Consider the following 115,343-nt stretch of genomic DNA (forward strand, 5'->3'; position numbering starts at 1 on the left):
AAACTGCCCTGGGGGTCCAGATCCACCCCCAGAACACGGAATCCTCTTTTATGCAGGCAGGATAACAAAGCGGCGGCAGTCGTAGTCTTACCTACGCCGCCTTTCTGATTGGTAATTGCGATGATGGCAGAGGACATACCCTATATTCTCCCTTCTTCTTTGCCGCCGCTGATGCCGGAAAGGTATTGAGATAAAAATGCCTTGCCGGCACTTAATTTTCGGGCGGAACGGACGATATATCAAATAGGGTAGTAGGCAAGGCTACCAGATCAAATAACAATCATCATTTTACTGAAAACGGAATGTTTTGTCAATCAACGCTATGGATGTCTTGGAACATTTGAGTTGCCGCAGTAAGGAGTGAAGAAAAATGGCGTCTATATCAAGTCTGCTTGGCAGCAGTTCTTCCAGCAGCAGTATTTATGGCAGCCGCAACAGCAATATCATATCCGGTTTGGCCAGCGGTTTGGATACAGAGTCCATGATCGAAGGTATGGTGGAAAGCTACAAGCAGAAGATCCTCGGTTTGCAGCAGGATCGCACCAAACTGCAGTGGCAGCAGGATGCTTATCAGAGCATTTCCAATAAGTTGGTGGAGTTTTCCAGAAAATATATGTCTTATAATTCCACCACCAATCTGTTCAGTGCCAGCTTTTTCAATAATTCTGTTATCACTACCCCCAAGGGTAAGTACGCGGACCTGGTGACTGCCTCCGGCAAAAGCAGCAGTCAGGTGGTGCTCAACGGCGTCAAGCAGTTGGCGACAACCAGCCGCTACAGCAGTTCAGCGGTTTCGCTGGGAGCACAGGGTACAGTGGCCAAGGGCGATCATGTGGACCTGAGTACCCCCATGACCCTGAGCAAAATGAGCGGTTCGCTGGCTATTGCCTATGGAAATCAGAACGTTGTTCTGGATTTTGGGGAGACAGAGGACTTTTCCAATGCCGACGGCACTCTGGATACAGCTAAGTTCCAGAAAGCGCTGGAAGAAAAATTGTCTGAGCAGAAGCTGAAAAATCAGGATGGCGACGAGGTGAGCGCCTCGGAGCTGATTGGGGTGAATGTAAGCGCTGACGGCACTGTAACACTGAGCAACAAGGATTCCGGCGGTGACAGTGTATATATCAAGGGCGCCAGCGGGGATTTTGCCGGTATGGTGTCTGACCTTACCAGCGCTGTATCCGGTCAAGAGAGTGAATTCACCATGAAAACGGATGTAGAAGTGGCGGATCATTATGCTTCCAAGGCGGAATATCTTTCCGGAAAAACCTTTTCTGTCACCCTCAACGGCCAGACAAAAACCATTACTTTGGGGGAAATCTCCAGAAAGAATGGACAGACCTGGAGCGAGGCCACAAAGGATGCTGTGCAGCAGGCCATAGACGGCGCCTTTGGAAAGAAGGAGGACGGCAGCAGCCGGGTGGAGGTACAGCTGGTTTCCGATCCCAACTCCTTTGCTTTTAAGGTACAGGAGGGTGATACCTTCTCCATCCGTTCCACTGAAACCGGAGTGGGAGAGATCCTTTTCGGTGAAGGCAATGATCAGCTTACATCCTATCTGAATGTGGGCAAAAGCCTGGGAGATCTGCTGGGAAGCACCGGCGGAAGAAAGATTCAGGGCGAGGGCAGCCCGGTCCTCCAGGAAGACGGCACCTATCTGGATGAAGCAGGCAATAAAGTGGATAAGGATGGCTATCTCATCCATGATGACGGCAGCTACCGGTATGAATACGATGTGGAGATCAATGGTGTCAAGATCGGCACCTATCAGGACGATACCGCGCTGGAAACCGTTATCAATGACATCAATTCCAATTCCAGCGCTGGTGTCAATGTTACCTACTCCAAGCTGACCAATGAGTTTGTTCTCACGGCCAAACAGACCGGCGCGGCACAGCAGATCCGCATTGGTGAGCAGACCGCGGACGGAACGGAAAACCTGGCGGCGAAATTGTTCGGGGCGACAGTGGACGAGAATGGCGATGTCATCCAATCCGAAAACTATACCTCCGGCCAGGATGCCGTTTTTGTGGCGACGGTCAACGGCAAAACCACTACCTATACCCGCAGCACGAACAGTGTGGATCTGGATGGTTTGACCGTTACGCTGGACGGTACTTTCAATGTCAATGAAGAAGGCAATCTGATTGATGAAAATGAAAGTGTGACCTTCTCCAGCAAGACAGATACGGACACCATTGTGGACGCCATCAAACAGATGGTTGAGGATTATAACGCAATGGTTACCGAGGTCAAGAAGGCTTATTCCGATATGCCCCTGCAGCAGTCCAATGGCTCCGGCTATGAGCCGCTGACAGCGGAAGATGAAGCTGATATGAGCGAAAGCGAAATCAAGGCTTACGAGGAAAAAGCAAAAACCGGCATCCTGTTTATGGATCGGGATTTGTCCTCCCTTTACAGCGCTCTGCGTTCCGCGGTGGTTCCCAGCGGATCCGATGGCTCGTATCTGCGTTCTATTGGTATCGAAACCAGCTATGAAGATGGCCTGACTACCATCAATCTGGATGAAGAGGCCCTTCGCCAGGCTTTGGAGAGCGATCTGGACGGCGTCAAAAATGCCTTTACCAAGAGCAAAGAGTATGGCTCTTCCACCGATGGACTGATGGCATCCATCCAAAAGGTAACAGACCGTTACGCCGCTACCACCGGCGCGGTCAAGGGCATTTTGATTGAAAAAGCCGGCTCTCAGTATTCTCCCACCGCCGCGCTGGACAATGAGATGCTCAACAAAATGGAGGAAATTGATAGCCAGATTTCAAAATGGCAGAGCAAGATGTCTGATAAGGTGGATTATTATACCAATAAGTTCACCCAGCTGGAAATGCTGATCAATCAGATGAATTCCCAGAGCTCCGCTTTGGCTGGGCTTACAGGCTGAGCACAGCTCTGATCAAAAGAAAGGACCGCAAAATTTATGGATATGCGAGGCTATCAGCGCTACCGTGAAGATTCGCTGAATACCATGACGCAGGGAGAACTGCTGCTGCTGCTCTATGATGAGCTGGTCAAGCGCCTCAAACAGGCTGATCTGGACCTGGGACAGGAGCGTTACAGCACGTTTGAAGCGGCAGTGGACAGAGCGGTGGCGATTATCCGCTACTTATCCGACACCTTGGACCACAGTTATCCCATCAGTGCCAATCTGGACCGGTTGTATGAATATTTCTGCTATGAGCTCAGTCGGGTAAAGGCAGGGCGAAATAAGGAAGAGCTGGAACGTGTGCTTTCAATGGTATCGGAGCTGCGGGATGCTTTCCGCCAAGCGGAAAAGAGCACGGTATCGGTCCGTTGAGAGGGGAATAAAAAATGGATGAGCAGGTAGCTGCGGCAGCTTTGGCAACAGAAAGAAAGCGCTATGAGGCCCTCTCTGAAGTAATGGAACTGACAGAGGAACTGTCTGAGGCGATCCAAAGACAGGATCAGGTTTCCATACGGATGTTTCTGGGGATGCGTCAGGAGCCCATCAATCAGCTTCGGGAATATCAGAATATGAGACGGCAGATACAGAGAAAACTGTCTGAAGAAGATGGACGTGTATTGAGGGCGCTGCTTTCCGGCGAGGCCGAAGGAACTACGCCTATGACCAAGAGCCTGAGAAAAGCGGTGGATCAAAATCGGCATCTGCTGGATCGGGTGTTGAAACTGGATCGCCAGTTGAGTATAAAGATAGGTGGAGACAAATCTTTCTATGCCGAAACGGATCAAGGAAAACACCTTTGATCCGCCTCACACGCAGGAAGGATGATTCGCTGCAACATGGAAATTCCCCTGCCGGCAATGATAGGGCAGGGGATTTCTGTGTTATGATGGCATGAAGTGTGCGTCCCGCTGCAGGGAAACAGAGTGGCCAGGATATCTTTTTGACAGCTTTGAGAGGCACACTGTTTAAGGAGAAAAAGGAGCGGCATATGCCAGAGATACAATTAGCAGCAGTCAGCAAATATTATGAACAGGACAAAAAAAGAATTGCCGCTGTTGAGGACGTTAATCTCAGTGTCAAGCAGGGGGAATTTGTATTTGTGACAGGCAGCAGCGGGGCGGGAAAAACCACGCTGCTGAAGCTGATTTCCGGGGAGATTTCGCCGGACTATGGTACGGTGTACCTCAATGGGGCTCCCATGAACGGATTTTCCAGACGCATCTGGCAGCGTAAGCATTGTTTTTTTGGCAGGGTCCCCCAGCTTTCCCAGCTGGTCAAGCAACGGACGATACAAGAGAACCTGACTGCCATTGCCATGGTCAGAGACGGCCGGGCGATAGGTTCGGTGCAGCAAAGAGTGCAGAAAGTGCTGGCAATGGTAGGTCTTTCCGGTGTGGAAGAGCGGTATCCCCTGGAATTGTCTCTGGGAGAATGCCGCAGAATTGAGCTGGCAGGGGCAATCATCAACAGTCCCGCTATTTTGGTGCTGGATGAGCTGACGGCAAATCTGGATGAGGATACCACCTGGGATGTCTTTCATTTGCTGGAGGAGATGAATCACCGGGGAACAACTGTCATTATGGCAACCCATGCAAAAGCCTTTGTCAATATGCTCCGCAAGCGGGTGATCACCCTCATGGACGGGCATATTGTAGGAGATGTGGAAAAAGGACGCTATGGGGACATCAGCCTCACAAAGCGTTCCGATTCCTGAACTGGTTTGGAAATGGGCAAGGAGGAATACCATGTTGAAAACAGAGACGCCATTGGAAAATTTTTCTCCTCAGGAGCCGATCTACGCGTTGGATATAGGTACCAGAAGTGTAATTGGTATGCTGGGAGAAGTGGATCAAGGGCGTGTCCGGATTCTTGCTGTGGACAAACAACCCCACCAAAAGCGCTCCATGATGGATGGACAGATTGAGGATATCGCTCAGGTTGCTTCAGCGGTGATGGAAGTTACCGCACGGCTGGAGGCCAAAACAGGAAGAAAGCTGACCAAGGCTTGTGTAGCGGCTGCCGGGCGTTCCCTTCGCATGGAGCATGGCCATGGGGAGCTGGAACTGGAGCGGCCCGAGACCATTGGTACAGAGCGCCTGGGACAACTGGAAGCAGCGGCTGTGGCCAATGGTGAGGAGGCCTTGCGGCCGTTGGAAGGGGAGCCTCAGCGGTTATTTTTGGTAGGATATACAGTGACCCGGCTTGCTTTGGATGGCTATCCCATGAGCAGCCTGCTGGGGCATACCGGCAAGCATATGGAGGTGGATGTAGTAGCCACCTTTCTCCCCAGTGAAGTGATTGACAGCCTGTATGCGGTGATGGCAAAAGCAGGGTTGGAAGTAGCCAGCCTGACACTGGAGCCTATCGCGGCTTTGAACGCGGCAATCCCCAAGGATATTCGGCTGCTGAATTTGGCGCTGGTGGACATTGGGGCCGGCACATCTGATATTGCCATCTGCCGGGATGGCGGTGTGGTAGGTTACACCATGGCCACAGTGGCGGGAGATGAAATCACCGAAGCCATTATGAGGGCCTATCTGGTGGACTATACCACGGCCGAGGATATGAAGCTTCAGCTGGAACAGGGCGGGTCTGTCGTGTTCACAGATGTTCTTGGGCAGCAGCAGCAGTGTGAAACAGATGAACTGATGGATTCCATTGACGCCGCGGTTCAGGGGCTGGCGGATGAGATCGCCGCCAGGATACAGCAGCTCAACGGCGGGCCGCCGTCGGCTCTTTTCCTGGCAGGGGGAGGCAGTAAACTGCTGGGCCTGCGGGAACGGGTAGCAAAATCCCTTGGGATCAATGACCGTCGGGCGGCGCTGTCGGGAAACCATTTCAAAACCAGCGCCTGTTCCGATGTAGTGGAGCTGGAGGACCCGGAATACACAACTCCTTTGGGTATCGCCATCTCTGCAGGACTTGGACTGATCAGTGACAGTTACCGGATCCTTCTCAATGGCAAACCGGCCAAGCTGTTTCGTAACGGAACCCTGACTGTTCTGGAGCTGCTGATGATGAACGGTTATGGGTATCGGGATCTGTTGGGAAAGAACGGACGGAGCATGGTTTTAAACGTGGATGGAAAACGCATGGTTTTTCCGGGGGAACCGGCAGTTCCTGCACAGCTTCGTATCAATGGCAGCGAGGTTTCTTCCTCTACGGTGGTACATGCGGGAGATCAGGTGGAGTTTATTCCGGCCAAGGCTGGTCAGGACCGGCGGGTATTGGCGGGCGAAGTAATGCGGCGTGTAAATGGACAAAAGGTTTTCCAGGGCGGCGTGGAGCTGCAGCCGGAGGAGGAAGTGGGTGCAGACGAGCCGTTGACAACCACTTTTGTTCCGCAGGTGAAAGAAAATCCCCAAACTGCGGATACGTCTGTCGGTGTAATGAAGGAACCCGCGGCTTGCAGCCTGGTCTTTAATGGTAATCCATTGACTTTGCCCGGCAAACCGGATGGAGGTCCCTATTATCTGATGGATCTGTTGGAGTATTCCGGTATTGATTTTCAGCATCTGGATCGTCCGGTGCGCCTTGAGGTCAATGGCCGGGAGGGAAGTTTCAGTCAGGTCCTTCAACAGGGAGACCGGGTTGAAATCAGGTATGATAACAGAGGAGAGAATTGACTCTATGAGATCATCGTTTCATAAAAAAGCGTTTCCGTGTTTCTTGGGTATTGGTGTTGGTTTGATGTTGGCAGGATGCGGGGCTCAGCCGCTGCCTACCACTTATGAGGTAGGACAGGATACGCTGCCCGCATTCGGCACAACAGAAGAACAATTTCAGGGCAAGATCGCAGACACTCAGACAGACGAGGAAACCGGTGTGTCCAATTATACCTACACAGAGCTTGTATCTGGTGTGCAGGCAGTGAAAACTTATGTGGACGTAATGGATACGGAGTATGGATGCCAGGTAATCGACCAGGAGGGAGTGATCCAAGAAACGCCGGACTTCTCCCAAGCGGAAGGAGAAGTTTTAATAGGCAAGAACCTGGAAAGCGAAGAGGGTATCTTCCAGCTGAATCTGCAGTGGACAGAAAATACCTGTGAGGTTGTGGTTTCCAAAGGTGAAGGGCAGGTGTCCCAGGCAAAAGTGGAAAGCATCTCCATGGAGGAAGCGGTGGATATGTTACAAAAGGCTTCTCCCCAGGAACTGGATCTTCCGGGGGAGAGTATGGAAGATTATGTGATTTGTGCTGATGAAGGCTATGTGATGGTGGATGGACAGGCCAGCTTCCGGATGAATGTATATGACCGCAGCACCCGCACGATTTCCGGTACATATCTGCTGACACTGGACGGTCAGCACCTGTATCAACTGGATCGGAAAGAAAACAGTATCCGCCAGCTGAGTGCTTCCTGATGGATTGCTGAAGGTTAAAAACGGACTGATGTGGATGCGCTGGAAATGCTTTTTCTTAAAATCTGAACGGAAAAACATTTCATCCACATCGCCGGTTCGGTTTTGCCTAGTGTGTATCAGCTTGGAAAAAAGTATGATATCGGTTGATGCTTTAAACAGCAGTAAAAATCTTTTTTAATGTATCATGCACGGTTGATAAAGGGTAAAATATCACACCGGGATACTTTTATTCAGAGAGCTTCTGTTTATGGCTGGCCCTTTTTGACTGCTTCTAAAAGCCTCCCTTTTTTATGCAAACCAGCTTGGCCGGTAAGTTTGTCCCAGCCAGAAACAGGATATGATTACAATGAAAAAACACTCTCCGCAGAAAAAGAACTGTGGGGGAGTGTTTTAGTTTATCTATCGCTTTTTTGAGCTGCCCTCAGCAGGCATATCCAGACAACAGCGTGTATCCCAGGGCTGTTTGATTACCTGCTCAAAAAGCTATCAAAGCTTTTGCCATACTCAAAAGCATAAAAACGCTCCGCACAGAAAAAATCTGCACGGAGCGTTTTCTTTTCATAATCTGAAACTGAGCAGCATCAGAATTCAGCAAAGCCGGTGGTTCTGGGGAAGGGAAGCACATCACGGATGTTGTTGATGCCGGTGATGTACATGATCAGCCGCTCAAAGCCCAGGCCATATCCCGCGTGCTTGGTGCCGCCGAAGCGCCGCAGATCCAGATACCACCAGTAATCCTCTTCCCGCAGCCCCAGTTCATGGATGCGGTCCATCAAGCGGTCAAGACGCTCTTCACGCTGGGAGCCGCCGATGATCTCACCAACGCCGGGAACCAGCAGGTCCACAGCGGCTACGGTTTTGTTATCGTCGTTCATTCGCATATAGAAAGCCTTGATTTCCTTGGGATAATCGGTAACGAAGACCGGTTTGCCGAAAATCTTCTCAGTGAGGTACCGTTCGTGCTCTGTCTGCAGGTCGCAGCCCCAATAGACAGGATACTCAAACTGATCTTTTACCTGCTCCAGCTTTTCCACAGCCTCCGTATAGGTGATGCGGCCGAAGTCAGCCTCTATAATACCGGTCAGGCGGTTGATCAGATCCTTGTCATAGAACTGATTGAAGAAGGCGATCTCCTCCGGGCAGTTGTCCATCACATACTTGAGGACAAACTTGATCATGTCAGAGGCCAGCTGCATATCGTCTTCCAGGTCGGCAAAAGCGATTTCCGGCTCGATCATCCAGAACTCAGCCGCATGCCGAGCAGTGTTGGAACGCTCTGCCCGGAAGGTAGGACCGAAGGTGTAAACCTTGGAGAAAGCCATCGCCATGCATTCCGCTTCCAGCTGACCGGAAACAGTGAGGTTGGTGGGTTTGCCGAAGAAGTCCTGACTATAATCTACCTGGCCGTCGGGAGTACGGGGAGGATCATTGGGGTCCAGCACAGACAGCCGGAACATTTCACCTGCGCCTTCACAGTCGCTGCCGGTGATGATGGGGGTGTGAGCGTAAACAAAGCCTCTCTCGTTAAAGAACTTATGAATGGCATAAGCGGCCACGGAACGTACCCGGAACACCGCGCTGAAGGTATTGGTCCGGGGACGAAGATGCTGGATGGTGCGGAGATATTCCAGACTGTGCTTTTTCTTCTGGAGAGGATATTCAGGGGAGGAAACGCCTTCCACCTGGATCTGGGATGCATGGATTTCGAAGGGCTGCTTTGCGTTGGGGGTCAGGACGATATTGCCCCGAACCACCAGGGCGGCTCCCACATTCTGCTTGGAGATTTCAGTGAAATTATCGATCTTGCTGTCCTCAAAAACGATCTGAAGATTGCGGAAGTAGGTGCCGTCGTTCAGCTCAATAAAACCCAGCGCCTTGGAGTTGCGAATGGTCTTGACCCAGCCGCAAACGGTGACGTCGGAATCAATGTAGTTGTTCACACTGGCGAACAATGCCCGGATCTCGGTGTGCTGCATTTGAAAATCCCTCTTTCAACATGATGGGCGGAAGTTTTTCCGCCGGATAAAAACGGAACCCTGTAAAGGGGCCCCGATAATTACACTTATTATATTATGGAAGGGGATTTTGTGCAATCCTTTTCTTTTAAAACCCGGGAAAAACATTTCTTTGCTTGGAGGAAAGGATACTATTATGGACTGTCAGGGGAGGGGAGAAAAAAGAGAGAAAAAAATAATTTAAAAAATTCGAAAAAGGGGTTGATTTTTCCAAAACTATCGGATATAATAATAACTCGTCGGGCACCTCCTGACACAAAACTGGATAAAACGGTAACACGTTTTAGACGCACTCGGAAAGATGGCTGAGCTGGTCTAAGGCGCACGACTGGAAATCGTGTGTGCGTTAATAGCGCACCGAGGGTTCGAATCCCTCTCTTTCCGCCACAAGGTAAGGACCTGAAGCATTTGCTTCAGGTCCTTTTCCCATTCTCATAAAAGCTTTTTGTTTCAAAGCGAAAAAGGAAAGCGGCGGCAGACAGAAAAGTCTGAGATGAATCCGCTTGGCCTTTACCGAGATTTTGCGGCTATAAAAACAGGGACTATGGGTAATGTGTTTTCCCCATAGTCCCTGTTTTATTTGTGCTTTGGGAAGGTTGGCTGTCCCGTCTCAGATAAGAACGGTACGCAGGTCCAGCTGGTTGAGGATATCCTTCATTTCCTCAAAGGTGCAGCCTGTGGCATAGATGCTGACGGTTTTGTACCTGTTTACAGCGGAGCACCAAATTTGTCCGTCATATTCCTGGATGAGCACTTCCACATTGTCCTGGGTGACAAAAACTTCACTCCGGTCATAGGAGCTGTTAAGGATATATTCTGGATCTTCCCCGCTGTCAAAGAAGGTGTTGTACTCATAGGAGAGGGAAAAGCGGCTTCCTTCCCTGGGGATGTAGCCGAGATGTGTTTTTACCCACAGCAGCTGCCCATCTTTTTCAGAGCGGCACAGAACAGCGATTTGCCCCCCATCCATAGGCGTCATCTTTTCCGCAAGGAAGGTGAGGTCCCAGTCCAGCAGGTCCTCTACAACCATTTTCTGGGCGTAATCCCCAGCTGTACGGTATTCTGTCACTACATTTCCATAAAAACTATCCTCACTGCTGCGGATGACCTGCCGCTCCCAACCGTCACGGCTATAGTCTCCTTCCTTTTGAGAAAGGAGGGTCTCATTTTCCAGCAGCCCTTGTTCCATAGCTCTGGAAACATATTCTGATGGTGTTTCCACATCCTTACTTTCTTCCGCTGTACCTGGAACAGCGTAGGATGCCGCTGCGTCGGGATGATCTTCCGATTGCTGTTGCGTCAGAGCTTCCAGGGAATCAAAGAAGAAAATTTCCCGATGATTGAGTACATAATCCACCGTGAAAGCGGTGAGTGTCAGCAAAGCAGCGGTCAGTACCGCAGCGATAAGAACGGTTCGTACGATTTTCTTTGGTGTGATGTTTTGCGGCTCTTTTTTTGTTTCCGCCATCTTCAAAACCTCCTCCAAGGTGCTTTGGGAGGCATGAAGCGGGGAAAAGGCCCGGCGAATTTCTTCCCTCATGTGGATGCCTCCTCCGATAAATTCTTTCGCAGGCGTTCTCTTGCCCGTTTCAGTCGTGTCCCCACAGTCCCCTGGGGCAGCTTCAGCAGCTCCGCGATCTCTTCTACGGTGTAGCCTTCATAATAATAAAGGTAGATGATGATCCGGTATTTTGTATCCAGAGCCAGCACAGCTTCCAGGAGGTCATTTTCCCGGGGCCCTTCAAATGTCAGCGAATTGATGTAATCAGAAAGATCCTCCGCTCGTCTCCAGGGGGAACGCCAATACTTTTTGCATTCATTGATGGTAACGCGGATCAGCCAATGCTTCAGATGGCAGTCGCTTTGAAAATCCTTATCCGATTGATAAAGACGCAGCAGCACAGTTTGCGTGACATCATCAGCGTCCGGTCGGCTTTTCAGATAACTGAAAGCTAATCGGAAGATGGTATCCATATATTGCTGTGCCAGTTGAACAAATTGTTCTTTTTTCAGCATAGGCCTGACTCCTTGTGAAAAGCTTTTCAACTGTAATATCCAGCAGAAGGTCATTTTTTTCATTATAGCATAAAGAAAATTGGCGAAAGGTGGGAGATCCCCCTTTCCGCACTGGAGCGGATGATCGCTTTCCCTACTGAAAATGGAAACGGAGAGAGCAAATGGTGTTTTTCTTCCATAGGCAAAGTAAGGGAGGAAATTTGTATTTCACATTTGGAAATCTTCTGGAAAATACCTGCGAAAAGCAATATTTTTTTGAATTTTGCGTCAAGAAAAAGTTTCATATTAAACGCTTTTTCTGTCAACAATTCTGAAAGATGCATAGAATATGCAAGAAAAGAAAAAAATATCTTGCAAAATATCGTCGTATCCACTACAATAGGAGAAACGACTTTTAAGAGGAGCTGTATAGGATGGAACCGATGCGTCAGATGGGAACAGCAAAGCTGGAAAGACTGCTTGCAGAGCTGCGGAAGGAATATGAGGATTTTCAAAGCCAAAAGCTGACCCTGGATATGTCCAGAGGTAAGCCCAACAGCGATCAGCTGGATCTGGCTGCGGGGATGCTGGATACCCTGAGCAGTGCCCGGGGCGCTTTTTCGGACAGCGGTATTGATTGCCGGAATTATGGTTCTCTCACCGGCATTCCGGAAGCGAAAAAAATGATGGCCGATATGCTGGGCGTGGAAGAGGATGAGGTGATCATCGGGGGAAACTCCAGCCTGAATCTGATGTTCGATACAGTTTCCAGAGCCCTGAATCTGGGCGTTTACGGTTCCGATAAGCCCTGGTGCAAAGAGCCTGAAATCAAGTTCCTTTGTCCCGCTCCCGGTTACGACCGTCATTTTGCCATCTGCCAGCATTTCGGCATCAAGATGATCACCATCCCCATGGGTCCGGAAGGCCCCGACATGGATCTGGTAGAGGACTATGTCAACAACGATCCCGCGGTAAAGGGGATCTGGTGTGTTCCCAAATACTCCAATCCCACCGGTGTTACATATTCCAAGCGGACAGTGGAACGTTTTTCCCGTCTGTGTCCCGCCGCCCGGGATTTCCGCATTTTCTGGGATAACGCTTACTGCATCCATTCCTTCAAGGGGGAGGATGAACAGCTGACGGATCTGTTCCATCTGCTCAAGCAGCGGGGCAAGGAAAATATGATTTTCATCTTCGGTTCCACCTCCAAAATCTCCTTTGCCGGCGCCGGATTGGCGGCTATGGCCGGTTCCCGGGCCAATATGCGCCTGACAGAGCAGCAGCTTTCCATTCAAACCATTGGATACGACAAGATCTGCCAGCTGATGCATGTGCGGTATTTCGGCAGCTTCCAGGGAATGAAGGAGCATATGAAGAAACACGCCGCGATACTGGCTCCCAAGTTTGCCGCGGTGGAGGAGATCCTTTCCCGTGAGCTGGATGGCCTGGAGATTGCTACATGGACCGATCCTACAGGCGGATACTTCATTTCTCTGGATACACTGGAGAACTGCGCCAAGCGGACAGTGCAGCTGTGTGCTGAGGCCGGGGTCAAACTCACCGGCGCCGGGGCGACCTTCCCTTACGGGATCGATCCCTATGACCGGAACATCCGTATTGCTCCCAGCTATCCGTCGGTAGAGGAGCTGAGAAAGGCAACAGAGCTGCTGTGCCTGTGTGTGAAGATCGCTTCGGCGGAGTATTATCTCACCATCAGCATCTGAGCGGAGAAAAATTTAAAAGCAAGGCAAAAAGCGGGCGTTGGAGTTTTTCTGACGTCCGTTTTTGTATGATTCGGGGAGAACAGTGGAAAATAAGATTCAAAAGGATCAGACCTGCCCAAAGCGTTTGTCCGCTTTTCTTTCTCTTTGGACCTCGGTGGGGAAATTATGTGTCATTGCGGTGTTTTTTGTGGTTTAACGTTGACTTTCGCAGGAAGCTGTCCTATAATAGGCCACATGATCGCCTGGACAAAACGGGCTTTTCTTTTTGTCCGGGGTAATATTTGCGCCGGAGGAGGTCATCTCCCCCTGCCGGTGCGGACATAGGAGGACTGTCAATGAAAAGAGCGAAAAAATGGCCGTTTTTTGTAGCGGCCGCGCTCATTCTGGTCATCGCCTATCTGACGATGTTTGGTTTGAGCATCGGCGGCGAGACCTACATCAAGGGCGCCGATACCATTCGCTGGGGTATTGATATCCGGGGCGGCGTGGACGCCACCTTTACCCCTGCCGATGGCTATGATGCCACGGAAGAAGAGATGCGGTCGGCGGAATCCATTATGGAAATTCGTCTGATCGCCCGGGGCATCACCGATTATGAGGTGTACACCGATACAGCCACAGACCGGATCATTGTCCGTTTTCCCTGGAAGGTAGGGGAGACGGAGTTTGATCCTGAGGAGGCGATCAAGGAGCTGGGCGACACCGCCATGCTTACCTTCCGGGAAGGTCTGGAGGTGGATGAGCAGGGCAATCCCACCGGTACGGTAGTGCTGGAAGGTAAGGATCTGGTCAGCGCTCAGGTGGCGGTGTACCGGGATGAATATGGTGTCAGCCGTCCTGTGGTAGAGTTCAAGCTCACCGATGAGGGCAAGACCAAGTTCGCGGAGGCTACAGAAAGAAATCTGGGCAAGATCATTTCCATCTGGATGGACAACACCCTCATTTCCTTCCCCACAGTCAACAGCGTCATCAGCCAGGGAGAAGGCATGATCGAAGGAGACTTCACTGCTGAATCGGCTCAGGATCTGGCCGAGAAAATCAACGGCGGCGCGCTGCCCTTCAAGATGACCACCGAAAATTACAGCTCCATTTCTCCCACCCTGGGCCTCAACGCCAAGGATGCCATGGTCAATGCCGGTATCATCGCTTTTGTGCTGGTATGCCTGTATATGATCCTCTATTATCGTCTGCCGGGCTTTGTAGCGGTTTTCGCGCTGATCGGTCAGGTCGTGTTTATGATTGCGGCCGTTACCCGTGTGTTCCCGGTTTATGAATCCTTCACCCTCACCCTGCCCGGTATCGCCGGTATTATTCTTGGTATCGGTATGGGTGTGGACGCTAACATCATTTCCGCAGAGCGTATCAAAGAGGAGATCCGCAGCGGCAAGACTGTGGACGGCGCTGTCAGCCAGGGCTTTGAGCGGGCCTTCTCCGCCATCCTGGACGGCAATGTCACCGTCATCATCGTCGCTGTGATCCTCATGGGCGCTTTTGGCCCACCGGAGAGCATCTGCGTGCGGGTGCTGCGTCCCATCTTCTTTATGTTTGGTCAGGCGACCGCCGGTTCCATCTATTCCTTCGGCTATACACTGCTGATGGGTGTGGTGGCCAACATGATCATGGGCGTTTATCTGTCCCGGCTGATGCTCCGGTCCATTTCTCAGCTGAAATGCTTCAGAAAACCCTGGTTCTATGGAGGTGCGAAGAATGTTTGATTTCATCGGCAAAAGAAAAATCTTTTTCAGCATCTCCCTGGGGCTGCTGGCCCTTTGCCTGGTGTTCTGCCTGACTTTGGGAGTGGAGCTGGATATCCAGTTCAAAGGCGGCTCCATGATGACCTATTCCTATACCGGCACGGTGGACCCCGCTGCCATTGAAAGCGCGGTTGAGGATGTAACCGGCAGCGTTACCTCTGTACAGACCGGCAGCACCGCCGGTACCGGCATGACCACCTTCACCATCGCGCTGGCGCAGAAGCAGGGCGTGGATGTGGAGACCCAGTCCGCCATTACCGCCAAGCTGGAAGAAATGTATCCCGATGCCGGCCTGGAAGCGCTGAGCATCAACAATGTGGACGCTACCATTGGTAAGGAGTTTTTCCTCAAATCCATCCTTGCCGTGCTGCTGGCCTCTGTGCTGATGGTGGTATATATCGCCTGGAGATTCCGCAACATCGGCGGCTGGTCTGCCGGTGTGATGGCAATGCTGGCGCTGCTCCACGATGTGCTGATGGTTTTCGCGATTTTCGTTTTCCTGCGCATTCCCCTTAACGACAGCTTTATTGCGGTGGTATTGACCATTCTGGGCTACTCCCTCAATGATACCATCGTAATCTATGACCGTATTCGTGAAAATGAGCGGCTGATGGGTAAGCGTACGCCCTTGCCGAAGCTGGTCAATGAGTCCATCAACCAGTCTCTGGGCCGTGCCTTTGGTACATCTTTCGCCACTGTGCTGTCCATGGTGGTAGTTGCTGTGGTTGCCTGGATGTATGATATGAACAGCATTATCACCTTTGCCATCCCCATGATCGCCGGTATTGTTTCCGGTTTGTATTCCTCTGTCTGTATCACCGGCCCGCTTTGGGTTTGGTGGGAGGAAAAACATCCCTCCAAGAGACGGATGGCCTGAAAATTTTTTGCGCGCAGGGGCAGGTTTCATTTGAAACCTGCCCCTTTTGCATATGATGGGAAGGGGAAGAGCTTCAAACCGGATGAAAGTTCAAGCGGTACGGCCTATTGAATAAAAAGCTTTTGTGTAGTAAACTATGAGGAAGCAATAACCCTGAGCAAAGGACTTTAAATAAGCGGCTTTTGCTTCCTCAAACATTCCTGGAAAAGGCGGGAGGATTTTGAATATAGGCATTTCCACGGCAACCTTCTATCCACTGGAAACGGAACAAGCGCTGGATCAGGCCATCAGGCTGGGGTCTGACTGTGTGGAGATTTTTTTCAATGCATTTTGTGAAACAACCCCGGAGTTTGTCCGGCAGCTGAAGCGTCAGCTGGAGGCTTATGAAATAAAAGTAACTTCCATCCATCCCTTCACTTCTGGGATGGAGCCCATGTTTTTCTTTTCCAATTATCCCAGGCGTTTTTCTGACGGGATGGAGATCTATAAAAGGTACTTTGAGATTTTAGGAGAGCTGGGCGGGAAATATCTGATCCTCCATGGCCACCACAACAAGCCGGGGGCCAGTATGGAACAGTATGTGGAGCGATATGCCCGCCTTCATCAGCTGGGCAGAAGCTTTGGTTTATATGTTGCCCAGGAAAATGTGGCCCGCTGCCTGAGCCGCTATCCCCAATTGTTTGAGCGGATCGCCCAGGCCGTGCCGGATGCCAAATTCACCCTGGATGTCAAGCAGGCTATCCGCTCCGGCGTGACGGTGGAACAGATGCTGGATGTCATGGGAGAGCACCTGGCCCATATTCATATCAGTGACAACAGCCCTCAGTGCGACTGCCTGCCGGTGGGGGAAGGGACGATGGATTTTGAGGCCTTTTTCCGGCGGCTGCGGCAGATGAATTATGGGGGAGACATGGTGCTGGAGCTGTATCAGGACAGCTACAGTAATTCATCCCAATTGACCAATTCCATTGAAAGGCTGCGCAGGCTTTGGGAGAGCAGCGAAGAGAAACAGGGTTGAATTTGGTACACTTTGGGGATTATTTACAAAAAATATTGGGAAAAGTCTTGTCTGAAAAAGAAAGGTTTGCTATAATATTAACAAGGCGGGGCTGGAGAGGAGTGTTTGGGTGTGAAATGCCCATTTTGCGGTTATGCCGAAAGCAAGGTGATCGACACAAGGCCTGCTGACGAGGGGGAACGGATTCGCCGTCGTCGGGAGTGTCTGAGCTGCGAAAAACGATTCACTACCTACGAGGTGGTGGAAACAACCCCGCTGATGGTTATCAAAAAGGATGGTTCCAGAGAGGTTTTTTCCCGCGACAAGCTGCTGCGGGGAATGATCAAATCCTGTGAAAAGCGTCCGGTAAGCCTGTCGGTACTGGAGGATGCGGTGGCGGATATTCAGCTGACCCTTCAGAACCGGCTGGAACGGGAGGTTCCTTCCTCACAGATCGGGGAACTGTGCATGGAAAAGCTGAAGGGGATCGATCAGGTGGCCTATGTTCGCTTTGCGTCGGTCTATCGTCAGTTCAAGGACATCAATTCTTTTTTGGCTGAGCTTAAAAATATTTTACAGCATGAAGAAAACGGGTCGTGAAGGAGAGAGCCCCGGCGCAAGGCCGGGGTTTTTCTGTACCCCAGTCCAAATCCATTCTGTAAAAAATTTAAGAGAAATGGGAAAAGGATAGGAAAAATGCATAGTTTCGTCGCTGGAATACCCTGGAAACACAAAAAAGTTGTACAAAACTTGAGGGGGGAATTGTTACATTTGTGAATAGTGAAAGGCAGACTGATATGGTATAATTTGTACTATGCAACGGCCAGATATTTGTAAACATCCCGGAAAAACTGTCGATGATAACAATGGGGACCGTTGCGTGGGGAGGCTGCCGCAGCTGGCCGGTGATACCGGTCCGGAGCTTATCCGGCGGCCCCCCGGGGAGGGGCGTTAATTTGTCCCTTTTTTGCGAATACTACTCTGAAAGTATAAGGTGGTGATGGAAGAATGATTGAGGTGGTAACCAAGATCAGGCAAGCGGAGGAAGCCGCGGCGGAACAGAAGCGCCAGGCACAGGCTCAGGCGGCGCAGCTGGAAGCGGAGGCCCACAAAACGGGCAAGGCAATGATTGCCCAGGCAAAAGCGGAAGGCGAGCAGCAGGCGGCCCAATTGCTCCAGCAGGCCCGGGAATCGGCGGAAGCCCTGACGGCCCGGAGGCTGGCTGAGGCGGAAGCGCAGAGCAGTCAGCTGGCTGATTTGGCTTCTGCCAGAGTGGATCATGCGGCCGCACTTATTGTTGAGAGGATCGTGGAAACCAAATGATTGAAAGAATGGAAAAACTTTTCCTCTATGGTCTTTCCGGCGATGCTCAGCAGGTTCTGGGAGAGCTGATGCGCTGCGGCTGCCTGCAGATCACCGATCCTGAGACGATGGATGGCTATGAGCAGCTGCAGGAGATGATGGAGCGCCCGGTGGTGGATCTCTACGGACTGGAACAAACCCAGGCCCGGCTGGCATCTGCCATCAATGTTCTTTCTCCTTATTTCGAGAAGCAGAAGCTGCTTCAGCAGAAGCCCAAGGTAGCCTTTGACCGCCTGGAGGATCAGAAGGTGCTGGAGGAAGCGGAAGCGCTGTGTCAGCAGGTGGAGACCCTCCAGCGGGAGATGGGGGAGAAAAAAAGTCAGGTGGGCAAGATCCAGTTCCGCCAGTCCTCTTTGGAGCCGTGGAAAAAGCTGGATCTTCCCCTGGACCAGCTTTCCACCCGCAGTACCCAGGTTCAGCTGATGACGGTGCCGGTCCAGGTTCCGCAGCAGACGCTGGAACAGGCTGTGGAGGAGGCGGGACTGCCTGCCTATCTCAGCGTGATCAGTGAAGACGGTGAGCAGCGGTATCTGGCGGTTTTGTGCCACAAAACTGCCGCTGCTGAGACGGATGATCTTCTGCGGCAGAACGGCGCCATCCGGGTGTCTTTGGAAGACTGGAAGGGAACAGCGGGAGAGGCGTCACGGCGGTGCCGCACCCAGATCGATGAGCTGCAAAGGGAAATTGCTTTACAGGAAAAATCCCTCAAGGAGCTGGCAAAGCAGGGAGAAAAGTTAAAGCTGGCATATGACAGCGTCCAGGTTCGCATCCAGCGGACGCAGGTCCGTCAGGATACCCTGGAGACCGGAAAGACCTATCTGCTGGCGGCCTGGGTGCCGGTGCGGCGGAAGGAAGAGGTGGACAGAGTATTGTCCTCCTACCCCTGCTATTATGAGTATCACCAGCCGGCAGAGACCGATGATGTTCCCATTTTGCTCAAGAACAACAAACTGGTGGAGCCTTTTGAGGCCGCCACTGAGATGTACTCTTTGCCGATTTACGGCAGCGTGGACCCGGACCCCTTTATGGCCCCCTTCTTCTTCCTGTTTTTCGGCATGATGCTTTCGGACGCCGGATACGGCATCATCCTGACAGTGGCAGGACTGCTGGGAGCCAAATGGACCGGCAGCAAGCTGATGAAGATGCTGGGATATTGCGGTATCTCCACCATCTTCTGGGGCGCGGTGTACGGCAGCTGGTTCGGAGATTCCATTCCCGCTTTTGCCCAGACCTTCCTGGGATTGGAGATCAGCGTTCCAACCCTGATCGATCCCCTGAAAGACCCCATCACCATCCTGGCGCTGTCCTTTATTTTTGGCGCGCTGCATCTGTTTGTGGGTATGGGCCTGAAGGCGTATCTGATGGTCAAGCGTGGACATCCGTGGCAGGCGTTCTTTGATGTGGGACTGTGGTATTTCGTCCTCATCGGACTGCCTCTGCTGCTGCTGGGCGAGCCTTTCGCCACAGTGGGCAAGTGGATGGCTATTGGCGGTGCTGCGGGGCTGGTGCTCACTCAGGGCCGGGAGAAAAAGAATCCCATCATGAAGCTGATTTCCGGCGTCATGAGCCTGTATGACATCACCGGCTATTTCTCCGATGTGCTGTCCTATTCCAGAATCATGGCACTGGGCCTTGCTACCGGCGTTATCGCCACCGTCATCAACACCATGGGCACCATTGCCGGAGGCGGAATAGTTGGTTTCATTCTGTTCCTGGCGGTATTTGTGCTGGGCCATGTGGTCAACCTGGGCATCAACGCCCTGGGTTCCTACGTACACACCTCCCGTCTCCAGTATGTGGAATTTTTCGGGAAGTTTTTTGAAGGCGGCGGCCATCCGTTCCGTCCGCTGCGAACTGATACAAAATATTATGTAGTCAACAAACAGGAGGCTGACTGATTATGGAAATCATCATGAACATGGGTACCTTCCTCGCTTACGCTGGCGTTGCCATCGCGGTAATCCTGTCCGGTATGGGCTCTTCCAAAGGTGTTGGATATGTGGGTGAAGCCATGAGCGGCGTCATCGCTGAAGATCCCGGCAAGTTCGCTCAGCTGCTGGTGCTCCAGGCTCTGCCTGCCACCCAGGGTATTTACGGCTTTATCACCGGCTTCCTGGTCATCATGAAAACCGGTATGCTGGACGGCTCCATTGGTCAGCTGACCCTGGGCACCGGCGCTTACTTCTTCGCCGCCTGCCTGCCTGTGGCTTTTGTGGGTTATGTTTCCGGTAAGTGCCAGGGCCGTGTGGCCGCCGCTGGCGTCAGCATCGTTGCCAAGAGACCTGATCAGGTTTCCAAGGGTATGGTCGCCGCCGCCATGGTTGAGACCTACGCCATTCTGGCCCTGCTGGTTTCCATGCTGCTCATCTTCAATCTGCCTGTTGTGAGAATGTAATCACCAGACTGAAGTTTGAGAGGCGGTATAACCATGAACGATATTAATGCCATCCTCCGAAAGATCGACGAGGATGCCAAAGAATCCGCTGCTGCCATTCTCAAAGCCGGGGAGGAGAACCGGGACAAGATCCTGGCGGATTACCGTGCCCAGGCGGAGAAAGAGCGGCAGGCCATCCTGGACTCCGCCAAAGCTCAATGTGAGGCTATGGCTCTCCGGGCGGCTTCCCAGGCGGGTATCGAGGAGCGGAACAAAAAGCTTCAAACCCGGCGGGCGGCCATTGACGCGGCCTTTGCTGGGGCAATGAAGAAGCTGTGCGGTCTGTCCGATGAGCAAAAAGTCGCCTTGTTTACCCATCTGGCGGTAGAAAACATCACCGGCGACGCGGAGCTGATCCTCAATCCCGCTGACCGGGCTTCCATCGGCACCGCTTTGGTGGCGGCCATTGAAAAGAAGCTGGCTGCCCAGAGCGGACGGTCACCGTTGGCGGGCGCGGCTGTAGCCGTGGTGGAAAAAACGCTTGGTGTCCGGGGCGCGGGGCCCCATGTGACCCTGTCCAAGGAGACCGGTTCCTTTGCCGGAGGCTTTCGCCTGCGGGAGGGAAATGTAGAGACCAACTGCACCTTCGAGGTGCTGGTTTCAGGCGCGAAAGAGGAACTGGAGCCGGAGGTTTCCAGAATTCTGTTTGAAAATGCCTGATCCCGGCAAAATTTTCAAAACGAAGGAGGTGCAGCCTTGAAACCCTATCGTGATACAGACTATCTCCAGGCGACAGCCAGGGTGCGTGCCAAGGAAAACGGCATGGTCACCGGCCGGGACTTTGCCAAGATGGTGGACGCCAAGAACGCCGAGGAAGCCTTCAAGGTCCTCAGTGACGCAGCCATCTGCCAGGGATACTCCATGGGGGATTATGAGGCGGCCTTCCGCAATAATCTCAAGGAGACATACGAACTGGTAGCGTCCATCGCCCCCGACCCGGAGGTAGTGGAGATCTTCCGTCTGAAATATGACGGGCATAACCTGAAAACCGCCGTCAAAGGCAAAAAGACCGGCGGCGCAATTGAAAACCTGCTCAGCCCACTGGGAAATGTTCCCGCGGAGGAGCTGCTCCGGGAGCTGGCGGAAGGCCGATTCAACCGTGTGCCCCAGGCCATGGGCAAGGCGGCGCTGGAGGCGGCAGAGCTTCTGGCCCGTACAGGAGATCCCCAGGCGGTGGATATTCTGGTGGACCGGGCGATGCTGGAGACCATGGCGAAAAAGGCCCATGATTTCGGCAATCCTTTTCTGACTTCCTTTGTGGAGGCTCAGGTGGATATCGCCAACATCCGTACAGTCATCCGTCTCAAACGGATGGGCAAGGACGCTATGGCCCTCAAAAAGATTCTGGCGGAGGGGGGCAGCATTTCTGTCAGACGGCTGCTGGAGCTTTATCCCAGAGGCTATGACGAGCTGCTGGGCTATCTGTCCACCACCCCCTACGGCAAAACTTTGGAGCCCTGTTATGACGCCATCCGGGCGGAGCGCTCCCTGACCTTGTTTGAGAAGCTGTGCGACAACCACATGGTGGCGATGCTGGATCGGGCCCGTTTGATCCCCTTCGGCATTGAGCCTTTGGTAGCGTACCTGTACGCCAAGGAATGCGAGACCAAGGCGGCACGGATCGTGCTGGCCTCCAAGCTGGCGGGGGTACCGTCGGAGCAAATCACAGAAAGGCTGCGTGATGTCTATGCGTAGTAAGATCGCCGTCATCGGGGAGAAGGAAAGCGTCCTGGGCTTCAAGGCGGTAGGCTTTGATGTCCATGAGGTGACCGATCCCCGGGAGGCGGAGGACATCATCGACCGCCTGTATACTCAAAATTACGGCATCATCTTTATCACCGAGCAGACGCTGGCTCCCATTGCCTCAGTGCTCGACAAGTATAAGGACCGCGAGCTTCCCGCCATCATCCCCATTCCCGGCCGTCAGGGTACCATGGGTCTGGGCATGAGCAATGTCAAAAAGAGCGTGGAGCGTGCGGTGGGTGCGGATATCCTGTTCAAGGACTGATCCCGCCCTGACAAACCAAAAGAAAGATAGTAGGTGAAAAGCAGTGAGCCAAGGAAAAATCGTAAAGGTGTCCGGCCCCCTCGTTGTGGCGGAGGGGATGCGTGACGCCAATATGTTCGACGTGGTCCGCGTCGGCCGCATGGGTCTGATCGGTGAGATCATCGAGATGAGAGGCGACAAGGCCTCCATCCAGGTCTACGAGGAGACTTCCGGTCTGGGCCCCGGCGACGAAGTGACTTCTACCGGCGCTCCTCTTTCCGTGGAGCTGGCTCCCGGTATTCTGGAAATGATTTTCGACGGCATCCAGCGCCCTCTGGAGCGCATCAAGGAGATGACCGGCAGCAATATCGCCCGTGGTATCGATGTTACCGCCCTGGACCATGACCGCAAGTGGGAGTTTGTGCCCACAGTGGAAGTGGGAGCCCATGTGGTGGCCGGCGATATCATCGGCACCGTTCAGGAGACCTCTGTTGTTTCCCACAAAATCATGATTCCCTTCGGTGTGGAAGGTGAGATCGCCAGCATTGAGGCCGGTGAGTTCACCATTGTACAGCCGGTGGCTCAGGTGAAAAAGGCCGACGGCAGTCTGGTGCCCATTACCATGCTGCGGAAATGGCCTGTGCGCCGTCAGCGTCCGGTGGACCACAAGATGTCCCCCGATATCCCCATGGTTACAGGTCAGCGTGTCATCGACACCCTGTTTCCCATCGCCCGGGGCGGTACAGCGGCAGTTCCCGGTCCCTTCGGTTCCGGTAAAACCGTGGTGCAGCACCAGATGGCCAAGTGGAGCGACGTGGACATCGTGGTTTACATCGGCTGCGGTGAGCGCGGCAACGAGATGACCGACGTTCTGCGGGAGTTTCCCGAGCTGAAGGACCCCAAAACAGGGGAGTCCATCATGAAGCGTACCGTCCTCATCGCCAACACCTCCGATATGCCCGTGGCCGCCCGTGAGGCGTCCATCTATACCGGTATCACCATTGCGGAGTATTTCCGGGATATGGGCTATGCCGTAGCCATCATGGCCGACTCCACCTCCCGTTGGGCTGAGGCTCTCCGTGAGATGTCCGGCCGTCTGGAGGAGATGCCCGGTGAGGAAGGTTATCCCGCTTACCTCACATCCCGTCTGGCTCAGTTCTATGAGCGGGCTGGCCGTGTCATCTGCCTGGGCAGCGAAAAGCGTGAAGGTTCTCTGACCGCTATCGGCGCTGTTTCTCCCGCCGGCGGCGACAACTCCGACCCCGTCGTGCAGGCTACCCTCCGTATCGTCAAGGTGTTCTGGGGCCTGGATTCCAGCCTGGCCTATAAGCGTCATTTCCCCGCCATCAACTGGCTGACTTCCTACTCCCTGTACAACGACACCATCGGCCAGTGGCTCAATGAGAACATCAATCCCAACTGGACCAAGCTTCACAGCGAGACCATGTCCATCCTCCAGGTGGAAAGTGAGCTGGAGGAGATCGTCAAGCTGGTTGGTTACGATTCTCTGTCTCCCGCGGACCGTCTGACCCTGGAAGCTGCCCGGAGTATCCGTGAGGACTACCTGCAGCAGAACGCCTTTGACGGCGTGGATACCTACACCTCCCTGAAGAAGCAGTATGGTATTCTGGAACTGGTGCTGAAGTTCTATCACGAATCCCAGCAGGCACTGGCTGCCGGAGCTGCCGTCAACGACATCTTCGCCATGGATACCAGGGAAAAGATCGCCCGTGCCAAGTATGTGGAGGAGGATGAGTTTGAAGCTTACGCCGCCGCCACAGCCCAGGAGCTGGAGGATGAGATGAAGGCTCTGACCAACAAGGAGGTGTCCGCGTCATGATGAAGGAATATCGTACGATACAGGAAGTGGCAGGCCCTCTGATGCTGGTAAAGGATGTGGAAGGGGTCACCTATAACGAGCTGGGTGAGATCGAGCTGCCCAACGGGGAGCGCCGCCGCTGCAAGGTGCTGGAGGTCAATGGCTCCAATGTTCTGGTGCAGCTGTTTGAAAGCTCCACCGGTATCAACCTGGAGTACAGCAAGGTCCGGTTCTTTGGCCGCAGCCTGGAGCTGGGTGTTTCCGAGGATATGCTGGGCCGCATCTTCTCCGGCATGGGCGAGCCCATCGACGGAGGCCCTCAGCTGATTCCTGAGGAACGCATCGACATCAACGGCCTGCCCATGAACCCCGCCGCCCGTACCTATCCTGAGGAGTTCATCCAGACCGGTGTTTCCGCCATTGATGGCCTGAACACCCTGGTCAGAGGCCAGAAGCTGCCCATCTTCTCCGGTTCCGGTCTGCCTCACGCCAAACTGGCGGCCCAGATCGCCCGTCAGGCCAAGGTGCTGGGTACCGATTCCAAGTTCGCCGTGGTGTTCTGCGCCATCGGTATCACCTTTGAGGAATCGGAGTTCTTTATCAGCGACTTCAAGCGCACCGGCGCCATCGACCGTGCTGTGCTGTTCATCAACCTGGCCAACGACCCGGCCATTGAGCGTATTTCCACCCCCCGTATGGCGCTGACCGCCGCGGAGTATCTGGCGTTTAAGAAGGATATGCACGTTCTGGTTATCATGACCGACATTACCAACTACGCCGAGGCTCTTCGTGAGGTATCCGCTGCCCGGAAAGAGGTTCCCGGACGCCGCGGCTATCCCGGTTATCTGTATACCGACCTTGCCTCTCTGTATGAGAGAGCAGGCCGCCGGGATGACAGCCAGGGTTCCATCACCATGATCCCCATCCTCTCCATGCCTGAGGATGACAAGACCCATCCCATTCCCGACCTGACCGGCTACATCACCGAGGGCCAGATCATTCTGTCCCGTGAGCTGTACCGGAAGAACATCATGCCTCCTATTGACGTGCTGCCCAGCCTGTCCCGTCTGAAGGATAAGGGTATCGGCGTTGGCAAGACCCGTGAGGACCACGCCAACACCATGAACCAGCTGTTCGCGGCTTATGCCCGTGGTAAGGACGCCAAGGAGCTGATGACCATTTTGGGTGAAGCGGCCTTGTCCGATACCGACAAGCTGTACGCCAAGTTTGCCGACGCCTTTGAGAAGGAGTATGTCTCTCAGGGCTACGAGACCAACCGCAGCATCGAAGAGACCCTGAACATCGGCTGGAAGCTGCTCTCCATTCTGCCCAAGACGGAGCTGAAGAGAATCAAACCGGAGTTCATTGAAAAGTATCTCCCCAAAGAGACCGACGGTCAGTAAGGAGGGGGCAGCATGGCAATTTTACAGGTGAACCCCACCCGGATGGAATTGAGCCGTCTGAAAACACGTCTCAAGACCTCCACCCGCGGCCACAAGCTGCTCAAGGACAAGCGGGACGACCTGATGAAAAAGTTTCTGGAGCTTGTCCGCCGCAACAAGGAGCTGCGGGAGGAAGTGGAGAAAAAGATCATGGGCGTTTACGATGGTTTTGCCATCGCCAGCGCCGTGATGAGCCCGGAAATGCTGGAAGAGGCCCTGATGCTCCCCAAAGAACAGGTGGAGCTGGAAGTGGGCAGTGCCAACATGATGAGCGTGGATGTGCCGGTGTTCAAATTCACCCAGTCCGCCGGTGGGGAAGGGGACATCTATCCCTATGGTTTGGTGTCCACCTCCGGTGAGCTGGATGATTCAGTGGCAGCGCTCAAAGAGGTGCTTCCCGCCCTGCTGGAACTGGCTCAGATGGAAAAGAGCGCACAGCTGCTGGCGGAGGAGATCGAAAAGACCCGCCGCCGTGTAAACGCGCTGGAGTATGTTCAGATTCCATCCCTCCAGGAGACCATCAAGAGCATCACCATGAAGCTGGATGAAAACGAACGTGGTAATCTGGCCCGTTTGATGAAGATCAAGGATATGATGGTGGCTCAGCAGCGCCAGGCTCATGGACAGTGAGTTTTGGACAGTGGATCAAAATTGAATTTTCTGCGAAAGGCGTCTTCTGCTTCAGAGACAGCTTGAGCAGCATAAAGTGCCTGCCGGTTCCAGCAAATGGACGGCAGGCACTTTTGTTATCAATGGAAACCACCGGCTCTGCCGGTGGAGGTACCTCATAAAAAGCGTTAGGTTCAAGTATGGAGTGAAGCGAGCTGCTCACAGAGAGTGATTACCAATAAAAAGCTTTTGTCAGTACAGCGGTTGCCCGTTTACGACCAGCGGAGCAAGTGATGGGGGATCAATAAAATTCAGTGTGTTTTCAAACAGATACCAGTAATGTCCCCCTGCACAGCCAGCCGGAGACAATCGGCTTAATAGAAAATTGTGACATTAAAAAAGCAGGAAACCTGCCGTTGTTTCGGCTCAGTTTCCTGCTTGCTGTGATGCTTTGAATCAGAAATTATTGTTCCAGCTCCAGGGGACGGATTTCATGGTCATACATCCGCTTCATGTAAACGAGGCAAAGTCCGGTAGAGAACAATTCCGCAAAGGGGAAAGCCCACCATACCAGATCCAATCCTCCGATGCGGGAAAGGACAAAGGCGCTGGGGAGCAGTACCAGCAGCTGACGAACCACCGATACCGACAGGCTCAAAAGGCCATGTCCCAGAGACTGACAGACGGAAAGAATGCAAATGCTGAAACCCGCCAGCAAAAAGCTAATGCTGATGATTCTCAGCGCCGGTACACCGATGGAGATCATGGTTTCGGAAGCGTTGAAAATGGACAGCAGCTGTGTGGGAATCAGCCAGAAAGCGGCAACTCCCACCAACATCAGGCAGACAGCAAAACAGACGCTCAGTTTGATGGTGCGTACCATACGGTCGGGGTGACGGGCGCCGTAGTTATAGGAAAGGATGGGCACCATGCCGTTGTTCAGGCCGAATACCGGCATAAAAACAAAGCTCTGAAGCTTGAAATAAACGCCGAATACCGCGGCTGCGGTGGAACTGAAGGAAATGAGGATCTTGTTCATGCCGAAAGTCATCACCGAGCCAATGGAGGACATGATGATAGAGGGGACACCGACAGAGTAGATACGGCGAATGACCCGGCCATCGGGGCGGAAGTCACGGAAGGAAAAGGTGATGTCATGGTTTTTGGTCAGGTTGAAGAACAGGGCCAGGAAGGCGGCGATGATCTGCCCCAGTACGGTAGCTACAGCGGCGCCAGCCACGCCCATTTTGGGGAAGCCGAACAGGCCGAAGATCATGATCGGGTCCAGAATGATGTTGATAATGGCGCCCAGGCCCTGGGTGATCATAGTATAAAAGGTGCGCCCTGTGGCCTGCAGCAGCCGCTCCAGGGTGATCTGGAAGAACATACCAAAAGAAAAGATGCAGCAGATGCGCAGATACGCGATACCGCCGTCCACGATTTCCGGTATATTTGTTTGAGCCAGGAAAAAGGTTTTGGCGCAAAATACTCCCAGTAGCAGGAAGACAAGAGCGCTGCCAAGTGCCAGCAGCAAGCTGTTCATGGCGGTTTTATTAGCCATGTGGAAATTCTTTTCTCCCAGGCTCCGGGACAGCAGGGCGTTGATACCAACGCCGGTACCCACACCCACCGAGATCATCAGATTCTGGGCGGGGAAGGCCAGGGAAACAGCAGTCAGCGCTTCCTCACTGAGGCGGGAAACGAACATACTGTCTACAACATTGTAGAGGGCCTGCACCAGCATGGAGATCATCAGCGGCAGAGACATGGACAGCAGCAGCCGTCCCACAGGCATGACGCCCATTTTGTTTTCAGATGCGGTTTGTGGTTGACTCACGAAGGTTCTCCTTTCTTTCTCCAACAGCAGCAAAGCGACAAAAAAACCGCGAGGACAATCGTACCAGGCGGCTGTTTCTTTCGTCCCTTGCTTCATCACAAGTGACAGAGCGAGAGTTTTATTCAGCTTTCTTCCATCGTACACAGAGGATCGATTTGCAGACGTTTTTCCTCTCAATCAAACGGCACAATCGATATTTTAACCCGCATAAAATATATTGTCAAGGAAAAATCTTCAAGGATCTTTCGAAAAAAGGGCATGAAATAGCAATAATCGCAGGCTTTTTCGGAAGGCCCGGAAAGGAAAAAAGTCGAAAAAAGACGAAAAGAGGGCTTGAAACATTTGTTCGATTATGATAGAATACAGTCAGAACAAATGTTTTTTAAGGAAGGGTGGTTTATTCAATGAAAAAGCTTGCCAAGCTGTTTTGTGATGTGGAGTGGCTGGAACAGATGGAGCACTGGGTTTCCTGCTCCATGGTGCTGTGTATTTCCGCTTTGGCGGTGCTGTCGGGAATGGTGGCAGTTTTGCAATACGGATTGATCTGACAATTTTTTAGTAAAGAACATATGTTTTGCCCTGTGGGAAAAGAACAGGACTTCTTTACAAAAATGTCGAGGGTTATTATAATAAAAGAATAATCTCAGTAATCAAGAGCCCAAAAGCCGGACAAGATAAAAATGGATACTGCCTGTGTCATCAGCAGTTGCCGGCCAGACTTGCGGGGCAGGTTTGACAGTTGGTTTTTCACTTTTGTTCTTTTGGGGGACGGGCCTTATTTTCATAGGAGCAGAGATGCAAGGTCCTTTCCTCAAAAGCAAGGGGAAAAGTCTCCGGGGGAAGGTATCCGTTTCAGGGAAAACCATTCTGTCCGCAGGGAATAGTCTGATTTAATCAGCATCAGGATATTCCAACAGGCCAAAGCTTTCCTTACAAGTTTTGTTTCACCGGCTGGCTCAGGATTTATTTGGGGGCAATGGCTTTTTGGTTACTGATGCCGCCGGCCGGAGGGATAAGGGTCCCAACGGAGGCGCCGATATTTCATGGAAAAGGAGAACTGTTATGCGCCCTGTTATCGGAGTCACCAGCATGGAGATGGCTGTTCCTGATTTTTCCCCGGTTTACAAAACCAATCAGAATTATATTCATGCCATTCGGGAAGCGGGAGGAATACCTGTGATGCTTCCCGCCATTGGAGCGGAATACGCGGCGGAGTATGCGGCGGGTATCGACGGATTGCTGCTGCCTGGCGGGGCGGACGTCAATCCGCTCCTTTATAAGGAGGAGCCTGTCCGCCAGGTGACGGAGATGCACCGGGACAACGATCAGTTTGAATTTGCCCTGATCCGGGAGATGGTTCGTTTGGGCCGCCCCATCCTGGGAGTTTGCCGGGGTCTCCAGGTATTGAACGTCGCCCTGGGGGGAAATCTGTGGCAGGATATCCCCAGCCAGATTGAGGGAAGCATCAGCCATTGCCAGAGCTATGATATTCGCAGTGAGCTGACCCATTGGGTGAATGTGGACCGGGACAGCCTTCTGTTCCAGGTGCTGGGAACTGACCGGTTGGCGGTCAATACCTTCCATCATCAGGCCGCCAGAGTATTGGGCAAGGGTTTGCGGGCCGCAGGCCGGGCCAGCGATGGAGTAGTGGAGGCGCTGGAATCAGAGGATGGAAAACTGCTGGCGGTACAGTGGCATCCTGAATGTCTGTATGATAAATATCCGGTGTTTGAGGAATTGTTCCGGTGGCTGGTACAGAAAGCCGGGCAGGGAAATGACCGCTGAGGAGCTGTCTGCGGCGGTCTGAAACAGAGAAAAGCGAAGAAACACAGTCTCTGAGAGCTGTTTTGGGCTCTTAAGGGGCTGTGTTTTGTGTTTTCACGGTAAAATTTCCAAATATGAAGAAAAAGGTGTTGATTTTTGCGGGAAAAACGATATAATATCCTTGTTTCGTAAATTCAAACAGAAAGTTTACTGACACAAAACAAAGGGGGACGCTGTGGATATCGGGAAAAAGATTCGGGAGCTGCGGATTTCCAACGGCTTGACGCTGGAGGAGCTGGCTTCCCGCAGTGAACTGACCAAGGGCTTTTTATCCCAGCTGGAACGGGATCTTACCAGCCCCAGTATTTCTACCCTGGAGGATATCCTGGAGGCTCTGGGGACCGATCTGTCCTCCTTTTTTCAGACGGAAGAAGAGGAACAGATCGTTTTTTCAGAACAGGATTATTTCGTGGATGAGCGGGAGCCTTATACCATTCAGTGGATCGTGCCCAACGCCCAGAAAAATGATATGGAACCGATTCTCCTGACCCTTCATCCCGGCTGTGAAAGCATGGTGCTGGAAAGCCATGGGGGACAGGAGCTTGGTTATGTGCTTCAGGGAAGCCCTACGCTGGTGCGGGGAAACAAGAAATACCGCCTGAGGCCCAGAGAAACATTTTATCTCAATGGAAGGACCAGCCATTATCTGATCAACACCGGCAGCAGCGACGCGAAGATCCTGTGGGTCACAACGCCGCCTATTTTTTGAGGAGGAGGACGGAAAGATGGAGCCTAAAAAACTGATCCAGTTCCGCAATATCGTCAAGGAGTTTGACGGTCAGATCGTCCTGAAAGGGGTCAATCTGGATATTTGTGAAAATGAGTTTGTCACCCTGCTGGGGCCCAGCGGCTGCGGTAAAACCACGCTGCTGCGGATTCTGGGCGGCTTCCTGGAGGCGACAGAGGGCCAGGTGATCTTTGACGGACAGGATATCGCCGGTGTTCCTCCCTACAAACGGGAGCTGAACACGGTGTTTCAGAAATACGCCCTGTTCCCCCATATGAATGTTTATCAGAATATCGCCTTCGGCCTGAAAATCAAAAAGATGAGCAAGGACGTCATCCAGCAGAAGGTGATGAAGATGCTCAAGCTCATCGGTATGGAGGGGTATGAGGACAAGAACGTCACTCTCCTTTCCGGCGGTCAGCAGCAGCGGGTGGCAATCGCCCGGGCGCTGGTCAATGAGCCCAAGGTGCTGCTGCTGGATGAGCCCCTGGGGGCGCTGGACCTGAAGCTGCGTAAAGAGATGCAGTATGAGCTCAAGCGCATTCAGCAGGAGGTAGGCATCACCTTTGTTTACGTCACCCACGACCAGGAGGAAGCCCTCACCATGTCCGACAAGATCGTGGTGATGAAGGACGGCGAGATCTGTCAGGTGGGCAGCCCGCTGGAGATCTACAACGAACCGGCCAACCGCTATGTGGCCAATTTCATCGGCGAGAGCAACATCCTGCCCGCTGTGATGGTGGAGGATTACAAGGTCCGCTTTGACGACATCACCTTCGACTGTGTGGACCACGGCTTCCGTCCCAATGAAAAGGTGGATGTGGTCATCCGCCCGGAGGATATCGACATTGTGGAACCGGACAAGGGCAAGCTCACCGGTGAGGTCCTCAGTGTGTTGTTCAAAGGGGTCCATTACGAGGTGATCGTGGAGACGGTCCCCGGTACCACTGTCACGGTGAAGATGCACGTCATCGGCAACCGGGACGTCACCTCCCAAAACGGCAAGGAAAAGATCAGCGCCAACGACTTTTATGTGGACATTGAGGACCTGGACCAGCTGGATGAAAAGGAGATCGTCGCCCGGTCCGACGCTCAGGCCTGGAACCCGGAGACAGACGAGTATATCTCCATCAGCCACATCGACTGCAAGCTGGAAAAGAAGCTGGGCAGCTATCCCGTCACCTTCTCCACTTCCTCCGGCACCTCGGTGCAGCGGACCATTTTTGTGGTCAATCAGCCCTTTGTCCGCAATGAGAAAGCCAATGAGGCTGTCATGGCCTTCAACTTCTTCAAGGCGGTGGATGAGATCAAGGAATCAGTGGCCCTGGATACCGACCTGAAGACCTGGGCCAGCGCTCAGGCCTGGAAGCTGACGGATGAGAACGAATCGGTGGATATCTCGGTGGACTACGACTTTGATGACGAAAATATCCAGGAAGGGGTATATAACATCACCTTCTCCACTACAGGCCGGGAGTTCAAAATCCATACCACCGACTATGTGGAGGAAGGCAGGGAAGTGGGGCTGACCTTCTTCCCCGAGGATATTCATGTGATGGAAAAGATGGTGTTCTGAATGAAAAAGTTTTCTCAGCTTGCCATTCCCTATATCGTCTGGGCGGCGCTGATGATCCTGCTGCCTTTGCTGCTCATTATCCTGTACGCCTTTACCAAGCCGGGCAATGAGTTCATCCAGTTTTCCCTGACACTGGAGCATTTCGCCAAGTTTTTCACCGATCCGGACTTTTTGCTGGTGCTGTGGCGTTCGCTGGTCATCGCCTTCAAAACCACCCTTATCTGCGGGGTGCTGGGATATCCGGTGGCCTATTTCATCGCCCGCAGTAACGACCGTGTGCGGAATATCCTGATCCTGGCCATCACCCTGCCTATGTGGATCAATATGCTGGTGCGCACCTACGCCTGGATCGGTCTGCTCTCCGACGGGGGCATTCTCCAGAAGCTGCTGGGTCTGCTTGGTTTCGGGGAACCCAAACTGCTGTACACCGAGGGCGCGGTGCTGTTGGGAATGGTATATAACTTCATCCCCTTTATGATTTTGCAGATCAATACCTCCCTGTGCAAGCTGGACCACTCTCTGCTGGAGGCCAGCGCGGATCTGGGAGCGGACCGGTTCCAGACCTTCTGGCGGGTGGTATTTCCCTTGTCCCTGCCGGGTGTGGTCAGCGGCATTACCCTGGTGTTCCTGCCTGCGGTCAGCTCCTTCTTTATTCCAAAGCTTTTGGGCGGCGGACAATATTTCCTCATCGGCAATGTCATTGAGAATCAGTTCATCACCGTGGGCGAGTGGAACTTCGGCAGCGCCATCTCCCTGATCATGGTGATGGTGATGATGCTCAGTATGTACGCTGTGCGGCGTTTGGACCGCAGCGGCGGCAGAGAGGAGGACCGGCTGTGAAAAAACAAAAAAGACCAATCGGCAAGTTTTTGATGGGCCTGACGCTGCTGTTTTTTTACCTGCCCATTGTGTTCATGATCGTGTTCTCCTTCAATGACAGCAAATCCCTGACCCACTTCAGCGGGTTCAGTACCATGTGGTACACCAAGATGTTCCAGAGCCGGGATATGATGGAATCCCTGTATACCACCATTATCATCGCGGTGCTGGCCACAGCGATCTCCACCTTTGTGGGGACCATCACCGCCATCGGCCTGTCCAAATCCCGGCGGCTGGTGCGGCGCTTGGTGCTGCAGCTGAATGATTTTCCCATTATGAACCCGGAGATCGTCACCGCCATCGGCCTGATGCTCCTGTTTATCACCCTGCGTATTGAACGGGGATTTGTGACGATGCTGCTGGCACATATCGCCTTTTGTATTCCTTATGTGATCCTCAGCGTCATGCCCCGTCTGCGGGCACTGGACCCCAACCTGGCCGACGCCGCCATGGACCTGGGGGCAACCCCCTGGCAGTCGCTGTTTATGGTGCTGGTGCCTCAGCTGATGCCGGGAATCGTTTCGGGGGCGCTGATCGCCTTCACCATGTCCTTTGACGATTTTATTATTTCCTATTTTGTCACCGGCGGCGGCGTCAAGAACCTGAGTATTATGGTGTATACCATGAGCAAGCGGGTCAATCCCAGCATCAACGCCATGTCTACCCTGGTGGTGGTGCTCATTACCCTGGTGCTTGTGGCAATCAATTTAGAACCACTGCTGAGAGCAAGAAGGGAGAAGAAGAAATGAAAAAATTTTGCGCATTGGTGATGGCTCTGGTCCTCACCGTCCTTTCCGCCGGATGCGGAGGCTCCTCCGGGGCGAGCGGTGAAGGAGAATTTGCCGGTCAGACCCTCCGGGTTTACAACTGGGGCGAGTATACCGGTGAGAATCTCATTGCCAACTTTGAAGCCGCCACCGGAGCCCGTGTGGTGATGGATATTTTTGATTCCAATGAGCAGATGTACATCAAAGTGGCCAACGGTGAGGCCTACGATATTCTGGTGCCCAGCGACTATATGATCGAGCGGCTGATTCAGGAGGATATGCTCCAGCCTCTGGACAAATCCAAACTGGACTGCATGGACCTGCTGGTGGATGAAGTCAAGGGCCTGCCCTATGATCCCAATAACGATTATTCCGTTCCTTATTTCTGGGGTACCGTGGGTATCGTTTACGATACCGAGAAGGTGAGCCTGGAGGATCTGGAAGCGGAAGGATTCAATATCTTCCTGAATGAAAAGTATAAGGGAGATATCTATCTTTACGATTCCGAGCGGGATTCCTTCATGATGGCGCTCAAGGCCCTGGGCTGTTCCATGAACACCAGCGATCAGGCGGAGCTGGAGGCGGCTTACAACTGGCTGCTCCAATGCGTCAACACCATGGAGCCGGAGATCGTCACTGATGAGATCATTGACTCCATGGCCCAGGGACGCAAAGCGCTGGGACTAATTTACTCCGGCGACGCCGCTTATATTATGAGCGAGAATCCTCAGATGGGCTTCTTTATGCCGGAAAGCGGCACCAACCTCTGGTCTGACGCCATGGTTATCCCCAAAAACGCCGAGAACCCTGATCTGGCTCACGCCTTTATCAACTATGTCTCCAGCTATGAGGGAGCAATGGACAACTCCAGCTATGTAGGTTACACCTCTCCCAATAAGGAAGTGATGGAGGAACTGTCCGGAGAAGGCGGCGACTATGAGGGCATCAACGCCTACACTCCTCAAAGAGACAATGCCAATGATGAGGTGTTCGCCTATGATGAGGAGACCAGAAAAGTGATCTCCGAGCTTTTCAGCAAGGTAAAGATCGCAGCTTCCAACGCAGGCTGACAGCAGCAGGCAGGATTCTGAAAAACTGTAAAAAATCATCAAAAAAACAGGAGCGCGGCTTTCTCCACCAAGGGAGGCCGTGCTCCTTGCTGTTCAGGGGCAAAGCAGGGGATTTAATGTCAAAAAGGAAAAGTGCTTTCCTGCGTTTTGAAAAAATAAGTGATGTTATGGAGCAAAGCTGGAAGAACCGGGCCGTTCCATCACAAAATTGGTCAGCAGCTGTCCCCGGCGGGCAACCTGCTGCTGCCGCAATACCCGGTAGCCCCGCTTCTCAAAAAAGGGCCGGGCTGTGATGGAGGCGTGAACGGTGATCCGCTGTCCCTGAAAAGGCGCTTCCAGCCGGTCACAAATGGCAGAGGCGATCCCCATTCCCTGGTGGTGGGCGCTGACATACAGGCGGTCCAGATAGCCCTCCCATGTCATGTCTCCAAACCCCACTACAGTCTCTCCCATCAGGGCCACCAGCGTCCGATGTTCCAGAAAGCTGGGATTCCAAAGGGCAGGGTCCGGCGGTGCGGGGGACCAGGCATCCAGCTGAGGCGGACTGTAATCCCGGGCGGCTGCCAGATGCACCGTCTCATGAAAAAGAGAAGCCATGGCAGCACAATATTCCGGTTTGTAGTCCCGGATCAGAATGCCTTTTGGGGGAGGGGAGAGGAGCGGGGCATCCTTGGATAAAGAAAAAAGCAGGTGCTCCATGGGGCCGGCAAAATAAACGGCTGTAAAACGCTTCCTTACCCTCATTCCAAGAGCCTGGGCCACATGGATGGAGGAAAGATTCTCCGGCCGGATAATGGCGCACACCTCCTCGGCGCCAAGAACGGAAAAAGCGTGGCGGATGCATCCACGGGCGGCTTCGGAAGCATATCCCTGCCCCTCAAAAGCGGGATGCACCATCCAGCCAGCCTCCAATACCCGTACACCCTCACAGTCCTGCCAGGTGAGGCCCGCCTGGCCCACAAAAGCGCCGTCTGCTTTGCGCCGGACGGCCCACAGGCCGAAACCGTCCTGCTGATAGCGCTTTTGCTGGCACTCCAGCCATTGGACCGCATCCTCCGGTGAAAAAGAATGCTGATATACAGCAGTGACAGCAGGGCTGCGGAGAGTTTCCTCCAGCACTGGCAGGTCATCGCAGGTCAGTTCCGTCAGCAGCAGGCGGGATGTTTCCAAAATTTGTTTCATTGTCTTTACCTCCCAGGCAGCTTCAAGTTTGCTGGCCATTTGAAATGCTTCCATGAATTGCACACTTTAACAAGGCACATCCGGCTGCAGCCGTTCAGCCAGATTTTCGAGGTTCAAAAACTTTGCCTCTCATTTATAAGGACATTCACCGGCGGTTTGTAAACCAGAAAAAATAAAAAAGTTGAGGGGGCTCTGTCATGTGACAGAGCTCCTGAGCGTATCGAAAAAGTTCGACACGTATCCAGGGGGTATCCAATACCCCCTGGATACGCCGCCTGCTTCCTGATGAAACCAGCGGTGATACCCCCGGTTTCGCGCCCCGATGGGCGCGGATTTATGATGCAAGCCAGGAAAACCAGAGATGCTTCATCACTTCTTTTTGGATGCCATCACTGTCGTTGGAATATGCGGCTTTCAAATCGGGTGTATCTCCTTCATGAACATCATAGACAGCGATGGTTTTGCTGATGGTGCCGTCATGGAAATGCCAGATCGTGCGCTGTTGCGGCCCATGGAGCACGGACAGATAGGTGGACGCACCACCTGTCACGCTTAGTTCCAAAATCTCCGTATAGCTATCCGGGAGAAAAGGATGCAGTGCTGTGAGAGCCTCGGAAGGAGAAATTTCTACAAGATCTGAATCCGATCCCAGCTGTTTCTCCTCTGTCAGAGCGCTTTGCACCTGTGGCATGGAGAGAACCGCCCGATACAAAGCCTTGTCCTCTTCTGTGATCTCCAAGGCCGGCATCTCCTCCAAAATTTCCTCCGCTGTCATATCCATCGGAACAAGGGTGGAACTTCCGTAGTGTGTTTCCATATGTACGATCCAGCTGACCGTTCCAACAATCAGTACCGCGATCAATGACAAAAGCCAAAGTTTTTTGCTCTGTTTCATAGCAACATCCCGTTCTGTCTTAGGTGTAGTACACTATGGTCAGATTACAGCATAAATGCCGGTGCGTCAACAGGAAAGAGGAATCTTATGGGACAAAACGACAAATTTTGTGGTAATTCGGAGGAAAAGATGCTATAATAACCACAGGAAAAGAACAGCGAAAGAGAGGATTTTCTGGCAGCTGTTTTCTGTGAAAGTCAGAAGAAAAGGAAAAATATGCACCGGACCTTTACAGAAATCTTCCCATAGGTTAAAATAGTACACGATCAGAGAAACTTCGGCAGGAAGGCTCTGAAAAGGACGAATATCAGAAAGGAAGCTGAGAACATGGTCCCCAGCTATAAACGGATCGTACTGAAGCTGAGCGGCGAGGCGCTGGCCGGTGCCAACGGCTTCGGCATCGATTACGACACAGTAGTAACCATCTGCAAGAGTATTAAAAAATGCGTCGATCTGGGCGTGGAGGTAGGTATCGTCGTGGGGGGCGGCAACTTCTGGAGAGGCCGCTCCAGCGGACAGATGGACCGCACCCGGGCCGATCATATGGGTATGCTGGCCACCGTCATCAACAGCCTGGCCCTGGCCGACGCCCTGGAAGCACTGGGCGTGACTGTACGGGTACAGACTGCCATCACCATGCAGGCCATCGCGGAACCCTATATCCGCAACCGGGCAGTACGGCACCTGGAGAAGGGCCGTGTGGTCATCTTCGGCTGCGGCACCGGCAACCCCTTTTTCTCCACCGATACCACTGCAGCTCTGAGGGCTGCGGAGGTGGACGCCGATATCATTTTCAAGGCCACCATGGTGGGCGGCGTTTATGACAAGGACCCCAACAAGTACAGCGATGCGGTCAAATATGATGTTCTTTCCTTCAGCGATGTGCTCAACAAGAAGCTGTCGGTGATGGATATGACCGCCGCGTCCCTGTGCCGGGACAACCGGATGCCTATTCTGGTATTCAGTCTCAAAGACCCTGAAAATATTTATCGTGCCGTTTGCGGCGAAACCATCGGCACCATCGTCAAGGAGGTAGAAGCATGATCCCGGAAATTAAAGCCTATGAAGAAAAAATGACCAAAACCATCAATGTTCTCACCAACGAGTATGCTTCCATCCGGGCGGGCCGGGCCAACCCCGCCATCCTGGACCGGATCATGGTGGACTATTACGGCACTCCCACCAGAATCAACCAGCTGGCCTCCATCTCGGTGTCCGAAGCTCGTATTCTGGTGATCCAGCCTTATGACAAGAGCGTTCTCAAAGCCATTGAAAAAGCCATCCAGGCTTCTGACCTGGGTATCAATCCCTCCAAAGACGGCGCTGTGGTTCGGGTGCCCTTTCCGCAGCTGACTGAGGAGCGCAGAAAAGAGCTGTGCAAGTCCATCCGCAAGCAGGGTGAGGATGCCAAAGTGGCCATCCGTTCCATCCGCCGCGACGCCAACGACAAGCTCAAGGCGATGAAGAAAAACAGCGAGATTACCGAGGACGATCAGAAGGCAGCAGAGCAGAAGGTCCAGAAGATGACGGACCGTTTCTGCGAGGAGATCGACAAGATTTCCGCCAACAAGGAAAAGGAGATCATGGAGGTATAAGCCGGTTTCCTTCTGCTTGTCCGCGATAACAACGTATGCATGGCCGGTGGCAGGCCCGGGAGGTCCCTGCCGCCGGCAATTGCTTGTAAAGAGCCAAAAAAGGAGACTGTTTCAGCCATGAACGAGACCGCACCGACACCACCGTCCCGGGAGCTGCTGCCAAGACATATCGGCATTATTATGGACGGCAACGGCCGCTGGGCCGCCAAAAGGGGACTGCCCCGGAATATGGGACATCAGGAGGGCGCGAAAACCTTCGGCAAGATCATACGCTATGCCCGGACATTGGGGATCGGGGCAGTGACGGCGTATGCCTTTTCCACCGAGAACTGGAAACGCCCAAAAGATGAGGTGGATGCGCTGATGTCGCTGCTGCGCCGGTACTTAGGCGAGCTTGAGCAGCATAAGGATGAAAACGCGAGGCTTTGTATTCTGGGGGACCGTAGTCCGCTGTCGGAAGAACTGCGCCGGGCGATTGAACGGGCGGAAGAAGGAAGCAGGAACAACACCGGTATTACGGTGAATATAGCGCTCAACTACGGGGGCAGGGACGAGATTGTTCATGGCGCCCGAAAGCTGGCGGAGGCCTGTGTCCGGGGAGAACTGCGCCCGGAAGAGATCGATGAGGGACACTTTTCCGCTGCTTTATACACAGCGGGACAGCCGGACCCGGATGTGATCATCCGCCCCAGCGGAGAAATGCGTTTGTCCAACTTTATGTTGTGGCAGTCTGCTTATGCGGAGCTTGTTTTCATGCATGTGCTGTGGCCGGATTTCACCCCGGAGCACCTGAACTGGGCTTTGTGGGAATACACAGGCAGAAACAGACGATTTGGAGGGGTTTGAACCATGAAGCAACGAGTGACGACAGCTGTCATCGGTCTTTTGGTACTGGCGGTGGTGCTGTGCTTTTTTGATACGCTGCTGGTCAATCTTCTGGCATCCCTGATCTGTGGTCTTGCGGTGATGGAGCTGTTCCATGCCGCCAACATGACACGATACAGGACACTGACAGCGGTGAGTATCGCTTTCAGCGCGTTTCTCATTTTTGTCAACGCCGGTCCTTTACTGGAACTGTTTGCCCCTTGCTGCTGTGTGTATGCCATCTTCTGCTTTTGCTATCTGCTGGCTCATCACGACCGGATGGATACCAGAGATCTTTCCTACTGTCTGATGATGACGCTGCTGGTGACAGTGTCCTTCTATTGTCTGGTGAGCATTCGGGACCGTTCTACCGCTCAGCTGGGTGTATTCTATCTGGTGATGGCATTTGGTTCTGCCTGGTGGAGTGACGCGGGCGGATACTTTGTGGGCACTTTTTTAGGCAAGCACAAATTATGTCCCCACATCAGCCCCAAAAAGACGGTGGAGGGCCTGGTGGGCGGTGTGATCAATGCTGTGCTGGGCAATCTGCTGGTGGCGTTTCTGTTCCAGGAAATCTCCTCCGCGCTGATACCTCTGGGATACTTTGACCATTTGGTTGAGGTGCATCTGGTGCGGATTCTGCTGGTCACCCCTGTTTTGTCTTTGCTGGGTGTGCTGGGAGATTTGTCGGCATCGGTCATCAAGCGGCAGAACGGCATCAAGGATTTCGGCAATATCATGCCGGGCCACGGAGGGATCATGGACCGCTTTGACAGCGTGCTGTTTATTTCTCCGGTCATGTTTTTAATTTTTAAGTTCTTCCCTCTGATTTCGGTCATATAAATTTCATATCTCCCGTGTATAATAGGAACTGCTCCCGTCGGGCGGGCGGCTCCCTAGAAAGGGAACGACAGGCAAGGCGGGGGCAATACCTCGCCTTCTCTGCGGCGGGAAAGATCCTGATAACAAATGGAGTGTGATCCTTTGCTCACCTTTCTTTTAACTTTATTGACTTTTGGTGTGATCATTACCCTGCATGAGTGCGGACACTTTATTTTCGCCAAGCTCTTTGGCGTACGGGTCAATGAATTCTCCTTCGGAATGGGCCCCCGTCTGGTAGGCTGGCAGGGTAAGGAAACGGAGTATTCCATTCGTCTGCTTCCCATCGGCGGCTATGTGGCCATGGAAGGGGAGGACGGCATGGAGGATGAAGAGGGCAGACCGATTCCTTCCGATGGCCGTGCCTTCTGTGAAAAGCCTGCCTGGCAGCGGTTTATCATCCTCTTTGCGGGAGCGGCCATGAACATTGTGCTGGGCTTTTTCATTTTGCTGGCGCTGGCCAGTCAGATGGATCTGCTGGGCACCAATGTGGTGGCCAAGGTGGAGGAGGGGACCGCTGTGTCGGAGTACCTCCAGCCCTTTGACCGGATTGTCAAGGTCAACGGTTATTCCACCCCCAATTATAATGATGTGGTTTTCCAGATGATCCGGGACCAGGATGGTGTGATGGATCTGGAAGTGATCCGCTATGGGGACGCTGAGGGTCTCCAGCAAAAGAGCGGACAGCGGGTGGGACTGTCTCAGGTTCCTTTTACCATGGAAAATGAGACCATTCAACTGGATTTTGTCTTTTACGGGGAAGAGAATAATCCTCTGCGCACGGTCTCTTATGCCGCTGGATGGACTTCTTCGGTGGTCAAACAGGTGTGGTATTCCCTGATGGATATTCTCACCGGACGCTTTGGCCTCAAGGATCTGTCCGGCCCTGTGGGAACAGCGGCGGTTATTGGGGAGGCTTCCTCCCAGGGATTGCAGACCCTGCTTTTGATGGTGGCCTTTATCACCATCAACATCGGTGTTTTCAACCTTCTGCCTATCCCGGCCCTGGATGGTGGACGGCTCTTTTTCCTGCTCATCGAGATCATCCGCCGCAAGCCTATTCCAGCCCGGTATGAGGCCTATGTCCATGGCGCTGGTCTGGTATTGCTGCTGGGGCTGATTGCAGTGGTCACATTCAACGACATCGCGAAACTGATAACAGGAGGCATTTGAGGGCTATGGAATGGAAAAATACCAGGAAGCTGAAAATTGGAAATCTGTTTGTAGGCGGGGACGCTCCCGTTTCGGTCCAGTCCATGCTCAACGCCCATCCGGAGGATATAGAGGGAAATGTCCGCCAGACAAAACAGCTGTATGAGGCGGGCTGCGACATCATCCGTGTGGCTATTCCGGGTATCCATGATGTGGGTCTGATTCCCGCCATCAAAGAGGCTTCTCCCATGCCGGTGGTGGCGGATATCCAGTATAATTACCGCCTGGCTATCGAATCCGCCTACGCCGGAGCCGATAAAGTGCGGATCAATCCCGGCAATATTGGTGACGCCGACCGGGTGAAAGCGGTGGTGGATGCCTGCCGGGCAAATGGCGTGCCGATCCGTATCGGGGTCAATTCCGGCTCTCTGGAAAAGGAAATCCTGGCGAAATATCAGCGCCCCACCGCTCAGGCACTGGTGGAGAGCGCTATGCTCAATATTGCCCTGCTGGAAAAATATGATTTCTATGATTATCTGGTGGCCATCAAATCCTCCGATGTCTATGAGACCATCCAGGCTTACCGGATGATTTCAGAGCTTCGGGATTGCCCCCTCCATCTGGGGGTGACCGAAGCGGGAACCGAGCGGATGGGACTGATCAAGTCCGCCGCCGCTATGGGCTCGCTGCTGTGCGACGGCATCGGGGATACCATCCGGGTTTCCCTGACAGCGGACCCGGTGCGGGAGGTGGCTGCCGGAAGGGATATTCTCCGGAGCCTGGGGTTGGATCGCAGCGGCCCCCGTTTTGTTTCCTGTCCCACCTGCGGCCGGTGCAAGATCGACCTGGTTTCTATTGCCACTCAGGTGGAGGAAGCCCTCAAAGACTGCACCAAGGATATCAAGGTGGCGGTGATGGGCTGTATCGTCAACGGTCCCGGAGAAGCCAAGGATGCTGATATTGGTGTTGCGGGGGGCTATCCCGAATGTACCCTGTTCCGCAAGGGTCAGGTGATCCGCCGGGTTCCCGCGGAACATCTGGTGGAAGCGCTGCTCCAGGAGGTAGAGCAGCTGTAACGGTCAAGGAAAGTGTGAGGAACGCGTGAAGTGTTTTGAGGAGATCTTTTCCCGGTATCTGGAGGGGGAAAAGCTGCCGGTACTGGGACAAGCACCGGTGGCGGAGCTTTCTCTTTCAGCGGCCAGGGATAAGATGATGGCTCGGCTGGAGCCGGAGGGGATCATCCCCAAAGAGGAGATTTACCGGGCTGAGGACCGTCTGAGGCGGTCCCTGGGGCTGCGGGATTTTGTCATCCAGGCCCGTTTTGATTCCCAGCTGCTGGATGGCAGCTACCTGCCCAACATCACAACGGAATTGATCGAGGAGGGGGAGCCGATCAACGGCTTTTTCTCCGGCGCGCAGGCTGTCTGGAAGGACGGCCTTTTTTCCATTGAGCTGCGCAACGGCGGGGCAGCCTTTTTATTGGAACAGCAGGTGGATCAGAAGATCTCCACCATTATCGCCAGGGACTTTGGTGTTCATGCCAAGGTGGAGTTCACCGGCGTCACCCAGCTGGATGCCCCGCAGCCTGTTTCAGAAAACCGCGCTGCTCCGTCTCCGGCGGCTGCTCGTCCTGCCTCCGCCCCCAAACGGACAGGGGAGAGCGCTCAGCCCCGTCCCAGAAAGAGCCGCGGCAATCGCTTTGAGGGCTTTCCCTTTGTGGAGGGCTCCGCTGTGGCAGTTACAGGCCGGGAGATCCGGGACAACCCCATTGCGCTTAAGGAAGTCAATGCCGAAAGCGGACGGGTCACCGTCTGGGGAGATATTTTTGATGTGGCATCCCGGGAGAATCGGGATGGTACCAAGATCATTATGACGGTGAGCATCACCGACTACACCAGCTCCATCAATCTGAAAATTTTTGAGGATAAGGAGAAGGCCAAAGCGCTGGAGCCTTTGAAGGTGGGCGCCACTGTGGTGGTCTATGGCGAAGCCGGCTACGACAAATATGACCGGGACGTGACCATCAAGCCCATGGCCATCACCAGCGTCAAGAAAAAGCAGGTGACCGACGACGAACCGGACAAACGGGTGGAGCTCCACTGCCATACCACCATGTCCATGATGGATGGCGTCACACCGGCGGCTCAGCTGGTGGCCCGGGCGGCCCAGTGGGGCCACAGCGCCATCGCCATCACCGACCATGGGGTGGTCCAGGCGTTTCCTGAGGCCATGGGAGCGGAAGCAAAGGCCCGGAAATCCAATCCAGATTTCAAGGTGATCTATGGAGTGGAAGGGTATTTTGTCAACGACATGATCCCCGTGGTCACCGGCAGCTGCAAGGAGCCTCTGGATGGGGAATACATCGTCTTTGACCTGGAGACCACCGGCCTTTCCGCCGCTACTGAGCGGATCACCGAGATCGGCGCGGTGCGGATGCGGGGTTATCAGGTGCTGGATCGCTTCGATCTCTTTGTGGACCCGGAAAAATCCATCCCCCCGGAGATTGTAAAGCTCACCAGTATTACAGATGAAATGGTGGCAGGCGCCCCCAAGGAAAAGGAAGCGCTGGAGCGGTTTTTCGACTTCTGCGGCGACTGCTCTGTGCTGGTGGCCCATAACGCCTCCTTTGACATGGGATTTTTGCGGGCGGCTATGAGCCGCTGCGGCATTCAGCGCCCCCTGGCCAGTGTGGATACCCTGATTTTGGCCCGTGGATTGTATCCGGAGCTGAAAAAGCACAAGCTGAACATTCTGGCGGATCATCTGGGAGTGGATCAGCAGCACCACCACCGGGCGGACGACGATGCCCGGGTGCTGGCGGAAATTTTCATCAAGATGCTCCAGAAAGCGGCGGAGGAGAAGCAGATCACCCAGGTATGGGATCTCAACAGCGCCCTGAACACCGAGGGAGGCTACAAAGGAAAGAGCTATCACATCATCTTGCTGGCCAAAAACTCGGTGGGACTGAAAAACCTGTATAAGTTGGTTTCCTTCGGCCACCTGGACTACTATTATAAAAAGCCCCGTATCCCCAAGAGCGTGCTGGAAAAGCACCGGGAGGGAATCATTGTGGGTTCCGCCTGTGAGGCAGGGGAACTGTTCTCCGCCATTGTGGAGGGGAAGAGCTGGGACGAACTGCAGCAGATCGCTTCCTTCTATGATTACCTGGAGGTGCAGCCTCTGGGCAATAACGCCTATATGCTTCGGGAAGGGATGGTCAGCAGCGAGGAGGACCTGCGGGAGTTCAACCGCACTATCATTCGCCTGGGTAAGGCCCTGGATAAGCCGGTGGTAGCCACAGGAGACGTCCACTTTATTGATGAGCAGGACAGCAAGTTCCGGGAGATCCTCATGGCCTCCCAGGGCTTCAAGGATGCCGGCCAGCAGGCGCCCCTCTATTTCCGCACCACCCGGCAGATGCTGGATGAGTTCAGCTATCTGGACGAGGAGACCGCCCGCAAGCTGGTTATTGACAATCCCAACCGTATCGCTGATATGTGTGACCGTCTCAAACCCATTCCCGATGGTACATATACCCCCACCATCGAGGGAGCCGAGGAGGACCTGATCCGCATCACCCATGAGCGAGCGGAGGAGATTTACGGCAAGCCCCTGCCTGAAATCGTGGAAAAACGGCTGGACCGGGAGCTGAGCTCCATCACCAAGCATGGTTTCTCGGTGCTGTACATGATCGCCCAGAAGCTGGTGAAGGAATCGGTGGATAACGGCTATTCTGTCGGTTCCCGTGGTTCGGTAGGCTCCTCCTTTGTGGCTATCATGGCGGGAATCTCCGAGGTAAACCCGCTGTCTCCCCACTATGTCTGCCCCAAGTGCAAGCACAGCGAATTTATTACCGATGGTTCGGTGGGCTCCGGCTTCGATCTGCCTCCCAAAAACTGCCCGGAGTGCGGTACCCTGATGAATCAGGACGGACATGAGATTCCCTTTGAAACCTTCCTGGGCTTCGACGGCGACAAGGCCCCTGATATCGACCTGAACTTCTCCGGCGAATATCAGTCCCGGTCCCACGCCTTCACCGAAAAGCTGTTCGGCCAGTCCCATGTGTTCAAGGCCGGCACCATCTCCACCGTGGCGGAAAAGACCGCTTACGGCTATGTGAAGCATTACCTGGACGAGAGGGGGCTGACGGTCACCAACGCCGAAGAGAACCGGCTGGTGAAGGGATGCACCGGCATCAAGCGCACCACCGGCCAGCATCCCGGCGGCATGGTGGTTGTGCCCAGCAACTATGAAATTTACGATTTCTGCCCGGTGCAGCACCCGGCGGACGATCCCAACTCCACCACCGTCACCACCCACTTCGACTTCCATTCTCTCCATGACACCATCCTCAAGCTGGACGAGCTGGGACACGATGCTCCCACCCTGTTCAAATATATGGAGGACTACACCGGCGTGAAGCTGACGGATATTCCCATGAGTGATGATAAGGTATACAGTCTGTTCACCTCCTCTGAGGCTTTGGGGGTGGATCTGAGTGATATCCGCTGCGAAACGGGCAGTCTGGCCTTGCCGGAGATGGGTACTCCCTTCGTCCGGGGAATGCTGGTGGAATCCAAGCCCAAGAAGTTTGCCGATCTGCTCCAGATTTCCGGCCTGTCCCACGGCACCGATGTTTGGCTGGGCAACGCCAAGGATCTGATTGCCGATGGCACCTGCACCATTTCCAATGTGATCGGCACCCGTGACAGCATCATGACCACCCTGCTCCACTACGGCCTGGAGCCTAAAACCGCCTTCAAGATCATGGAGATCACCCGTAAAGGCAAAGCTCCCACCCTCCTCACCGAGGAGATGAAACAGGATATGCGGGACCATGGGGTGCCGGAGTGGTATATCGACAGCTGCCTGAAGATCAAGTATATGTTCCCCAAGGCCCACGCCGCCGCCTATGTCATTTCCGCCATCCGCCTGGGGTGGTACAAGGTCTATTATCCCAAGGAGTTTTACGCGGTGATTTTCTCCATCCGCGGAGAGGACTTTGACGCAAACGCTGCCATCAAGGGGCCGGAATTTGTAAAAAGCTGCATCGACAACCTCTACGCCAAGGGCAATGACCGGACGGCCAAGGAGGACGGTCAACTGGAAATGTTCCAGATCACCTATGAGATGTTAAAGCGGGGCATCCAGCTGCTGCCGGTGGATCTGTACCGTTCCGACGCCCGGCTCTACCGCATTGAGGACGGGAAGATCCGGCTGCCTTTCTCCAGCCTCAAGGGCCTGGGATTGGCCGCCGCCGTCAGCCTGCAAAAAGCGGGGGAGCAGGGGCCCTATCTGTCCATCGATGAGGTTTCCACCCGTTCCGGCGCCTCCAAGTCGGTCATTGAATTGCTGCGGGAGCACGGCACTCTGGCTGGACTGCCGGAAAGCAGCCAGATGACGCTGTTCTGAGAGGGCACAGGCCCAACACCAGCCCGATAAGGTCGGGAGAAATCATAAAACGCTGACCAGCCGGAAAAAATTCAAAAAAGTCTTGACAGGGAAGAGAAGTTCTGATATTCTATTTTAGAAAACAAAGCAGAACAGCTTCAGTCGTTCTCACCTGCCGGTCTTTTTATCAGGCATGGTCAATACTACAAGTGCAGCAGGCTCCGGTAAAAAGCCTGTGGTTTGTAATGTTGAGCGCGGACGGTGAAGATCGTCCGCGCTTTGTAGTTTATTTGTAAATTGGAGGTGCTTTGCCATTAGCAACAAGGAACTGCAGATCAACGAGGAGATCCGGGATAAAGAGGTGCGGGTCATCGGCTCTGACGGCGCTCAGCTGGGTATTCTGTCCCTGCGGGCGGCGCTGGATCTGGCCGCAGAAAAAGATCTGGATCTTGTAAAGATCGCTCCTCAGGCCACACCGCCTGTCTGCCGGATCATGGATTACGGCAAGTATCGTTTCGAGCAGGCGAAAAAGGAAAAGGAAGCCAAGAAAAATCAGAAGGTCATCGACGTCAAGGAAGTGCGTCTCTCCCTGAACATCGATACCCACGATTTTGAGACCAAGGTTGGTCACGCCAAGAGATTCCTGACCGGTGGCGACAGAGTGAAGGTATCCATCCGCTTCCGCGGCAGAGAGATGGCTCATGCCAATCTGGGCGGCGACATCATGCAGAAGTTTGCCGACGCCTGCGCCGAGTGGGGCACAGTGGAAAAGATGCCCAAGCTGGAAGGTCGCAGCATGATCATGTTCCTGTCGGCAAAGACCGCTAAGTAACAATTTGGGAGGAAAAGAAAATGCCTAAGCTGAAAACTCATTCCGGTGCGAAGAAGCGCTTCAAACTCACTAAGACCGGCAAGCTCAAGAGAGCCAAAGCCTTCAAGTCCCACATCCTCAACAAGAAGACCACCAAGCGCAAGAGAAGCCTGAGACAGGGTACCTATGCGGACAAGACCAACGTGGGCGCCATCAAGCTGCTGCTTCCCAACCACAAATAAGCGTAAACGGCGCGTATACAGGACAGAAATCAACACCACAAACGGAGGTAACTAGATATGGCTCGTGTAAAGAGAGCGATGATGACCCGCAAGAGAAGAAAAAAGGTACTGAAGCTGGCCAAGGGCTATTTTGGCGCTAAGAGCACCCACTTCAAGATGGCCAAACAGGCTGTCATGAAGTCCGGCAACTATGCCTACATCGGCAGAAAGCAGAAGAAGCGTGATTTCAGAAAGCTCTGGATCACCCGGATCTCTGCTGCCTGCCGTACCAACGGCATGAACTACTCCCAGTTCATGAACGGACTGAAGAAGGCCGGTATCAACCTGAACCGCAAGATGCTTTCTGAGCTGGCTATCAATGATGCCGCTGCGTTCACTGCTCTGGTGGAACAGGCGAAGGCGGCTCTGTAAGTCGTATGTTAACGCCCGCGTCCTGTTGTGATGCGGGCGTTTTTTACATCATCTTCACAGGACAGGAGCTGGAGCCGGAGAGGGGAAAAGGATGGTTTCTTTTTTGCTCTCCCAGTGCTGCAGCAGTGGGAAAGGACGTATGATGGAAAAGATCACCTCACGGGACAATCCCGCTGTGCGCCTCTGCCGCAAGGTGGCCTCCGGCAGCCGGGAGCGGAAAAAAGAGGGACTGCTTTTTGCTGAGGGCCTTCGGCTGTGTCTGGAAGCCAAACGGGCGGGCCTTCGGGTACCGCTGCTGTTGGCGGAGGAAAGCGCCTGGCAGCGCCATGAGGAGGAACTGGCCCCTCTGGCAGCCCAAGCCGGGCGTGCCTGTCTGCTTTCCCCATCAGTGTCAGCCCACATCGCCCAGACGGAGAACAGTCAGGGGATCTACTGCCTGTGTGAGATACCTGTCGCGGTGGAACCGGACTGGGATCAGGGAGGTCGCTTTCTGCTGCTGGACCATCTTCAGGACCCGGGAAACTTGGGCACGATTGTCCGCTGTGCCGAGGCCTTTGGTGTGACGGCGGTGGTTCTTTCTCCCGGTTGTCCGGACCCCTTTTCTCCCAAGGTGCTGCGCAGTACCATGGGCAGCGTCTTTCGCCGTCCTCCTTTCTGCTGCGGGGACCTGCCGGAATTGATTGAAACACTGCGCCGGAAGGGGATGGGAGTATATGCCGCCGCTCTGGATGCCTCCGCTGTTACCCCTGGAGGGATGGAACGTCCTTCCGCCGGTCTGGCAGTGGTGATCGGCAATGAGGGCAATGGTGTTTCGCCCCAGGTGCTGGAAGCCTGTGGGGGCAAGGTGTACATCCCTATGAAGGGGGAGACAGAGTCTCTCAACGCCGCTGTGGCTGCCACAGTGCTGATGTGGGAGATTTCCGGCAAAGAATAGGAGCAGACTGGAAGGGAGGAACGGGGAATGAGCAGTACGCTGGAATGGATGATTTTTCAGCGGATCTTTGGCTACGGCACTACCAGAGGCCAGAAACTGCTGGAGCGCTTCGGTTCTCCGGAACGGCTGTTGGCGGCCTACGTTCCCCAAATGGAGCCGGGTGAGCCCTTCACCAAAACCGAGCTGTCAAAACTGAGTGAGCGCAGCCGCTATGAACAGTGGGCGGAGCGCACCCTGGAGCGGTGCTGGAAGCTGGGTTGCCAGGTGCTGACGCCGGACAGTCCCCAATATCCTGCCCGTCTGCGCAATATTTACAGCTTTCCCGCCGTATTATATGTGTTGGGAGAGCTGGGAGAGATAGACGAACAGCCGGCCATTGCTGTTGTCGGAACCCGGAAATGCACCGATTATGGCCGCCGTGCCGCTGAGGAATTCAGCTGGGAGCTGGCCCGCCGGGGCGTCATCATTGTCAGCGGTCTGGCTCTGGGCATCGATTCCATCAGTCAGGAAGCCGCTCTGAAGGCGGGAGGCCGCACCATTGCGGTACTGGGCAACGGCATCGATACCGTCTATCCCGCTCAGCATCGTCCTCTCCACAGGGCCATCCTGGAGCATGGGGGAGCGGTGGTTTCGGAATATCCCCCACAGGAGGGGGCGCAGCCCTTCTTTTTCCCGCTGCGCAACCGCATTATTTCCGGACTGTCTTTGGGTACCCTGGTGGTGGAGGGGACACGGCACAGCGGTTCGCTCATCACCGCCGGCCACGCCGTCACCCAGAACCGGGATGTATTCGCGGTGCCGGGCAGTATCTATTCTCCCCAGTCCGCCGGACCCAACTGGCTCATCGGTCAGGGGGCGCTGCCGGTGAGCAGCTGGGAGGAAATTCTGGCTCAGTATCCCTGGCTCACCTTTTCCGAGCCAAAGGAGCAGCCTCCGCTGCAAATTTCGTTTGATAATCCCACGCCAAGTGTATATAATGGACAGAAGGGAGCTTCCAGCCGTCCCCAGAAGCAGAAAAAGGCCTGTGGGAGCGAAGCGCCAAAGGGAGGGAAGACAGAAGCCCCTTCCTATCTCACCGAAAACCAGCGCAGGATCTTTGAACTGCTGGGGGAGGAGCCGGTTTCCGCCGACAGGATAGTGGAACAGACCGGTCTGCCTGTTCCGGTGGTTTTGGCGAACCTGACACAGCTGGAGATCTTTGGTCTGGTCAGGACCCATCCCGGCAGACGCTTCAGCCGTTAGGAGGAAGCCTTTGCGGGGAGTCTGCTGAAGAATTTTGTTTTTTCAGCAGGAGCAGACTTGCATATCTTAGTTTATAGGTAGGTTATGAAATGTCAAAACTTGTGATCGTTGAGTCGCCGGCCAAGGCGAACACCATCAAAAAATATCTGGGCAGCGGTTATGAGGTAATGGCCTCCATGGGCCATGTCCGGGATTTGCCCAAAAGCAAGCTGGGTGTGGATGTGGAGAACCACTTCCAACCTAAATACGAGCCCATCAAGGGTAAAGAGGATTTGATCAAAAAGCTGAAATCCGCCGCCAAAAAGAGTGAGACGGTCTATCTGGCCACCGACCCTGACCGGGAAGGAGAGGCGATTTCCTGGCATTTGGCGGAGATCCTGGGGGTGGATACCAACCAGCCCAACCGGGTCACCTTCAATGAGATCACCCGTACCGGTGTTAAAAATGGTATGGATCATCCCCGGAAGCTGGATATGCAGCTGGTGGATGCCCAGCAGGCCCGCCGTGTGCTGGACCGGATCGTGGGCTATAAGATCAGTCCCTTCCTGTGGAAAAAGATCCGTCCCCGTCTTTCCGCCGGACGGGTGCAATCTGTGGCAGTGCGGATGATCGTGGACCGGGAAGAAGAGATCCGGGCCTTCAAGCCGGAGGAATACTGGTCCATCGACGCCATGCTTTCCCGCACCGAGGGCAAACGGGAGGAAAAGAAGCCTTTTCCCGCCAAGTACTACGGCGCGGATGGCAAGAAGCAGGAGATCAAGACCCAGGAGCAGGCGGAAGCCATTCTGGCGGAGATCAAAGATACCCCATTCACTGTTTCCAATATCAAAAAGGGTGTGCGGAAGAAATCTCCCGCTCCGCCCTTTATCACCTCCACGCTCCAGCAGGATGCTTCCCGCCGTCTGAGCTATCAGGCCAAGCGGACCATGAAGGTGGCCCAGGAGCTGTATGAAGGTGTGGAGATCGACGGCCTGGGAGCGGTGGGTCTGATCACTTATATGAGAACCGACTCTCTGCGCATTTCCGATGAGGCGCTGGCGGAGGCGGATAAGTACATCCGCGCTACCTATGGAGAGGCCTACGCGCTGTCCAAGCCCCGGGTGTTCAAAACCAAGAAGAACGCCCAGGATGCCCATGAAGCCATCCGTCCCACCATGATCGAGCTGGCCCCGGAGAAGGTGAAGGCCAACCTGACAACAGAGCAGTATAAGCTGTATAAGCTCATCTGGGAACGGTTTATTGCCAGTCAGATGGCAAACGCCCTGCTGGATACTGTTTCTGTGGATATTTCCGCCGGAAAACACCTGTTCAAGGCATCAGGATTCAATGTAAAGTTTGATGGCTTTACAGTCCTTTATACCGAAACCACCGACAGCAATGAGGAGGGCGGCGGCCGTCTGCCCACCCTCACTGAGGAAGAGCAGCTGGCTGTGAATGAGCTGAAACCCAACCAGCATTTTACCCAGCCCCCACCCCGGTACACCGAGGCTTCCCTTATTAAGGAGCTGGAAGAAAACGGTATCGGACGCCCCAGTACCTATGCCACAACCCTGTCCACCATCCAGACCAGAGGTTATGTGGAGCGGGAGCAGAAGGCCCTCAAGCCCACCGCCCTGGGTGAAGTGACCACCAAGCTGATGGAGGAGCAGTTCCCCAAGATCGTGGATGCCGCCTTTACCGCCGATATGGAGAGCAAGCTGGACCAGGTGGAGGACGGCGAAGTGGACTGGGAGAAGATGATGGAAGATTTCTACCAGGACTTTGACGCCACCCTCCAGCAGGCAGAGAAGAATATGGACGGTACCCGGATGAAGGTGCCGGATGAGGAGACCGACGTGGTCTGCGAGCTATGCGGCCGGAAAATGGTCATCAAGCATGGCCGCTTCGGCAAATTCCTGGCTTGTCCCGGTTTCCCCGAGTGCCGCAACACCAAGAAGCTGGTACAGGAGACACCCGGTACCTGCCCTGTCTGCGGCAAGCGGGTGCTGGCCAAAAAGTCCAAGGCAGGCAGAGGCTATTATGGCTGCGAGGATAACCCCAAGTGCGGCTTTATGACCTGGGATACCCCCCTGGCGGATAAATGCCCCAAGTGCGGCTCCACCCTGTTCCGTACCACAGGCAAAATGAAAAAGGTCCACTGCCTCAAGGAAGGCTGCGGCTATGAAAAGGGAGCGGACGAGGAATGAAGCAGGTGATGGTCATCGGCGGCGGTCTTGCCGGCTGTGAGGCTGCATGGGCTTTGGCAAACAGCGGTATTCCGGTGCTGCTCAAGGAAATGAAGCCTCAGCGGTACAGCCCCGCCCACAAAAACCCCGGCCTGGGGGAGCTGGTCTGCTCCAATTCCCTCAAGGCCACCCGGCTGATTTCCGCCGCAGGGCTGCTGAAAGAAGAGATGCGTCTGATGGGTTCCCTGGTGCTTGCCTGCGCCGGGGAAACTGCTGTTTCCGCCGGAGGAGCGTTGGCGGTGGACCGGGAGAAGTTTTCCGCTTTGATGACGGAGAAAATCATGGCCCATCCCCTCATCACCGTGGAGCGGGAAGAGGTGACGGAGCTGCCGGCGGAGGACCCGGTAATCGTGGCCACCGGCCCCCTCACTTCCCAGGCCCTTTCTGATGCCATCGGCAAGCTGTGCGGGGAGCGGTATCTCAGCTTTTATGACGCTTCGGCGCCCATTGTCACTTATGAATCTTTGGACCATGAAAAGACCTTTTTTGCCACCCGGTATGAGCGGGGAGATGCGGATTACATCAACTGTCCTTTCACTCAGGAGGAATATGAGCGCTTTTACGAAGCTCTTATTACCGCCAAAACGGTGGAATTAAAACCCTTTGAGTGGGAATATTTTAAGGTGTACGAAGGCTGCATGCCCATTGAGGTAATGGCCAAAAGGGGAAAAGATACCATCCGCTTCGGCCCCATGCGCCCGGTGGGCATCAAGGACCCCCGCACCGGCAAACGCCCCTGGGCCAATCTCCAGCTGCGGCGGGAGAACAACGAGGGGACCCTTTATAATATCGTGGGCTTCCAGACCAATCTCCTGTTCCCGGAACAGAAGCGGGTGTTTTCCATGATCCCCGGCCTGGAGCACGCGGAGTTTGCCCGGTATGGAGTGATGCACCGGAACACGTTTCTGGATTCTCCCCGGCTGCTGGATGGCACCTTCCGGTTAAAGGAGCGGCCCGGACTGCGCTTTGCGGGACAGATCACCGGTGTGGAAGGATACATCGAATCGGCGGTCAGCGGTATTGTGGCAGGCCGGAGCCTGGCGGTGGAGCTGCGGGGCGGACAGGCCCCTGTACCTCCGGCGGAAACCATGACCGGCGCCCTGTGCCGGTATATCAGCAACCCGGGCGTGGTGGATTTTCAGCCCATGGGCAGCAATATGGGTATCCTGCCGGCTTTGCCGGAGCACATCCGAAGCAAGGAGCAGCGGTATCAGGCGCTGGCGCAGCGGGCTCTGGAACAAATGAAGGAATACTGTGAACAAACGGCTCTGTAATGGGCTTTGCGGGAAGGAAGTTGTGGAGCGATGAAGATCATTGTAGACGCTTTCGGCGGGGATCATGCCCCGGTGGAAATCATAAAGGGCTGCCGTCAGGCCATCGATGAGCTGGGGGTGGAGATCATCCTCACCGGCGATGAGGAAAAGATCAAGGCTGCGGCTCAGGAAAATCAGGTGGACCTCAAGGGGATGGAGATCGTCCATGCTCCCGGCGTCATGCCGGTGGAGGAGGAACCAACTAAGCTTCTGAAACAATACAGTGATTCCTCCATGTGCAAGGGATTCCAGCTGCTGGCGGATGGCTCCGGCGACGCCTTTGTAAGCGCCGGAAGCACCGGAGCGCTGGTGGTGGGAGCGTCCCTGATCGTCAAGCGGATCAAGGGCATCAAACGGGCCATGATCGGCACCGTCATCCCCAGCCAGACCGGCTGCTATATGCTGGCGGATTCCGGAGCCAATTCCGAGTGCCGCCCCGAGATGCTCCGTCAGTTCGCCATGATGGGCTCCATCTATATGAACCGGGTCTACGGGGTGGAGAAGCCCCGGGTGGGTCTGGTGAATATCGGCACCGAGGACAGCAAGGGCACCGATCTTCAGGTGGAAACCAACCGCCTGCTTCGGGACAGCCACCTCAACTACATCGGCAATATCGAGCCCCGGGAGATCCCTCTGGGCGGCTGTGATGTGGCGGTGTGCGACGGCTTCACTGGCAATGTGCTGCTGAAGATGGTGGAAGGCATGGGTAAGATGTTCCAGAACGAGCTGAAGGGCATCTTTCTGACCAACTTTGCCACCAAGCTGGGAGCGGTGCTGGTAAGCGGCCAGCTGAAGGAATTCAAGAAAAAGTTTGATTATAAGGAACATGGCGGCGCTATGCTCATGGGCGCCCGGAAACCGGTGATCAAAGCTCACGGCTCTTCCGACGCCAAGGCCATCAAGAACGCCATCCGTCAGGCCAAGCGGTGCTGCGACGGCAACATCATCAAGGGCATTGAGGAAGGTCTGGCGGTGATGGAAGCCGCTCAGTCCGAGGCGGCCCCTGATTCCCGGCAGGACTGATAAAGGAGGAACATCCGTGTCACTGGAAGAACGCATCCAATATACTTTTAAGAATCCCCAATATCTGCGGCGGGCACTGACCCATTCCTCCTACTCCAACGAATCCCGGGAAAAACCGGAGAGCAACGAGCGGATGGAATTTCTGGGGGACGCCATTTTGTCCCTGGCGGTGTCGGACTATATTTTCCACCGCTATCATTTGGATGAAGGGGATCTGACCCGAATCCGGGCGGGGATCGTCTGTGAAAAATCCCTGTTCCGCTTCGCCCAGGAGATCAAGCTGGGAGAGGAACTGCTGCTGGGTAAGGGTGAGGAGCAGATGGGGGGCCGCAACCGGGCTTCCATCGTCTCCGACGCCTTTGAGGCTCTTATCTGCGCCATTTACCTGGACGGCGGATTTGAGCCTGCCCGGGAGTTTATTCTCCGCTTTGCCACAGAGGAGCTGGAGCGGAGCACCCGCCACGCCTTTGTAGATTATAAAACCATGCTCCAGGAGATCATCCAGCAAAACCCGGAGGAGAAGGTTACCTACGTCCTGGTGGGGGAAGAAGGACCGGACCACGACAAGCATTTTGAGGTGGAGGTCCGTCTCAACAGCAACGTCATCGGCAGAGGCGCTTCTCACAGCAAGAAAGGCGCCGAACAGCTGGCGGCCAAGGAAGCCCTGGAGCTGATGGGCGAACTGAAAGGCTGACCGTGGCGGGGAATATTCCGATCTTTGTTCCCCATGAGGGATGTCCCCAGCAGTGCAGCTTCTGCAACCAGCGAACCATCTCCGGCAGCGGCGGCATGCCCACACCTGAGGAAGCGGCGGCGTTGTGTGGGGAGGCGCTGGCACATCTTCCGGTACGGGTGGGAAAGGTGGAAATCGCCTTTTTCGGCGGCAGCTTCACCGCCATCCCCAGAGAGCGGATGGTAGGGCTTTTGAAAGGGGTGCAGTCCTTTCGGGCGCATCCCAGGGTGAAGGGCATCCGGATTTCCACCCGTCCTGATGCAGTGGATGGGGAGATTCTGGATCTGCTGGAGCATTATGGTGTCACGGCCATTGAGTTGGGCGCCCAAAGCATGGATGACCGGGTGCTGGAACTGAACCGGCGGGGACATGACAGCGCTTCAGTGGTCAGAGCGTCCCGTCTCATCCGGTCCCGGGGCTTTTCCCTGGGGCTGCAGATGATGACCGGCCTTTACGGCAGCAGCCGGGAAAAGGACCTGGAAACAGGCCGTGCCCTGGCGAAACTGGAGCCGGACACCATGCGGATCTATCCTACGGTGGTCCTTTCCGGTACCCAGCTGGAAGAGGAAATGCTGGCGGGACGGTATCATCCGCCGGGGGTGGAGGAGACTGTTCCCCTCTGCGCCGATCTGCTGGAGCTGTTTGAACAGCGGGGAATCCAGGTAATACGCCTGGGGCTCCAGACCTCGGAGCTCCTGGAAAGCCAGGCGGTGGGAGGCTGTTTCCACCCGGCATTGGGGGAGCTTTGTCAGAATGAGCGATACTTCCGCCGGTTGCTGGCGGAAGCGGAGGCGCTGGGAGAAAAACGGCTGCTGTTGCGGGTTTCCCGGCGAAAGGCGTCCCAGGTGCTGGGACAAAAGCGGCGAAATATCCGCCGGCTGGAACAGGCGGGTTGCCGGATTACGGTAGAGGTGGCGGATCAGCTGCTGGATTATACTTTGGAAGTGGAGGCACACCATTGAAATTAAGGGCCATTGAATTACAGGGCTTCAAGTCTTTTGCCGACCGGACGAAGCTGACCTTTGAGGACGGCATCACCGCCGTGGTGGGCCCCAACGGCAGCGGTAAAAGCAACGTCAGCGACGCGGTCAAATGGGTGTTTGGCGAGCAGTCCAGCAAATCCCTCCGGGGAGCCAAGATGGAGGACGTTATCTTTGGAGGCACGCAAAACCGGAAGCCTCAGGGCTATGCCTGGGTGTCCATTACCATCGATAACAGGGACCGGACCATTGAGGTGGACAATGACGAGGTGATCATCACCCGAAAGCTGTACCGCAGCGGCGAAAGCGAGTACCTGATCAACGGCAGTCCGGTGCGCCTGCGGGATATCCATGAAATTTTTATGGACACCGGCTTGGGCCGTGACGGTTACTCCATCATCGAGCAGGGCAAGATCGCTGAGATCGTCAGCGCCAAAAGTACCCAGCGGCGGGAGATTTTTGAGGAAGCCGCCGGTATTTCCAAGTTCCGCTACCGCAAGGGAGAGGCGGAGCGTCGTCTGGAGCAGGCGGAGGAAAATCTGGTGCGTCTGCGGGACATTATGGGAGAGCTGGAAGGGCGGGTGGCCCCGCTGAAGGCCCAGTCCGACAAGGCCCAGCAGTTTCTGGTGCTGGCCCAGGAGAAGAAGTCCCTGGAGATTTCCCTGTGGCTGGAAAAGATGGACAAGCTGCGGGAGCAGCTGCGGGAGCTGGAGGATAAGCTGCTGATCGCGAAGCGGGACCGGGCCTCCGCTCAAAGCCGTCTGGATGAGATCGAAGCCAAGCTGGAGGAGAACACCAGCCGTCAACAGGACTGCACCATTTATATGGACCGCAAGCGGACTGAGATCAAGGAGCTGGAGGAGCGTCTGGCCAATGCCCGTACTGATATCGCCGTTAAGGAGAATGATATCGTACATAACGACGCCTCCATCCAAAGCATCCGGCAGGAGCTGGAAAGCAGCGCCGCCACCGCCGACCAGATGGAGCAGCAGCTGGCAGCCCGGGAAGAGGAGCTGTCTGAGCGGCGCCGCCAGCTGACAGCGGAGAAGGAAGGTCTGGAGCAGCTGCGGGAGACTGCCCGTCAGCAGCGGGAGCAGATCCAGCTTTTCGCCAAGCGCATTGAGGCGCTGGAACTTCAGCGTACCCAGATGCAGGAGGAGATCGCACGGGCGCGGGTTTCCAGCGAGACAGCGGCTACTCTGGCTCAGGAGACTTTGGCCCGGTTGGAGGTGCTCCGCAGTCAGTCTCAGGAAAAGGACGAGGGGCTGCTGCGTCTGCGTCAGGAGCAGCAGGAAAACAAGCAGTTCATGGAGGAGCTCCAGGAGCGTATCCAGGGGCTGCACAACACCCGCAGCGGCTATGAATATAAGCTTTCCGGCAAAAAGGAAAAGATCGCCCAGCTGGAAGCCCGCCAGCGGAGCCTGGAAAAGGCCGCCGGGGAGAAGCTTCAGCGTGCCCAGGTTCTTACCGACATGGAAAGGAACATGGAAGGCTTTTCCGGCAGTGTGAAAATGGTGATGAAAGCCGCCGGTTCCGGCGCTCTGCGGGGAGTGGAAGGCCCTCTTTCCTCCCTTATTCAGGTGGACCAGCAATATGCCACCGCCATTGAGATCGCCATGGGAGCCGCCATGCAGAACATTGTGGTGGCGGACGAGAGTGTGGCCAAACGGGCCATCTCCCTGCTGGTGGAGCGGAAGGGCGGACGGGCCACCTTCCTGCCGGTGAGCACCATCCGGGGCAATCAGTTGAAAGAGCCTGCTTTGGAGACAAAGGAGGGCTATATTGATGTAGCGGCCCGGCTGGTCCGGTGCAAGGACCGGTACCGGTCCATTGTGGACTGGGTGCTGGGACGGATCATTATCGCGGAGGATCTGGATGCTGCCATCGCCATCGGAAAGGCTTCCGGCAGCCGTTACCGGGTAGTCACCCTGGACGGCCAGGTGGTCAACGCAGGCGGTTCTCTCACCGGTGGTTCGGTGGGGCGCAGCGGCAGCATCCTCAGCCGGAAAAACGAGATCGACAGCCTCACCGCCGAAGCCAAGGAGATCACCGCCCAGTCCGATGAGCTGGAGCAGCAGCTGGCAGCGGCCCGTAAGGAAATCGCTTCCATTGAGGCTCTGCTGGCCGGTGTGGACGGGGAAGCCCGCACCGCAGGAGAAGACCTGATTCAGGCATCAGCAGAGGACAAGCGCCTGTCCATGAGCATCTCCGAGGCGGAGGAGCGGGGCAAGCAGGCGGCAAAGGAGTTTGACCAGCTGACTGCCCGGATGGAGACCCTTAAGGAACAGGGGGTCAGCTCCGGAGATCTGGTGCGCCAGATGGAGCAGAGCCGGGATCAGCTGACGGCGCAGCTGACTGAAACTCAGGGTGAGCGGGATGCTCTGGTCCGGGGTCAGGAGGAGACTGGCGAGAAGATTACCACCGGTCAGGTGCGTCTGGCGGAGCTGGAAAAAGACTGTCAGATGGCGCAGAATGCTTTGGATACTCTGCGTCAGCAGAAGGAAGGCAGCGCCGCCAGAAAAGAGGAGCTGACAGAGCGCCGTCAGAGCTTGGAGGAGGCAAACGCCCATATCCGGGAGGAGATCGCCTCTATTCAGGCTATGACCGGGGATGGTCAGCGGCTCATCGAGGAAAAGAACCAGGAGATCCAGCGAAAGCTGACCGAACAGCAGCAGTATGAGGGACAGGCTACTGTCCTGCGCCAGGAGGAGCGGGATGCCACCGTCCAGCGGGAAGCAGCGGCGGGAGAGCAGGGAAGGCTGGAGGAGCGGAGCCGCTCTGTTTCCGCCGATCACGATGCTCTGGCCTCCAAGCTGTGGGATGAGTATGAGCTGACCCGCAGCGAGGCGGCGGATCAGGCCATTCCCCTGGAGGACAGCGCCGCCGCCCAGCGGAGGTTGGGAGAGCTGCGGGGCCGCATCAAGGCTTTGGGCAGCGTCAACCTCTCCGCCATTGAGGAGTATAAGGAAATCGCTCAGCGGTATGAGTTTATGAAAGAACAGATCGGAGATGTGGAGCGGTCCAAGGCGGAGCTGACCCGGATGATCACCGAGCTGGCAGCTCAGATGACCATGATTTTCCGGGATAAGTTCGCGGCAATCAACCGCAATTTCGGCCAGATCTTCGAGGAGCTGTTCGGCGGCGGCAAGGGCGAGCTGAAGCTGACCGATCCCACCGACGCCCTGGAAAGCGGCATCGATATTTTTGTGCAGCCCCCGGGCAAGATCATCAAGAACCTTTCCGCCCTCTCCGGTGGTGAGCAGGCGTTTATCGCTATCTGTATCTATTTTGCCATCCTCAAGGTAAGTCCCGCGCCTTTTGTTCTCATTGATGAGATCGAAGCGGCTCTGGACGACGTCAATGTGGGTAAGTTCGCCGCCTATCTCCGGCGGATGACCGACCGGACCCAGTTTATCGCCATCACCCACCGCCGTGGCACCATGGAGGAAGCGGATGTCCTCTACGGTGTTACCATGGAGGAGGAAGGCGTCTCCAAGCTGCTGAGGCTGAATATCAGCGAGCTGGAGCAGAAGCTGAACCTGAAACTATAAGGAAGAAGGAGCGGACCAATGGGATTTCTGAGTTTTCTGACCAAAGGGCTGAAAAAAACACGGAACAATCTGTCCATGCAGATCGACAGCTTTTCCGGCAAGATCACTGAGGAGACCCTGGAGGAGCTGGAGGAAATCCTCATCCTCTCGGATGTCAGCGTGGCCACCGCCGGGAAGATCTGCTCCATGCTGGGAGCAAAACTGAAAAAGAAGGAGATCCGCTCCGATAATCTCCGCAGTCACCTGCGGGATGTGATCGTGGAGATCCTTTCCCCGGACGAGGAACTGGACCTGAGCGGCAAGCCGGCGGTGATCCTCATGGTGGGGGTCAACGGCGTGGGCAAAACCACCACCATCGGCAAGCTGACCCACTATTTGCAGCAGCAGGGCAAGACGGTGCTTATGGGCGCCGCCGACACCTTCCGGGCAGCCGCCGGGGAGCAGCTGGAGATCTGGGCCCAGCGGTGCGGCTGTCAGATCGTGCGTCACGCGGAAGGGGCTGACCCGGCAGCGGTGGTGTTTGACACCATTTCCGCCGGTAAGGCCCGTGGCGTGGACGTGATCCTCTGCGATACCGCCGGACGGCTCCATAACAAGAAAAACCTCATGGATGAGCTGGAGAAGATGGGGCGGGTCATCGCCCGGGAAGCCCCGGACAGTTCCAAGGAGGTGCTGCTGGTGCTGGATGCCACCACCGGTCAGAACGGTCTGAATCAGGCAAAGTTGTTTGCTCAGGCCTGCGGCGTCACCGGCATCGTCCTGACCAAGCTGGACGGTACCGCCAAGGGCGGCGTGGTCATTTCCATCCGGGATCAGCTGGGCCTTCCCATCAAGTTTGTGGGTGTGGGGGAGCAGATGGACGACCTCAAGCCCTTCTCCGCCTGGGATTATGCCACGGCGCTGCTGTTTGAGGAGGGAGAGGGATGAAGATCATCATCGCTACCCGCAACGCGCACAAGCTGCGGGAATTTGACCGGATTCTGGCGCCCCTGGGTTATGAGGTGGTCAGCCAGGAGGAAGTCTGCCCCGGTATTGAGGTGGAGGAGGACGGCGTCACCTTTGCTGAGAACGCGGAAAAAAAGGCCCGGGCTATTTTTGAGCGGACCGGTCTGCCCACCGTGGCGGATGATTCCGGACTGTGTGTGGACGCACTGAATGGCGCTCCTGGTGTATGGTCCGCCCGTTATGCCGGGGAGGGCCATGACGATGCCGCCAACAACCGCAAGCTGCTCCGGGAGCTGGAAGGAGTACCTATGCAGCGGCGGACAGCCCGTTTTGTCAGCGCTATCTGCTGTGTGCTGTCCCCGGAAGAGGTCATCCATTGCCAGGGAACCTGCGAGGGCCATATCGCCTTTGCCCTGCAGGGGGACAACGGCTTCGGCTATGATCCGTTGTTCCTGGTGGGGGAGGAGAGTTTCGCTCAGCTGGACGGGGAGCGGAAGGATGCCGTCAGCCACCGGGGCAACGCCCTGCGTCAGTTCAGCCGTTTGATGGAGGAGCGGCACCGGAAGTAAAAATGATCCAACAGCTCCGGCATCATGGCCGGAAGCTTGAATTTTAGAATTTGATCAAAAAGGAGAAATCAATTTGCTTACATCCAAACAGCGGGCGAAGCTGCGCAGCCTCGCCAATACGATGGAAACTATTTTGCAGATCGGCAAGGGAGGCATCAATGATCAGCTGATCAAGCAGGTGGATGATGCCCTCACTGCCCGGGAGCTGATCAAGCTCCATGTTCTGGAAACCGCTCCCGAGACCCCCAGAGAGGCTATGGGCGTACTGACCGAAGCTACTAATTCTGAGCCGGTCCAGGTGATCGGCCGCCGTCTGGTGCTGTACCGGCGCAATGAGAAGGAGCCTGTGATCCAGCTGGATTAAAAAGCGGGTTCTGAAGAAATTGTGGAAAATGAGTGGGAAGACTGAAAATGATGGCTCACAGGCCGGCAGTCTTCAGGGAGGGAAAGGAATTTCATGGCGTCCATTGTTGTATATGGAGGCAGCTTCAATCCGATCCATAACGGACATCTGGGGATCTGCCGTTGGGCCAAGGAGCGTTTTGGCGCGGACCGGGTATTGCTGGTTCCGGCGGCATATCCGCCTCATAAGCTGGCGCCGGATCTGGCGCCGGGAGAGGATCGGGCTGCTATGTGCCGTCTGGCGGCGGAGGGCTTGCCCTGGCTGTCGGTAGAGGATTTTGAACTGAACCGGGGAGGAAAAAGCTATACGGTAGACACCATGACCTACCTGAGGGAAAAATATCCCCATGACCGGCTGCTGCTGATGATGGGTACCGATATGTTTCTCACCTTCCGTGAGTGGCGGCAGTGGCAGGAGATTGGTGGGATGGCCGAGCTTTTGGTGGCATCCAGACAGGAAGATGATTTGGACGCCCTTCGGCGGCAGCAGAAGACACTGGAGGAGGAAGGAATCCATTCCATTCTCATGGAAAATCCCGTGGAGGAGCTTTCTTCCACCGAAGTGCGGCAGCAGCTGCGGGATACCAGAAAAAGCGACCGGGTTCCTCCCACAGTTCTCTCCTACATTCAGGACCATGAGCTGTACCGCGCTCCCTATGATCTGGAACAGCTGCGGGCGCTGGTTCGTCCTTTGCTCAGCGATTACCGCTTCCACCATACCCTGTGTGTGGAACAGCAGGCGGCCCATCTGGCCCAGCTGTATGGCTGTGACCCCAATCTGGCGGCAGCGGGCGGTATTTTACATGATGTTTGCAAGAACATGGACAAGGATGTTTTATTGCAAATGGTGTTGGAGTCTGGTATAATAAATGAAATCCAGTTCCGGCAGCAGCCTCAGCTGCTTCACAGCTACGCGGGGGCTCTGTATATCCAGAAGCAGTGGGGCATCACCGATCAGCGTCTGGTGGGCGCGGTGCGGTACCATACCACTGCCAGGAAAGGGATGACGCTGCTGGAGCGGATTGTCTATCTGGCGGACCTCACCTCGTCTGACCGGCACTATCCTGATGTGGAAGAAATGCGGCAGCGGGCGGAGCGGTCCCTGGAGGATGGCGTTTACGGCGCTTTGCAGTTTATTGTGGCGGACCTGGCGGGAAGGGGAGAACTCATCTGCCGGGATACCATAGAAGCTTATAATGAATATTGCCTAAAAAAGCGTAATGGAGGATTTCAATGAATTTAACCCCTGAAGAACTTATGCGGGAAATCGTTACTGTTCTGGACCGGAAAAAGGCGCTGGATATCACCGCGCTGAAGATCAAGGATCTGTCCACCATCGGGGATTATTTTGTCATCTCTTCCGGCAGCAGCAACACCCAGGTGAAGGCACTGGCGGAAGAGGTGGAGGATCACCTGTCCAAGATGGGCCTGGAGCCCAAGCGGGTGGAGGGTTATCAGTCCGCGCTGTGGATTCTGATGGATTACTATGATGTGGTGGTCCACATCTTTTATAAGGAGACCCGGGAGTTTTACAGCATCGAGCGGTTGTGGTCCGATGCTCCCCGCATTGATATCGACGATCTGCTGACCGCCGATTAAGGTTGTTTTTGAGCGTCCCGCCGCTGCGCGGATCAAAAGAAGTATAAACACAAAAGGGTGGTATACGTTGAAGTACGATTTTAAGGAAATCGAAGCAAAATGGCAAAAACGTTGGGACGACGAGCAGTGCTTCGCCGCCTCCAACGATTATTCCAAGCCCAAGTATTACGCACTGGTGGAGTTCCCGTATCCTTCCGGTCAGGGACTTCATGTGGGCCATCCCCGGTCCTATACCGCGCTGGATATCGTGGCCAGAAAGCGCCGTCTGGAAGGCTATAATGTTCTGTATCCCATGGGATGGGATGCTTTCGGCCTGCCTACCGAAAACTTTGCCATTAAAAATCATATTCATCCTGAAATCGTCACCGAGAAGAATGTGGCGCACTTCAAGGAGCAGCTGAAGAGCCTGGGCCTTTCCTTTGACTGGAGCCGGGAGATCAACACCACGGACCCCAATTATTATAAATGGACCCAGTGGATCTTCCTGCAGCTTTTCAAGAAGGGCCTGGCGTATAAAAAGGAGATGTCCGTCAACTGGTGCACCTCCTGCAAATGCGTGCTGGCCAATGAAGAGGTAGTCAACGGTGTTTGTGAGCGGTGCGGCAGCGAAGTGGTTCACAAGGTCAAGAGCCAGTGGATGCTCCGCATCACCGAGTATGCCCAGCGTCTCATCGATGACCTGGGTCTGGTGGACTACATCGACCGGGTCAAGACCTCCCAGATCAACTGGATCGGCCGCTCCACCGGCGCCGAGGTGAATTTCGGCACCACCGCCGGGGATCTTCTGACAGTTTATACCACCCGTCCCGATACCCTGTACGGCGCCACCTATATGGTTATTTCTCCGGAGCATCCTTATATTGAGAAGTGGGCTGACCGCATCGGCAATATGGATGCGGTGCGGGCTTATCAGGAGGCTTCCGCCAAGAAGTCTGATTTTGAGCGCACCGAAGTGGCCAAGGACAAGACCGGCGTACAGCTGGAAGGGGTCCGGGGCATCAACCCTGTCACCGGAAAAGAGATTCCCATCTTTATTTCCGACTATGTCCTGATGACCTACGGCACCGGAGCCATTATGGCTGTTCCCGCCCATGATACCAGAGACTGGGAGTTTGCCAAGAAATTCGGCCTGCCCATCATCGAAGTGGTCAAGGGCGGCAATGTGGAGGAAGCGGCCTTTACCGATTGTGAGACCGGCGTGATGGTCAATTCCGGCATCCTGGACGGCCTGACTGTGGAGGAAGCCAAAAAGAAGATCATCCAGTGGCTGGAGGAAAACGGCAAGGGTCATCCCAAGGTCAACTATAAGCTGAGAGACTGGGTGTTCTCCCGTCAGCGTTACTGGGGTGAGCCCATTCCTGTGATTTACTGCGAGAAGTGCGGTTATGTGCCGCTGGATGAGAGCGAGCTGCCCCTGCGTCTGCCGGAGGTCCAGAGCTACGAGCCCACCGACAACGGCGAATCCCCCCTGGCCCATCTGGATGATTGGGTGAATGTGGAGTGTCCTCACTGCCACGGCCCCGCCAAGCGGGAAACGGACACCATGCCTCAGTGGGCCGGTTCCTCCTGGTACTTCATGCGGTACTGCGATCCCCACAACGACAAGGCTTTGGCCTCCAGAGAAGCGCTGGATTACTGGCTGCCGGTGGATTGGTACAACGGCGGTATGGAGCACACCACTCTGCACCTACTCTATTCCAGGTTCTGGCACAAGTTCCTGTATGATATCGGCGTGGTGGGAACGCCCGAGCCTTATAAGAAGCGTACCAGCCACGGCATGATCCTGGGTGAGAACGGCGAGAAGATGTCCAAATCCCGGGGCAACGTGGTCAATCCCGACGCGGTCATCGACCAGTACGGCGCGGACACCATGCGTCTGTATGAGATGTTCATCGGCGACTTTGAAAAGACCGCTCCCTGGAAGACCTCTTCCATCAAGGGCTGCAAGCGCTTTTTGGAGCGTGTTTGCGGACTGTTTGATGTGATGACCGATGAGGAAGGCTATTCCAAGGAACTGGAGAGCTCTTTCCACAAGACCATCAAAAAGGTTTCCGAGGATATCGAGAACCTGAAGTTCAATACCGCCATCGCGGCGCTCATGTCCCTGCTCAATGAGATCAGCGACAAGGGAAGCATCACCAGAGGGGAAATGGCTACCTTTATCACCCTGCTCAATCCCTTCGCCCCTCACCTGACCGAGGAGCTCAATGAGCGGATGGGCAACACCACATTGCTCACCTATATGACCTGGCCTCAGTATGATCCCGCCAAGTGTGTGGATGAGCAGGTGGAAATTGTCGTACAGATCTGCGGCAAGATCAAGGCTCGTCTGATGGTTTCTCCCGACGCTTCCCAGGAGGAAGTGAAGGCTGCTGCTATGGAGAACGAGGCTGTCCGCCAAGCCCTGGAAGGCAAGAGCGTGGTCAAGGAAATTTACGTCAAGGGCAAGCTGCTGAACATTGTAGCCAAATAATATCCGGGATTTTTTGTTCCTGTTTGGGAATATCTCGCTAAAAGTCAATAGAAATTTGCATAAATCAAGAAAAAACAGCAAAGCGCATAAATAAAAAGCGCCCCTGTTGGGCGTTTTCACAACAAAATAACATGGCAAGCCAGCCGGATGGGTAAATCTCATCCGGCTGCTTTTCTTATTCCCCGTCAAGCGGACAGGAGCTCTTTTTCAAAGAGCGTGGCCGCCGATTGCCACCCCAGCAGCTTGCGGGGGTAGTTGTTCACCCACCTCTCTGCCGCCCTCACCTCCTCCGGCTTTACGGTGTCAAAGCTGGTGCCCTTGGGGAAAAACCGTCTAATCAGTCTGTTCATGTTCTCATTGGACCCCCGCTCAAAGGCGCTGTATGGGTGGCAGAAAAACACAATGGTCCGCTTGCCCTTGCGCCGGTGGGCGGCCTCGATGCCCTCGAAGTCTTGAAACTCACAGCCATTGTCCACCGTGATGCTCTTGAACAGCTTATAGAACAGCTTGCCAAAACGGCGCTCCAGGCTGTTGATGGCCTTGACTACGCTGGCCGCCGTGTGGTCCTCCAGCAGCATCACAATGCCCATACGGGTCCGGCGCTCGGTGAGGACCAGGAGGGTCTTTTTGGAGCCCTTGCACCCCATGATACTGTCCATTTCCCAATGCCCAAAACTGCCCCGGCCCTTGACCTCCTGGGGGCGGTTTTCAATGCTCTTGCCGTTGGAGCTCCGGGCGGCCTGCCGCTTGCTCTTGGCGGCGTAGTGGCGGCGGCCCTTGTTGTGCAGGTGCTCCGGGGTGAGGTGGAGGAACACATCCCCACGGTAGATGTAATTATAGAGCGTGTTCTCACATATCACGGTGTCATAGACTTCCCCGTTGTTTCGGATTTCCGCAAGGGCGGCTCCGGGGGCAAAGCCCTGGACCATGACCAGCTCCTCCAGCCGCCGGGCCAGGGCGTGGTCCTTGCCAATCTTGAGGTCCCGGCCCTTGTCCTTGAGAAAGTCCCTGTATGACCCCGTTGATGGTGTCGATGAGGCGTAAACTGTCAGGCCGGAAATTTATTTCCTTGTAACAATATTTAGGCATTTTATGCGCCTCCCTTTTAATCCTTGGTGAAGTAGTAGCCCACCCAGCCAGCAGCTTTGAGGGGCAGATCAGGTGCCCAGGGCACCGGCTCCCCCATGATGGAGCAGACGGTGGAAAGCATGGTGTCCTCATCTGCAAAGGGGGCCACATCAATGACCACCTCATCATGCACATGGAACACCACCGGGAGCCCGGCGGCCTCCAGCCGGTCAATGGATGCGGCCAGGCAGTCCCGGGCGATGGCCTGCACGCAGTTCTCCACCAGCTTGCCGCCGTAGGTTTCGATGCGTTTCCACCGCTTGGTTTTCTGGTCCATGCCCATGTAGGAGATGGAGGGCCGCCCCCATTCGTTCTGGCCAATGCTGGGGTTGATGTAGTAGAGCTTGCGCCCGGATGGGAGCAGGATGGTGAGGCAGTCGGTGCCGTTGTCATAGTCATACTCACGGGCCAGCAGCAGGCCATTGACGCCCACGCTGCCGCCCTCCGTGATGACCTGGACGGCGGCATTGTCCATGGAATACCAGAGGTCACGGATGCGCTTGTTGGCCTCTCTCCAGCGGCTCACGATGTCCGGCAGCTCCTCCTCAGTGAGCCCCATGTCCAGGGCTCCCATGGTGATGAGGGCCCCGGTGCTGCCCTGGTAGCCCAGGGCCAGCTCAGCCACCTTGCCCTTTTGCCGGAGCGCATACTCTGGGTTTCCTTTTTTGATGAGCTCCAGAGGCACGCCGAACATCTGAGAGGCAGAGGCCTCATAGATTTTGCCGTGAGTGCGGAACACCTCCAGCCGCCATTGTTCACCGGCCAGCCAGGAGATGACACGGGCCTCAATGGCTGAAAAGTCAGCATCAATGAGGACATGCCCCTCCGGGGCCACAAAGGCCGTGCGGATGAGCTGGCTGAGGGTGTCAGGCACGCTGCCATAGATGAGCCGCAGGGCGTCCAGCTTGCGGGTCTTGACCAGCTCACGGGCCAGGTCCAGCGGCTCCGTGTAGGTCCGGGGCAGGTTTTGCACCTGCACCAGCCGCCCGGCCCAGCGGCCCGTCCGGTTTGCTCCATAGAATTGGAGCAGCCCCCGGACCCGGCCATCCTCGCAGACGGCGGCCTCTATGGCGTCATACTTTTTGGTGGAGGTCTTGCCCAGCTCTTGCCGGATTTCCAACATGCGGCTCACCTGGGCGCTGTTATTGTCACGGCCCAGCAGGCGGGCCACGGTGTCCTTTCTCAGATCGGCCAGCTCCTCACCAATCTCCTCCTGGAGCCATGCGGAGAGCTGGGCCACGCTGTTGGGGTTGGACAGGCCGGAGAGCCGCACGGCCTCCGCTGTGAGGTTTTGGCGCACGGTGTCACCCAGGTATAGGGCCCCGGTGACCAGCTCCAGGTCAACGGCCACGCCCCGGGCGTTGATGATGAGGTCCGTTTCCCATTGTTTCTGCACCCAGTCCGGGGGCATAAACGCTGAGAGCCGCCGCTCAATCTCCATTTCCGTGACCACATCCTGCTTGCAATACTCTTTGAAAAGCTCCCATTTTGCGGGGTCGTGCTGGGGCAGGTTGCGGGTCCTCTGGCCGTTGGCCTTTGTGGGCTTGCAGGGTATGCAGAAATAGCGGATGAGGGCCTTGCCGGTGTTGAGCTTTTGCTTGTCCTGGGGGAGCCCCAGGGCCTTGCCAGTGGCATCCAGGCCTGCCGTGTAGCCGCAGTAGAGGCCATGGAACATGGTGCAGCGCCATTGGTTGGGGGGCAGGGTGCCCATATACTTTGAGAGGCAGCCCCACTCAAAGGGGGCGTTGTAGGCGTGCTTGATATACTCCGGGCTGGTGATAGCCTGGACCAGCCACGGGGGGAGCCGCTCCCCCCGTGCCAGGTCGATGATTTCAACAGGCGCACCATCCAGGCCGAACGCAAAGAGCAGGATTTCAAAGTCCGGGCTCTGGATGTACTTCTGGGCACCGGCCTTTGCCAGCGGCACGCTGGAGTAGGTTTCAAGGTCAATGCTGAGATGGTGCATGAGTGGGCCTCCTTACATGGGCTGACCAGTGATGGGGTTGATGCCGTTGCCGCCGTTCCAGGGCGGCGTGTTGGTGGGGATGGCCCCAGCGTGGCCGGTGTACGGGGTGCCGGGTACGGGAGCAGCAGGGGCCGCCACAGGGGAGGCACCGATGCCCGCAAAGTCAGAGGCGGCAGATGCCTGGCCGCTCAGGGGCTCCCCGTCACGGGTCTTGAGGACATTGCCCAGACCACAGCCCACGCCCTTGTTTCCGCTGTTGGAGTAGCCGAAAAAGCGGATGGTCACACGGCCATACATGCCGCTGTAAATGTCGGAGGGGGCCAGCTCACAGTTGATGTTGTCGATGCCCACCACCTGGGGCTTGTTCTTGGTGCTGGCGGTGATGACCCAGTGGCCCTTGCACTCATCGCCAAAGGGCACGCCGGATTTCCGCACGCCGTCCCCATCCCAGACAGGGATAGCCATGATGGGGGGCCGGGCACCGTTCCACACCTTGGTCAAGGCCTCCTGAGCGGCGGCGTTGATGGCGGCATCAATATCTGCCTTGGTGGCCGTGTCCGTCTTGGGGATGAGCAGGGTGACGGAATACTTGGGCTCACCGCCCTGCTGGGCGGCCCGGGGGGTGGTCAGGTTGCAGTAGGAGAGGCGCACCTCTCCGGTCAGCACTTTCATGGGGTCATTCTGATACATAGTCCTTGATCTCCTTTTCTTAATTCATTGGGTGTTTCGTATCACGGGCATCTGCCCAGATAGACTGGATTTTCGCCCAGCGGTCATGCCGGGCCTTGGCGGCCCTGACCTTGCGGGTCAGGCGCTTGTTGTTCTTGGTTATCTCCGCCACTTCCTTTTTGGGGAGATAGCTCTTGAGGTATGTGGTGCTGCGGTAGTTATCCACATACTCTTGAGAGGCCAGTTTCCAGGCCTGTTTGCTCTCCTCCACAATGTTCTCCAGATAGGCGGTCAGCCGTTCAACGGCCTCAGCGTTGGCCCAGGTGTCAGAGAGGATGAGCTTGATGAGCTTTCGGATGTTCGTGACAGGCAGGTCCAGCAGCCGGTCCATGTAGATGTCCGCATGGAATGTGTCCGCCTGCATGGAGATGAGTGTGTCTGGGTCCGTAAACATGGGGCAGCTTTCACAGCGGTCCCGGTCAGGGATGGCGGAAATGTAGCTCCTGGGCTCCGCCACCTTGTAGCTCACCGCTTTCTTGCAGCAGGGAGCCACCGGGTAAACCGGGTCATGGTCTTTGAGGTCCGCAGGAGTGAATGGGTGGAGCCTTGGCCGGGCGTGGGCGCAGGTGTTATATTTAAGCATCGGATGCCACCCCAGCAAAATCAGCAGCGGCGGGGGCATAGGCCTCCCGCTTGTCAGAGGCCGGGGCAAGGGTGGGCTTGCCCAGGGGCTTGGTCACAAAGCTACCAATCTTCTCCGCAAATTCTTTTTTGCCCATGAGTTTCTCCAGCTCAGAGAGCGTCTTGGGCTTACGGTCATAGACCAGGGCCTCATCATATCCAGCGGCAATGACGGCCTGGATGGCGGCGTCCTGGTCGGTAAAGGTCCGATTGCTCCGGCCCGCCACCAGTTTCCAGCCAGGGATTTCCTTGCCGTTTTTCAAAGCCTCCGTGGCGTATTCCTCCAGGTCTTTGTACCATTGGACAAGGTGAGCCCCACGCTCCAGCAGATCGCCAATCTCAGCATCCGTGAGGAGCGGGGGCGGCGTGCCGTTTACCACCCCACCGGCAGCAACATGGGCCTCCGCCTTTTCTTCCCATGCTCCGGCAGGCACACAGTCCTTGAAGTCCTCCAGGGCGGTGTTGACATTGGCACGGGCCCGGCATTGGGCCTTGCCACGGCAAAAGCGGCAATGGTCACCGGGAACAAACTCACCCAGACCGGAAAAGGCCCGCTGGGCGATGGGCTTGATACTCTCGCCCCAGGCCCTCAGCTCCTCCACGGTGATTTCATCCGTGGTGTAGCTGTCCAGCCGGGGTTGGTCAATGGTCATGCGGACCCGCTTGATGGTGTCACCGAACACGGCGGCATAGCGCCTGAGCGCTCCCAGGGCGTAAAGTTTCATTTGCGGGTTGCCCACGGCGGAAACCGGGACGCCCTTGCCGTGCTTGTAGTCGGTGATGCTCAGCAGATCGCCGCCGATGATGCAGCAGTCACAGGTGCCAAAGCCCTCCGGCACATAGTCCGAAAAGTCCACCCGGACCTCCACGGCCACGGTGGGGGCGCTGTCATAGTCCATGACCTGCTCCGTGATGTGCTCCAGGTAGAGGTCCGTGGTCTTGTCCATCTCCGGGTCATAGAGGGGGTTTTTCTTGAGCTTATTGAGCCGGGTGTTGTAGGTCCGGGTGCTCATGGGGGTGCATTTCTTGAGGACCTTGAGCTCACCAATGGCGTGGGCCAGGCGGCCCTCCTCCGCATACTCGCTGGTGTTCTCCGGCAGCCCCTCCTCAAAGCGGGGGGCCGCCGTACACTTGAGCCAGCGGGAGGCGGAGGAGGCAGAAAGCAAAGCGTGTTTCTCAGGAGGCATGGGGCACCTCCTTAAATCTGAGCGCCCAGGCCCCGGAGCTCCGTGGCGAAAGCGCCATACTGCTCCGGCTTGAGCTGGGTGACGGCCTGCACGCCATAGCGGCCCAGGAGCTCCAAAAGCTGCTGCATCTTCCCGGCGTCAACCAGGGAGGCACCGGCCCGGGAGATTTGGTCCAGGGTATAGGTGGGGGCTCCCGCAACAGGCACAGCGGGGGCGGGGGTGTTACCAGGGGCGGCAGATGTCGGGCCAGCAGTCGGCGCATTGGTCACAGGCGTGGGAGAGGGGCTGGGGGCCACCACAGGAGCCGCCATAGTGGGCGCAGGTCCCGGGGTAGGGTTTACCGGCGCAGGGCTCACAGGAGCCGCCACGGGGGGCACAGGAGCCACAGGGGCGGGCGTAGTGGGATAGGCGGAAACCGGCAACGGCTCATCCGGGATGAGCAGCGCCGGGTCCGGGCCGGAGGCGATGGCCTCAGCCAGTTTCAAGATAGAGGCGGCCAGATCGGGAGCCTCAACGGTGATTTTCATTTCCATCATGGATGTCATCCTCCTTTGCGTTTTCTTGGCAGTCACATTTCTCTCCGGGGTCCAGGTTGGCCCCACAATAGGGGCAGGTCCAGTAATACGGCATGGCTCAGTCCTCCAAAATGCTTGTCCAGTAGTCAAAGCGGTCCATGACCTTGATGGAGTGCTCCGTGTGGTATGTACCAGAGGCCCACAGCTTTTGAGCGCCGGAGGGGCCGCAGTTGTAGGCCATGATGGCCATTTCCGGGTCCCCGTAGGCGGTGAGGTAGTCGGAGAGGAACAGGACACCGGCCTCAATGTTTCCGGCTGGTGTCATGGGGTCAATCCCTTGCTCCAGGAGCCACCCATGATTGACCTTGTTGATTTGCATGAGGCCATAGTCATTGGTGCTGCTGGCGGCATCCGGGTCAAAGCGGCTTTCCACATCGGCCACGGCCAGCGCCAGAGCGTATGGGACGCCGTACTCCTCACAACAGGCCTGCATGGTCACCTGGAGGTCATAGTCCAGGAGGTTGCCGTCTGTCACTATGTCATCCCGCCAGAGGACCTCCTCCGTGGAGGGGGTCACGCTTGGCTCATCGGCGGGCTCCGGCGTGCTGGTGCTTTCCAGGACCGGCTCCGGGAGAGTGGGGACCGCTTTGTCAGCGGCCCTCACCCCCACGCAATAACCAGCGGTGAAAATGGCGGCGCACACCAGCGCCAGGATGATGACCGGGCCATAGTTGCGGCGGTGTTTCCGCCTGGCAGCTCCCCGGGTGGTTTCATGGGTGGCCATGGAGCTCACCCCTTAGCTGTTGATGCGGCGGAAAAGCTCCTCCGCCAGCTCACGGATGCTGTACTGTTCCAGGGGGTTGGTGTCCTCAACCTCCACGGTGAGGGAGGAGGGAATGAGGAAAGCGGGGCGGGACCCGACGGAGAGGTTGCAGCGGCTGTAGTTGATACTGCCATTGGAGTGCAGGCCCATGACCCAGGTTTCATCCTCATTGACCTTGGGGGTGCTCCAGGGGGTGACGGACCACTCAAAGCGCTCCGGCAGGGGCAGGATGTCATGGTACTTGCGGAGCTCATCCAGGGTGAGCGGGGCCACCTTGCACTCACAGGTGCCGTACTCTTTGGAGCCGTTGAGAGCGGTGAGGTCCACGGTGCGGGTGATGATCTCATCTGGGTTGCCGTCCGTGAGGCTCCGCAGGTAGGGACCATTGAGGTGGGCCCGCAGAGAGCTGGCGGCAAAGTTGTTGGTGCTGCCAAAGGCGTGGGTCATCTGGTCCAGGTGCAGCATGAGGGTGCCGTCCTTGCGGTGCTCCAGCACCAGGCAGGGCTCCCCGTGATAGTCCACGGTCTTGCCGGTGGCGATGTTCAAAACAGGGGTTTTCATTGGTATGTCCTCCTTATTGTTCGGTTTCGTCCTCGTCATCGTCCCCGGAAATGTCAATGAGGCTTTCCGCCTGGACGATGATTTCAGAAACAATCTGGCGGATGGGCAATCCGGTCTTAAAGCGGAGCCGCCTGACAACTTTCTCCGCCTCCGGGGTGAGCCGGACGGTGCCGATGCACTCATCGGTGCTGGCCCGTGTCCTCAAAATAATGGGTTTCATGGTGTGCCTCCTTTGATTTTGTGAAAAGCGGGTGCATCTCTTAGCGGCTCTGCTTTCCCCGCCGCTCAAGTTCCTGCTGCATCCTGAGCTGGGCAAGGGAGGCGTCATATTGCAATCGTTGGTCAGGGAGGCGGTCCCCGGAGCGGCCCCGGCGCAGTTCCGTGTAGAGAGTGGACAGGGGGACCTCCAGGGCGGTGGACATGTCCTCGACCGCCATGCCTTGCTCCCAGAGCTCCTGGAGCTTTTGCCGGGCCTGGAGAGTGGCGAAAGCGTAGCTTGCCATGATTTCACCTCTTTTCTGGCATAAAAAAATTAGCTTGCGGGGTGCCATGTATTTCTACATGGTCCCTGCAAACTAATCTTAGTGGTTGCCGTTTGGGAATATCTCTGGAAAAATGCTTGACAGAGAGAAAGAATCTGTTGTATAATAATCGTTGTTACATCAGGTTTTGCCTGATAGGTATCGTCCTGTTCACAGGTTGATATAACTCCTGCCGTGCGGCGTGGGGAGGGATAGATCAATGGCAGAAATCAGAATCAAAGAGCATGAGTCTCTGGACAGCGCCCTGCGCCGTTTTAAGAGATCCTGTGCTAAATCCGGTGTTTTGGCCGAGGTTCGCAAGAGAGAGCACTATGAGAAGCCTTCTGTAAAGCGCAAGAAGAAGTCGGAGGCTGCTCGTAAGCGCAAGTTCAAATAATTTGCGGAACAAAGCAGGTTGAAGCGGGCGCTGTATGGCGTCCGCTTTTTCTTGTCCGGAAAAGTACGCCTCAAAAAGGAGAGGAAACGGTGTCGGTATTTTTTCCCCATGCGGACTTTAAGCGGATCTATCAGATCCCCACGGAGTTTTTCCAGCAGCGGGGTCTTACAGTGGCCCTTCTGGATGTGGACAACACCCTCACCACCCATGACAATCCCACCCCCCACAAAGAGGTTCTGGGATGGTTGGAGCGGCAGCGAAACAGCGGTTTACGGCTGATGATCCTGTCCAATAACACCGAAGAGCGGGTGGCTCCCTTTGCGGAGGGACTGGGGCTGGAGTATATCGCGGACGCCCATAAACCTTTGGGAGGTCCTCTGCGGCAGGCTTTGGGCAAGCTGGGAGTCCGCCCGGAAGAAACAGCGGTCATTGGGGACCAGATTTTTACCGATATTCTTTGCGCCCGGCTGGCAGGATGTACCGCTGTGCTGGTGGAGCCTATGGAGCCGGAACCCATGGCCTTTTTCCGGGTCAAACGGACACTGGAGCGGCCTATTCTGCGGGCATACCGCAAAAGAAAGGGGAGAGGATAATGGTATGGTTTGGTCCGGCGGGAACAGCGGACAGCTTTGCCGCCATGGGGTATAAAAAGACCATCCAGCTGCCGGAGTACCTGGAGCGGATGGGAGTAAACGCCTTTGAATACCAATGCGGCAGGGGAGTACGGGTCAATCCCGACACGGCGGCGGCGCTGAAAGCGGGTTTTGCCGCCAAAGGTTTGCGTATGTCCCTCCACGCACCTTATTACATCTCCCTTTCCAGTGTGGAGGAGGAGAAACGGGACGGAAGTATCCGCTATATCCTGGAGTCCGCGGCAGCAGCCAAGCTGTTGGGGGCGGACCGGGTGGTGGTTCATTCCGGCAGCTGCTCCAAGATCACCAGGCAGCAGGCTTTGGAGCTGGCCAAGGACACCATGTCCCGGGCGCTGAAGGCTCTGGATGAGGCACAGCTGGGGGATATCACCCTTTGTCCCGAGACGATGGGCAAGATCAATCAGCTGGGGACCCTGGAGGAAGTGCTGGAGCTGTGTACCCTGGATGAGCGGCTGGTTCCCTGTATTGACTGGGGACACCTAAACGCCCGTACCCTGGGTGGAATGCGGACAAAAGAGGATTTTGCCGCCGCGTTTCGTCTGATGGCGGACCGGCTGGGCTTGGAGCGGACCCGCCGCTTTCATTCCCATTTTTCCAAGATCGAGTATACGGAAAAGGGTGGGGAAAAGCGCCACCTGACCTTTGAGGATGCGCTCTATGGCCCGGAGTTTGAGCCTTTGGCGGAGCAGATCCTTCATTATGACTGTGAACCTGTCATCATTTGTGAGTCTGCGGGGACACAGACGGAGGATGCCGCCCGGATGCAGGCGATTTATCTGGAAATGAAGCAGCACCTTCCGGGATAAAACCGGCGGGCTGCGGGGGATATTATGTAAAATCTGTCTCCGGATGGAGGAAAAAATAACTGGGAGTCTCGAAAAGACTTGCAAAGCAGTAGCGTGTTATGTTAAAATCATATTCATAAAGAAAGACAAAAAGGTTATAAATGGAAAGAACGGCGTCATCCGGTCCCACCGGGTCCGGGGAGGCTGTTCCTGCGTTTGTGGCCCAAGTTAAATTTGGAGGTACTTGTATGATTTCTGCTGGCGATTTCAGAAACGGCGTCACCTTTGACATGGACGGCAACGTCTTTCAGATCATTGAATTTCAGCATGTAAAACCCGGTAAGGGCGCCGCTTTCGTCCGCACCAAGATCAAGAATGTTATCACCGGCGCTGTGGTTGAAAAGACCTTCAGCCCCACCGAAAAGTTCCCCACCGCTTACATTGAGCGTAAGGATATGCAGTATCTGTACCAGGATGGCGATCTGTACTACTTTATGGACAACGAGACCTATGAGAATCTGCCCATCAGCAAGAACATCCTCAGCGACAACTTCAAGTTTGTCAAAGAGAATACTGATGTAAAGATCCTTTCCTACAAGGGTACTGTTTTTGGCGTGGAGCCGCCCTATTTCATCGAGCTGGTGGTCACCAAGACTGACCCCGGTTTCGCCGGCAACACTGCCACCAACGCAACCAAGCCCGCCGTTCTGGAGACCGGCGCGGAGATCAAGGTGCCCCTGTTTGTCAATGAGGGCGAGACCATCCGTGTGGACACCCGGACTGGTGAATATATGGAGCGGGTATAAACCCAACCCACTTTTTAATGGAGGTATCCATCATGATGACCATTACTGAAAAAGTCGCGTATCTGAAGGGTCTGGCCGACGGCCTGAAGCTGGACGACGCTACCACTGAGGGAAAGATCCTCAAAAATGTCATTGATGTTCTGGAGGACATGGCGCTGACTGTCAGCGACCTGGAGGACACCATGGGCGAAATGGCCCAGCAGGTGGACGAAATCGATGACGACCTGGCCGCGGTAGAGGATGATCTTTACGGCGACGAGGACGAGTGTGATGACGAGGACCTGGACGGCGAGATCTACGAGGTTGAATGCCCCAGCTGCGGCGAAACAGTTTGTATCGACGAGGATCTGCTGGAAGAGGGCGCTGTGAATTGCCCCAATTGCGGCGAACTGTTGGAGTTCGATCTGGACGACTGTGAGTGCTGCGACGACGAGTGCGGCTGCCACGACCACAAGGAAGACTGACAGCCGGCGCAGATCTGTTTTATAGCAAGGAATGCTGGCGAAGGAGTTAATTCTTCGCCAGTTGTTCTGTGTCTTTTTTCCGGAAAGCAGGGGAGAGCGGGGATTTCCGCTCCCTTTTTACGGAAAAGTCAGAAGCCGGTCTCCGCAGACAGTTTGCAATTTTTTTAGGAGTGTTTCCATGACCCAATCAAAACGCAGTGGTGGGCTCGCCAGACGGGTGGCCTTTACAGGGATGCTTTTTGCCGTCGCATTGGTACTGAGCATCTTTGAGTCGATGCTGCCGGTACTGCCCATGCTGCCCCCTGGGGTCAAGCTGGGGCTATCCAATATTGTTACCATGTATGCCCTGTTCACGCTGGGGGTCCGGGAGGGCCTTACGATTGCCGTGCTCAAGGCGTTTTCCGTCTTTCTCCTGAGGGGATTTGTGGCCTCGGCCCTGAGCCTTTCGGGGGGACTGACATCGGTGTGTGTCATGCTCCTGCTGTCGCTGCTGCCGGAGATTTCAAAAAATTATCTCATCCTAAGCATTTTCGGCGCAATTGGACATAATGTCGGCCAGTTGATCCTTTCCCGGTACCTGTTGGGAACAACAACGATTTTTTATCTTTTGCCCCTGCTGGTGCTTTCCGGGATCGGCATGGGGATCGTAACCGGCATCGTGTTAAAAGCCGTTATGCCATATATCAATCGGCTCAATCTGAAATGAGATTTTGGAGGGATGTGCAAGTGCCATCAGAATTCAGCAAAGCTCTTAATGGTGTGAAGGTGAAGCATTGCAAGAATACCTCTGCCAGCGAGTCTGTGAGAATGCCGGTGCCGGATCGGGTTGTCATTCCCATGATCCAGCATATGGGCGCTCCATGTACGCCGCTTGTGAAGGTGAAGGATACTGTGACTGTCGGTCAGCGGATCGGCGACAGTGATGCTTTTATGTCTTCCCCGATCTTCTCCAGCGTATCCGGTACTGTGGCCGAGATCTCTGATTTCGTCACCTCTTCCGGCGCCAAGTGCAAGGCGGTTGTGATCGCTGCCGACAAGGAGCAGACCGTTTGCCCTGATCTTCAGCCTCCTGTGGTCAACAGCCACGCGGATCTGATCAAGGCGGTACGGGACTGCGGACTGGTTGGACTGGGCGGAGCGGGCTTTCCCACTCACATCAAGCTTAATCCCAAGAACCTCAGTGAAGTCAAGACCCTGGTAGTCAACGGTGCGGAATGCGAGCCCTACCTCACCTGCGACCTGCGTCTGATGCTGGAACAGACCGATAAGCTGGTCAAAGGCATCGAGATCGTCAAGAAGTACCTGGAGCTGGACGAGGCGATCATCGCCATTGAGGACAACAAGCCCGAGGCTATCGCCAAGCTGACCGAAGCTACTGCATCCATGGATGGGGTATCGGTCAAGACCCTTCGTTCCAAGTACCCCCAGGGCGCCGAGAAGGTGATCATCTTTGAGTGCACCGGCAAGGTGGTTCCGGAAGGAAAGCTCCCTGCCGATGTGGGCGTTATTGTGGACAATGTTGCTACTTTGACCAAAATCGCCGATTATCTCGAAACCGGTATGCCGCTGGTGGAGAAGCTGATTACCGTAGATGGCAGCGCCATTGCGGAGCCCAAGAACGTCATTGCTCCTCTGGGCGCCTCTTATAAGGATATCATCGCCTTCTGCGGCGGCTATAAGACCGAGCCCAGAAAGATCATTATGGGCGGTCCCATGATGGGTATCGTGGTCACCAGCGATGACGCTCCGCTGCTGAAAAACAACAATGGTATTTTGGCGTTTGATGAGAAAGACAGCGTACAGGAGCCTGAGACCGCCTGCATCCGCTGCGGCAGATGTATGCGGGCATGCCCCTTCAACCTTGCTCCCGCCCAGCTGGATAAAGCCTATCGCTCCGGCAATGTGGACAAGCTTCGTGCACTGAAAGTGAATCTGTGCATGGAGTGCGGCTGCTGTGCCTATGTCTGCCCTGCAAAGAGAGATCTGGTTATGAGTAACCGTCTGGGCAAACAGCTGCTCCGTGAGCAAAGTAATTAAGGGGGTGTGATCTTTGGAGAACAAGCTGATCGTAACGCCCTCTCCTCATGTAAAGGATGGGGTGTCCACCAGTTCCATTATGATGAATGTGGCGGCGGCCATGGTCCCGGCGGCAATTGCCGCGACGCTGATTTTCGGCGTTCGGGCGCTGGTGCTGGTCCTGGTTTCCGTTGCTTTTTCCGTGTTCTTTGAGTATATCTATCGTAAGCTGATGCATCTGGACTGCACCATCTCCGACTGGAGTGCTGTGGTCACCGGTATGCTCATCGCTTTCAATGTGCCTTCCACTCTTCCGGTGTGGATGGTGATCCTGGCGGATGCTATGGCGATCATTGTTGTCAAGCAGCTTTTCGGCGGTATTGGCGACAACTTTGTAAACCCTGCCATCGCAGCCCGTATTTTCCTGCTGATTTCATTTTCCGGCCGGATGACCACTTGGGCTGATCCCATCAATTTTGTTGGAGGCCCGGTGGATGCTGTTTCCGGCGCTACTCCTCTGGCAATTTTGACTGCGGCTGACGCCAAGGTCTCCGATGCTCCTGACATGATCAATATGCTGCTGGGTATCCGCGGTGGTTCTCTGGGTGAAACCTGCGCCATTGCGCTGCTGGTGGGCGGCATCTATCTGATCTGGAAGAAAGTCATCACCGCTACCATTCCTGTTACTGTGTTGGTGACAGTGTTCGTCATGTCTCTGGTGACAGGCCTGAATCCCTGGTATATGCTGGTTTCCGGCGGTACCATGCTGGGTGCGTTCTTTATGGCCACAGACTATGTCACTTCTCCTGTCCGGGAGCCCGGCAAGGTGATCTATGGTATCGGCATCGGCGTTATTACTGTGCTGATCCGCGCCTATGGTACTTATCCGGAGGGTATGTCCTTTGCTATCATGCTGATGAACATCGTAACCCCGCATATCGACGGAGCGATTAAAAAGATGCCATTCGGAGGTGTTTCTAAATGAAATTTGTGAAGGAATTTGTGGTACCCGCTGCGGTATTGACCGGCATTTGCGTGGTAATTTCCGGGGCGCTGGTACTGACTTACAATACGACTGAACCCATCATTGAGGCTGCCAAGGCTGCGGAGGCTGACGCTGCCCGGATCGAGGTTCTGGCCGATGCCGACAAGTTTGAGAAGGTAGAGACCACTGTTGAGGGTGTTGTGGACGCATACAAGGCTGTCAACGGCGCCGGTTATGTTATCACTGCCGAGGCCAAGGGCTACGGCGGCCCCATGCAGGTCATGGTAGGTATCAAGTCTGATGGTACCATTGATTCTGTCAAGCTGATGAGCAACAGCGAGACTGCCGGCTTGGGCACCAAGACCGGTGAGCCCGCCTATACCGATCAGTACAAGGGTAAGGATTCCACCCTGGATGGCGTTGAGGCTGTTTCCGGCGCTACCATTTCTTCCACCGCTTTCAAGACCAACGTCCAGAATGCTTTCAAGGCTTATGGCGAGCTGGCCGGCGTGGAAGTGAGCACCGGCGATACCACTACCCCCGAGCAGGCAATCTTCCCCAACGTGGAGAACTTTGAGGAGATCACCCTGGACGGCGCTGTCAAGGCCATGAAGGCCGGCGATGAGGGCTATCTCATTGTCACCGAGGCTCAGGGCTATATGGGCGCTCCCACCAAGATGCAGGTCTATACCGGAATTGGTCTGGATGGCAAGATCGTAGGCGTTGCGCTGGGCGAGAACAGTGAGACTGCCGGCCTGGGCACTCAGACTGGTGAGGCTGCTTACACCGATCAGTATAAGGGCAAGGACAGCACCGACGGCATCACCGCTGTTTCCGGCGCTACCCAGTCTTCCGACGGTTTCAAGAAGGCTGTTGACCAGGCGCTGCAGCTGGCTGCCGGACTGGTTTCTTCCGCTCCTGCTGAGGAAACCTCCTCTGAAGCCTCTGAGGCTCCTGCCGCCAGCGGTACCGAGGTGACCCTGGAGGGTACTGAGAAGGCCATTGCTTACGAGGATGGCAGCATGGAGATCACCACCACCGGTAAGGGTTACATGGGCGATGTGATCGTTACTGTGACCATCGGTGCTGATGGCAAGATCACCGCCATGAGTGTCAATGCTGATGTAGAGACCAAGGGCGTTGGTACCAAGACCAGCGAAGCTGCTTATACCGACACTTGGGTAGGCAAGGGCGCGGGTGAAACTCCTGACGCTGTTTCCGGCGCCACCGTTTCCTCCAATGCTGTCAACGAAGCGGTTCAGAAAGCCTTTACTGCCTTTAATGCTTCGAAAGGAGCGTAAGAGCAATGAGCAATAAGAACAACAAGCTGAAGATTTTACTCAACGGCATCATCAAAGAGAACCCGGTGCTGGTGCTGGTGCTGGGTACCTGCCCCACACTGGCTACTTCCACCTCTGTTCTCAATGGTGTCGGCATGGGTATTGCGGCCACCTTCGTGCTGGTCTGCTCCAATATCGTTATTTCCGCGCTGAAAAAGATCATTCCTGACAAGGTGCGTATCCCTTGCTACATCGTGCTGATCGCCGGCTTTGTTACCGTAGTGCAGCTGCTGATGCAGGCTTTCACCAAGAGCCTTTATGATACGCTGGGTATCTTCATCCCCCTGATCGTGGTTAACTGCATCATTCTGGGCCGTGCCGAGATGTTCGCCAACAAGAACTCCGTTGTGGATTCCGCTCTGGACGGCATCGGCATGGGCATCGGATTTACTCTGGCCCTGGCTGCCATGGGTACCATCCGTGAGATCTTTGGTGCCGGTACCTGGTGCGGCATCCAGATCCTGCCTGCTGCCATTGATCCCGTATCCATTATGACAATGGCTCCCGGCGGCTTCTTTGCCTTCGGCTGCATTATCGCACTGGTCAACAAGCTCACTAAGGGTAAGGCTATTAAGAAGAAATCCTTCTCCTGCGAAGGCTGCCCTTCCGCTGCTGCCTGCCATGGTGCTCAGAAAGAGGGGTGCTGATCTATGGTAAAAGAACTGATTGTTATTCTTTTTAGCGCCATCTTGGTCAACAACTTCGTTCTGGCCAAGTTTATGGGTATTTGTCCCTTCCTGGGTGTTTCCAAGAAGCTGGATTCCGCAGTGGGCATGAGCATTGCCGTTACATTTGTTATGCTGATGGCTACTGCCGCTACCTGGCCCATCTACAGCTATATTCTGGCTCCCAATGGTATGGACTATATGCAGACTGTGGTATTCATTCTGGTTATCGCCGCGCTGGTACAGCTGGTGGAGATGATCCTGAAGAAATATGTCCCTGTTCTGCATGCTGCCTTGGGTATTTATCTGCCCCTGATCACCACCAACTGCGCAGTGCTGGGTGTTACCGTGCTGAACATCTCTGAGGAGTACAACTTTGCGGAATCCATGGTCAACTCCCTGGGCGCCGGTATCGGCTTCCTGCTGGCTATGGTGCTGTTCTGCGGCGTTCGGATGCGTATTGAGGGCTCCAAGATTTCTGAGAACTTCAAGGGTATTCCCATCACTCTGGTTGCTGCCTCCATCGTCTCCATGTCCTTTATGGGATTTGGCGGCCTGATCGAGAACATGATTAAGTAAAGGGGGAAGCAATGTAATGTTGGCTGTTGTAACCGTATCTGTAATCGGTTTGATTCTGGGCGTGATTCTGGTCATCGCCGCTAAGCTGATGGCTGTTCCCGTCAATCAGACCGCAGAAGATGTTCGCGCTGTTCTGCCCGGTGCCAACTGCGGCGCCTGCGGCTTTGCCGGCTGCGATGATTACGCCAAAAAGCTGGCGGAGGACCCCAACGCCAAAACCAATCTGTGTATCCCCGGCGGTGAGCCTGTTGCCCGTCAGATCAGTGAGATCCTGGGCGTGGAGTTTGCCGGAGTACAGGATGTAAAGGCTTTTGTCAAGTGCGCCGCTACCTTTGATACCGCGGAGTACAAGATGGACTATCAGGGTCCCAAAACCTGCAAAGCCTGCAGCACCTTCTATAAGGGCCGCAGAGGCTGCACCTATGGCTGCCTGGGCTTTGGAGACTGCGTCAATGTCTGCAAATTTGGCGCTCTTTCCATTGAGAATGGCCTGGCCGTAGTGGACCGTGACCTTTGCACCGGCTGCGGCGCTTGCGCCAAAGCTTGTCCTCAGCTGCTCATTGCGCTGGTGAAGTCTGACAGCCTGGTTCGGGTTTGCTGCTCTTCCCACGACAAGGGCGCTCAGGTGAGAAAGGTTTGTACTGCTGGCTGCATCGGCTGCATGAAGTGTCAGAAGACCTGTGAGTTTGGAGCCATTACTGTCAAGGACAATCTGGCCTCCATCGATCCGGACAAGTGCACCAACTGCGGCAAGTGTGCCGAAGCCTGTCCCACCAAAGTCATTCATATTGCGGGTAATGGTACCTGCAGTGGATGTGCTTCCGCACAGTAAAGAAATCCAAGGTTTTCCATGCCAAAAAACGCGCTCTGATGTTTATCATCGGGGCGCGTTTTCTTATGGAATCATTCCGTCTGCATCTCCAAAAAACAAACCGGAGCTTCCTGACATTTGGTTGGGAGCTCCGGTTTTTACTTATTACTGTTGTTTGTTAAAATGAACCAGCTGACTGAAAGGGAAGGATAGGACCATTTCAGGCGATGGTCTTTTTTAAGGAATGGTCAATAATGTCGTTCTCAATGAGAAGCAGCCGGGAACACATTTCCTTGGAAGATAAGATATCCCTGGAAACAGCGGCTTCATCTACCAGCAGCTTCAGCCACTGGATGCAGATCTCCAGCATAGAGGAGGCTTGTTCCATTGTGGGCAATGTTCCCCTTGCAACTTTGGGCGGCTTTGTGGTGAGATTGTGACCTCTGGCGATGATATCAGGGGCGGCGCCATCAAACATATGCCACAAATGATCGGCGGCCTTTTGACTGATGTGAAACTCTCCGGAGGGGAGTGTTTTAATTTGGGACATTTTTTTCTGTACCAATTCCATATAGGAGGAGATACAAAGTTGTTCATGGAAAAAAGAAAAAATATTTTGTTGCGCCATGGGGATCCCTTCCTTTCACTACTATCTTAACATATTTTAAGATAAAAGACTGTATCAATCTGAGAGAAAATTTTTGGTCAATAGTGCAAAATATGAGTTCTGTTTCACAATTTTTCCAGCAGTCACCCTTGATACACAGACAAATAAATAATGGCTGAAAACGTCCGGGAACTGAAACCAACCTAACAGCCTGGAGGAGCTCTCCTTTTTGGGTGGCAGCTTTGAAAGATAGCAGAGCGAACGACGCAGGATGCAAAAGTGCAAAGGATGGATCGTGTTAAAAATGGACAGCGTGAAGAAAAGTCTGTCACGCTGTCCATTTTCCAGAAAATTATTCCCCGGCAAAGGGAATTTATCCTTTGAAGAGAAAAACTGTACCTGTTTGAGAAATATTTGCTTCTATGAATAACAGGGAGAGAGGAAAGTCCGGTACAGAAATAGCCAATATCAAAAAAGAGCTTTTTTGATTCCTCTGCTCAATGGAAAACAGCCGCCGGTTTAAAATCATTGAGGGGATTTTCCATTCAAGTCGATCCAGAAACGGCAGACAAGCTCTCCATTTTCATCAGGAATTTCGTTCTCCAGCAGGCCGCCGTTTTTCCGGATGACCCCAGCGGAAGCGATATTCACTTTGTCGCAGGTGACCAAAGCCCGTTCCATCCCCATTTTGCGGCACTGGAACAGAGCCAGCTGAAGCATCTCAGTACAGTAACCCTGCCGCCGCAGGGAAGGCCGTACCGAATAGCCGATATTAATCTCACCTCCCTCCGGCGGTCTGGAAAAGTGTTCGTTTTCGGGGAAAATTCAATTCTGTGCCCACCTGCTTCTCTATGTGAGAAAACCTATGGACACTTAATTTGCATTTCCTACATGAAGAAATACCTTCGATTTCTCACCCCTTTCAATACAATTTTCCGTGTACTTGATGGAAAGTAAAAAACGCCATAGGATTTCCTATGGCGTTTGGGACAGGAAAAGGGTGCTGATATTTCACATCAGCACCCTTTGTCCTGCCAGTGTTTGATTTTTTGACTTCACATCGTGTTCCTTGCCTCTGAAAACATTGATTTTACTGGACTCTCTCATGTTTTCTTATTAGGAGGCGGGGGAGGTGATCAGCTTTTTTAAACTGTAGCTGACACTGCGCTTCCAACTGGTCTTCATTTATTTCCGACCGCCTTTCTCTTTCTTTATCAAATAAACTTATTATAGCAGAAATTAATTTGAATTTGAAATCTTTTTGGAAAAATCAGTATGATTTTTGCCTTTGCTGTGGATAAGGCAATAAAGTCTGTAAAAGTCACAAGCTCTGTATTTTTGCAGCAATAGGAAAAGAGCCCAGCTCCCGTTTTAAGGGAACCGAGCTCTTGGATTCTTTATGGACAGGAAGGAGAACGGTTATACCTGATAGTAAAGTACCGCGCCGCGGAACATACCGTTATCCTTGTTGCCCTCCACATTCTTATAGAGGTTGTCGCCCTTCCGCTCGCTGTGGCCCATTTTGCCGAAAATCCGGCCGTCAGGGGAGGTGATGCCCTCGATGGCAAAGGCGGAGCCGTTGGGATTATAACGGATATCCATAGTGGGCTGACCGCTGAGATCACAATACTGGGTGGCGATCTGGCCGTTTGCCGCCAACTTCTCAATCAACTGCTCATCCGCCACAAACCGGCCCTCTCCGTGGGAGATGGCAACGGTGTGAAGCTCTCCAACTTTACAGTTGCTAAGCCAGGGAGATTTGTTGGAAGCCACTCGGGTGGTCACCAATTTGGACTGGTGACGGGCGATGATATTGTAAGTAAGGGTGGGGCAGTGCTCGTCTGTGTCGATAATGTGACCGTAGGGCACCAGTCCCAGCTTGATAAGGGCCTGGAAGCCGTTGCAGACGCCGCACATCAGGCCATCCCGCTCATCCAGCAGTTTATGGACGGCATCTTTCACCGCAGGGTTGCGGAAGAAAGCGGTAATGAACTTACCGGAACCGTCCGGTTCGTCGCCGCCGGAGAAGCCGCCGGGGATGAAGATGATCTGGCTCTTGGCGATCTCCGCAGCCATTTCCTCTATCGATTGGGTGATGCCATGGGCGGAAAGGTTGTTGACCACGATGATCTTTGCCGCGGCTCCCGCATCCTCCATGGCTCTGGCGGTGTCATATTCGCAGTTGGTACCGGGGAACACGGGAATGAGCACCCGGGGACGGGCAAAGCCGATTTTGGGGGCGGCGTGCTCTTTGGCTTCCCAGGAGAAGGCTTTCACCGGTTCTGCCTTTTGAGCGGCAGGGAAGACGGGGAACACACTCTCCAGCTTGCCCTGATAGCGTGCCTGGAGCTGTTCCAGAGAAATGTCCTGTCCGCCGCAGCGCAGCACATAGTCGCTGATGGTATGACCCAGCAATGTGCCAACCATGGGAGCGTCCTCCGCCAGCTCCAGCACAAAGGAGCCGTAGGCGTAGTCAAAGAGACGGTCCGCATCCACATCTTTCGCCAGAGCAAAGCCGATGCCGTTGCCCAGGGTACGCTTGAACAGGGTCTCCCAGATGCCGCCGTAACCGGGGGTGCTGGCGGAGAGAACCTTGCCGGAGCGGATGAGGTCGGATACCAGACGGAAGTTCGCTTTCAGATTCTCGGCGTCAAAGGAACCGTCCTCCTCAGTCTTGGTGGTCAGCAGCACCACTCTGGAACCGGCTTTCTTGAACTCAGGGGAGATGATCCAGTCGGTATTGCAGATGGACACCGCGAAGGAGACCAGGGTGGGAGGAACGTCGATCTTCTCAAAGGAACCGGACATGGAATCCTTGCCGCCGATGGAGGCGATGCCCAACTCATCCTGAGCCTTGATGGAACCCAGAAGGGCGGCAAAAGGCTTGCCCCAACGGGTGGGATCGGTGCCCAGGCGCTCAAAGTATTCCTGGAAGGTGAGGTAGCACTGCTCCCAGTCACCGCCGGTGGCTACCACTTTGCAGACCGATTCCATTACCGCCAGATAGGCGCCCAGGAAGGGATTCTGCTCCATGAGGAAGGGATTGAAGCCATAGGCCATCACCGAGCAGGTCTTGGTTTCCAGGCCCAGTACGGGGATCTTTGCCGCCATGGCCTGAGCGGGTGTGAGCTGATATTTGCCGCCGAAGGGCATCAGCACAGTATTTGCGCCGATAGTGGAGTCAAAGCGCTCAGAAAGCCCCTGCTTGGAGCAAACATTCAGGTCGGAAACCAGGTTTTCCAGCTTCTCGGTGAGGGTAGTGCCGGAAATTTCCCGGGAAATCTTCTCCGGGGCCAGTACCGTAACAGAAGCGTGCTTCTCCGCGCCGTTGGAATTCAAGAACTCCCGGCTCAGGTCCACAATGGTCACGCCGTTCCACTCCATGGTCAGCCGGGGCTCCTGGGTGACGGTGGCCACCACAGTGGCTTCCAGATTTTCAGCGTTGGCCAGGGCGATAAACTGGTCCACTGTCTCGGGGGCCAGCACCACAGCCATTCTCTCCTGAGATTCGGAGATGGCCAGCTCGGTGCCGTCCAGGCCGTCATATTTTCTGGGAACCGCGTTGAGGTTGATGTGCAGGCCGTCCGCCAGCTCACCGATGGCTACGGAAACACCGCCGGCGCCGAAGTCGTTGCAGCGCTTGATGAGGCGGGTAGCCTCGGGATTGCGGAACAGCCGCTGGAGTTTCCGCTCCTCGGGGGCGTTGCCCTTCTGGACCTCTGCGCCGCAGTGGGTAAGGGAGCCCAGGTTATGGGACTTGGAGGAGCCGGTGGCGCCGCCGCAGCCATCACGGCCGGTGCGTCCGCCCAACAGTACCACGATATCGCCGGGGGCGGGGACCTCACGGCGGACATTCTCCACCGGAGCCGCGCCTACCACAGCGCCGATCTCCATCCGCTTGGCCACATAGCCGGGATGGTACAGCTCATCCACCTGTCCAGTGGCAAGACCGATCTGGTTGCCGTAGGAGCTGTAACCGGCGGCAGCGGTGGTCACCAGCTTCCGCTGAGGCAGCTTGCCCTCCATGGTCTGGGAAACCGGCAGCAGGGGATCGGCAGCACCGGTGACACGCATGGCCTGATAGACATAGGCCCGTCCGCTTAATGGGTCCCGGATGGCTCCGCCGATGCAGGTGGCAGCGCCGCCGAAAGGCTCGATCTCAGTGGGATGGTTGTGGGTCTCATTTTTAAAGAGGAAGAGCCATTTTTCGGTTTTGCCCTCCACCTCAACATCCATTTTGACGGTGCAGGCGTTGATTTCCTCTGATTCATCCAGCTTGTCCAGCAGTCCCTTGGACTTCAGATACCGTCCGCCCAGGGTGGCCAGCTCCATGAGGGTCATGGGCTTTTGACGGCCCAGCTCCTCCCGCATCTCCTTACACCGGTCCCAGGCAGCCTGTACAGCAGGGTCTTTGATGTCGGCGCTGTCCAGAATGGTGCCGAAGGTGGTGTGGCGGCAGTGGTCGGACCAGTAGGTGTCGATCATGCGAATCTCGGTGAGGGTGGGGTCCTTGCCCTCGCTGCGGAAATAGTTCTGGCAGAACTTGATGTCATCCAGATCCATGGCTAGGCCATAGTCTTTGACAAACTGGGCCAGCTTTGCCTCGTCCAGCTGCAAAAAGCCGGTGAGGGTGGGAACGCTGGTGGGAATGTCATAGGGAATGTTCAGGGTCTCCACTGTCTCCAGAGAGGCCTCCCGGCTTTCCACCGGGTTGATGACGTGTTTTTTGATAGCGGCCAGCTGCTCCTGGGTCAGGTTTCCTTTGAGGAGATAGACCCGGGCGGTACGAACCGTGGGTCGCTCTCCTTGGGAAACGATCTGGATACACTGGGCGCAGGAATCCGCCCGCTGATCAAACTGACCGGGCAGGTACTCCACAGCGAAGATGGGGCCATCCCAGGCAGGCAGCTGGCTGTAGGTGTTGTCCAGCTGGGGCTCGGAAAAGACGGTGGAGCGGCAGCTGTCAAAGAGGGCCTCATCGATGCCCTCTACATCGTAACGGTTCAGAAGCCGCAGCTCCTCCAGGGAGGTAATTTGCAGCAGGGTACGGATATCCGAAAGGAGAGCAGCGGCCTCCTGTGCGAAGGCGGGCTTTTTCTCCACATAGATACGGTAAACAGACATGGGATTACACTCCTTGATCAGATTTCAGCGCCTTCAGAGCCCGCTGGCCGATGTCATGACGCATCTGCATGGCGGGGAAGGTGATCTGTTTTGCCGCGGCATAGGCGGCGTCGATAGCCTGGGGCAGGGAAGGAGCGGTGGCGGTCACACCCAGCACCCGTCCGCCGGAGGTGACCAGCTGGCCATCCTTGAGAGCGGTGCCGGCATGATAGACCAAAGCGCCGGGAACATTGCCATCGGTGAGGCCGGAGATGGGCAGTCCCTTTTCATATTTGGTAGGGTAGCCGCCGGAGGCCAGCACCACGCAGCAGGCATTTTCATCGGAGAATTCCACCGGTACTTCTTTCAGCCGTCCTTCTGCTGTGGCTTCCATAATGGTCAGCAGGTCGGATTTCAGCAGGGGCAGTACCACCTGAGTTTCAGGATCGCCAAAGCGGCAGTTGTACTCAATGACCTTGGGACCGTTGGGAGTGAGCATCAGGCCGAAGTAAAGGCAGCCCCGGAAGGTGCGTCCCTCAGCATTCATGGCCTTCATGGTGGGCAGGAAGATGGTCTCCATGCACTCCCGGGCGATTTCCGGGGTATAGTAGGGATTGGGGGCAATGGTTCCCATGCCGCCGGTGTTCAGTCCCTGGTCCCCATCCATGGCCCGTTTGTGGTCCATGCTGGAAACCATGGGGATCATGGTTTCACCGTCGGTAAAGGCCAGTACCGACACCTCGGGGCCGGTGAGGAATTCCTCCACCACTACGGAGTTGCCGCTCTTGCCGAAAATTTTATCGGTCATGATGGTATGGAGGGCCTCCCGGGCCTCCTCCATGGTCTGGGCGATGAGAACACCCTTGCCCAGGGCCAAACCATCGGCCTTGATGACCACAGGGAAGCGGTTTTTGGCCTCGATATAATCCTCCGCCGCCATGGGGTCGGTAAAGACCTCGTATTCCGCAGTGGGGATGTGGTATTTCTTCATGAGGTTTTTGGAAAAGACCTTGCTGCCCTCAATAATAGCAGCATTGGCCCGGGGGCCGAAAGCGGGGATGCCCACCTCCGCCAGCCGGTCCACCGCCCCCAGCACCAGGGGATCGTCGGGGGCTACCACAGCAAAGTCGATCTCATGGCTCTGAGCAAATTGAGTGATGCCGTCCAGGTCGGTGGCGGCGATAGGAACGCAGGTGGCGTCATAGGAGATGCCGCCATTTCCCGGCAGCGCGTAAATTTCAGTGACCCGGGGATTTTCCCGGAGCTTTTTGATGAGGGCGTGTTCGCGGCCGCCGCCGCCCACAACCATCAGTTTCATAAGTCAGCTTCCTTTCCCGCAGGTGATTAGTGATGGAACAAACGGATGCCGGTGAAAGCCATGGCAATGCCGTACCGGTTGCAGGTTTCAATGACCTGATCATCCCGGATGGAGCCGCCCGGTTGGGCAATGTAGGAAACACCGCTGCGGCGGGCCCGCTCCACGTTGTCACCGAAGGGGAAGAAGGCGTCGCTGCCCAGGGAAACACCGGTGAAGGAGGCGAGCCATTCCTTCTTTTCAGCGGCGGTCAGAGGCTCGGGACGAACGGTGAAGAAGTTCTGCCACACATCGTCCCCCAGCACATCATCACACTCGTCGGAGATGTAAACGTCGATGGCGTTGTCCCGGTTGGCACGGCCAAGGCCGGGAACGAACTGGAGGCCCAGCACCTTGGGATGCTGCCGCAGATGCCAGATGTCCGCCTTATTGCCTGCCAGACGGGTGCAGTGGATACGGCTCTGCTGGCCGGCGCCCACGCCGATGACCTGGCCGTCCACAGCGTAGCAGACGGAGTTGGACTGGGTGTATTTGAGGGTGATAAGGGCGATGACCAGATCCCGCTTGGCCTCCTCAGGGAGATTCTTGTTCTCGGTGACTAGGTTGCTGAGCATTTCGCCGTCAATCTTCAAATTGTTGTGTCCCTGCTCAAAGGTGATACCGAACACATCCTTGCGCTCAATGGCGGCGGGCTCATAATTGGGATCGATCTCCACGATATTGTAATTGCCCTTCTTCTTGCCCTTGAGCACCGCCAGAGCTTCCTCGGTGTAGCCGGGAGCGATGATGCCGTCGGAGACCTCCTTGGCAATCAGCTGGGCGGTGGGCAGGTCACAGACGTCGCTCAAAGAGATCCAGTCGCCGAAGGAGGACATCCGGTCGGCGCCTCTGGCACGGGCATAGGCACAGGCCAGGGGAGAGAGCTCCACATTATCGGTGAAATAGATTTTTTTAAGGGTGTCGGTCAGGGGCAGACCCACTGCCGCGCCCGCGGGGCTGACATGCTTGAAGCTGGCGGCGGCGGGAAGACCGGTAGCAGCTTTCAGCTCCCGCACCAGCTGCCAGCCGTTGAAGGCGTCCAGGAAGTTGATATAGCCGGGACGGCCGCAGAGCACTTTGATAGGAAGATCACTGCCGTCCTGCATGAAAATGCGGGCGGGCTTTTGGTTGGGGTTGCAGCCATATTTCAGTTCCAGTTCATTTGCCATGACGATCCTACCTCCCTGAAAATCAGTTGTTTTTGTTGTAAATACGGGTGCGGCAGCTGCCGTCCCTCAGGTCAATGTACCGGACAAAGAGAGAAACCTTGTTGTCCTCATTGAGGTTTTCCCATACAAGATCCCCGAAAGCGTCCAGATCTCCGGAAAGTGCGACAGTCTCCGGCTCTCCCTCAAAGGAGGGGATGGGGTTGCCGTCGCAGCGGTAGGTGTGGATAAAATGACCCTGTCCCGCCAAAGACTGAGCGTAATCAAAGGTAAACCGCTGGCAGCTGTCAGGGTTGCCGCCGGCGCTCTTGAGGATGGACAGCTTGTAGGACAGATTTCCATCCCGTACTGTCACCAGACCGGAAATGCGGGGGGTGTAGTTGGGGCCATCCGGCTCAAAGGTTCGGGTCTCCAGGGCTTCCTCAAAGGTTTTGCCCTGACTGAGGTAGTCGTAAACGGTATCAGTCTGATCGCCGTTGGTGACGATGGTCCGGTCACCCAGCACCCGCACGGGAGCGTAAATGATCAGAGAGGGGTCCGCCAGCTTGGCGGGATCAAAGGCCTGGGTGCGGATGCCGCCATCCTGTTCCACAAAAACACGGTTGCGGCTGTTGACGCTGCGGCCCATGATGAAGTAGGCGATGACGCCATAATTGCCGCAGGCGCTTTTTCCCAGCAGAATGCCCCGGCCGGGATAGGTATTGTCACGAAGGGTCTGTGCCAGGTCCAAAAGTTTCATCCGACAGTTCCTCCTTGATTTTGACGATTCTTGTGTATAAGGGAGATTGCCTCAGGCGTTTTCTCCGCTGAGCCTGCGGCAGACCAGCTCCGCCGCAGCGGGCAGCAGCTTCCATTCCGCCTGCTCCATCACCCGCTTTTGGAGAATCTCCGGGGTGTCGCCGGGCAGGACATCCACTGCCTTCTGGAGAATGATCTCTCCGCCATCGGGGATCTCATTGACATAATGGACGGTAGCGCCGGTGACCTTCACTCCATAATCCAAAGCCGCCTGATGAACCTTCAGACCGTAGAAGCCCGCTCCGCAGAAGGAGGGGATGAGGGAAGGATGAACATTGATGATCCGATGATCATATCGGGCAACCAGCTCCGGCCCCAGAATGGAGAGAAATCCCGCCAGGACGATCAACTGGATGTTGTTTTTTTCCAGCTCATCCAGAATGGCCTGGTCAAATGCCTGAGAAGAGGGATATGCCTTCCGGGAGACCACTACCGTGGGAACGCCATGGTTTTTGGCCCGTTCCAGGGCATAGACTCCGTCCCGGCTGGAGAGGACCAGGGAGATACGGCCGTGGGGCAGCATGCCGGCATCCTGGGCGTCCAGCAGAGCCTGGAGATTGGTGCCGCCGCCGGAGACAAAGACAGCAATGTTGATCATACTTCCACGCCGCCCTCTCCGGGAACGATCTGGCCCATGATGTAGGCGTCCACGCCCTGGGCACGAAGGATGCGCACCGCTTCGTCCGCCTTGTCGGGGGCAACCACCACGCTCATGCCAACGCCCATGTTGAAGGTGTTGAACATATCCCGCTCAGGGATGTTGCCCTTGCGGCGGATCAGATCAAAGATGGGAGGAGTTTTAAGAGTTGTACGGTCAATATGGGCGGTGCATCCCTCAGGCAGGCTGCGGGGGATATTCTCATAGAAGCCGCCGCCGGTGATGTGAGAGATAGACTTCACCTCCACCTGCTCCATCAGCGCCAGCATGGGTTTGACATAGATGCGGGTGGGGGTAAGCAGGGTTTCACCCAGAGTGGCCCCCAGCTCGTCGCTGTAAAGGGTCAGGTCGGAATGCTCCACATCGAAGACCTTCCGCACCAGGGAGAAGCCGTTGGAGTGAACGCCGGAGGAGGGGAGAGCCAGGATGGCGTCTCCGGGACGGACAGCGCTGTGGTCGATGATCTTCTCCTTGTCCACCACGCCCACGGAAAAGCCCGCCAGGTCGTATTCGTCGGGGGGATAGAAGCCGGGCATTTCCGCTGTTTCGCCGCCGATGAGGGCGGAGCCGGACTGGACACAGCCCTCGGCCACGCCGCTTACAATGGCGGCCACCCGCTCAGGGACGTTCTTGCCCACCGCCACATAGTCCAGGAAAAACAGAGGCTTGGCGCCGCAGCAGATGACGTCGTTGACGCACATGGCAACACAGTCGATGCCCACAGTGTCATGCTTGTCCAGCAAAAACGCCAGTTTCAGCTTGGTGCCCACGCCGTCGGTGCCGCTGACCAGTACGGGGTGGCGGATCTCGCCCAGATCCAGCTGGAACAGGCCGCCGAAGCCGCCGATGCCGGACAGCACCCCCTGGGTCATGGTGCGGGCCACATGCTCTTTCATCAGGTTGACCGCTTTGTAGCCGGCGGTAATATCCACACCGGCCTCTTTATAGCTTTCGCTGTAGCTTTTCATCAGAGAATTACCCTCCTCGGTGATCATTCGCCGGTTTTGCCCAGCTTCCGTTCAAACTTACATTTTTCCATTTTGTCGGGGACGGGGATGGGATACTTGCCGGTGAAGCAGCCGGTGCAGAAGCCGCAATGGCTGGCATCCGCCAGTTTGACCACATTGTCGGTACTGAGGAAGCCCAGGCTGTCCACATCGATCATTTTGGCGATCTCCTCCACGGTGTGGTTGCAGGCGATGAGGTGCTCCCGGGAGTCGATATCGGTGCCGAAGTAGCAGGGATTGAGGAAGGGGGGAGCGGAGACCCGCATATGGACCTCGGTGGCTCCCGCCTCACGGAGCAGCTTGACGATCCGGGCGCTGGTGGTGCCGCGAACGATGGAATCGTCGATGAGGACCACCCGTTTGCCCCGCACCACCGAGGCGATGGGGTTGAGCTTGATGCGCACCGCATTTTCCCGCTGCTTCTGGGTGGGTTGGATAAAGGTACGGGCAATGTATTTGTTCTTGATAAAGCCGATATCATAGGGGATACCGGACTGCTTGGCATAACCCAGAGCGGCGTCCAGACCGGAATCGGGCACACCAATGACCACATCCGCCTGAACAGGATGCTCCAGAGCCAGGAAGGCGCCGGCCCGCTGCCGGGCCATATGGACGCAGCTGCCGTCGATGACCGAATCGGGACGGGCGAAGTAGATAAATTCAAAGACACACAGAGAGCTGGGCTCGCCGCAGTGCTCCCGGATGCTCCGCAGTCCTTCTTTATCCACAATAACGATCTCGCCGGGTTCCACATCCCGCAGGAAGGTGGCGCCGATACTGTCCAGAGCGCAGCTTTCCGAGGCAAAGACATAGCTGTTTTCCAGCTTGCCGATGCACAGAGGGCGGAAGCCCTGGGGATCACGAACGGCAATCAGTTTTTGGGGGGAGGAAATAACCAGGGAATAAGCGCCTTTGAGCTTGTTCATGGCGGAGCTGACAGCGGCCTCGATGGAAGGGGTGCCGATCCGCTCCCGGGTGATGATATGGGCGATTACTTCGGTATCGCTGGTGGTGTGGAAGATGGCTCCTTCCAGCTCCAGGTGCTCCCGCAGTTCTCCGGCATTGGTGAGGTTGCCGTTGTGAGCCAGGGCCATGGAGCCTTTTACATGGTTGATGATCAGGGGCTGGGCATTCATCCGGTTCTGGTTGCCGGTGGTGCCGTAGCGGCAGTGTGCCACGGCGATATTACCCCGGGGCAGACGGTCCAGCACCAGCTTGGTGAAGACCTCGTTGACCAGGCCGATATCCTTATAACCGCTGATGACACCATCGTCATTGATGGCAATACCGCAGCTTTCCTGGCCCCGGTGCTGCAGCGCATAAAGGGCATGGTAGGCGCAGGCCACCACGTCTACATCAGGGTCATTGCGATAGATGCCGAAAACACCACACTCTTCATGAAGCTTAGAAAACATATTGCTACTCCTCGCAGTACTCAAAGAATCAAAACAAACGGGGATTACTCACCCAGCAGACGCTTCATGATCTCATGATAAGCGCCTTCCACATTGCCCAGGTCTCTTCTGAAACGGTCCTTGTCCAGCTTCTCACCGGTCTTGCTGTCCCAGAAACGGCAGGTGTCGGGGGAGATCTCGTCCGCCAGGATGATGGTGCCGTCGGGGGTCTTGCCGAACTCCAGCTTAAAATCGATCAGCTCAATGCCGGCATCCTTGAGGTAATCGGAAAGAATCTGGTTGATCTTCAGGGAATAGGAGGAAATCAGATCCAGCTCTTCCTTGGTGGCGTAGTGCATGGCCAGGATGTGATACTCGTTGACCATAGGATCGCCCAGAGCGTCGTCCTTATAGCAGAACTCCAGCACGGTGGAATCCATCTTGGTGCCTTCCTCCAGTCCCAGACGCTTGGCCAGGGAACCGGCGGCGATGTTGCGCACAATCACTTCCAGAGGAACGATAGTCACCTTTTTGACAACGGTCTCCCGGTCGGAGATCTCCTCCACAAAATGGGTGGGAATGCCGTTTTTTTCCAGCAGCTTCATCAGATGGTTGGTTACACGGTTGTTGATGACGCCCTTGCCTACGATGGTGCCCTTCTTCAGGCCGTTGAAGGCGGTAGCGTCGTCCTTATAATCCACGATGTAGAGATTCTCATCGTCAGTCTTATAGACCTTCTTGGCTTTTCCTTCGTACAGCTGCTCCAGTTTCTTCATGATCGTTTCCTCCCAAATATGTTTTGATTTTTTATATGGATCCCAGCCGCCGGGCGGCTGTGTATGGCAAAAAAGTTATTGGCACTGCTCCTGCATTTTCCGGTCCTTTTCCAGAACGGTTTGACGCATCTCTTCCCGCATGGCTTCCAGGCGGGTGGCCAGCTCCGGATCGCTGAGAGCCAGCATCTGAGCGGCCAGTACAGCGGCGTTGGCCGCGCCGTTGAGGGCGACGGTGGCCACAGGGATACCGGAAGGCATCTGTACGGTGGCAAGCAGAGCGTCCAGACCATCCATGGCGCCGCCCTTGATGGGAACACCAATCACAGGCAGAGTGGTGTTGGCAGCCAGCACGCCTCCCAAATGAGCAGCCATGCCTGCGGCGGAAATCAATACCCCAAAGCCGTTGTCCTTAGCGGAAGCGGCAAATTCACAGGCTTCCGCCGGGGTGCGGTGAGCGGAGAGGACCCGGACCTCCCGGGGAATGCCCAGCTGATCCAGCATGTCCACCGCTTTTTTCACAACAGGGAAGTCGCTGTCGCTTCCCATGATGATCGCAACCTTTTTCACCTTCAAAAACTCCTTTCCTCGGGCAAAACAAAAAGGACGCAGTTTACACTACGTCCTTTTACTTACACGTCCTCACTGAAACCAGTTCCAACGCGCACTACCTTTGTCAAATTCAGCAACTTCGGTGTACATTTGTCCCCACAGCCTGCACCATGGGCAGGAATCAGAAAATATCCCGCTTTTGACCGGCAGCCGGACAAATTCCAAACCATTTGGACAGCCTCCTTGCTGAATGATACTTCTAGTTTATCTGCTGCGGAGGAAAAAAGCAAGTCCCAGTTGAGGGGTGGAAACTTTTTTGGATAAATGCCCAATTGTGATAAAATTTTACAAATTCTTTTAAGATATTTTGCGCCATGGGCTGATAGCTATAAGCACAGCTTATCTTTGACGCGGATCGCCGGTAAAATGGGCCGCCAGTTGAGCCTGCTGTTCCAGGGAAGGCAGATCGCTGGTGCAGTTCCCGGAAAGAGAAACCAAAGGAGGCGGTTCATCCTGGGGGCCTTTGGTATCAGGGAGCACATCCGGCAGAGGAGGCGCTTTGGGATCGGGACGGGGTTCCATACAGTTTATCTCCTTTCATCACAAGCTTTCAGGACAGGCGCATGAGGATGGGTCAATAAAATTGAAATTTCCTCTTTTCAGAACCTGCCTGAAATTATTATGAGCGAAAAGGCTGTGGTACAGCCCGGAAAATGAAGGGAGACAAAAAGGAAGCGCAAAGCGATTTTTCCATCAAAAGCAAACACCGGAACCGCGTTCATACGATTCCGGTGCCGCCAATAATAAGAACAAAAAGAAAACCGATAAAATGAAGTAAAAGCTTTTTTCCTGTGAAAGCGGGAAATGCGGTCATTTTTATGAATTTTCACTGTTGGACTTGAGCACGAAGGGCGCCAGGGGTTCGCTGCTTTCCGATACCTGTACCGGAAGGTCCGTTCCATCCAGCTGGACTTTCAGCCCCATATATCGGTTGCCTCTGGTGGTGATTTGCAGCAGGGAATAGCCGGAACTGTCCGGGGAGGTGGAGGAGAAGTATCCCACTTCCACCGCTGCGCCAAAGATACTGCTGCTTTGACTGGTGCTGATATCGGTGTCATGTTCAGCGGCGGGACGATAGATGAGATATTGGGTTTCCAGAATCTCCCCATCCTTTCGCTGATACCGTAGGGCGTAAACTCCGTCAGGATCCTGCTGCCGGCACTGTTCCAGCCATTCCTCCACCTGGGGGGAGGAAGGAGCGTAATTGTATATGGTGTTGATGGATCCGGAGCCGGAGCCGAAGGTGATCAGTCCCACTACAGCCAGCAGCACTGCCAGAACCAGAAAAACCGCGATGATGGTCAGCAGCATTCGGCTCAAAGATGATCGTTCCTTCTTTACAGGAGCGGATGTCTGAGGCAGGGGAGCCGCGCATTGGGGACAAAGCTTCCAGCCGGCTTCCACAGCGGCGCCGCACTGGGGACAATTTTCCCTCAGGCGAAACCCGCATTGAGGGCAGACGGCGTATTGAGGGGTTACAGGTTCGCCGCATCCGGGGCACTGAAGGCCGCTGCCGCTTTCCCGAACGATGAGATAGATGATCAGCCCCACAAAAGCCGGTGTAAGGGCTGCTACCAAAGCCCATAAAACTTTGTTCATCCGCCGTTTGGAAGCGTCACGATAGACGAAGACGCCGATGACCACACAGCAGATCAAGGGAAAGATCACCACCAACAAAATGGGGATCATCATCATCGCTGTCATTGCCACAACAACCGCCTCCTTTTTTGTAAAAAGATGATGCCCGCTGTGGCCGCGGCCGCCAGAGACAGCAGATCTGCCGCCAACAGATACAGCGCCAGCTGGGGAGCAAAGGGGAAGAGAAGCCAAAAACTGAGCATCAAACAAATCTGCCACAAAGCCGCCGCCACAGCCGCTGCCAGCAGTTCCCGCTGCCTGCGCCTGCGCGCTGCCATCAAAACAAGTTCCGCCTCGCTGAGAGGGGGAGGAGAGAACTGTTCAAAGGAATAAATCTGTTTCATCCGCAAGCTCCTTTCTCAGCAGTTGACGGGCACGATTGAGGCGGGATTTTACCGTTCCGGTGGGGACTGCCAGAATCCGGGCGGTTTCTTCCAAATCGCGGTCCCGGTAATAAAAAAGGATCACTGTCATACGCAGCCGGTCAGGCAAATTCTCCACCGCCTGGCGCAGCGCCGTATAATCCTCCTGTTCCGCAGCTGCCACCGATTCCAGCGTCCGCTCCTTTTCCTCTCCGGTAGAAAAGCCGTTCCAGATGGGGCTGCGGAGAAAACGCCGCAGGGAGGAGCGGTAGAGATTGACGCAGATCTGTGTCAGCCACGGCTCGAAAGGACGGGCGGAATCATATTGCTCCCACCGTTCCAGTGCCCGCAGCCAGGTTTCCTGATAAAGCTCTTCCGGCTCGATGGAAGAACCGGCACAGAGGGTTACACACAAACCATAAAGCCGTCTGCCGTACCGGGCGATCATCTGATCCAGCATCTTACCGCCTCCTTCCAAAAACAGATACGCCGGAAGGGGAGAAAAGGTTCCATCCAATCATGAAAAAGCACAAAAAGAAAATAAATCAGAAAAAAGCAGGACAAACGCCTGCTTCAGTCTGTGGAAAACTCGTTTTTGCAAAATCAGTTCAAAATCATAAAAAGGATATCGTTCAGCTGTTATTATGAATCAGAAAGCGGAAAAGGGGCAGAGAAATAGATTTATTCCACCACTACAGCGGTTCCGCTGGCGGTGACCATCAGCATTCCGTTATTGGCGCCCAGCACCTCATAGTCCACATCCACGCCCACCACAGCATTGGCCCCCATGGAGGAAGCACGCTGTTCCAGCTCGTGAAGGGCGGTTTCTCTGGCTCTCATCAGCTCGTCTTCATATGTAGAGGAGCGTCCGCCGAAAAAGTTGCTCAGTCCGGCGGTAAAATCCTTGATAACATCCACGCCGGAGATCACTTCTCCAAATACGATACCTTTATAATCGGTAATTTTCTTTCCTTCAATGGAAGGGGTGGTGGTAACGATCATTGTTGACAGCCTCCTTAAAAGTTAAAATGGATCAATTCTAGTGGGGATTTTTGTTGCCAACGTTTGAAATTGTTTAAGGCTATTTTCAGTATAACAAGTTTCACTGGCAGTGTCCAGGGAGTTAAAAAACAAAATGATGCGTTTTATGGGAAGGGCTATGATTCTGATGCCAGAATTCGTATTCCACCCAGAGATAAAAAGGAACAACTTGTACAGGGGATTTTGACAAAAGGGGGAAAATCGCATGGGGTTCTGTTTCCGAAACCCTCTCAAAAAGGAAAAATAAAATTTTCTTTGGTTTCCTGACAATTATTGCTATAATAAAAATGACTCTGGAAAGGAGGAAAGCGTATGCCGGAAACTACCAGCAAACTGCTCCACAGGTTACGCAGCCGGGAAAGCGGGGAAGCCTTTTTAAACCAAAAATGGGCGGCACCTACCTGCGCCCGGATTTTGCGGGAGATGCTGGAACAAGCGGGAATGTCGGCTCCCCAGTGGATCGCTGGAGCGGACATCAGCAAGTCCTATGGGTATCAGATTCTGAGAGGCGAACGGGTACCCGGGCGGGATATCCTGCTTCGAACAGCGCTTGCGTTGCAGCTTTCCCTGAAAGAGACCCAGCGGCTGCTGGCGGTGGGAGGCTGCGGCGCTCTATATCCCAAGGTGCGCCGGGATGCCGCTGTGATTTTTGCCCTCAATCAGAAAATGACCCTTTTGGAAACAGAGGAACTGCTTTCCTCCCTGCCGGAACGGAGCCTTTTTGGCAAGGAGACCTGATATGGAGAAGAGAGAACAGTTTTTGCGGGAGTATCAGTCTCAGGTACTGGATTGCCTCCAACTGCCTCCTGGTTTGAGTGCCCAGTACACCGCTTTATCCTGTCTGAAGGATGGAGAACGCCAGGTATATCTCATACAGGATCAGGCAGGCTGGTTTGCTGTACTGAAAATTCAGCCTGCGGGACGGGAGGACCCGCTGAAACAGGAATATGATTTGCTGCGCAGGCTGCGGCATCCTCAAATCCCACGTCCGTTGGCTTATCTGCAGTGGGAAGGAATGGAGTACCTGGTGCGGGAGTATGTGGAGGGCGTCAGTCTCTATGAGCAGGTGACGGCTCAGGGCCCCCTCTCTCCAGAAAAGATACGGACAATAGCCTTATCTTTGTGTCAGGTGCTGCATTACCTGCATAGTCAACATCCGCCGGTCATATGCCGGGATGTAAAGCCCCAGAACGTGGTTTTGGATCAGTCCGGCCGCTGCCATCTGATCGATTTGGGCGCCGCTCGTCTCCACCAACCGGACAAACAGGGAGATACGGTCTTTCTGGGGACAAAAGCGACCGCTCCGCCGGAGCAATTCGGTTATCAGCAAACAGATCAGCGCTCAGATATCTATAGTCTGGGGATGCTGATGCGCTTTTTGTGTACAGGCAGCTTTGAGCCCTCATCACCCGGTGAGAAAGCTGGACCGCTGCGCCATGTCATCCGGCGCTGTACGGCCTTCGATCCCCAAAACCGTTATTCCTCTGTCCGAGCGGTGTGCAGGGCATTAAAATATCAGCGGTGGTACCGGGCTGCAGCAGCAGTTGTCGGTATGGCCTGTATCACCATGATCCTTGGCCTTTTGTGGGGCAGTGCTGGTAATGTACAACCCCAGTCTCCTCTGTTGGAGGATGCTCTTCGCCAGGAATTGCAGCTCAATGAGGGAGAGCCTATCCCGGTGGAGCGGTTGGGAGAGGTGAAGCAGTTGCTGGTGTGCGGACAAACGCAAGTGGGGACCATCCAGGAACATGAGGAGTTGGCCGTTTCCGCCCACGACCATTATGCAGTGGAAACTGTCCACGGGGATATCAGTGACGAAGATTTGAAGCTTTTGGAAAAATGCACCAATCTGCGAGTGCTGGTTCTGGATTATCAGCAGATTACCGATCTGTCTCCTCTGGCCCATCTGCCGCTGGAGTATCTCAGTCTTACAGGCAATCAGATTGCCGATTTGGACCCACTGTCCGGTCTGACGGGGCTGCGGGTGTTGGATTTGGGAGAGAATCCCGTGCGCTCAGTGGAAGCGTTGGCCCAGCTGACCGCCTTGCAGGAGGTGACACTGGATGCTACCGGTATCACCTCTGTGGAGGTTTTTGAAGGCAGCGGCATCCAATCTCTCAATGTGCGCAGCACCTGGGTGGCTGATTTCTCGCCTTTGAAGTCTTGTCCCAACCTTTCCCGCCTGATTGTGGGGGAGTTGCCCGGCGGCGCGGTGGAAACATTGGCAGGGCTGACCAATTTGACGGAATTGCGGCTGTATTCCACTCCGGCAGTCGATTTGTCCTGCTTTGTGGGTTTCCAAAAGCTTCAGGATCTGGATCTGTACGGCAGTACCGTTTCTCACCCCGAAGCACTGGCGCTGCTGCCGAATCTGCGTTTTGTAAATCTGGGGCAAACGGGTGTGAGTGACTTGTCATTTTTGCCGGAGTTTCCCGTAATGACGGATTTGGATCTGCGGGAAGATCCTCTGACTGATCTCACACCCTTGCTGGAATGCCCCTGGCTCACGCTTCTTACCCTCAGTCAGCAGCACCAGCCATTGGCGCAGGAACAGCTGTCCAGTGCTTCATTCCATATTCAGTATCAGTGAAAGTATAGTGCGCTGTCTGCGCACCACTTTATTCTTCAGCCGTGGTATGCTGAAAAAAATGTCAGCTCAGGCTGACCAAGGGGAGGATATTATAATGAAACGAAACAAATGGCTTGCTGTTTGCCTTGCGGGGTGTCTGCTGCTGGCGCTCTGCGCCTGTACAAAGACCAATGATTCCGCACACTCCGGGGATTCTGAAGCTGATAACACCCAGGCACAGGCCGAAGTACAATACGATTACCAGCTGAAGGCCGGTGAACAGACCGAGGTTTACGATGTGACCTTTGATAAAATGGTTACAGTCACCGTGGATCCGGCCAGCACACGGGATGGGGCCAATGAACTGCGCAGCAATATCTATTTTGACAACTGCACCTTTAACGGCGGTCTTACCATCGCAGGCGACTATCACGCCATGATCAGCCTGGGGAGCGGCTGTTCCTTTGGCGACGGCTCTGTTGTCACCTGCAAGGCGATTACCGCTGACGCCCCAAAGGGAACTACACTGGAAGATAACCTCATCAAGGTATTTGTGGCCTGTGAAGGGGTTACCGTGGAAACGGAGTCTGCAATTGGCGTGTTGACCGACGGTCCTGACATTGTCTTTAATGGTACAGCCTACAGCAAAAAGGAACTCGCCCCCGATACCGACTTTTTGGGGATCTACAGTATTTATGAGGGTGATACAATTACTTACCTGAAGCTTGCTATCGGAGAAGATGACAGCGTAACATTTTTGGATTGATGGTTTGTCAGTGAAACAATCCCTTTATATTGATGGTAAAGTTACTTTCTGTTTTGCCGGTCCAGCAGCAATGGGGGAGAGTGGGAGAACACATTTGCTGTTGGACAGCAAGATCATGGAGAATCAAGTCTTTAAAGAACAAGTCCCGCAGGAGAGAGCGTCCCGTGCGGGGCTTTTCTTTTCTGAGTCCCTGTCCGGAAGGTGATACTTCAGTATTATATCGGTACCTTTTAGGTGCCGGATCGAAAAAATCCCAATAAGGGTATTCTGATGGAAACGGAAAAAAGGCGTAGCATCAAGCTATGCCCCCACACAGACTGCTATATAAACTTGAAAACAAAAAATGCGCAGTATCATCAAGAGAATGTTTTGATACACACGTCTGTTTCCAATTCCACGCAGGATATGAAAAAAGACGCCCTGGCCTGTGTCCTGCTTCCGGAGATACAGGCTTTTTTCGAGAGCGAGGAAGGACAACGGGAGTTTGCCGAGCAGAAAGCACACCAGGAACAAGGTAATGAGAAGCAGGGCTAACGAACAAGGTGAGAACATCTTAATGGATGTTCCCACCTTGTTTTTATCATGATGTACTCAATGTTTTAGACTATTTCGGAGTTCTGACATCTTAATATACCCATTTTCATCCTCGACATCCAACGAAAGAATACTCATAGTTTCAATGATTTCTGAAATATGAGATTGACTAATTTCTGGACTCAAAACCAAACACCCATATACTTCATTGCAGAAAGTGTAGTTGACCGCTTTATTTGTTTCTTCCGTCAATGAATGATATGCTTGCTGAAAAGAGTGAAAGGCCGCAACCCCGTACCAATAGCTGCTTTCGCAGCCATCAGTTTGATATTCCGTAAACTGGATACAAGCATCAGCGGCACTTGCCTGTGCCAATGCCCTGATATCATCCTTATTATTTTTTTGGCTTTGCCAGAGTAGTGCAAAGATTAAAGTGGAAATGGAAAGACAAACGATTAAAAAAACTTCAAATCGCTTTGTCATATTGTGAACCCCTTTCCCTATATGCCAAACAGTGGTTACAAACGATCATAGAATTATAGCAGAAGTTATACTGAAAACAAGGACAAGAATGATTTCGTTCTTGCTCACTCTTCCTCCTTGCAAACATCATCAAAAAATTTTGATTTACGATCTTCATAAAAAATATACCATACTCTAAACGATTTTACCATCCCAAAGGTTATAGGTGACGTTTTCACATATCCCAATGCGAAAAGAAAAATGCTCCACCACAGGCCAGCCATCTCGGGCTGGCTTTTCCGGTTCACAACGAAGACGGTTTTTTGGATGGCTGACGATAAACAGAGTATTTCCGATGCCGGAAAGGTAGATAAGCCTCCACAAACCGGAAAAGGTGGAGCCTGCCAAAGCTGCTCCTCCGGTGCAGAATCAGCCCGCTCCGGCCAAGGCTAAGGCTCTTTTGATGACAGTTGCATATAAGATGGTAAGGCTCCCCCTGTGGCGGAAAAGCTAGAGGGGGAGCCTTGAAAGCGATCAGCTCAATAATCAAAACCACCAGTTCAACTGGTGGTTTGCATCAGCCCTAGAAGGGCATATTACCGGCCCGCGTCTTAAGACGCACTGAATGTTACTTCGCTTGCATCACTTGCTCCGCAGCCCGTAAACGGGCAATTGACGTTCCTTGGAAGTTTTTCCATGGACGAAAATTTGCTCCTTGTAGCTCGCTTCGATCGATGCTTGAAGCTAAAGCTTTTTATGGGATGCCTCCACCGGCAGAGCCGGTGGTTTCCATTGACAACAAAAATACCGCAGAGGATTTCTCCTCTGCGGTATTTGGTACCGATGTTCATAACGACACTTTCGCAAACCCGCATGAAATCAAGGTTTTTGGCAGCAGACGAATATATTTCACCGAGAAAATCTAATGTTATAACCACTTTACTACTCAAACCAAGCATGAAAATTGCACATTTGCGGCTATCCTCCCCTCCATATATAATGAAAGCACAAAGGAGGCGAGCCAGATGAAAAAGCAAAAATATTTTGTTGCATATACGTCCGATGAAGCTGCTATCGTGATTCAAAGCCTCAACCGGCTGCGAAATGTCCTTCTCCGGGACAATCGGGATTCCGGCTGCGTAGACGAACTGCTCTTAAAAGTGATGTATGCCCCTACAAAGAAAATCTGAAAACTACATATTACCCTGTTCGAAAATCGCCGCTTATTCTGCCATAGAATAGGCGGCTTTTTCATTTCCTCCGTACATAGCCCTCCATCTTGCCAATGGGGGGCTAAATCTATGAAAAAGGAGGAAACCGCCTATGGCAAAACCAAAGGTCATTGCAGTAGCCAATCAGAAAGGCGGCGTTGGAAAAAGCACCAGCGTATATAACATCGGCGCAGGACTGGCCATGAACGGGAAAAATGTTCTGCTGGTAGATGTTGACCCGCAAGGTGATCTCACCAAAATGCTTGGGCAAAGAAAGCCCCACGACCTGCCTGTAACGCTTGGCAACGCCTTGAATGATGTTGTGGCAGATACGGAGAATAGCAGCCACCCGGAAATCCTGCACCATCACGAGGGCTTTGATTTTATTCCGGCAAACCGCACGTTATCGGCTGTGGAAGTGAGTCTTGTGAACACATTAAGCCGCGAAACCGTATTGCGGCGCTATGTGAACAGTATCAAAAAGCCCTACGACTATGTGCTGCTCGACTGCAACCCGTCCCTCGGTATGCTGGTTATCAACGCACTTTCCGCTTCGGATTATGTGCTGGTGCCGGTACAGGCCGATTAACCGAGCAATCGATTGACCGCTACGAGCCGCAGCAATCGCAACGCGTTACTATCGTAAGCGGCCAAACCGCTACCGTGCATTTCAATAACACTTTGAAGCGCGGCGATTTGGAAGTAACCAAGACCAGTGAGGACGGGCTGGTGGAAGGCACAACATTCCACTTATATGGCACGTCCCTTTCCGGTTTGGAGGTTGACGAATATGCGGTGGCGGATTCCGCAGGCGTAGCGCGTTTTGAGGACGTATTGATCGGCACGGGCTATGTGCTGGAGGAGGTAGATGTTGACATTCGATACGTCGTCCCCGAAGCACAGAGCGCAACTATTGAATGGAATAAGGTTACGCAAAAGAGCTTCCACAATATCCTCAAGAAATTCCGCGTAACGGTTACAAAGAGCGATAGCGAAACCGGGACAGCACAGGGCGACGCTTCTCTTGCCGGAGCCACCTATGGAATCTACAAGGGCGAAACCCTGATTGACAGCTATACCACCGACGAGAATAGCCAGTTTACGACACAGTATTACGTCTGTGATTCGGACTGGTCGATTCGTGAGATCAATCCAAGTGAGGGCTATCTTTTAGACCCCACCGTCTATCATGTAGGCGCAGAGCCGGAGCTTTATACCATTGAACTGAACGATACCGCGATTGACGCAACGGAAGAAATCATTAAGGGCAATATCGCCATTATCAAGCATACCGACGATGGCGAAACACAGATTGAAACGCCGGAAGCAGGTGCGGAATTTGAAGTGTTCCTGAAATCGGCGGGCAGTTATGAGGCGGCGAAAGAAACCGAGCGCGATTATCTTATCTGCGACGAAAATGGTTTCTGCCAAAGCGTTGATCTCCCATACGGGATTTACACGGTTCGCCAAACACTCGGCTGGCCCGGCAGGGAACTCATAGAATTTGAGGTGTATATCGCGCAGGACGGGCAAACCTACCGCTTCCTAATCAATAACGCCAACTTTGAATCGTATATCAAAATTGTTAAGGTGGACGCGGAAACTGGCAAGGTAATTCCGTATGCGGGTGCTGGCTTCCAGCTTTATCGCCCGGACGGGAGCCTGATTACGCAGACTTTCACCTATCCTGAAATCACCGAGATTGATACCTTTTACACCAATGCGGAGGGCTACAAGAAAGACCCGGAAAACCCAAAACAGTGGATCATTGATGAGGAAGCCGCCGAAGTAGTCCGCAAAATCTATCGTCTTTGTATTGAGGGGAACGGGATTGAAACCACCGCACGGATTTTACAGGAAAGCGGTATTTTAACCCCTACCTATTATTGGGCGAAAAAAGGAATCCGTAAAGGTGGGAAGAAAACACAGGACAATCCCTGTAAATGGTGCAAAACAACCATTACCAAAATCCTAACCTTACAGGAATATACCGGCGTTCTCATCAATTTCAAAACCTATTCCAAGTCATTCAAGGACAAACGCCGCCGCGAAAACCCGGAAGAAAATCAAAGGGTGTTTGAGAATCACCATGAGCCGATTATTGACCGCAGCACATGGGAAACGGTGCAGAAAATCCGTGCAGGCACAAAGCGCAGACAGCCTAAAAACAGCGAAAAAAATATGTTTGCAGGGCTTTTATACTGCGCCGACTGCGGGCATAAGCTGCATTACAATATCAATCATCCGAACAGCGCCATTGAGTATTTCAACTGTTCAAACTACCGGGGAAACCGTGGCACCTGTAATGAAACGCACTACGTTCGTGCCGATTCGTTGGAACAGGTTGTCCTTTTAGAACTGAACCGTATGGTAAGCTACCTACAGGAAAATGAGGAAGAGTTTGCTGAATTGCTTGCCCGGAAAACCTCGCAGGATTATGAGCGTGAAAAACGCTTCCGCAAGCAAAAGCTGGCAGAACTGAACGCACGATACAGTGAGGTTGATATGCTTTTTGAGCGCACCTACGAGGACAATGTAAGCGGTAAACTCTCCGATGAACGCTTCATGAAGCTGTCGCAAAGGTATGACGAGGAGCAGCAATCCCTCAAAAAAGAAATCGCAGAGCTGGAAAGCATCTGCGACAAAGAGGACAGCCGGGTGTATTCAAAAAATCAGTTTCTAAAAGCGGTTCGGAAGTTTATGCAGATGAAAACCTTAACGCCTACTATGCTTCACGAATTGGTAGAACGGATTGATGTCTACCACATTCAGGGGACAGGAAAAAACAGGACGCAGCGCCTTGTGATCCACTACAAGTTTGTCGGCGTATTGGATTTACCGCAAAGCCCCGTTCTGCCGGAGAATGTCGTTCTCAACAGCAGACAGGGCGTAGAAATAGAATATCTGGTTGGAAAAGCCGGATAAACGAGAAAAGGAGCAGCCCTTTCGGACTACTCCTTTACATAGGAATGTTCAGTTGCGTTATGAACATTCAAACTGGTCTGAGTGGCGGGATTTGAACCCACGGCCTCTACCACCCCAAGGTAGCGCGCTACCATCTGCGCCACACCCAGAAACAGCTTCACTATAATATCACAGCTTTTGACGAAATGCAAGCTTTTTTGACAGATTCTTTTTCGCATCAGGATTTTCGGGGAGGTTGGCGTCTGTAACAGGAGAACACAGGCCTCTGGCTGTGAACAATCTGTAAAAGAGAAATTATGCCAATACAAAAGGGCAAAATTGTGATATAATAACCCAGTAATCGCAATGCTTATTTTGGACGGCTGGCTGTTCTCACTGGACAGACGGCCCAAAAATCCAAAGAATGGAGATCGAAGCTGTTAATGAATCAAAAGCTTAATCGTGAGCAGCTGGCGGAAGGCGTGTTCTTCTCCAGCGTCCGGGATGACAAGTTCCGGCACAACAGTATTTCTGTCAACTTTATCGTCCCGCTGGAGGAAGAGACCGCGTCCTGCACCGCTGTGATTCCTTTTTTGCTGAGGAGAGGAAGCAAAAGCTGCCCTGACTTTACCCGTCTGGAGCAGGCGCTGTGCAATCTGTATGGCGCGGCCCTCAGCAGCGACGTCACCCGCAGCGGAGAATATCAGATTTTGTCCTCCTCCATCACCTTTGTGGATGACCAGTATACATTGAACGAAGAGAAAATTTCCGGCCAGTGCGCCAAGCTGCTGGGAGATATGGTGCTGGAGCCCAATATCACCGACGGCGCTTTCCCGCAAGAAGATTTCCAGCTGGAACGTCAGAACCTGATCGATACCATCGAAGCGGAGATCAATGAAAAGCGCACCTACGCCATCAACCAGTGTATGGCGCTGATGAACGAGGGCACCCCTCTGGCCATTTCCAAATATGGCACAGTAGAGCAGGCGAGAAAGCTTACCTCTCAGATGGCCGCCTCCCGGTACGCCCAGATCGTGGATACCGCCCGGGTGGAGATCATGTTTGTTGGCTGCGGTGATCCCACACTGGCAAAGGAGCAGTTCCGCCAGCTGTGGCAGAAGCAGCAGCGCCATCCCCGCCTTTATACACCTTCTCCCGCTGTGGAGCGGGCTTCTCAGGTAAAGGAAGGGAAGAAGGAGATGGAAATTGCCCAGTCCAAAATGGTTCTGGGTTTCCGCACCGGTTCCATCCAGGGACGGCAGGAGCGCACCGCCATGAAGCTCATGTCCGCCCTTTATGGCGGAACCCCCTTCTCCCGCCTGTTTATCCATGTCCGGGAGAAACTGAGCTTGTGCTATTATTGCGCCGCCCGCTTTGACGCCGCCACGGGAATCATGATGGTGGATATCGGTCTGGAAAAAGACAATAAGGAGCAGGCAAAGGATGAGATTCTCCGGCAGCTTTCTCTTGTTTCCCAGGGGGATTTTGATGGGGAAGAGCTGGAGAACACCAAGCTTGCCTATATCAATTCGCTGAAATCGGTGGGGGACAGCCTGGCTGCTATTGAGAGCTGGTATCTGATGCAGATTTTGTGGTATGAGCAGCCCGCTTCTCCCGAAGAGGATGTGGAGGCAGTGCGTGCCATCACCCGGGAACAGGTTATCAAAGCTGCCGGTCAGGTCACTCTGGACACTGTTTATTTCCTCACCAGTAAGGAGGATTCCCATGAATAATAAAATCATTGCGTCCCAGGCGCTGCGCCAACAGTATACCAAGGTAGAGCATCCCTCGGGGCTGACCATTCTTCTCTGCCCCATGGAGGGCTTTTCCACCGCTTACGCGCTGTTTGCCGCCAAAATCGGCTCCATTGACACCACCTTCAAAACACAGAAGGAGGATGACTTTGTCACCGTTCCGGCGGGAATCGCCCATTTTCTGGAACACAAGATGTTCGAATCTGAGGATGGAGACGCTTTCGCCAAATACGCCAAGACAGGCGCCAGCGCCAACGCTTATACCTCCTTCGACCGGACTGCCTATCTGTTCAGCTGCACCGACAACTTCCGTCAGTCCATGCAGGTGCTGATGGAACTGGTGACCCATCCCTATTTCACCCAGCAGACAGTGGAGAAGGAGCAGGGGATCATCGGCCAGGAGATCCGGATGTATGACGACAGTCCCGACTGGCGGGCTATGTTCAATCTGCTGGAAGCGCTGTATCAGGAAAATCCTGTGCGGCTGGATATTGCTGGTACCACTGAGTCTATTGCTCAGATCGACGCCGATCTGCTGTACCGGTGCTATCATACCTTCTATAATCTCAATAATATGGTGCTGGCTGTGGCGGGCAATTTCGACCCCAAGGATGTGCTGGAGCTGGCGGACGAGATTCTGAAGCCCGGCGAGGACATCACCATCCAGTGGCGCAAGCCGGAGGAACCCCGGGAAGTGTGCACCCATCTGGCGGAGCAGTCCCTGCCTGTATCGGTTCCCATGTTCCAGATCGGTTTCAAGGGCAACGCGGGCAACAGTCTGGAAAATCTGAAAAAGCAGGTCCTTTGCGAGATTCTGCTGGAGATCATCTGTGGAGAATCCTCACCCCTTTACCGGGAGCTGTATGACAGCGGTCTGATCAACTCCACCTTTTCCTACGAGGTGCTGGGCGGCCGTGACTATCTGGTTTCCATGTATGGCGGAGAAAGCCGGGACCCCGGTCAGGTCTATGAAAAGATCTGCCTGGAGGTAAACCACCTTCGGGACGAGGGAATCGATCCGGAAGCCTTTGAGCGGTGCCGCAAGGCGGCTTATGGCCGGTATATCGGAATGTACTGCAAGTCTGAGTCGGTGGCTGGTCTGATGGTGCTGACCCATTTTTCCGGGATGGAAAATATGTACGACCTTCTCCAACTGGTGCAGGATCTGACCCTGGAGGATCTGAATTATTGTCTGCTGGATGATTTTTCTCCGGAGTACAGCGCGGTGTCCATCATCCATCCTGTGGAGCAGAAGGATGAAGCGGAAGGCTAAAATGAACAGGGAAACGGAGAAAGACATATGACCAACACACTGAGCTTTCCCGGTTTGGGCATCACCATTGAACTGAACCGGGTAGCCTTTTCCATCGGTGACTTTCCGATTTATTGGTATGGTATTACTTTCGCATTGGCATTTTTGGTGGGAGTGGCCTATTTCTACCGTCACTCCAGACAGGTGGGTATTCACCCCGATGATGGTTTTGACATCCTTCTTTGCGCCGTGGTCGGCGGTGTGATCGGTGCCCGGGCCTATTATGTGATTTTCCAGTGGGATGCCATGTATAAGGACGATCCTATGAAGATTTTCGCCTTCCGGGAAGGCGGACTGGCCATTTACGGCGGTGTCATCGGTGCCATTCTGGTGGGTGCGCTGGTAAGCTGGCTCAAAAAGGTACCGCTGATTCCCATGCTGGACGTTTGTCTGCCGGCACTGCTGATGGGACAGGGTATCGGCCGCTGGGGCAATTTCTTCAATATTGAGGCTTTTGGCTCCAATACCACTCTTCCCTGGGGTATGACATCCCCGGTCATTGAGGAGTATCTCTCCAGACCCAGTGTGGTGGAGGAATTGGCCAAGCTGGGCCAAACAGTGGATCCTACGCTGCCGGTCCACCCAACCTTCTTTTATGAGTTTGTGTGGAACACCCTGGGCTTTTTGCTGCTGGCTTATGTTCTCACACCCCGGCGGAAGTACGACGGTCAGGTGGCATTGGGATACATGGCCTGGTACGGTCTGGGCCGGTTCTTCATCGAACAGCTGCGCACCGACAGTCTGGTGACCGAAACCCCCTGGGGTGTGATCCGGGTATCACAGTGGCTGGGAATGGCGCTGTTTTTGCTCTCGGCTGTACTGCTGATCGTGTTCCACTTCCGGGCGGGCAAGGAGGATAGTCCCTCCTGGCTGCGGCTGTATGTCAATACCGAAGAAAGTGCTTTGGCGATGGCAAAAGCGGACCGTGCCGCAAAAGGCATCAAGGATGTTCCGGAGGATACCCCTGAGCAGAGAGCAGAAGATGAGCCGGAGGAAAACGGTGAACAGGATTCTTCTGTGAAAGATGAGACGGATATCTCAGAGGGAGGGGAGCAAATTTCCCAGCAGGAAGGGGAAGAAAATGCTGAGGAAGTTTCTCAAAGCACCCAGGAGGAACCCAAGGAATAAACGGAAAATCCCCCTGTGACAGAAAGGAATATTCCAAGCAGCGGTGAATTTTATTTGAAGTCTGATAAAGAGGTTTGTCAGAGCGCAAAACCAAGAAATAAAGGGACAGAAAGGGGAGGGAACCATGGGAATTCGCATTGACGGCAAGGCGGTTTCCGCCGCGTTTCGGGAAAAACTGAAGGAGGACGTGGCGCGCCTGACTGAGCAGGGAATGCAGCCCGGTTTGGCAGTGGTGATCGTGGGAGATGACCAAGCCTCCAGAGTGTATGTCAACAATAAAAAGAAAGCCTGCCAGCAGCTGGGAATCTATTCCGAGGAATACGCCCTCCCCGGGGAGACTACGGAAGAAGAGCTGCTGGAGCTGGTAAACCGTCTCAACAACCGCAGCCAGATCCACGGCATTCTGGTACAACTGCCCTTGCCCCGGCATATCCGGGAGAAGGTGGTGCTGGAGGCGATTGACCCCCGGAAGGATGTGGACGCCTTCCATCCCCAGAATGTGGGACGGATCATGATCGGTGATTACCGGTTTTTGCCCTGTACTCCGGCGGGTATCCTGGAACTGATCCGCAGTACCGGCGTACCGGTGGAAGGAAAGGAATGCGTGGTGATCGGCCGCAGCAATATCGTGGGCAAGCCTATGGCCATGCTGATGCTCCATCAGAACGCCACCGTCACTATCTGCCACAGCCGGACAAAGAATCTGGCCGAAGTGGCCCGCCGGGCGGATATTCTCATTGTGGCCATCGGCAAAGCGAAGTTTGTGGGAGCGGATATGGTCAAGCCCGGAGCGCTGGTCATCGATGTGGGGATGGACCGGGACGAGAACGGCAAGCTCTGCGGCGATGTGGATTATGAGGCGGTGGAGCCGGTGGCCGGCTACATCACTCCGGTGCCGGGAGGCGTGGGCCCCATGACCATTTCCATGCTGATGAAAAACACGGTAACCGCCGCTGAAATGGCTCTGGAAGCGGCAAAAGGGTGTTGACAAGCCAGTGTGGATATGATAAACTAAATAACGCCGCTTGTGGCTGGCTCGAAGTGCGCCCTGCGCCGCCAGTACTCCACAGCGAGTCTAAACAGAAAGAGGACCAACACTATGTACGCGATCCTGGAAACCGGCGGAAAGCAGTACACCGTCAAGGCTGGCGACGTTATCTACGTCGAGAAGCTGGACGTTGAGGCTGATTCCACCATCACTTTCGACAAAGTTCTGGCAGTAGGCGAGGAGGGCAATGTTTCCTTCGGCGCTCCTTATGTTGCCGGCGCTGCCGTGGACGGCAAGGTCATCAAGAACGGCAAGGGCAAGAAGATCACCGTTCTCACCTATCGTCCCAAGAAGGACTCCAAGAGAAAGATGGGCCACAGACAGCCCTATACCAAGGTAGAGATTACCGCGATTAACGCAGCAAAGTGAGGTGTTTGACAGATGGCACATAAAAAAGGCGTAGGCTCCACTAAAAACGGTCGTGATTCCGAGTCCAAACGGCTTGGTGTCAAGAGAGCGGACGGACAGCACGTTCTCGCTGGCAACATCTTGGTTCGTCAGAGAGGCACTCACATCCATCCCGGTGAGAATGTCGGTATCGGTTCTGACGATACCCTCTTTGCTCTTGCTGACGGCAAGGTTCGGTTCGAGCGCATGGGCAAGGACCGCAAGAAGGTTTCCGTCTACACTGCGTAAGGAAACAAAGAGTATCACGGTGCAAATCCCGGCGCTTGCGTCGGGATTTGTTTCCTTTTTGGGATAAAATAAAAGAAAAAGAACCACACATTGCCCTCCCCTGGAGGGCGCAAGAGGAGGTGCGGCAATGTTTGTCGATAAGGAGCTCATCACCATCAAGGCGGGGGACGGCGGTCCCGGCGCGGTTTCCTTCCATCGGGAAAAATATGTGGCCGCAGGCGGCCCGGACGGCGGAGACGGCGGACGGGGCGGCAACGTGGTGTTTGTAGCGGACACCAATGTAAACAGCCTGCTGAATTTCAAATATAAAAAACGGTATTTCGCTGAGAACGGCCAGCCGGGCGGAACCAGAAAGTGCTCCGGTAAGGGCGCTCCTGATCTGATCATCCGGGTGCCCAGAGGCACTGTGGTCCGGGAAGCGGGCACAGGAAGAATCCTGGCGGACCTCTCCGGGACAGAACCGGCGGTGGTGGCCCAGGGCGGAAAGGGCGGCTGGGGCAACAGCCATTTTGCCACCCCTACCCGGCAGATTCCCCGTTTTG

At 54.7% G+C, this 115,343-nt stretch carries 110 protein-coding genes, 2 tRNA genes and 4 pseudogenes (2 of these 116 only partly in view); 81 read left to right on the forward strand and 35 right to left on the reverse strand.

The window, feature by feature from the left end:
* A protein-coding gene (locus BQ5383_RS15210) for a ParA family protein (protein WP_071433366.1) crosses the window boundary here: on the reverse strand, positions 1–137 show its start. It extends 643 nt beyond the left edge of the window; only the first 137 of its 780 coding nucleotides appear in the window; its start codon is at positions 135–137; its stop codon lies off the left edge, out of view.
* 233 nt (positions 138–370) lie between these two features.
* Between BQ5383_RS15210 and fliD the strand changes: the two genes are divergently transcribed.
* The 6 genes from fliD to BQ5383_RS15240 all read left to right on the forward strand — a co-directional run bounded on the left by fliD (position 371) and on the right by BQ5383_RS15240 (position 7,306).
* On the forward strand, positions 371–2,899 hold the full coding sequence (fliD, locus tag BQ5383_RS15215; protein WP_083390007.1) for a flagellar filament capping protein FliD: 2,529 nt from the start codon (positions 371–373) through the stop codon (positions 2,897–2,899).
* A 36-nt stretch (positions 2,900–2,935) separates the two neighbouring features.
* Positions 2,936–3,313, forward strand: coding sequence for a flagellar export chaperone FliS (locus tag BQ5383_RS15220; RefSeq protein WP_071433368.1), 378 nt, complete (start codon positions 2,936–2,938; stop codon positions 3,311–3,313).
* 14 nt (positions 3,314–3,327) lie between these two features.
* On the forward strand, positions 3,328–3,741 hold the full coding sequence (locus tag BQ5383_RS15225; RefSeq protein ID WP_071433370.1) for a hypothetical protein: 414 nt from the start codon (positions 3,328–3,330) through the stop codon (positions 3,739–3,741).
* Between the two features lie 188 nt (positions 3,742–3,929).
* Complete coding sequence (locus BQ5383_RS15230) at positions 3,930–4,655, forward strand: cell division ATP-binding protein FtsE (RefSeq protein WP_071433372.1); 726 nt, start codon at positions 3,930–3,932, stop codon at positions 4,653–4,655.
* Positions 4,656–4,686: 31 nt separating this feature from the next.
* Entirely contained in the window at positions 4,687–6,567 is a 1,881-nt protein-coding gene (locus BQ5383_RS15235) for a cell division protein FtsA (RefSeq protein ID WP_071433374.1), read from the forward strand.
* A 64-nt stretch (positions 6,568–6,631) separates the two neighbouring features.
* On the forward strand, positions 6,632–7,306 hold the full coding sequence (locus tag BQ5383_RS15240) for a hypothetical protein (RefSeq protein ID WP_071433376.1): 675 nt from the start codon (positions 6,632–6,634) through the stop codon (positions 7,304–7,306).
* A 581-nt stretch (positions 7,307–7,887) separates the two neighbouring features.
* Here the strand turns inward: BQ5383_RS15240 and asnS are convergent.
* Complete coding sequence (asnS, locus tag BQ5383_RS15245; protein ID WP_071433378.1) at positions 7,888–9,282, reverse strand: asparagine--tRNA ligase; 1,395 nt, start codon at positions 9,280–9,282, stop codon at positions 7,888–7,890.
* Between the two features lie 334 nt (positions 9,283–9,616).
* Between asnS and BQ5383_RS15250 the strand changes: the two genes are divergently transcribed.
* A tRNA-Ser gene (locus BQ5383_RS15250) sits at positions 9,617–9,708 on the forward strand.
* A 223-nt stretch (positions 9,709–9,931) separates the two neighbouring features.
* Here BQ5383_RS15250 and BQ5383_RS15255 read toward each other — a convergent pair.
* Together BQ5383_RS15255 and BQ5383_RS15260 are read right to left on the reverse strand one after the other, a co-directional pair.
* Positions 9,932–10,861, reverse strand: a complete 930-nt coding sequence (locus BQ5383_RS15255; protein ID WP_071433380.1) for a hypothetical protein — start codon at positions 10,859–10,861, stop codon at positions 9,932–9,934.
* Entirely contained in the window at positions 10,858–11,337 is a 480-nt protein-coding gene (locus tag BQ5383_RS15260) for an RNA polymerase sigma factor (protein ID WP_071433381.1), read from the reverse strand. Before BQ5383_RS15260 ends, BQ5383_RS15255 begins: the two co-directional genes overlap by 4 nt.
* A gap of 413 nt (positions 11,338–11,750) precedes the next feature.
* Here BQ5383_RS15260 and BQ5383_RS15265 point away from each other — a divergent pair, with 413 nt between their 5' ends.
* The 14 genes from BQ5383_RS15265 to BQ5383_RS15330 all read left to right on the forward strand — a co-directional run bounded on the left by BQ5383_RS15265 (position 11,751) and on the right by BQ5383_RS15330 (position 26,342).
* On the forward strand, positions 11,751–13,040 hold the full coding sequence (locus BQ5383_RS15265) for an aspartate aminotransferase type Ic (RefSeq protein ID WP_071433382.1): 1,290 nt from the start codon (positions 11,751–11,753) through the stop codon (positions 13,038–13,040).
* Positions 13,041–13,375: 335 nt separating this feature from the next.
* A complete protein-coding gene (gene secD / locus BQ5383_RS15270; RefSeq protein ID WP_071433384.1) occupies positions 13,376–14,755 on the forward strand; it encodes a protein translocase subunit SecD in 1,380 nt (459 codons plus the stop codon).
* The gene (gene secF, locus BQ5383_RS15275) at positions 14,748–15,671 is read left to right on the forward strand and encodes a protein translocase subunit SecF (protein ID WP_071433386.1); all 924 of its coding nucleotides are present in this window, start codon (positions 14,748–14,750) and stop codon (positions 15,669–15,671) included. The genes secD and secF overlap by 8 nt, the downstream gene beginning before the upstream one ends.
* 220 nt (positions 15,672–15,891) lie before the next feature.
* Complete coding sequence (locus BQ5383_RS15280; protein WP_172724644.1) at positions 15,892–16,689, forward strand: sugar phosphate isomerase/epimerase family protein; 798 nt, start codon at positions 15,892–15,894, stop codon at positions 16,687–16,689.
* Positions 16,690–16,800: 111 nt separating this feature from the next.
* Positions 16,801–17,268, forward strand: a complete 468-nt coding sequence (gene nrdR, locus BQ5383_RS15285; RefSeq protein WP_071433388.1) for a transcriptional regulator NrdR — start codon at positions 16,801–16,803, stop codon at positions 17,266–17,268.
* A 408-nt stretch (positions 17,269–17,676) separates the two neighbouring features.
* Positions 17,677–17,991: a hypothetical protein gene (locus BQ5383_RS15290; protein ID WP_071433389.1), complete on the forward strand. Its 315-nt coding sequence runs from the start codon at positions 17,677–17,679 to the stop codon at positions 17,989–17,991.
* The gene (locus BQ5383_RS15295; RefSeq protein ID WP_071433392.1) at positions 17,988–19,928 is read left to right on the forward strand and encodes a V-type ATP synthase subunit I; all 1,941 of its coding nucleotides are present in this window, start codon (positions 17,988–17,990) and stop codon (positions 19,926–19,928) included. The genes BQ5383_RS15290 and BQ5383_RS15295 overlap by 4 nt, the downstream gene beginning before the upstream one ends.
* 2 nt (positions 19,929–19,930) lie before the next feature.
* Entirely contained in the window at positions 19,931–20,425 is a 495-nt protein-coding gene (locus BQ5383_RS15300; protein ID WP_071433394.1) for a V-type ATP synthase subunit K, read from the forward strand.
* Between the two features lie 33 nt (positions 20,426–20,458).
* A complete protein-coding gene (locus BQ5383_RS15305) occupies positions 20,459–21,124 on the forward strand; it encodes a V-type ATP synthase subunit E (RefSeq protein ID WP_071433396.1) in 666 nt (221 codons plus the stop codon).
* A gap of 36 nt (positions 21,125–21,160) precedes the next feature.
* Positions 21,161–22,159 (forward strand): V-type ATPase subunit, encoded by a 999-nt coding sequence (locus tag BQ5383_RS15310; RefSeq protein ID WP_071433398.1) that lies wholly within the window; start codon positions 21,161–21,163, stop codon positions 22,157–22,159.
* Complete coding sequence (locus BQ5383_RS15315) at positions 22,146–22,472, forward strand: V-type ATP synthase subunit F (RefSeq protein ID WP_083390009.1); 327 nt, start codon at positions 22,146–22,148, stop codon at positions 22,470–22,472. The genes BQ5383_RS15310 and BQ5383_RS15315 overlap by 14 nt, the downstream gene beginning before the upstream one ends.
* 43 nt (positions 22,473–22,515) lie before the next feature.
* The gene (locus BQ5383_RS15320) at positions 22,516–24,291 is read left to right on the forward strand and encodes a V-type ATP synthase subunit A (RefSeq protein ID WP_071433401.1); all 1,776 of its coding nucleotides are present in this window, start codon (positions 22,516–22,518) and stop codon (positions 24,289–24,291) included.
* Positions 24,288–25,673, forward strand: coding sequence for a V-type ATP synthase subunit B (locus BQ5383_RS15325; RefSeq protein ID WP_071433403.1), 1,386 nt, complete (start codon positions 24,288–24,290; stop codon positions 25,671–25,673). The genes BQ5383_RS15320 and BQ5383_RS15325 overlap by 4 nt, the downstream gene beginning before the upstream one ends.
* A 12-nt stretch (positions 25,674–25,685) precedes the next feature.
* Positions 25,686–26,342, forward strand: a complete 657-nt coding sequence (locus BQ5383_RS15330; protein ID WP_071433405.1) for a V-type ATP synthase subunit D — start codon at positions 25,686–25,688, stop codon at positions 26,340–26,342.
* A 442-nt stretch (positions 26,343–26,784) separates the two neighbouring features.
* Here the strand turns inward: BQ5383_RS15330 and BQ5383_RS15335 are convergent, their stop codons facing one another.
* On the reverse strand, positions 26,785–28,125 hold the full coding sequence (locus BQ5383_RS15335) for an MATE family efflux transporter (RefSeq protein ID WP_071435167.1): 1,341 nt from the start codon (positions 28,123–28,125) through the stop codon (positions 26,785–26,787).
* Between the two features lie 437 nt (positions 28,126–28,562).
* Between BQ5383_RS15335 and BQ5383_RS21200 the strand changes: the two genes are divergently transcribed.
* From BQ5383_RS21200 to BQ5383_RS21210, 7 genes and pseudogenes are all read left to right on the forward strand, one after another.
* Positions 28,563–28,706, forward strand: coding sequence for a hypothetical protein (locus BQ5383_RS21200; protein WP_172724645.1), 144 nt, complete (start codon positions 28,563–28,565; stop codon positions 28,704–28,706).
* A gap of 514 nt (positions 28,707–29,220) precedes the next feature.
* Positions 29,221–29,943 carry a gamma-glutamyl-gamma-aminobutyrate hydrolase family protein gene (locus BQ5383_RS15340; protein WP_071433408.1) on the forward strand — a complete coding sequence of 241 codons (723 nt, stop codon included), beginning with the start codon at positions 29,221–29,223 and terminating at the stop codon, positions 29,941–29,943.
* 214 nt (positions 29,944–30,157) lie between these two features.
* The gene (locus tag BQ5383_RS15345; protein ID WP_071433410.1) at positions 30,158–30,691 is read left to right on the forward strand and encodes a helix-turn-helix domain-containing protein; all 534 of its coding nucleotides are present in this window, start codon (positions 30,158–30,160) and stop codon (positions 30,689–30,691) included.
* A 16-nt stretch (positions 30,692–30,707) separates the two neighbouring features.
* Positions 30,708–31,712 (forward strand): annotated as a pseudogene (locus tag BQ5383_RS21645) (ABC transporter ATP-binding protein); the annotation flags it as partial.
* A gap of 573 nt (positions 31,713–32,285) precedes the next feature.
* A complete protein-coding gene (locus BQ5383_RS15355; RefSeq protein ID WP_071433414.1) occupies positions 32,286–33,125 on the forward strand; it encodes an ABC transporter permease in 840 nt (279 codons plus the stop codon).
* Complete coding sequence (locus BQ5383_RS21205; protein WP_071433416.1) at positions 33,122–33,913, forward strand: ABC transporter permease; 792 nt, start codon at positions 33,122–33,124, stop codon at positions 33,911–33,913. Before BQ5383_RS15355 ends, BQ5383_RS21205 begins: the two co-directional genes overlap by 4 nt.
* Positions 33,910–35,001 (forward strand): ABC transporter substrate-binding protein, encoded by a 1,092-nt coding sequence (locus BQ5383_RS21210; protein ID WP_071433418.1) that lies wholly within the window; start codon positions 33,910–33,912, stop codon positions 34,999–35,001. Before BQ5383_RS21205 ends, BQ5383_RS21210 begins: the two co-directional genes overlap by 4 nt.
* A gap of 165 nt (positions 35,002–35,166) precedes the next feature.
* Here the strand turns inward: BQ5383_RS21210 and BQ5383_RS21930 are convergent, their stop codons facing one another.
* Both BQ5383_RS21930 and BQ5383_RS15375 read right to left on the reverse strand, forming a co-directional pair.
* Positions 35,167–36,183: a GNAT family N-acetyltransferase gene (locus BQ5383_RS21930; RefSeq protein WP_338061422.1), complete on the reverse strand. Its 1,017-nt coding sequence runs from the start codon at positions 36,181–36,183 to the stop codon at positions 35,167–35,169.
* A gap of 334 nt (positions 36,184–36,517) precedes the next feature.
* Positions 36,518–37,078, reverse strand: a complete 561-nt coding sequence (locus BQ5383_RS15375; RefSeq protein WP_071433420.1) for a hypothetical protein — start codon at positions 37,076–37,078, stop codon at positions 36,518–36,520.
* 327 nt (positions 37,079–37,405) lie between these two features.
* On the opposite strand from BQ5383_RS15375, the gene pyrH reads away from it, so the two are divergent.
* From pyrH to leuS, 24 genes are all read left to right on the forward strand, one after another.
* A complete protein-coding gene (pyrH, locus tag BQ5383_RS15380; protein WP_071433422.1) occupies positions 37,406–38,122 on the forward strand; it encodes a UMP kinase in 717 nt (238 codons plus the stop codon).
* Complete coding sequence (gene frr / locus BQ5383_RS15385; RefSeq protein ID WP_071433424.1) at positions 38,119–38,673, forward strand: ribosome recycling factor; 555 nt, start codon at positions 38,119–38,121, stop codon at positions 38,671–38,673. Before pyrH ends, frr begins: the two co-directional genes overlap by 4 nt.
* A gap of 117 nt (positions 38,674–38,790) precedes the next feature.
* On the forward strand, positions 38,791–39,519 hold the full coding sequence (locus tag BQ5383_RS15390) for an isoprenyl transferase (RefSeq protein WP_071433426.1): 729 nt from the start codon (positions 38,791–38,793) through the stop codon (positions 39,517–39,519).
* Between the two features lie 3 nt (positions 39,520–39,522).
* Positions 39,523–40,380 (forward strand): phosphatidate cytidylyltransferase, encoded by an 858-nt coding sequence (locus tag BQ5383_RS15395; protein WP_071433428.1) that lies wholly within the window; start codon positions 39,523–39,525, stop codon positions 40,378–40,380.
* 141 nt (positions 40,381–40,521) lie between these two features.
* Positions 40,522–41,589, forward strand: a complete 1,068-nt coding sequence (locus tag BQ5383_RS15400) for a M50 family metallopeptidase (protein WP_172724646.1) — start codon at positions 40,522–40,524, stop codon at positions 41,587–41,589.
* 5 nt (positions 41,590–41,594) lie between these two features.
* The gene (gene ispG / locus BQ5383_RS15405) at positions 41,595–42,644 is read left to right on the forward strand and encodes a flavodoxin-dependent (E)-4-hydroxy-3-methylbut-2-enyl-diphosphate synthase (protein WP_071433432.1); all 1,050 of its coding nucleotides are present in this window, start codon (positions 41,595–41,597) and stop codon (positions 42,642–42,644) included.
* A gap of 25 nt (positions 42,645–42,669) precedes the next feature.
* Positions 42,670–46,980, forward strand: a complete 4,311-nt coding sequence (locus tag BQ5383_RS15410) for a PolC-type DNA polymerase III (protein ID WP_071433434.1) — start codon at positions 42,670–42,672, stop codon at positions 46,978–46,980.
* Positions 46,981–47,272: 292 nt separating this feature from the next.
* The gene (infC, locus tag BQ5383_RS15415; RefSeq protein ID WP_071433436.1) at positions 47,273–47,791 is read left to right on the forward strand and encodes a translation initiation factor IF-3; all 519 of its coding nucleotides are present in this window, start codon (positions 47,273–47,275) and stop codon (positions 47,789–47,791) included.
* A 20-nt stretch (positions 47,792–47,811) separates the two neighbouring features.
* The gene (rpmI, locus tag BQ5383_RS15420; protein ID WP_071433438.1) at positions 47,812–48,012 is read left to right on the forward strand and encodes a 50S ribosomal protein L35; all 201 of its coding nucleotides are present in this window, start codon (positions 47,812–47,814) and stop codon (positions 48,010–48,012) included.
* A gap of 57 nt (positions 48,013–48,069) precedes the next feature.
* Positions 48,070–48,423: a 50S ribosomal protein L20 gene (gene rplT, locus BQ5383_RS15425; protein ID WP_071433440.1), complete on the forward strand. Its 354-nt coding sequence runs from the start codon at positions 48,070–48,072 to the stop codon at positions 48,421–48,423.
* A 139-nt stretch (positions 48,424–48,562) separates the two neighbouring features.
* Positions 48,563–49,357 (forward strand): TrmH family RNA methyltransferase, encoded by a 795-nt coding sequence (locus BQ5383_RS15430; RefSeq protein ID WP_172724647.1) that lies wholly within the window; start codon positions 48,563–48,565, stop codon positions 49,355–49,357.
* A gap of 27 nt (positions 49,358–49,384) precedes the next feature.
* Complete coding sequence (dprA, locus tag BQ5383_RS15435; protein ID WP_071433442.1) at positions 49,385–50,599, forward strand: DNA-processing protein DprA; 1,215 nt, start codon at positions 49,385–49,387, stop codon at positions 50,597–50,599.
* 89 nt (positions 50,600–50,688) lie between these two features.
* Complete coding sequence (gene topA / locus BQ5383_RS15440) at positions 50,689–52,785, forward strand: type I DNA topoisomerase (protein WP_071433443.1); 2,097 nt, start codon at positions 50,689–50,691, stop codon at positions 52,783–52,785.
* The gene (trmFO, locus tag BQ5383_RS15445) at positions 52,782–54,098 is read left to right on the forward strand and encodes a methylenetetrahydrofolate--tRNA-(uracil(54)-C(5))-methyltransferase (FADH(2)-oxidizing) TrmFO (protein WP_071433445.1); all 1,317 of its coding nucleotides are present in this window, start codon (positions 52,782–52,784) and stop codon (positions 54,096–54,098) included. The genes topA and trmFO overlap by 4 nt, the downstream gene beginning before the upstream one ends.
* 30 nt (positions 54,099–54,128) lie before the next feature.
* The gene (gene plsX / locus BQ5383_RS15450; protein ID WP_071433447.1) at positions 54,129–55,160 is read left to right on the forward strand and encodes a phosphate acyltransferase PlsX; all 1,032 of its coding nucleotides are present in this window, start codon (positions 54,129–54,131) and stop codon (positions 55,158–55,160) included.
* A 16-nt stretch (positions 55,161–55,176) separates the two neighbouring features.
* Positions 55,177–55,854, forward strand: a complete 678-nt coding sequence (gene rnc, locus BQ5383_RS15455; RefSeq protein WP_235821998.1) for a ribonuclease III — start codon at positions 55,177–55,179, stop codon at positions 55,852–55,854.
* A gap of 2 nt (positions 55,855–55,856) precedes the next feature.
* A complete protein-coding gene (locus tag BQ5383_RS20850; RefSeq protein WP_071433451.1) occupies positions 55,857–56,855 on the forward strand; it encodes an elongator complex protein 3 in 999 nt (332 codons plus the stop codon).
* Positions 56,852–60,424, forward strand: a complete 3,573-nt coding sequence (gene smc, locus BQ5383_RS15465; protein ID WP_071433453.1) for a chromosome segregation protein SMC — start codon at positions 56,852–56,854, stop codon at positions 60,422–60,424. The genes BQ5383_RS20850 and smc overlap by 4 nt, the downstream gene beginning before the upstream one ends.
* A gap of 18 nt (positions 60,425–60,442) precedes the next feature.
* Entirely contained in the window at positions 60,443–61,351 is a 909-nt protein-coding gene (gene ftsY / locus BQ5383_RS15470) for a signal recognition particle-docking protein FtsY (RefSeq protein ID WP_071433455.1), read from the forward strand.
* A complete protein-coding gene (rdgB, locus tag BQ5383_RS15475) occupies positions 61,348–61,938 on the forward strand; it encodes an RdgB/HAM1 family non-canonical purine NTP pyrophosphatase (RefSeq protein WP_071433457.1) in 591 nt (196 codons plus the stop codon). Before ftsY ends, rdgB begins: the two co-directional genes overlap by 4 nt.
* Positions 61,939–62,011: 73 nt before the next feature.
* Positions 62,012–62,302 (forward strand): ribosome assembly RNA-binding protein YhbY, encoded by a 291-nt coding sequence (gene yhbY / locus BQ5383_RS15480; RefSeq protein WP_071433459.1) that lies wholly within the window; start codon positions 62,012–62,014, stop codon positions 62,300–62,302.
* Positions 62,303–62,395: 93 nt separating this feature from the next.
* A complete protein-coding gene (nadD, locus tag BQ5383_RS15485) occupies positions 62,396–63,577 on the forward strand; it encodes a nicotinate (nicotinamide) nucleotide adenylyltransferase (RefSeq protein WP_071433461.1) in 1,182 nt (393 codons plus the stop codon).
* The gene (gene rsfS, locus BQ5383_RS15490) at positions 63,574–63,939 is read left to right on the forward strand and encodes a ribosome silencing factor (RefSeq protein WP_071433463.1); all 366 of its coding nucleotides are present in this window, start codon (positions 63,574–63,576) and stop codon (positions 63,937–63,939) included. Before nadD ends, rsfS begins: the two co-directional genes overlap by 4 nt.
* Before the next feature lie 67 nt (positions 63,940–64,006).
* A complete protein-coding gene (gene leuS / locus BQ5383_RS15495; RefSeq protein ID WP_071433464.1) occupies positions 64,007–66,412 on the forward strand; it encodes a leucine--tRNA ligase in 2,406 nt (801 codons plus the stop codon).
* Positions 66,413–66,597: 185 nt separating this feature from the next.
* On the opposite strand, the pseudogene BQ5383_RS15500 reads toward leuS, so the two are convergent.
* From BQ5383_RS15500 to BQ5383_RS15545, 10 genes and pseudogenes are all read right to left on the reverse strand, one after another.
* A pseudogene (locus tag BQ5383_RS15500) lies at positions 66,598–67,425 on the reverse strand (IS30 family transposase); the annotation flags it as partial.
* 92 nt (positions 67,426–67,517) lie between these two features.
* Positions 67,518–69,506, reverse strand: a complete 1,989-nt coding sequence (locus BQ5383_RS15505) for a DNA polymerase (protein ID WP_071433468.1) — start codon at positions 69,504–69,506, stop codon at positions 67,518–67,520.
* A gap of 12 nt (positions 69,507–69,518) precedes the next feature.
* Positions 69,519–70,196 carry a DUF2815 family protein gene (locus BQ5383_RS15510; RefSeq protein WP_071433470.1) on the reverse strand — a complete coding sequence of 226 codons (678 nt, stop codon included), beginning with the start codon at positions 70,194–70,196 and terminating at the stop codon, positions 69,519–69,521.
* 19 nt (positions 70,197–70,215) lie between these two features.
* Complete coding sequence (locus BQ5383_RS15515) at positions 70,216–70,818, reverse strand: hypothetical protein (RefSeq protein ID WP_071433472.1); 603 nt, start codon at positions 70,816–70,818, stop codon at positions 70,216–70,218.
* Entirely contained in the window at positions 70,811–72,043 is a 1,233-nt protein-coding gene (locus BQ5383_RS15520) for a DUF2800 domain-containing protein (RefSeq protein ID WP_071433474.1), read from the reverse strand. The genes BQ5383_RS15515 and BQ5383_RS15520 overlap by 8 nt, the downstream gene beginning before the upstream one ends.
* An 11-nt stretch (positions 72,044–72,054) precedes the next feature.
* Positions 72,055–72,579: a hypothetical protein gene (locus tag BQ5383_RS21215; RefSeq protein ID WP_071433476.1), complete on the reverse strand. Its 525-nt coding sequence runs from the start codon at positions 72,577–72,579 to the stop codon at positions 72,055–72,057.
* Between the two features lie 97 nt (positions 72,580–72,676).
* Entirely contained in the window at positions 72,677–73,342 is a 666-nt protein-coding gene (locus tag BQ5383_RS15530) for a lytic transglycosylase domain-containing protein (protein ID WP_071433478.1), read from the reverse strand.
* A gap of 12 nt (positions 73,343–73,354) precedes the next feature.
* A complete protein-coding gene (locus tag BQ5383_RS15535) occupies positions 73,355–73,942 on the reverse strand; it encodes a hypothetical protein (RefSeq protein ID WP_071433480.1) in 588 nt (195 codons plus the stop codon).
* 13 nt (positions 73,943–73,955) lie between these two features.
* Positions 73,956–74,162 (reverse strand): hypothetical protein, encoded by a 207-nt coding sequence (locus BQ5383_RS15540; RefSeq protein WP_071433482.1) that lies wholly within the window; start codon positions 74,160–74,162, stop codon positions 73,956–73,958.
* A 40-nt stretch (positions 74,163–74,202) separates the two neighbouring features.
* On the reverse strand, positions 74,203–74,445 hold the full coding sequence (locus tag BQ5383_RS15545; RefSeq protein WP_071433484.1) for a hypothetical protein: 243 nt from the start codon (positions 74,443–74,445) through the stop codon (positions 74,203–74,205).
* Between the two features lie 238 nt (positions 74,446–74,683).
* Here BQ5383_RS15545 and rpsU point away from each other — a divergent pair, with 238 nt between their 5' ends.
* From rpsU to BQ5383_RS15605, 12 genes are all read left to right on the forward strand, one after another.
* The gene (gene rpsU, locus BQ5383_RS15550) at positions 74,684–74,860 is read left to right on the forward strand and encodes a 30S ribosomal protein S21 (protein WP_071433486.1); all 177 of its coding nucleotides are present in this window, start codon (positions 74,684–74,686) and stop codon (positions 74,858–74,860) included.
* Positions 74,861–74,949: 89 nt separating this feature from the next.
* On the forward strand, positions 74,950–75,453 hold the full coding sequence (locus tag BQ5383_RS15555; protein WP_071433488.1) for a YqeG family HAD IIIA-type phosphatase: 504 nt from the start codon (positions 74,950–74,952) through the stop codon (positions 75,451–75,453).
* On the forward strand, positions 75,453–76,319 hold the full coding sequence (locus BQ5383_RS15560; RefSeq protein ID WP_071433490.1) for a TIM barrel protein: 867 nt from the start codon (positions 75,453–75,455) through the stop codon (positions 76,317–76,319). The genes BQ5383_RS15555 and BQ5383_RS15560 overlap by 1 nt, the downstream gene beginning before the upstream one ends.
* A gap of 227 nt (positions 76,320–76,546) precedes the next feature.
* Complete coding sequence (gene efp, locus BQ5383_RS15565) at positions 76,547–77,104, forward strand: elongation factor P (protein ID WP_071433492.1); 558 nt, start codon at positions 76,547–76,549, stop codon at positions 77,102–77,104.
* Between the two features lie 32 nt (positions 77,105–77,136).
* A complete protein-coding gene (locus BQ5383_RS15570; RefSeq protein WP_338061423.1) occupies positions 77,137–77,568 on the forward strand; it encodes a CD1247 N-terminal domain-containing protein in 432 nt (143 codons plus the stop codon).
* Positions 77,569–77,746: 178 nt separating this feature from the next.
* A complete protein-coding gene (locus tag BQ5383_RS15575) occupies positions 77,747–78,274 on the forward strand; it encodes a Gx transporter family protein (RefSeq protein WP_071433494.1) in 528 nt (175 codons plus the stop codon).
* Positions 78,275–78,294: 20 nt separating this feature from the next.
* Entirely contained in the window at positions 78,295–79,605 is a 1,311-nt protein-coding gene (gene rsxC, locus BQ5383_RS15580) for an electron transport complex subunit RsxC (protein WP_235821999.1), read from the forward strand.
* A 13-nt stretch (positions 79,606–79,618) separates the two neighbouring features.
* Complete coding sequence (locus tag BQ5383_RS15585; RefSeq protein WP_071433498.1) at positions 79,619–80,569, forward strand: RnfABCDGE type electron transport complex subunit D; 951 nt, start codon at positions 79,619–79,621, stop codon at positions 80,567–80,569.
* On the forward strand, positions 80,566–81,870 hold the full coding sequence (locus tag BQ5383_RS15590; protein WP_071433500.1) for an FMN-binding protein: 1,305 nt from the start codon (positions 80,566–80,568) through the stop codon (positions 81,868–81,870). The genes BQ5383_RS15585 and BQ5383_RS15590 overlap by 4 nt, the downstream gene beginning before the upstream one ends.
* A 5-nt stretch (positions 81,871–81,875) precedes the next feature.
* Positions 81,876–82,556, forward strand: coding sequence for an electron transport complex subunit RsxE (gene rsxE, locus BQ5383_RS15595; protein WP_071433502.1), 681 nt, complete (start codon positions 81,876–81,878; stop codon positions 82,554–82,556).
* 3 nt (positions 82,557–82,559) lie between these two features.
* A complete protein-coding gene (locus BQ5383_RS15600; RefSeq protein WP_071433504.1) occupies positions 82,560–83,153 on the forward strand; it encodes an electron transport complex protein RnfA in 594 nt (197 codons plus the stop codon).
* Positions 83,154–83,169: 16 nt separating this feature from the next.
* Positions 83,170–83,985, forward strand: coding sequence for an RnfABCDGE type electron transport complex subunit B (locus BQ5383_RS15605; RefSeq protein ID WP_071433506.1), 816 nt, complete (start codon positions 83,170–83,172; stop codon positions 83,983–83,985).
* 199 nt (positions 83,986–84,184) lie between these two features.
* Here BQ5383_RS15605 and BQ5383_RS15615 read toward each other — a convergent pair whose 3' ends face one another.
* The 15 genes from BQ5383_RS15615 to BQ5383_RS15685 form a co-directional block, all read right to left on the reverse strand.
* Positions 84,185–84,592: a hypothetical protein gene (locus tag BQ5383_RS15615; RefSeq protein ID WP_071433510.1), complete on the reverse strand. Its 408-nt coding sequence runs from the start codon at positions 84,590–84,592 to the stop codon at positions 84,185–84,187.
* A gap of 504 nt (positions 84,593–85,096) precedes the next feature.
* The gene (locus BQ5383_RS15620) at positions 85,097–85,396 is read right to left on the reverse strand and encodes a GNAT family N-acetyltransferase (RefSeq protein WP_083390015.1); all 300 of its coding nucleotides are present in this window, start codon (positions 85,394–85,396) and stop codon (positions 85,097–85,099) included.
* 594 nt (positions 85,397–85,990) lie between these two features.
* Positions 85,991–89,695 carry a phosphoribosylformylglycinamidine synthase gene (locus BQ5383_RS15625; protein ID WP_071433514.1) on the reverse strand — a complete coding sequence of 1,235 codons (3,705 nt, stop codon included), beginning with the start codon at positions 89,693–89,695 and terminating at the stop codon, positions 85,991–85,993.
* 4 nt (positions 89,696–89,699) lie between these two features.
* Complete coding sequence (purD, locus tag BQ5383_RS15630; RefSeq protein ID WP_071433516.1) at positions 89,700–90,992, reverse strand: phosphoribosylamine--glycine ligase; 1,293 nt, start codon at positions 90,990–90,992, stop codon at positions 89,700–89,702.
* Positions 90,993–91,018: 26 nt separating this feature from the next.
* Positions 91,019–92,197, reverse strand: coding sequence for a phosphoribosylaminoimidazolecarboxamide formyltransferase (locus BQ5383_RS15635; RefSeq protein WP_071433518.1), 1,179 nt, complete (start codon positions 92,195–92,197; stop codon positions 91,019–91,021).
* A gap of 22 nt (positions 92,198–92,219) precedes the next feature.
* Positions 92,220–92,933 carry an IMP cyclohydrolase gene (locus tag BQ5383_RS15640; protein WP_071433520.1) on the reverse strand — a complete coding sequence of 238 codons (714 nt, stop codon included), beginning with the start codon at positions 92,931–92,933 and terminating at the stop codon, positions 92,220–92,222.
* Between the two features lie 51 nt (positions 92,934–92,984).
* On the reverse strand, positions 92,985–93,590 hold the full coding sequence (gene purN, locus BQ5383_RS15645; protein ID WP_071433521.1) for a phosphoribosylglycinamide formyltransferase: 606 nt from the start codon (positions 93,588–93,590) through the stop codon (positions 92,985–92,987).
* Complete coding sequence (gene purM / locus BQ5383_RS15650; RefSeq protein ID WP_071435175.1) at positions 93,587–94,618, reverse strand: phosphoribosylformylglycinamidine cyclo-ligase; 1,032 nt, start codon at positions 94,616–94,618, stop codon at positions 93,587–93,589. The genes purN and purM overlap by 4 nt, the downstream gene beginning before the upstream one ends.
* 23 nt (positions 94,619–94,641) lie before the next feature.
* The gene (gene purF, locus BQ5383_RS15655; RefSeq protein ID WP_071433523.1) at positions 94,642–96,072 is read right to left on the reverse strand and encodes an amidophosphoribosyltransferase; all 1,431 of its coding nucleotides are present in this window, start codon (positions 96,070–96,072) and stop codon (positions 94,642–94,644) included.
* 44 nt (positions 96,073–96,116) lie between these two features.
* Complete coding sequence (gene purC, locus BQ5383_RS15660) at positions 96,117–96,827, reverse strand: phosphoribosylaminoimidazolesuccinocarboxamide synthase (protein WP_071433525.1); 711 nt, start codon at positions 96,825–96,827, stop codon at positions 96,117–96,119.
* Between the two features lie 75 nt (positions 96,828–96,902).
* Positions 96,903–97,394: a 5-(carboxyamino)imidazole ribonucleotide mutase gene (gene purE, locus BQ5383_RS15665; protein ID WP_268874634.1), complete on the reverse strand. Its 492-nt coding sequence runs from the start codon at positions 97,392–97,394 to the stop codon at positions 96,903–96,905.
* Positions 97,395–97,775: 381 nt separating this feature from the next.
* Entirely contained in the window at positions 97,776–97,958 is a 183-nt protein-coding gene (locus BQ5383_RS15670; RefSeq protein WP_071433527.1) for a hypothetical protein, read from the reverse strand.
* A 294-nt stretch (positions 97,959–98,252) separates the two neighbouring features.
* Positions 98,253–99,140 carry a zinc ribbon domain-containing protein gene (locus tag BQ5383_RS15675; protein WP_071433529.1) on the reverse strand — a complete coding sequence of 296 codons (888 nt, stop codon included), beginning with the start codon at positions 99,138–99,140 and terminating at the stop codon, positions 98,253–98,255.
* A complete protein-coding gene (locus BQ5383_RS15680) occupies positions 99,137–99,418 on the reverse strand; it encodes a hypothetical protein (protein ID WP_071433531.1) in 282 nt (93 codons plus the stop codon). Before BQ5383_RS15680 ends, BQ5383_RS15675 begins: the two co-directional genes overlap by 4 nt.
* Complete coding sequence (locus tag BQ5383_RS15685) at positions 99,396–99,896, reverse strand: RNA polymerase sigma factor (RefSeq protein ID WP_071433533.1); 501 nt, start codon at positions 99,894–99,896, stop codon at positions 99,396–99,398. The genes BQ5383_RS15680 and BQ5383_RS15685 overlap by 23 nt, the downstream gene beginning before the upstream one ends.
* A 59-nt stretch (positions 99,897–99,955) precedes the next feature.
* Between BQ5383_RS15685 and BQ5383_RS21785 the strand changes: the two genes are divergently transcribed.
* The gene (locus BQ5383_RS21785; RefSeq protein ID WP_268874635.1) at positions 99,956–100,084 is read left to right on the forward strand and encodes a hypothetical protein; all 129 of its coding nucleotides are present in this window, start codon (positions 99,956–99,958) and stop codon (positions 100,082–100,084) included.
* A gap of 33 nt (positions 100,085–100,117) precedes the next feature.
* Here the strand turns inward: BQ5383_RS21785 and BQ5383_RS15690 are convergent, their stop codons facing one another.
* Positions 100,118–100,438, reverse strand: coding sequence for a putative heavy metal-binding protein (locus BQ5383_RS15690; RefSeq protein WP_071433535.1), 321 nt, complete (start codon positions 100,436–100,438; stop codon positions 100,118–100,120).
* A 351-nt stretch (positions 100,439–100,789) separates the two neighbouring features.
* Here BQ5383_RS15690 and BQ5383_RS15695 point away from each other — a divergent pair, with 351 nt between their 5' ends.
* The 4 genes from BQ5383_RS15695 to BQ5383_RS15710 all read left to right on the forward strand — a co-directional run bounded on the left by BQ5383_RS15695 (position 100,790) and on the right by BQ5383_RS15710 (position 104,346).
* Positions 100,790–101,215, forward strand: a complete 426-nt coding sequence (locus BQ5383_RS15695; protein WP_071433537.1) for a helix-turn-helix domain-containing protein — start codon at positions 100,790–100,792, stop codon at positions 101,213–101,215.
* A 1-nt stretch (position 101,216) separates the two neighbouring features.
* Positions 101,217–103,067, forward strand: coding sequence for a protein kinase domain-containing protein (locus tag BQ5383_RS15700; protein ID WP_071433539.1), 1,851 nt, complete (start codon positions 101,217–101,219; stop codon positions 103,065–103,067).
* 94 nt (positions 103,068–103,161) lie between these two features.
* A complete protein-coding gene (locus tag BQ5383_RS15705; protein WP_071433541.1) occupies positions 103,162–103,812 on the forward strand; it encodes a hypothetical protein in 651 nt (216 codons plus the stop codon).
* A 270-nt stretch (positions 103,813–104,082) separates the two neighbouring features.
* Positions 104,083–104,346 (forward strand): hypothetical protein, encoded by a 264-nt coding sequence (locus tag BQ5383_RS15710; protein WP_139193448.1) that lies wholly within the window; start codon positions 104,083–104,085, stop codon positions 104,344–104,346.
* Between the two features lie 57 nt (positions 104,347–104,403).
* Here the strand turns inward: BQ5383_RS15710 and BQ5383_RS15715 are convergent, their stop codons facing one another.
* Positions 104,404–104,829, reverse strand: coding sequence for a hypothetical protein (locus BQ5383_RS15715; protein ID WP_071433545.1), 426 nt, complete (start codon positions 104,827–104,829; stop codon positions 104,404–104,406).
* A gap of 1,004 nt (positions 104,830–105,833) precedes the next feature.
* Between BQ5383_RS15715 and BQ5383_RS21220 the strand changes: the two genes are divergently transcribed.
* The 5 genes and pseudogenes from BQ5383_RS21220 to BQ5383_RS21940 all read left to right on the forward strand — a co-directional run bounded on the left by BQ5383_RS21220 (position 105,834) and on the right by BQ5383_RS21940 (position 108,944).
* A complete protein-coding gene (locus tag BQ5383_RS21220) occupies positions 105,834–105,998 on the forward strand; it encodes a hypothetical protein (protein ID WP_172724648.1) in 165 nt (54 codons plus the stop codon).
* A 133-nt stretch (positions 105,999–106,131) separates the two neighbouring features.
* Complete coding sequence (locus BQ5383_RS15730) at positions 106,132–106,608, forward strand: ParA family protein (RefSeq protein WP_235822000.1); 477 nt, start codon at positions 106,132–106,134, stop codon at positions 106,606–106,608.
* Positions 106,593–107,768 (forward strand): annotated as a pseudogene (locus tag BQ5383_RS21650) (MSCRAMM family protein); the annotation flags it as partial. The gene BQ5383_RS15730 and the pseudogene BQ5383_RS21650, both read left to right, overlap by 16 nt.
* Positions 107,769–107,804: 36 nt before the next feature.
* Positions 107,805–108,368 (forward strand): annotated as a pseudogene (locus tag BQ5383_RS21935) (recombinase family protein); the annotation flags it as partial.
* A gap of 216 nt (positions 108,369–108,584) precedes the next feature.
* Positions 108,585–108,944, forward strand: a complete 360-nt coding sequence (locus tag BQ5383_RS21940) for a DUF4368 domain-containing protein (RefSeq protein ID WP_338061437.1) — start codon at positions 108,585–108,587, stop codon at positions 108,942–108,944.
* 73 nt (positions 108,945–109,017) lie between these two features.
* Here the strand turns inward: BQ5383_RS21940 and BQ5383_RS15740 are convergent.
* Positions 109,018–109,093, reverse strand: a tRNA-Pro gene (locus BQ5383_RS15740).
* Between the two features lie 273 nt (positions 109,094–109,366).
* Between BQ5383_RS15740 and yfmF the strand changes: the two genes are divergently transcribed.
* The 7 genes from yfmF to obgE all read left to right on the forward strand — a co-directional run.
* Positions 109,367–110,656 (forward strand): EF-P 5-aminopentanol modification-associated protein YfmF, encoded by a 1,290-nt coding sequence (gene yfmF, locus BQ5383_RS15745; protein ID WP_071433553.1) that lies wholly within the window; start codon positions 109,367–109,369, stop codon positions 110,654–110,656.
* Positions 110,649–111,950: an EF-P 5-aminopentanol modification-associated protein YfmH gene (gene yfmH, locus BQ5383_RS15750; protein WP_071433555.1), complete on the forward strand. Its 1,302-nt coding sequence runs from the start codon at positions 110,649–110,651 to the stop codon at positions 111,948–111,950. Before yfmF ends, yfmH begins: the two co-directional genes overlap by 8 nt.
* Before the next feature lie 27 nt (positions 111,951–111,977).
* Positions 111,978–113,117 (forward strand): prolipoprotein diacylglyceryl transferase, encoded by a 1,140-nt coding sequence (gene lgt, locus BQ5383_RS15755; RefSeq protein WP_071433557.1) that lies wholly within the window; start codon positions 111,978–111,980, stop codon positions 113,115–113,117.
* Between the two features lie 124 nt (positions 113,118–113,241).
* A complete protein-coding gene (gene folD / locus BQ5383_RS15760) occupies positions 113,242–114,105 on the forward strand; it encodes a bifunctional methylenetetrahydrofolate dehydrogenase/methenyltetrahydrofolate cyclohydrolase FolD (RefSeq protein WP_071433559.1) in 864 nt (287 codons plus the stop codon).
* Positions 114,106–114,216: 111 nt separating this feature from the next.
* A complete protein-coding gene (rplU, locus tag BQ5383_RS15765; protein WP_071433561.1) occupies positions 114,217–114,534 on the forward strand; it encodes a 50S ribosomal protein L21 in 318 nt (105 codons plus the stop codon).
* Between the two features lie 12 nt (positions 114,535–114,546).
* Entirely contained in the window at positions 114,547–114,801 is a 255-nt protein-coding gene (rpmA, locus tag BQ5383_RS15770) for a 50S ribosomal protein L27 (RefSeq protein WP_071433563.1), read from the forward strand.
* A 127-nt stretch (positions 114,802–114,928) separates the two neighbouring features.
* On the forward strand, positions 114,929–115,343 hold the start of the coding sequence (obgE, locus tag BQ5383_RS15775; protein ID WP_071433566.1) for a GTPase ObgE. It continues 857 nt past the right edge of the window; 415 of the gene's 1,272 nt are visible here — the first part of the coding sequence; it begins with the start codon at positions 114,929–114,931; its stop codon lies off the right edge, out of view.

It is taken from the genome of Angelakisella massiliensis, from assembly GCF_900104675.1.
Lineage (GTDB): Bacteria > Bacillota > Clostridia > Oscillospirales > Ruminococcaceae > Angelakisella > Angelakisella massiliensis.

Excerpts from the sequence above, each read along its gene's own strand:
- fliD (WP_083390007.1), top strand. The coding sequence starts at position 371 with ATGGCGTCTATATCAAGTCTGCTTGGCAGCAGTTCTTCCAGCAGCAGT.
- BQ5383_RS15220 (WP_071433368.1), top strand. The coding sequence starts at position 2,936 with ATGGATATGCGAGGCTATCAGCGCTACCGTGAAGATTCGCTGAATACC.
- BQ5383_RS15225 (WP_071433370.1), top strand. The coding sequence starts at position 3,328 with ATGGATGAGCAGGTAGCTGCGGCAGCTTTGGCAACAGAAAGAAAGCGC.
- BQ5383_RS15230 (WP_071433372.1), top strand. The coding sequence starts at position 3,930 with ATGCCAGAGATACAATTAGCAGCAGTCAGCAAATATTATGAACAGGAC.
- BQ5383_RS15235 (WP_071433374.1), top strand. The coding sequence starts at position 4,687 with ATGTTGAAAACAGAGACGCCATTGGAAAATTTTTCTCCTCAGGAGCCG.
- BQ5383_RS15240 (WP_071433376.1), top strand. The coding sequence starts at position 6,632 with ATGTTGGCAGGATGCGGGGCTCAGCCGCTGCCTACCACTTATGAGGTA.
- asnS (WP_071433378.1), bottom strand. The coding sequence starts at position 9,282 with ATGCAGCACACCGAGATCCGGGCATTGTTCGCCAGTGTGAACAACTAC.
- BQ5383_RS15255 (WP_071433380.1), bottom strand. The coding sequence starts at position 10,861 with ATGAGGGAAGAAATTCGCCGGGCCTTTTCCCCGCTTCATGCCTCCCAA.
- BQ5383_RS15260 (WP_071433381.1), bottom strand. The coding sequence starts at position 11,337 with ATGCTGAAAAAAGAACAATTTGTTCAACTGGCACAGCAATATATGGAT.
- BQ5383_RS15265 (WP_071433382.1), top strand. The coding sequence starts at position 11,751 with ATGGAACCGATGCGTCAGATGGGAACAGCAAAGCTGGAAAGACTGCTT.
- secD (WP_071433384.1), top strand. The coding sequence starts at position 13,376 with ATGAAAAGAGCGAAAAAATGGCCGTTTTTTGTAGCGGCCGCGCTCATT.
- secF (WP_071433386.1), top strand. The coding sequence starts at position 14,748 with ATGTTTGATTTCATCGGCAAAAGAAAAATCTTTTTCAGCATCTCCCTG.
- BQ5383_RS15290 (WP_071433389.1), top strand. The coding sequence starts at position 17,677 with ATGATTGAGGTGGTAACCAAGATCAGGCAAGCGGAGGAAGCCGCGGCG.
- BQ5383_RS15295 (WP_071433392.1), top strand. The coding sequence starts at position 17,988 with ATGATTGAAAGAATGGAAAAACTTTTCCTCTATGGTCTTTCCGGCGAT.
- BQ5383_RS15300 (WP_071433394.1), top strand. The coding sequence starts at position 19,931 with ATGGAAATCATCATGAACATGGGTACCTTCCTCGCTTACGCTGGCGTT.
- BQ5383_RS15305 (WP_071433396.1), top strand. The coding sequence starts at position 20,459 with ATGAACGATATTAATGCCATCCTCCGAAAGATCGACGAGGATGCCAAA.
- BQ5383_RS15315 (WP_083390009.1), top strand. The coding sequence starts at position 22,146 with ATGTCTATGCGTAGTAAGATCGCCGTCATCGGGGAGAAGGAAAGCGTC.
- BQ5383_RS15325 (WP_071433403.1), top strand. The coding sequence starts at position 24,288 with ATGATGAAGGAATATCGTACGATACAGGAAGTGGCAGGCCCTCTGATG.
- BQ5383_RS15330 (WP_071433405.1), top strand. The coding sequence starts at position 25,686 with ATGGCAATTTTACAGGTGAACCCCACCCGGATGGAATTGAGCCGTCTG.
- BQ5383_RS15335 (WP_071435167.1), bottom strand. The coding sequence starts at position 28,125 with ATGGGCGTCATGCCTGTGGGACGGCTGCTGCTGTCCATGTCTCTGCCG.
- BQ5383_RS21200 (WP_172724645.1), top strand. The coding sequence starts at position 28,563 with ATGAAAAAGCTTGCCAAGCTGTTTTGTGATGTGGAGTGGCTGGAACAG.
- BQ5383_RS15340 (WP_071433408.1), top strand. The coding sequence starts at position 29,221 with ATGCGCCCTGTTATCGGAGTCACCAGCATGGAGATGGCTGTTCCTGAT.
- BQ5383_RS15355 (WP_071433414.1), top strand. The coding sequence starts at position 32,286 with ATGAAAAAGTTTTCTCAGCTTGCCATTCCCTATATCGTCTGGGCGGCG.
- BQ5383_RS21210 (WP_071433418.1), top strand. The coding sequence starts at position 33,910 with ATGAAAAAATTTTGCGCATTGGTGATGGCTCTGGTCCTCACCGTCCTT.
- BQ5383_RS21930 (WP_338061422.1), bottom strand. The coding sequence starts at position 36,183 with ATGAAACAAATTTTGGAAACATCCCGCCTGCTGCTGACGGAACTGACC.
- BQ5383_RS15375 (WP_071433420.1), bottom strand. The coding sequence starts at position 37,078 with ATGAAACAGAGCAAAAAACTTTGGCTTTTGTCATTGATCGCGGTACTG.
- pyrH (WP_071433422.1), top strand. The coding sequence starts at position 37,406 with ATGGTCCCCAGCTATAAACGGATCGTACTGAAGCTGAGCGGCGAGGCG.
- frr (WP_071433424.1), top strand. The coding sequence starts at position 38,119 with ATGATCCCGGAAATTAAAGCCTATGAAGAAAAAATGACCAAAACCATC.
- BQ5383_RS15390 (WP_071433426.1), top strand. The coding sequence starts at position 38,791 with ATGAACGAGACCGCACCGACACCACCGTCCCGGGAGCTGCTGCCAAGA.
- BQ5383_RS15395 (WP_071433428.1), top strand. The coding sequence starts at position 39,523 with ATGAAGCAACGAGTGACGACAGCTGTCATCGGTCTTTTGGTACTGGCG.
- ispG (WP_071433432.1), top strand. The coding sequence starts at position 41,595 with ATGGAATGGAAAAATACCAGGAAGCTGAAAATTGGAAATCTGTTTGTA.
- rpmI (WP_071433438.1), top strand. The coding sequence starts at position 47,812 with ATGCCTAAGCTGAAAACTCATTCCGGTGCGAAGAAGCGCTTCAAACTC.
- rplT (WP_071433440.1), top strand. The coding sequence starts at position 48,070 with ATGGCTCGTGTAAAGAGAGCGATGATGACCCGCAAGAGAAGAAAAAAG.
- BQ5383_RS15430 (WP_172724647.1), top strand. The coding sequence starts at position 48,563 with ATGATGGAAAAGATCACCTCACGGGACAATCCCGCTGTGCGCCTCTGC.
- dprA (WP_071433442.1), top strand. The coding sequence starts at position 49,385 with ATGAGCAGTACGCTGGAATGGATGATTTTTCAGCGGATCTTTGGCTAC.
- topA (WP_071433443.1), top strand. The coding sequence starts at position 50,689 with ATGTCAAAACTTGTGATCGTTGAGTCGCCGGCCAAGGCGAACACCATC.
- trmFO (WP_071433445.1), top strand. The coding sequence starts at position 52,782 with ATGAAGCAGGTGATGGTCATCGGCGGCGGTCTTGCCGGCTGTGAGGCT.
- plsX (WP_071433447.1), top strand. The coding sequence starts at position 54,129 with ATGAAGATCATTGTAGACGCTTTCGGCGGGGATCATGCCCCGGTGGAA.
- ftsY (WP_071433455.1), top strand. The coding sequence starts at position 60,443 with ATGGGATTTCTGAGTTTTCTGACCAAAGGGCTGAAAAAAACACGGAAC.
- rdgB (WP_071433457.1), top strand. The coding sequence starts at position 61,348 with ATGAAGATCATCATCGCTACCCGCAACGCGCACAAGCTGCGGGAATTT.
- nadD (WP_071433461.1), top strand. The coding sequence starts at position 62,396 with ATGGCGTCCATTGTTGTATATGGAGGCAGCTTCAATCCGATCCATAAC.
- rsfS (WP_071433463.1), top strand. The coding sequence starts at position 63,574 with ATGAATTTAACCCCTGAAGAACTTATGCGGGAAATCGTTACTGTTCTG.
- BQ5383_RS15505 (WP_071433468.1), bottom strand. The coding sequence starts at position 69,506 with ATGCACCATCTCAGCATTGACCTTGAAACCTACTCCAGCGTGCCGCTG.
- BQ5383_RS15510 (WP_071433470.1), bottom strand. The coding sequence starts at position 70,196 with ATGTATCAGAATGACCCCATGAAAGTGCTGACCGGAGAGGTGCGCCTC.
- BQ5383_RS15515 (WP_071433472.1), bottom strand. The coding sequence starts at position 70,818 with ATGCTTAAATATAACACCTGCGCCCACGCCCGGCCAAGGCTCCACCCA.
- BQ5383_RS15520 (WP_071433474.1), bottom strand. The coding sequence starts at position 72,043 with ATGCCTCCTGAGAAACACGCTTTGCTTTCTGCCTCCTCCGCCTCCCGC.
- BQ5383_RS21215 (WP_071433476.1), bottom strand. The coding sequence starts at position 72,579 with ATGATGGAAATGAAAATCACCGTTGAGGCTCCCGATCTGGCCGCCTCT.
- BQ5383_RS15530 (WP_071433478.1), bottom strand. The coding sequence starts at position 73,342 with ATGGCCACCCATGAAACCACCCGGGGAGCTGCCAGGCGGAAACACCGC.
- BQ5383_RS15535 (WP_071433480.1), bottom strand. The coding sequence starts at position 73,942 with ATGAAAACCCCTGTTTTGAACATCGCCACCGGCAAGACCGTGGACTAT.
- BQ5383_RS15540 (WP_071433482.1), bottom strand. The coding sequence starts at position 74,162 with ATGAAACCCATTATTTTGAGGACACGGGCCAGCACCGATGAGTGCATC.
- BQ5383_RS15545 (WP_071433484.1), bottom strand. The coding sequence starts at position 74,445 with ATGGCAAGCTACGCTTTCGCCACTCTCCAGGCCCGGCAAAAGCTCCAG.
- rpsU (WP_071433486.1), top strand. The coding sequence starts at position 74,684 with ATGGCAGAAATCAGAATCAAAGAGCATGAGTCTCTGGACAGCGCCCTG.
- BQ5383_RS15560 (WP_071433490.1), top strand. The coding sequence starts at position 75,453 with ATGGTATGGTTTGGTCCGGCGGGAACAGCGGACAGCTTTGCCGCCATG.
- efp (WP_071433492.1), top strand. The coding sequence starts at position 76,547 with ATGATTTCTGCTGGCGATTTCAGAAACGGCGTCACCTTTGACATGGAC.
- BQ5383_RS15570 (WP_338061423.1), top strand. The coding sequence starts at position 77,137 with ATGATGACCATTACTGAAAAAGTCGCGTATCTGAAGGGTCTGGCCGAC.
- BQ5383_RS15575 (WP_071433494.1), top strand. The coding sequence starts at position 77,747 with ATGACCCAATCAAAACGCAGTGGTGGGCTCGCCAGACGGGTGGCCTTT.
- BQ5383_RS15590 (WP_071433500.1), top strand. The coding sequence starts at position 80,566 with ATGAAATTTGTGAAGGAATTTGTGGTACCCGCTGCGGTATTGACCGGC.
- rsxE (WP_071433502.1), top strand. The coding sequence starts at position 81,876 with ATGAGCAATAAGAACAACAAGCTGAAGATTTTACTCAACGGCATCATC.
- BQ5383_RS15600 (WP_071433504.1), top strand. The coding sequence starts at position 82,560 with ATGGTAAAAGAACTGATTGTTATTCTTTTTAGCGCCATCTTGGTCAAC.
- BQ5383_RS15605 (WP_071433506.1), top strand. The coding sequence starts at position 83,170 with ATGTTGGCTGTTGTAACCGTATCTGTAATCGGTTTGATTCTGGGCGTG.
- BQ5383_RS15615 (WP_071433510.1), bottom strand. The coding sequence starts at position 84,592 with ATGGCGCAACAAAATATTTTTTCTTTTTTCCATGAACAACTTTGTATC.
- BQ5383_RS15625 (WP_071433514.1), bottom strand. The coding sequence starts at position 89,695 with ATGTCTGTTTACCGTATCTATGTGGAGAAAAAGCCCGCCTTCGCACAG.
- purD (WP_071433516.1), bottom strand. The coding sequence starts at position 90,992 with ATGAAACTGATGGTTGTGGGCGGCGGCGGCCGCGAACACGCCCTCATC.
- BQ5383_RS15635 (WP_071433518.1), bottom strand. The coding sequence starts at position 92,197 with ATGGCAAATGAACTGGAACTGAAATATGGCTGCAACCCCAACCAAAAG.
- BQ5383_RS15640 (WP_071433520.1), bottom strand. The coding sequence starts at position 92,933 with ATGAAACTTTTGGACCTGGCACAGACCCTTCGTGACAATACCTATCCC.
- purN (WP_071433521.1), bottom strand. The coding sequence starts at position 93,590 with ATGATCAACATTGCTGTCTTTGTCTCCGGCGGCGGCACCAATCTCCAG.
- purM (WP_071435175.1), bottom strand. The coding sequence starts at position 94,618 with ATGAAAAGCTACAGCGAAAGCTATAAAGAGGCCGGTGTGGATATTACC.
- purF (WP_071433523.1), bottom strand. The coding sequence starts at position 96,072 with ATGTTTTCTAAGCTTCATGAAGAGTGTGGTGTTTTCGGCATCTATCGC.
- purC (WP_071433525.1), bottom strand. The coding sequence starts at position 96,827 with ATGAAGAAACTGGAGCAGCTGTACGAAGGAAAAGCCAAGAAGGTCTAT.
- BQ5383_RS15670 (WP_071433527.1), bottom strand. The coding sequence starts at position 97,958 with ATGGAACCCCGTCCCGATCCCAAAGCGCCTCCTCTGCCGGATGTGCTC.
- BQ5383_RS15675 (WP_071433529.1), bottom strand. The coding sequence starts at position 99,140 with ATGACAGCGATGATGATGATCCCCATTTTGTTGGTGGTGATCTTTCCC.
- BQ5383_RS15680 (WP_071433531.1), bottom strand. The coding sequence starts at position 99,418 with ATGAAACAGATTTATTCCTTTGAACAGTTCTCTCCTCCCCCTCTCAGC.
- BQ5383_RS15685 (WP_071433533.1), bottom strand. The coding sequence starts at position 99,896 with ATGCTGGATCAGATGATCGCCCGGTACGGCAGACGGCTTTATGGTTTG.
- BQ5383_RS21785 (WP_268874635.1), top strand. The coding sequence starts at position 99,956 with ATGAAAAAGCACAAAAAGAAAATAAATCAGAAAAAAGCAGGACAAACG.
- BQ5383_RS15690 (WP_071433535.1), bottom strand. The coding sequence starts at position 100,438 with ATGATCGTTACCACCACCCCTTCCATTGAAGGAAAGAAAATTACCGAT.
- BQ5383_RS15695 (WP_071433537.1), top strand. The coding sequence starts at position 100,790 with ATGCCGGAAACTACCAGCAAACTGCTCCACAGGTTACGCAGCCGGGAA.
- BQ5383_RS15700 (WP_071433539.1), top strand. The coding sequence starts at position 101,217 with ATGGAGAAGAGAGAACAGTTTTTGCGGGAGTATCAGTCTCAGGTACTG.
- BQ5383_RS15705 (WP_071433541.1), top strand. The coding sequence starts at position 103,162 with ATGAAACGAAACAAATGGCTTGCTGTTTGCCTTGCGGGGTGTCTGCTG.
- BQ5383_RS15710 (WP_139193448.1), top strand. The coding sequence starts at position 104,083 with ATGGAAACGGAAAAAAGGCGTAGCATCAAGCTATGCCCCCACACAGAC.
- BQ5383_RS15715 (WP_071433545.1), bottom strand. The coding sequence starts at position 104,829 with ATGACAAAGCGATTTGAAGTTTTTTTAATCGTTTGTCTTTCCATTTCC.
- BQ5383_RS21220 (WP_172724648.1), top strand. The coding sequence starts at position 105,834 with ATGAAAAAGCAAAAATATTTTGTTGCATATACGTCCGATGAAGCTGCT.
- BQ5383_RS15730 (WP_235822000.1), top strand. The coding sequence starts at position 106,132 with ATGGCAAAACCAAAGGTCATTGCAGTAGCCAATCAGAAAGGCGGCGTT.
- BQ5383_RS21940 (WP_338061437.1), top strand. The coding sequence starts at position 108,585 with ATGAAGCTGTCGCAAAGGTATGACGAGGAGCAGCAATCCCTCAAAAAA.
- yfmF (WP_071433553.1), top strand. The coding sequence starts at position 109,367 with ATGAATCAAAAGCTTAATCGTGAGCAGCTGGCGGAAGGCGTGTTCTTC.
- yfmH (WP_071433555.1), top strand. The coding sequence starts at position 110,649 with ATGAATAATAAAATCATTGCGTCCCAGGCGCTGCGCCAACAGTATACC.
- lgt (WP_071433557.1), top strand. The coding sequence starts at position 111,978 with ATGACCAACACACTGAGCTTTCCCGGTTTGGGCATCACCATTGAACTG.
- folD (WP_071433559.1), top strand. The coding sequence starts at position 113,242 with ATGGGAATTCGCATTGACGGCAAGGCGGTTTCCGCCGCGTTTCGGGAA.
- rplU (WP_071433561.1), top strand. The coding sequence starts at position 114,217 with ATGTACGCGATCCTGGAAACCGGCGGAAAGCAGTACACCGTCAAGGCT.
- rpmA (WP_071433563.1), top strand. The coding sequence starts at position 114,547 with ATGGCACATAAAAAAGGCGTAGGCTCCACTAAAAACGGTCGTGATTCC.